This window comes from Dinghuibacter silviterrae (assembly GCF_004366355.1).
GTDB lineage: Bacteria > Bacteroidota > Bacteroidia > Chitinophagales > Chitinophagaceae > Dinghuibacter > Dinghuibacter silviterrae.
Genome location: NZ_SODV01000001.1, coordinates 973,914 through 1,088,914, shown reverse-complemented (window position 1 = coordinate 1,088,914; position 115,001 = coordinate 973,914). Strand labels below are relative to the sequence as shown.

Sequence of the window (115,001 nt, the reverse complement as noted above, 5' to 3'; positions counted from 1 at the left end):
GGGATGCTGAATTGCACCTGGGCGTCGGCAGAAGCGGGATTTGGCACGACCTTTACCAGCAGGCTGTCGTCCCTTAAGGGTACGCTGGTCACCGGGGTCGTGAGGGATAGGTTTTGGCTAAGGTAAACCCGGTATTCTCCGGGCTGCAAGGTGATGGATTGGGGAGACCCCGTCGCTTGAAACCCGGCCCCGGTAAAGTATTCATACCAGACGGCCTGGGTGGGGAAGGTCACGGAACCGGTGGAGGACACCACGTCGAAGTTGCCGATGACCATCACGCTCAGATCCGGGGCGGTGAGGAGCAAGGTCTTGAAAGCATTGCCCAGCGAATAGGTACAGGTCGCCGTGGCGAGGTCCGAGTATTTACCCCTCAGTTTGAGCATCGCCGCATACACGTCGTGCAGCTTTTTGCGGCTGGTGTCGGAGAGATAGTCCCAGCGGATAGGCTTTGGTGTCAGCCGGCAGGAACCGGAAGGGTCCACGGTTCCGTTGGTACACCAGTTGATCGAATAGTCAAAGCCCAGTTCGCCAAACTCGGTGAGCATTTTCGGACCCGGTGTCATGGCCCAGAAAGCCGTGGCGGCGGCGTCCCGTTGTAACCCGGTGGCCGTGTCTTTTACGTTGTACGCGCCGCTGCTGTTCCCGTAGGTTTCGTTTTTGTATTGGAGCCGTTCTTCGTCGTGGCTTTCCTGGTAAACGACCAGGCCCGGCTGGCCGTACCCGGCGGCGGAAAAGATCCCCCCGCTCAGGTCCCAGGAGGGGTTGCTGTACCCCATCGTGGCCTGGTTGTAATTGGAATTCATGTTTTGCCAGACCAGCATACCTGCGTTGGTCTCGTCGACCTGTTCGTTCGTGGCCGCGAACATTTCCAGGATGCAATAGCTCCCGGAAGAGGCGGCCTGCATCTGGTTGTAGATCGTATCCCAGGTCCGGACGCGGCTGGAGTCATAGTTCCCCCAGGCATTGATGTCGCAGTTGTTGCCCGTTGCGTCACAGGTGCGCGTTTGCGTAAAACCCTTGGCGAGGTCCCAGCGGTAGCCGTCTACGTGATAGTTGGTCAGCCAATAATTGATGACCCGCTTTGTAAAGGCGATGGTGGCCGGGCTTTCGTGGTTGAACTGATAGCCGACATTGTCCCCATGGGTAGGGTATTGGTTGAACCAGGGGCTGTTCGCAGCGGGTACACCCAGGCTGCCGTTCCAGTACATCTGTACCATCGGGGAGCTGCCAAAGGAGTGGTTCATCACCAGGTCCATGATGACCGCCATCCCCTGGGCGTGACACGCATCCACAAAACGTTTGACATCCGTGGCGGTGCCATAGACCTTGTCCGGTGCAAAGTAGAAGTTGGGATTATACCCCCAGCTGTTCGATCCTTCGAAGTTGCAGATGGGTTCCACTTCGATGGCATTTACGCCAAGGTTTTTGAGGTAACTGAGCGTATCGATGAGCGCCTGCCAGTTCCCGGCCGTGGTAAAATCCGCCAGCCAAAGCTCATAGATCATGAGCCCTTTTTTGTCCGGTCTTTGGAAGTCTGCCACCTGCCAGGTGTAGGGCGTTTGCCCGGTCTGGATCACGCTCGCCAGCGTCCCTTTCGCTGCTGTGGGAAATGTCTTCAGGCTGGGATACGTGGCCGCCGGGATCGTCGGGTCGACACTTTTGTCCAGCACCTTTTCGGTATTATAATCCGCCAGTTGCAGGCTGTCGTCGATGACGTACTGATACGCATACTCCGTCCCCGACGTAAGCCCGTTGATCTGTATCCAGTAGTAGTTGCTGTCCGGGGTTTCGTTCATCTGGTAGGCGGTGTTCTGGGTCCAGTTGTTAAAGTCCCCCACCACGACCACCTTGTGTTTCAACGGCGCATAAAACGCCAGCACGACGGAGGTATCACCGGGTAAATAGTTGATCCCTTCCTGTATGCCGGCGGGCAAAGGCGCAATCGTGGTCGCCCCCGCTACAAAAAAGTTGATCGTATCGCTGATGCTGGTCGCCCCCGCGCTGGCAGTCGCGATCACTTGCTGGTTACCGGTAGTTGCCACGGACAGGGTGGCCTGTACGGATGTGGCGCCGGTGGCCGTGCCTACGCTGGTACCGTTATACCACAGTTGCAGGTTCGCCGCCTGGTTGGTGACAAAGGTCACCGGCAGCGTGCTCCCCTGCGCCGGGCTGAGCGGCTGGGGGGCAGGCGTATACAACGGTTGGAAGGGCGGGGCCGTAAACTGGCCCGCCAGCGCGCCGGTATATACCGTCAGGAACATGTCGCTGGCGTCGGTGTTGCGCTGAACGGTATTGCCGTCGGCGCTCCGGAAAAGGATGGCGATTTTCTCGATGGTTTCCCCCGCCGGTACGTTGTAAAAAGAACGGATGTTGTGAATCGTATACTGGTACTTGTTGTTCCCCAGATAAGTGGCCAGCGCCGCGGCGGTTGTATCCGCACTCCAGTTGGAGAAGGGCAGGTGCAGCCAGTCCGAGGCGCTCGTACTGGCGCTCGTAATCACACCGGTATAGACGTATACATGCGCCGGATCCGAATAGTTCAGCAGACCCTGGTTGCCTAAGGTGGCATCAAGCGTGATGGTAATCGTACTGGTATCCTGGGGAAAAGTAGGGCTGCCGGTCAGGAGTTGTGCGTTTCCCGGGGTCGTCCCGGCGGTCGCGATCAGCAGAAACGACAGACGTGCGAACATTCGTATCCATGCCGGAAGGGATGTCTTTTCCTGCCGGCGAACCTTCTCATAAGCGTTGTCGTTCATTTTAGGCATATAGCAAGCTGCAATCGCGGTACAAAAATGTGTATTTTTTACACAATATAAAAATAATTTTCGCGCCCACTAGAAATCGATTCCAAACCACTTCCGTTGGTGACGCTGGTATTTCTGGAAATTGAACTTGTAAAGTTTACCCGGCCGGTGGGGTACATCCACCTCGTATTCCTCGGTATCGATCAGGAAGTCCATGGAAAAAAATTTCTTCCGGAAATTCCTCCGGTCCAGTTTTATGTCCAGGATGGCTTCGTACAGGTTCTGGAGCTCCCGGAGCGAAAACTTGTCGGGCAACAGGTTGAAACCCAGCGGGTGTTCCTGTACCCGGCGCTGGAGGCGCTGGTGACAGACGTCTAAAATGTCCTTGTGGTCAAAACCCATGGCCTCTATCGACTGGAGGTTGTGCCAGTGGACCTCGTTGTCCAGGGTTTTTAGCCGGTGGTGGCGGATGTTGATCAGGGAATAAAAGGCGACCGTGGTCACCCTTCCCCCCGGATGCCGGCCCGGGGAACTAAAGGTCTGGACCTGTTCCAGAAAAATATCGTTCAGACCCGTCCGCTCCCTCAGGACCCGGTAAGCGGCGTCCCCCAGGTCTTCGCTTTCACGGACGACGTCCCCCAGCAGGGTCCAAAGCCCCTTGTAGGCCTGGAGGTCGCTCCGGATCAGCAATACTTTTAATTCATTCTCCTCAAACCCGAAGATGACGCAGTCAACGGTGAGGGCGGTTTTGGGATAGGAAGCGACCATTTGTACAGCATCCTGGATCAAGGCTCCCTTCCCCGCGGTTAGTGGCAAGCTCCTGTTCATAAGCAAACGTTCGGGGACAAATCTATAAAAAGATTTGTGTAAATATTACACATTAATATTTTCTGCCCAAAAGGGGGGCTATTTTTACGGGTCAAGAATACCCCACACACTGATGGATAACACTAAGTATTATACCGAGTTAACCAACGAACTCCTGCAGCTGGCGGCCGACAGAAAAATTTCTGTAAGCCGACTGGACGACCTTCGCCAAGTGCTGCGCTTCCATGAGAACCGTTATTACATCCTCAACGACCCGCTCCTGGCTGATCAGGAATACGATAAACTCTACAAGGTGCTGGAGCACCTGGAAGCCGCCGATCCCACGCTGATCACCCCCGACTCGCCCACACAACGGGTAGCTAAAGACCTTTCCAAAGACTTTCCGACGGTGGCCCACCTCGTACCGATGTTGTCCCTTGAAAACTCCTACAACGCCGACGACCTCCTCGACTGGGACCGCAAAGCCAGGGAGCTGAGCGGCCACGAGGAGATGACCTATTGCGTCGAGCCGAAGTTCGACGGCGCCAGCATCTCCCTCATCTACGAACAAGACCTCCTCACCAGGGGCGCCACCCGCGGAGACGGCGTCAGCGGGGACGACATTACCGTCAATATCCGCCAGATCCGCTCCGTGCCGCTCTCCGCGGCCTTTTCCAAATACGGTATCCAACAGGTCGAGATCCGGGGAGAAGTGCTCATCAATAAAGCCAATTTCAAAAAGTTCAACGACCAGCTGGCGGAGCAAAACCTGGCGCCCCTGGCCAATCCGCGGAACGCGGCGGCGGGGTCGCTCCGCATGAAGGACCCCAAAGAGGTGGGGCGGCGCAACCTGGAGGCCTTTCTCTACCATGTGAGCTACTGGACGCCGACCGGCGCTTCTGAGACGCCCCACACCCACTCGGGTATGCTCGAAATGTTGTGGGACCTGGGCTTCCGCAGCCCCCAAAAAGAAAAACGGGTCTTCAAAGGCATACAGGCCGTCATCGACTATTGTCTGGAATTCGAACAAGGACGGGACAACCTCCCCTACGAGATCGACGGGATGGTCATCAAGGTGGACGACCTCGCGGTACAAGACCGGCTCGGCATGACCACCCACCACCCCCGCTGGGCCATCGCCTATAAATTCAAGGCCCGCCAGGGCACCAGCAAGCTCCGGAAGGTAGAATTCCAGGTAGGCAGGACCGGGGCCGTGACACCGGTCGGAAAGATCGACCCGGTCGGTATCGGCGGGGTGACCGTCACTTCAGTTTCCCTGTTCAACGAGGAAAATGTACGGGAAAAAGACCTCCGGTTAGGCGACACCGTCCTGGTGGAAAGGGCCGGGGACGTCATCCCCTATATCGTCAAGTCCCAGCCGGAATTGCGCGACGGGTCCGAGAAAGTCATTCATTTTCCCAAGCACTGCCCCGTCTGCGGCGACCCGCTCGTCAAACCGGAGGGCGAAGCCGTCTGGCGCTGTGTCAACATCAACTGCCCCGCCCAGGTGGTGGAACGCATCATCCATTTTGTATCAAAGGACGCCATGGACATCCGGAGCCTGGGCGAAGCCAACGTGCGCCGCTTTTATGAGCTCGGCTGGCTCAAAGACGTCCCCGGCATCTATACCCTCCCCTTTGACAAAATCGCGGAACTCGAAGGGTTTGGCAAAAAATCAATGACCAACCTCCAGACCGCAATAGACGCCAGCCGGACCCAGCCGTTATACAGGCTTATTTTTGCGCTGGGGATCCGCTACGTAGGCGAAACCACCGCCAAAACCCTCGCCCAGGCGGTGGACCACCTCCTCGACTTCGCCGGGTTCACCGAGGAACAGCTCCTGGAGCTGGAGGACGTAGGTCCAAAAGTGGCGGGCAGCATCTACCAGTTTTTCCACAACAAGGACAACCTCCACATGCTGTCCGTGCTCGAATCCCTGGGTCTCAACTTGCGCAACACCCATTCTACCCCGGCGACCGGGGGCGCCCTCCAGGACCAGACTTTCTTGTTCACGGGCACCTTGCAACAAATGACCCGCAGTGAAGCCGAGGGTCTCGTGGAACAAAACGGCGGGAAGATCCTGGGCGGGGTCAGCAGCAAGCTGAATTACCTCGTCGTCGGGGAGGACGCCGGCTCCAAACTGGAAAAGGCCAAAAAAATAAGCAGTATCCGTATTCTAACGGAGGAGGCGTTCCTGGCGCTGGTTGGACGGGCGTGAGGTATCCTTCCCGGGTCCACCCCCGTGATTTCACCTTCTTGCATGTACAAAAAGGGATTCGTATCTTTAAAAGGAAATCCTCTTTATGATCAAAAAGATCCCAGGCGAAGTTTGGAAGCCGCTTCAATTTTCCGGTTGGAAGGATATGCGCAAACAGTACGCCATCTCGAATCAAGGCCGCGCATGCAGCTATACGGAATCCCTTATGGAGGACGGACAGCTCCTCAACGGGTCCATCACCACGGGGTACCGCACCCTCAACCTTCACCGCCCGGGCAACAAGGGGACGATCTATATCCACCGGGAAGTCGCCCGCCTGTTCCACCCCAAACCCTCGTCCCGGCATCGTTTTGTCATCCACATCAACCACAATAAGCTGGACAACAGCGCCCGCAACCTCCGTTGGGCCACCCTGGAGGAAATGAGCGCCCACCAGCAGCTCAGCCCGGACAAGATTGCCTACAAACAGCGTCAGCGCGAAAAGGCGGCCCACTCCAAGGGGTTGAAGCTAACGGTATCCCAGGTCAAACGCATCAAAGCGACACTGTCCGATCCAAAGCGGAAGTATACCTATCGCCAACTGGCCGATAAATACGGCGTTAGCGAAATGACGTTGTACCGTATTCGCAGCGGGGAGAACTGGAGCGGGGTGCAATAGGGCGCACCCGCGGCGGGTCCGCGGAAACTCCTATTTTTGCCCCTATGCTACAACCTTCGACGCTTCAGTTCCTGAAGCAACTGGCTAAGAACAACAACAAACCCTGGTTCGACGCCCATCGCGACGCCTATGACGCCGCCAAAGGCGACTTCTCTGATTTTATTCAAAAAGTACTCGACGCCCATGCCAAAAAGGACGAAGACCTCCGCACGCTGAAGGCGAAAGACTGTCTTTTCCGCATCAACCGGGACGTCCGGTTCTCCAAAAACAAGGCTCCGTACAAAACAAACATGGGTGCCTCCCTCGACCGGGGCGGCAAGAAATCCATTTACGCCGGTTATTACATCCACATCCAGCCCGGGGGTGAAAGCTTTATGGGCGGCGGTCTCTGGATGCCCGAAGCCAAAGAGGTAAAAAAGATCCGCCAGGAGATCGACTACTGCTGGGACGAGTTTCAAAAAATAGTCAAGGCAAAAGCCTTCGTCACGCAATACGGGGAAATCCTCAAGGGCGAATACAGCCTGTCCACCATGCCCAAGGGGTATGAAAAAGACAACCCCGCGGCGGAATACCTGAAGCTGAAAAGCTATTTAGCCATTCGTTCGATTTCCGACGCGGAGTTGACGGACAAGGCGCTCTTGAAAAATGTCCTGAAGGCCTTTGAGGCGTTGCAGCCGTTGTTGAACTTTTTAAATCGCGCGATCGAGCACGAGGACGCCTAGAGCCATCCTTTCCCTGCGAGGTACTCGGCGATCTGGACCGCGTTCGTGGCCGCCCCCTTGCGGAGGTTGTCGGAGACGATCCAGAGGTTGAGCGTATTGGGCTGGGAGTCGTCCCGGCGCAACCGTCCGACAAACACTTCGTCGCGTTCGTGGGCGTTCAGCGGCATGGGATATTGGGCCTTGGACGGCTCGTCCACCACCACTACACCGGGAGCGGTTTCGAGCAGGCTGCGCACATCAGGGAGTGCATAGTCCTTTGCAAATTCCACGTTCACGCTTTCGCTATGCCCGCCGACCACCGGGATGCGCACCGTCGTCGAGGTGATGCGGATCGAGTCGTCCCGCATGATTTTGCGCGTTTCGTTGACCATCTTCATTTCTTCTTTCGTATACCCGTTGTCCAGGAAGACGTCGATCTGGGGAATGACGTTCAGGTCGATGGGGTATGCATACGCCTTTTCTCCTTCCTCGCCCGCGCGCTCGTTAAAAAGTTGCGTCACCGCTTTGACACCGGTCCCGGTCACGCTTTGATAGGTGGACACTACGATCCGCTTGATCTGGTAGGCCTTGTGCAACGGCGCCAGGGCGACCACCATCTGGATCGTGGAGCAGTTGGGGTTGGCGATGATCTTGTCTTCCGGCGTCAGGGCGTCCGCGTTGATTTCGGGGACAACCAGCTTTTTGGTAGGGTCCATACGCCAGGCGGAAGAATTGTCGATGACGGTGATCCCGGCCGCCGCGAATTTGGGTGCCCACTCCAGGGACGTGCTTCCTCCTGCGGAAAAGATGGCCACATTGGGCTTTGCCGCGATGGCGTCGTCAGCGGAAACGATCTTGTAGGCCTTCCCCTTGAACTTGACTTCTTTCCCCACGCTCTTGGCGGAGGCCACGGGAATCAGCTCATCAACGGGGAAGTTGCGTTCTTCCAATACCTGTAACATTTTGGTGCCTACTAGTCCGGTAGCACCCACAACGGCGACTTTCATTTTGTTTTTTTGATGTCTAAAAAAAAAGCCCTCCTTTTCGGGGAGGGCCTGTACTTATTTTTGGTGACTCATACCAAAGTGCTACACACCTTCCCCTGGAGAGGGACGCTTCTTGCTGCACTTAATATGTTTCATTATTTGTTTCATTCGCGGGGTAAAAATAGGGCAACTTGCGGATTACACCAAATCAATGTCGAACTGTACCAATTCCACGAACTGCTGCACGCGCGTTTCAATGTCTTGCAGCGTCACCTCTTTCAGCCGCTCGGGGCCGAACTTCTCGACGCAAAAGCTGGCCATGGCGGAACCCATGATGATGGCCGTTTTCATGTTTTCAAACGAGACATCGCGGGTCCTGGCGAGGTGACCCAAAAACCCCCCGGCAAAAGTATCTCCCGCCCCGGTGGGGTCGAAGACGTCTTCCAGCGGCAGGGCGGGCGCGAAGAACACGTGGTTGTCGTGAAACAAAAGGGCGCCATGTTCGCCTTTTTTGACGATCAGGTAGGAAGGCCCCATCTGGAGGATCTTTTTGGCCGCCTTGACGATCGAATATTCGCCGGTCAGCTGGCGGGCTTCGCTGTCGTTGACCATCAAGACATCCACCATGGACAGTGTTTCCTTCAGGTCAGGCAGCGCCGTTTCTATCCAAAAATTCATGGTATCCAACACGATCAGCTTGGGCCGCTTCTTCAACTGGCGGATGACGCTGGATTGCAGGCTGGGCAACGTATTCCCGAGCATCAGGAATTCCGACCCCTGGTAGCTGTCGGGGATGACGGGGTTGAAGTTCCCCATGACGTTCAGGTCGGTGACCAGCGTGTCCCGGGTATTCATGTCCAGGTGGTAGCGGCCGCTCCAGAAAAACGACTTTTGGTCTTTCACGACCTCAATTCCGTCTACCGCCACCCCCCGGCGTTTGAGCTCCGCCATTTCGGCTTCGGGGAAGTCGTTCCCCACGACGGATACCGCCCGGATGGGGGTCACGAAATTGCTCGCCGCGTAGGCAAAGTATGTAGCCGCACCCCCTATGATCCGGTCTACTTTTCCAAAAGGTGTTTCTATGGCGTCAAATGCCATGCTGCCTACAGCGATGATCGACATATATCTTTTTTTATTAAAGCATGGCAAAGGTAGTGCACTAATATTGATTTTGGTGCAGGTTTACGTACGTTTGTACCAAACATTTCCTGACATGAGCAGCAAAAGAAGGGATGAAATCGTGGCCCAATCGGCTCAGTTATTTCGTACGTACGGCTATAACGGCGCCTCCATGCGCACCGTGGCCGAGGCCGTCGGCATCGAAGCCGCCAGCTTGTACAACCATATCAAGTCTAAATCGGAGATACTCCAGGAGATCTGTTTCAAGGTCGCCAACAAGTTTCTGACCCACATGGATGCCGTGGAAAGAAGCCAGAAAACCACGGTCGAAAAGCTGGAGGACATCATCCGGATCCACATCCGTATGATGCTGGAGGAGTACGAACACGTTTACGTGTCGGACCACGAGTGGAAACACCTCCCCGAGCCCTATCTGTCCAATTTCCTAAACCAGCGCCGGAGCTACCGCCGCAGGCTCGCGGACCTTGTCCAGGAAGGGATCGACCGGGGCGAAATGAAAAACATAGACCCGTATGTGGCCGTTATTACCTTCCTCTCTGCCATCGGTGGCATAGAATACTGGCACCGCTCCCGGAAGGCCATCAACGAGCAGGAGGTCGAAGACAATATGGTGGCCTACCTGGTCGGTGGTCTTCGCAAATAGTCTCCGTCTCCCTGCGCCCGCTCGCCGGGCCGAACAAAAATCGATTGCCGTGCATTTTGAATCATTGACGATCCGAGACATCCGTAAGGAAACCCCCGATTGCGTCTCGATAGCTTTTGACATCCCGGAACACCTCCGTTCTACGTTCCATTTTACCCAGGGCCAGAACATCACCGTCCGGACCACGCTCGATGGAGCCGAAGTCCGCCGCTCCTATTCTATATGTTCGGCACCCGGGGAAGGCGAGCTGAGGATTGCCGTCAAACAGGTGCCACAGGGTCTTTTCTCGACACACGCCTCCACGTTGAAAACGGGGGACCGGTTGGAAGTCCTCCCCCCCTCCGGCCGTTTTTTTACGCCCCTCGACCCCACCCAACACAAACAATACGTGGCCTTCGCCGCGGGGAGCGGCATCACGCCCATCCTGTCCATCATCAAGACCACCCTGGAGACCGAGCCCCACAGCCAGTTCACCTTGGTCTACGGGAACAAGGGACGGGGGAGCATTATCTTTAAAGAAGCGCTCGAAGGCCTGAAAAACCTCCATATAGAGCGTTTCCGGGTCATCCACATCCTGAGCCGGGAAAGAACCGACATCCCCCTTTTCCAGGGCCGGATCGACGCGGAGAAATGTGCCCTACTGGCGTCCAGCCTGATCCGCCTGGACCAGACCGACGAATTCTTTTTGTGCGGACCCGAGACGATGATCTTTGGTGTGCGTGCTTTTTTGGAGAGCCGCGGCATCCCGGAAAAGAAGATACATTTCGAGCTGTTCACCACGCCGGGGCAAACCCTCGCCAGTGCCGCTCCTTCCACCGTTGCTTCCCCCGGTCTTCAAAGCCACGTCACCGTCAAACTGGATGGCTTGTCCTTCGCGTTCGACCTGGGGTATGGGGGCGCCTCCATCCTGGACGCCGCCTTGTCCGAAGGAGCCGACCTGCCCTTTGCGTGTAAGGGAGGCGTTTGTTGTACTTGCCGGGCCAAGCTGGTCAAAGGATCCGTAGACATGGACGCGAACTACGCCCTGGAACCCGATGAGCTCGCCGCGGGGTATATCCTGACCTGCCAGGCGCATCCAAGGACGCCGGAAGTCATCGTCGATTTCGATACGAAATAAGCAGGGCTAGTACACCACGTACTGCTCTTGGAACGTTCCGTCCGGGTAGAGGTCGATCAACCCGTACCCGGGCGCGGTTTCGCGATTGTTCCCTTTCCACCAGGCCCCGCTGACCGCCCCGTTGCAAAGAAAGGTGAGGTTGTCGTAGACCAGTTTCTCGCGAAGGTGAATATGGCCACTTAAACACAACTTTACATTGGGATGGCGGTAGAAAAGCGCGATGATCTTCGCTGTATCCGTGTGCATCTGACCGCCCAGGACCTCCCAACGGTTGACGATATTGTCTTCCACCAGGACGGTGGACGTCAGGATGGGGATATGGGAGAGGATAAGAACGGGCTTTTGTGGGTCGGTGGCGTCCAGCTCTTTGCTCAGCCATTCAAACTGTTCGTCGCCCAGCTTACCGATGTACCACGTATTGTCGACGTCCAGGTGGACGCTGTCAAGGACGATAAACTTCCAGCCTCCTTTTTCAAAGGCATAGTATGCCTTCGCCAGTTCGAGCTGGTCCATCGAATATTTTTTCCCATAGAATACCTGGTCTTTGTCTTGCTCGTTCCACCAGATGTCGTGGTTCCCCAACGCATAATGAACCGGCAGGCTGCACTCCGAGCGCATGATCCCCTTGACCAGCTTCCATTGCGCGTCGATCATGTCCATGTTCTCCTTGTTCATGTCGAAAACGATGTCGCCCCCGTTGAGGATCAGGTCCACGGGTTTGTCCAGGCGTTGGAGGTTGTGCAGACAGTCGGTAAAATGCCGGGGGGCGTCCAGCATGTCTCTCAGGTGTATGTCGGTGAGGTGGGCGACCCGCAGGGCTGGCGCGCCTGACACGTTTGCCGCGCTTAGGAGCGGTGCGCCGACAGTAGGGGCCAGGAGTAGCCCGCCCAGGTTTTTGAGAAGCGTTCTGCGTTGCATGGCGGCAAAATAGGGAAAACTCGCCGCCCACAAGGGTTATGAAATCGTAAAGGCGCGGCCCGCGCCCGTGATCCGAGGGCGGCCCCTACTTCATGAGATACGGCGTGATCGCCTTCGCCCAGATGGCGTACCCCGCGGCGGTCATGTGGAGCATATCGCTTTGAAAGAGGTCCGGCCGGTAGTTTCCCGAAGCGTCCAGCATCAGGTCGAAGACGTTGACGTAAAAGGTATTTTGCTGCGTATACAGGAAATTCTTGATGATCTGGTTCCCCTGGGTGAGCAAATGCCGGAATTGCACACGGCTCGGGCTGGGTTTCATGGATATGAAGCCGATGGGTACGCTGGGGAACCGGGTGCGGATGGCGGTAAAAAGGTCTTTAAAACGATCGGCGACCACCTTGGAGTCAAGACCCGCGGCGATGTCGTTCTCCCCGCAATAAATCACGATTTCCTTCGGGTGGTAGGGCGTGACGATGTCGTCTACGTACCGCGTAACGTCAGGGAGCGTGGACCCGCCGAAACCCCGGTTGAGGATGGTGTACCCCGGGAAATAGCTGGCCACGTCGGTCCATTTTGTAAAAGAAGAGCTGCCTATGAAAAGGATGGCATTTTGGGGCGGCGGCTGAACGCTGTCCTGGGCTTTGAAGGCCTGTATGTCGTTCCAGAAGGCGGGCTTTTCCTGGGCCTTCGTGTTCAAAGCGGCGCCCGCCAGCAGGAAGAGTAAAATGACTTTTAGACAACGCATGGGCATTTATTGTAACTGCTAATTTGGGCCGATCCCAAGGGTTTTCCAAATTAATTTGTGCTAATGCCGTGCGGGCGCGCCCACTGCACCTCAGCGCGTCGCGAACCCCAGCCGGGTAAGCCCGCGTTGCACCTCCGGGCAGCTCATAAAAAGCCTCCACAACAACCCCGAGCGATAGTTCTCGATCATCACCACGACCGGTCCCTGGTCGATGGCAAGATAAGATTGGGCATACCAGTTTCGCGTTTCGTTAAAAGCGTCTACAAAACCATATTGCCCCCAGATCCTGTCGCCCAAGTCATCATAAAAGTGCCGGAGGGCAGCCATCGAATACTGGGGCGTGTAGGGAAACGCGGACAGGGCCGCGGTAGGGGAAATGGTGCCGTGGTCGTTGGTAGGGGAATGGGCGTCGTACCCATCATACGTATCGCTGGCGGTAAGTCCCCAGCAATCGGGGCCATACCCCTTGAAGTGTTCGGGGTTTTTAGTGCAGTACGTATAGTTGATGAGGGTATGGTTCAGATTTTGGATCCAATAATCCGCGTATTCGTCTTTGAGGCCGTGCGGGTCAAGTCCCAGGAAAGAATACTGGCTAAAGAACAACGGGCCGCCGTAGTCGAAGCCCAGTGCCAGCTTATAGCCATAATAGGATTTCCCATTGCGGAAGTGGTCGCTTTGGGCCCAGCACCGGTGATAGACCGCGGGGTCGATCGCGTACCGCGGAGACGAGGCCGCGAGAATGTAGGTGATAAGGGCTTCGTTATACCCCCTCAGCTCGAAGTCCATCGCCCACCCGTTGTTTGGGCTCCAGTGCCAGTACAACAAATCGAGACCGCCGCGGGTATGCCAGTTCCACTCGGCCTGGTCCCACATCCAGTTGATATGGTCGCGGATGGAGCGCTCGGCGTTGTTATCCCGGTTGAAATACTGGCGGGCGCACAGCAATCCCTGGAACATATAGCTGGTTTCGACGAGGTCCCCCCCGTCGTCTTTGCGGCTAAACGGAATGGTTTTCCCGGTCGCGCCATTCATCCAATGGGGAAAGATGCCGTGATAGCTGTCGGCCTTCCACAAAAAACGGACGATCTTGTTCATCCGGGCCACCGCCGAATCACGGCTGATCCAGCCGCGTTCGGTGGCAACGATGATGGCCATGATGCCAAACCCGGACCCGCCGGTGGTGACCACCTCGTCCCCATAGTCAAAAGTCGTGTTGCTTCGTTCCCGCGCGAGCCCGCTCACGGGGTGGGCGTAGTCCCAGAAATAACGGAAAGTCTGGTGCTCGACCAGGTCCAGCAACGCCGAGTCCGAGAGGTTGCGCTCGCGCGGAGCTTGGTAAATGCTGGTGTCGGCCACGGGCGGCCGGGCGCCCATTGCCGAGGACGCCCTGTGCCACCACGGGGCGAGGGACAAAGCTGCCAGCAGGAGAATGATTTTGTTGCGCATGCGATCTATTTAGCCCAGCTCAACCGGGCGGTTTGCACATCCCTGGAATTCCCACCGATCATGACATCGAAGTCCCCGGGTTCCCAATCATACCGCAGATCGGCGTTGTAGAATTTGAGGTCGGCGGGGGTGAGCCGGAAGGACACCGTCTTTGTTTCCCCGGGCGCCAGGTCGACCTTTTGAAAACCCTTTAGCTCCTTGACAGGGCGGGTAATACTGCCGACCAACTGGCGGAGGTAAAGCTGGACGACCTCTTTCCCCGCTTTGGCGCCCGTATTGGTGATGGTCACGGAAGCCGTTACCGGCTGGTTGCCCTTGGCCCTGGCGGTGCTCAACGTGACGGCGCTGTATTGGTAATGGGTATAGCTCAGTCCGTAGCCAAAGGGATACACGGGATCGTTAGACACGTCGAGGTAGTTGGACCGGAACTTTTGGAACCAGCCGTTCTCCGGTAAGGGACGGCCGGTGTTCATGTGATTGTAATAGAGCGGCACCTGTCCGACGTTCTGGGGCCAGGTCGTGGTGAGCTTGCCGGAAGGGTTGACGTCTCCGAAAAGAACATCGGCGATGGCGTTCCCTGCCTCCGTACCCCCAAACCATACGTTCAGGATGGCAGGTACATTCTGGCTTTCCCAGGGGATGGTCAGCGGGCGGCCGGTGAACAACACCAGCACGACGGGCTTACCGGTTTTTATAAGCGCTTTGAGGAGGCGTTCCTGGCTCTCGGGGAGGCTGATGTCGGAGCGGCTGCTGCATTCCCCCGACATTTCCGCGGATTCGCCCAAGGCCGCGACCACCACGTCCGATTGCGCCGCCAATGCCACCGCTTCCGCGATCATGTCGTCCGCGGGGCGGCTGTCCCAGTTTGTATTTTTGCCAAAGACACTAATCCGGTTGTTGTAAAGGGAGTCCCCCACGATATTGGCGCCACGCGCGTAGGTAACGGTGCCCTGGTTGCCGAGGGCGGCGCGAAGACCATCGGCCACCGACACCGCTTTGCTCCCGTCGGTGGCCACCGCCCAGGTGCCCACCATGTTCTCACGCGTGTCCCCCAGAGGACCGATCAACGCGATCGAACCGCCCTTTTTCAAGGGAAGGACGTCTCCCTGGTTTCTCAACAGGACAAAGCTTTGGGCCGCGATGTCACGGGCCGCCTGCAAGTGCTCCGAGGTAAAAATATCGGTTTTGGCGCGCTCCGGCTGGCAATAGCGATAGGGGTCTTCAAAAAGACCGAGTTTGTATTTGGCCTCCAGGATCCGCCGACAGGCAAGGTCGATCTGTGCCAGCGTCGCTTTGCCTTCTTTCAGGGATGCCGGCAGGGTCGTTAGAAAACCTTCGCCCACCATGTCCATATCGATCCCCGCCATCAGGGCCCGGGCAGAGCAGACCTGGAGGTCCCCCAGCCCATGGGCAATGAGCTCGTTAATGGCCGTATAGTCCGTCACAACAAAACCACGAAAGCCCCACTGATGCCTCAGCAGGTCGGTCATCAGCCATTTATTGGCCGTGGCCGGCACGTCGTTGACGTCGTTAAAGGAAGACATCACGCTGCCCACCCCCGCGTCTACCGCCGCCTTATAGGGGGGCAGGTATTCGTTATACATCCTGACGGGGCTCATGTCCGTCGTATTATAATCCCGCCCCGCTTCCGCCGCCCCGTACAACGCAAAATGTTTGACACAGGCCATGATGGTGCGCCCGCTGTTAAAATTGTCCCCCTGGTACCCCTTCACCATAGCCCTCGCCATGGCGGATCCCAGGTAGGGATCTTCCCCATTCCCTTCAGCGATCCGTCCCCAGCGCGGGTCCCGCGCAATGTCCACCATCGGGCTAAAGGTCCAGTCAATCCCGTCTGCACTGGCTTCCACGGCTGCGATACGGGCGCTTTTTTCCACGAGCCCCGTATCCCAGGTGCACGAAAGCGCCAGCGGGATCGGGAACTCTGTCTCATACCCATGGATCACGTCCATCCCAAAGATCAAGGGGATTTTTAACCGGCTTTGCTCCACGGCGATTTGTTGCACGGCCCGGATCTTGTCTACCGACTTGATGTTGAACAAGCCCCCGACCTCCCCTTTGCGGATCTTGCCCGCGATGTCGGAGTTCGACGCCTGGCCCGTCGTGATGTCGCCGGCGCCGGGGAGGTTGAGTTGACCCAGCTTTTCGGCGAGGGTCATTTTTTTCATCAGGGCGTCGATGAAGGTGGTCATGCGGGCGGGCGCGGAGGCACCTGCGGCGGCACGGGTCGCGGGGCGAGGGGTGGCCGGCGCTGCCTGTTGCGCCGAAACGGCGCCGGTGAGCAAGGTCGCGGCGATGCCGCAAAGAAGTGTTTTTCTCATATATCATGATTTATTCCACGCGAAGCGGTGGCGTCCTCCCGGACACTCCATTTTCATTAATCGCTTCGATGGAGAAATAGTATGCTTTTTCCTTGTCCATAGCTTTGTACCAATAGTCATTGGCATCGTAAACCATGATACAATTATACAGTTTATCCGGGGCAAGACCGGTATATATGTTGTATGCAAAAGCATTGTCCACGGGCCGCCATTTGATCCATGCGCTGCGTTTGTCCTTTTCGGTCCGGAGCACGATGAGGTCATGTACACTATCGGGGCGGGGCCCGTCGCCGTTTCCAAAGACGCGGAGACCGCTGAGGGCGAACTTCCCGGTGGGGACGTGGACGTTTACCATCCTGACGAACCGGGTCCGGGCCGCCACGGAGAATTCCACATAGTCGTGGGGGACGTCAAGGTTGTTTCGGCTTTTATCCACAAGGACGCGCCAATGCTTCCCGTCATCAGACGCATACAAAATATATTGATGGCAGATGCCGCTCTGTTTGCCCACCAGCGTGGCGTCCTGATCGGCATAGTCGATCTGAACGGCCCGGACGGTAAAGACGGCGCCGAGGTCGGTTTGTATCCATTCTCCTTTGTCACCTGTCGCGGCGCTCCAGTAGGTCTTTATATTTTCATCAACGGCGTTGTCTGCGTTGTAACCCCCAAGGGTGGAGGATACCTGCACCGGTTTTTTATAGTTGAGAAGCATCCAACCCATGAAGTGCCCATCCTTTAGAGAAAGTGGATAGTCGCCAAAGGCGGTATTGCAAAAGAGGACCCCGTCTTTGTCAAACCCGGCGGGCCAGATGCCGATGCGGCGTTCGAAATTGTTTTTCACCGAAATTGAAATGGTGGACACGTGCCACCAATTGCCAAAAGGGTCCCGATAGGTACTGCCGTGACCCGCACCCCGGGCGAACCCTCCGGGTTTATAGGACACCGGATCAGACTGGGGTGTAAACGGCCCAAGCGGACTTTCACCCACCACGACCCCATCGGCGTACCCGGAAAACTCGGTGCCCGGTGCGGCGTATTGGAGGTAGTACTTCCCGTTATGTTTGGCCATCCAGGCGCCTTCGATAAAAGGATCCAGGAAGGTGTTGTCCATGTATTCCCCGAAATTCTGCCAGCCATACCGCCAGGGTTCGAGGAGGTACATTTCCCTTCGTCCACCGATGGGCTCGAAGGTCTTCCGCGAAAGCTCCACGCCATAGAGGGGATAACGGTTGCTGCTGCCGTTATACATGTATAGCCGGCCGTCATCGTCGGTAAAAAAGTCGGGGTCCCAGCCGCCGATCGCAAAAGAATCGACCAGGGGTTTCCATACATTGTTTTTCGGATCGGTGCTCATCCAGACGCTGAAGTTGGAAGTATAGGTCGACCCGAACACGATCATCGTGTCCCCGATGACCCCCACCGCGGGGGCACACAGCTCGTCATAGCCACCGTTCCAGGGACGCAGGAATTTACGCGCATTGAAGTGCCAATGGAGCATGTCCCCGCTCCACCAGTAGCCCGCCTGGTTGGTAGAAAAAAGATAGAAGTCCCCCTTGTAGACGACCATGGCGGGGTCCGCGGTGGCGCGGTGCTTGCCCCAGGTCATGAAATTGGGGATGGTGATATAACCATAGTCGAGGTTGACGGGGTTGCAATAGGTTTGCTGCTGGGCGGAGGCGCCAAGCGTCAGTAGGAGCAGAACGAAAGTGAAATTTGTAGACATTCCGTTATTTTTTGATCCAGGGTGTTTCAAAACCCAACTTCGTTAACCCGTTTTGCACATCCGGTATCTGCATAAACAGTTTCCATATCAGCCCGCTCCGGTAGTTCTCGATCATGACGACGATGGGTCCCTGGTCGATGGCAAGGTGGGACTGGGCATACCAGTCTTTTGTTTCGCAAAAACCGTCGACGAAACCATAAGGGCTCCAGATCTTGTCGCCCAAATCGTAGTAAAAGTGGCGCAACACCTGCACACTGTACTCCGGTGTGTAGGGCATGGAAGAAAGCGCCGCCGTCGGCTGGATGACGCCCAGGTCTTCCTCCGGACAATGCGCCACATACCCTTTGTAACTGTCCCCGGCCGTAAGACCCCAACAATCGGCTCCATACCCTTTGTATTTTTTGGGGTTGTCGATGCAATACGCCCGGTTGATCAGCGTATGGTGGAGGTTTTGTTCCCAATAGTCGACGTGATAGCTCTTTAGCCCGTGGGGATCGATGCCCATAAACGTATAATGGGCGAAAAACAAGGGTCCCCCGTACTCAAAACCCAACGGTAGCTTGTACCCGTAATAGGTTTTCCCGTTGAAATAAGAAGCGCTGTTGACAAAGCTGTTGTAGTATACGTCCGGGGAGATGGGATGGGTCGGAGATGCGGCCGATAGTATAAAGGTGATCAGGCATTCATTCCAGCCCCGGATGGGGAAATTCATGTCGAAGTCGTTCCGGGGGCTCCAATGCCAGTAAAGCAGTGCGTTCGCTCCTTTGGCATGCCAGTTCCAGTCGGCGCAGTTCCAAAGGGTCGTCACGCGGTTCCGGAAATATTTTTCAAAGGGACTATCACCGTTGAAATAGGCACGGGCGCACAAAAGACCCATCATCAGGTAGCTCGTTTCCACGATGTCTGCGCCGTCGTCGAGCTTTCCAAAAGGGATGGTCTTGCCGGTTTCGCCGTTCATGAAATGGGGGAAAATTCCATGATAGCTGTCCGCCTTGTTCAAAAAATCAACCATCTTGACCAGCCGCCGGAGCGCGGTATCACGCCCGATCCAACCCCGCTGCACGGCCACGATCGTAGCAAGGACCCCAAAACCGGTGCCCCCTATGGCACAGGTCTCCGGACCATACGTCCCCTTGCTAAAGTTGGGTTCGTTGTAGGCTTCGTTCGCGTAGTCCCAGAAATAGTCGGCCCGGATCGTATTGCTCCGCTCGCGCGCCAGCCCGCTCACGGGATGACCGAATTCCCAAAAGTAACGAAACGTCTGCCGCTGAACGACGTCCAGCAAGGCGGAATCGGAGAGCCCTTTGATGATCCCCACCGGCGGGATGTCTGACTGGCCGTGGACAGTGATCACTGTGAAAAGGAAAAGCAGGCGGCGCATACATGTCGGGGTTAGTGGCCCGTATCCTGGAAACCCAGGTTCCGGAGCCCGTTCTTTATTTCGGGACAGCTCATAAAAAGATTCCAAAGCAGCGCACTCCGGTAATTCTCGATCATGATGATCTCGGGGCCCTGGTCGATGGCGAGGTAGGACGTCGCAAACCAAACGTTGGTCAGGTTAAACGCGTCGGTAAAGCCATATTGCCCCCAGATCTTATCCCCCAGGGTATAATAAAAGAACCTTAACGCGTTCATCGAAGGCGTGGGGGTATAGGGCAGGGAAGCGATCGCCGCCGTGGGGGAAATGATCCCAAGATCGTTGGTCGGGCTATGCGCCGAATAACCACTGACGTTGTCGTCACTTGCGGTCAGTCCCCAGCAGTCGGCGCTATAGCCATAATATTGGAGGGGATTGGCGACACAATACCGGTAGTTGATCGTGGCCTGGGCCGTGTCCTGGTTCCAGTAACCCGCATAAGCATCGGAAAGTCCCCGGGGATCGAGTCCTAAAAAGGAATAATGAGCAAAAAAGAGCGGGCCTCCCTCCGCGGGACCCAAAGGCAGGTTGACATTGTAATAAGCATTGCCGTTCCGGATCGATCCGTTCCCCGCCCATCCATCGTCATACACGACTTTGGGTATGCTGTCGACCGGCGCGGAAGCCGCCAGTATATAAGTGATCAGCGCCTCGTTCCAACCGTTGATCTGCTGATTGGTCGACCATGCATAGTCCGGTGACCAATGCCAATACAAGGTGTTTTGTCCGTTCTGACGGAACCATCCCCAGTCGACACCCGTCCAAAGGACATTGATCGCCGCCCGGAGGGCAGTTTCCGCGGAGTCCGCCGGTGAATTGAAAAACTGGCGGGCCGTTAGCAGGCCTTCCATCAGGTAAGCCGTTTCCACCAGGTCCGCCCCGTCATCTTCAGCGCTAAAGGGTACCGTCGCCCCGGTGGCGCCGTTGATCCAGTGCGGAAAGGCCCCGTGGTATCGCTGGGCGCTGTCGGTGAGAAACGTAACGATCCGTTGAACCCTGGCCAACCCGTCCGCACGGCTGATAAAATTGCGGTAGATCCCCACCAGGATAGACATAATGCCAAAACCGCTCCCCCCCGTTGTCACCACATCCCCCGACGTGTTGCGCTCTCTGGCCATCCCGCAATCGGGATGACCAAAGTCCCAGAAATAGGCAAAGGTGCGTTGCTCCACCAGGGTCAGTAATGCCGAGTCACTGATCCTTGGAAATTTATCCGTCGAATCCAGGGCGGTCGTCAACTGGATACCCACGGCGGACTGAAGGCTGCCGCCTCCCTTGGACGTCAATGCAACAGAGACATTGATCGTATAAGGGGTGATGGCCTGAAGGGCGGATGAGGGTTGTACGACAACCATACTGTCATTCTGCCCGAGGGTTACCGTATAAGGCACTTTCGTGCCGGTATTGTCTGTAAAAGTAACTGCGTTCGCAATAGACGCCTGTTCGATGGGGGCCGTGAAAGACAACTGCACCACCGGCAACCTGTTCACGTTTCTGTAGGTTAGCCCGCTGGTCGTGCCATTTACGCTCACCGTATTGAAACTAAAAGACGCCGGGGGGGTAGGAGCCTGTGTTCCACCCTTTTTACAAGCCATCCCCATAAGGCAACAGCAAAGAATGCTTATTCGAATCATAAGACACAGGAAAGGACAAGGTCACCGGTCATGTTTCCATGCCGGCAACCTTGCTGATTTATCCGAAAACTATCTGCCTAAGAGTTCCAGCTTATACAGCGCCGCCACGTCGCTGGCGCTCAAAGCCGTGTTATAAATACGCACCTCGTCCATGGTGCCCAAAACAAAGCTGGCCCAGGGTTGAGAGGTCGCCCCCGAGGTCTGGCTGGGGGTCGTCTCAAACTGGGTCGTCCCGAAGACGATCGTATTGGTATTGGCCATATTGAGGGCGCCGAAACTGGCAGCGGTCGCGCTGCCTTTCGCGGTTCCGTTTACATACAACGTAAAGGTCGTGCTGGGTTCATCGTAGGTCACCACGATATGGTTCCAGGCACTCCAGGGGTTGGCAAGCGACCAGTTGGTGAGCCATTCCTCGCTGGCGCCCCCGTTTCCGAAACAGTGGATTTTCAGGACGGCGGCGGTTGCCGTCTGCCCGTCGAAAAATGTCTCGAAATTGCTCCAGAACTGCGACGCGTTGACAAAGCATATCGGCTCCTGTATACCCGTCGTATTTTCCGTGGTGTTCACCCAATAGGAAATGGTGGCGCTTTGAACACCCTGCAAAGCCTTGGTCATGGCAAACGTGGCATAGTTGTTCAGGCCTACCGCCAAACCCTGCCCGATGATACCGGTGCCATAGGTGGTGCCGGAGGCAGTGCCCTGTGTGCCGGACACGCTGTCTATCAGGGAGCCTTCGAAGCCAAAATAGGCCACTAAGTTTGCCGTAGCGATCTGGCTGGAGGCGCTGTACCCGCCAAAACTTTCGGAAGGTTTATAGCTGTTGGGATCGAACTTTTTCTGACAGGAAAACGCCCCAAGAATCGCCAGTACGCAAATACCATATTTAATATTTTTCATACACTATCTTATTGTGTGAAGAAGATTAGTATCCGTTGTTCTGCTTGAGGACACCCGCGGATACATCGATTTCATTCTGGGGAATCGGCCAGTATTGGTTGATGCTCGTCCAACCCAGGGGGCCGAATACGGTGGCGGCCCTTCCCTGGCGGATGACGTCGAAATAACGGTCGTTTTCCATAGCCAGTTCAACCCTCCGTTCGTGGTAGATCGCCGTTCTGAGTTGCGTCTGGTCCGTTGTCGTCACGGCGGGTATGTCCACCGCAGGGTTCTGGCTGAAAGCCCGTGCCCGCGCACGGACCATTTCCAGGGAAGACAGGGCGTCAGTGGCGTCTCCCATTTCGTTGTTCGCTTCCGCGTTCATCAGGAGGACGTCGGCGTACCTCAACACACGTACGTGCTGTTCACAACCCGGGTTACCCGCGGCGTCATGGGCAGCCGCACGGGCGAAGGGCACATAGGATTTCATATTGTACATGCTGGGTGCCCCCGCCGACGGAAGGGGAACCACATCCCCCTCGGGGGTTGTCGTCCCCGCCATCAAAACGGTACCCATCAACCGATTGTCGCCGGTCTCGAATTCATTGACCAGGTTCTGGGTGGGTTCGTTGAAGCCCCAACCTACCGAAGGACTCACATCCCTGTCTCCTTGCACTTGTGAATACTGGCTGCTGTTGATCCCGGAATTCCCCTGTACGTAACTACACTGGATCTCGAAGACGGATTCGGAACAATTATCGTTGGCGATACGGAACATCTGTTCATAGTTGGGGAAAAGGGCGTACCCCAGGTTCATCACCTGTTTCGTATAGTTGACGACGTCGCTCCACTTCTTCTGGTACAGCGCCACTTTGGCGTGCAGCGACAAGGCCGCCCCCTTCGTTGCCCGTCCAATGTCTGTCGCACCGTAGCTCTGCGGCAATACCGAGGCGGCGTCCGTCAAATCCTGTTCGATAGCCGCCCATACCTGGGCGGGGGTGTTTTGGGGCGGGTTGATCTGGGCGGCCGTCTTGGGCACGGTCAGTACGAGCGGGATATACCCAAACGCGCGTTCCAGCCGGAAATAGGAATAGGCGCGTACAAACTTCGCTTCGGCCAGGTAACGGGCCTTCAGGGAACCGTCCATATTGATGCCCGGCACATTATCCAATACCTGATTACACAGGTTGATGTTCTGGTATTGCCCCGTCCAGAATCCGTCCAGTTGGCCCTCCGTTGCGGTGATCGTAAACTGGTCGTATTCGTTCATAAAGGTCGCATCCGTCGGAACGCTCCCTTTTATCGCGTCGTCGGAACCCAGGCTTTCGACCGCGATCGCCGCGAAAGCCGTGTTGTTCCAGCCCCGGAGGTTAGCATAAATGGCATTTACGGCGTTACCCGCGTCGGTGGCCGTTTGCCACAACTGGACCGCGGGCTGCTGCCCTTGTACCGGCACATTCAGGAAACTCTTGGAGCAGCCCGCGGCCAGCACACCCAGCCCGAGGGCACCGTATATATATATGAATTTGATTTTCATAACTTCATCGATTAGGGTTTAAAATGTGAGGGTCACCCCCAGCCTATACGTCGCATAAAGCGGGTAAATGCTGTTGTCTATGCCCGCATTGCCCGGGGTCCCCCCGATCTCGGGTGAGAACCCGGTGTACTTGAAGAAGTTGAAGGGATTCTGAGCATCGGCATATACCCTGATCTTCTGTATCCATGGCCGGTTTAGGACGTTACTCGGTACCGTATACCCCAGTTGGAGGTTCCTGATCCTGAAATAACTTCCGCTTTCCACAAACCAGGAATTCGGATTATAGTTCGTACCGCCTCCAATATTGACGGAAGGATAGCTGTTGGACGTCCCCGCACCATGCCAGCGTTTGTTGTAAAAGTCCTGGGTCCAGTTTTCCGCGCCATACCTTAATCCTTTATTCGCATTATACACGCTGACGTCTGCCACGCCTTGTACATCCACGCTCAGGTCGAAATGCTTGTATGCCCAGTTCGTGTTGATGCCATAAGTATACTTCGGGTTCGGGTTCCCCAGGTACTGGCGGTCGTTGCCCGAAATGGGCCCCACCCCCGTGGTGCTGGCGTACTTAAAATCGCCCGGCTGGGCGCTAGGTTGGTAAAGATTTCCTTTGCTGTCCTTGTAGGCTGCTACGTCGGCGGCGGATTGGAAGACGCCGACGACTTTGTAGCCATAGTATTCGCCGATGGGCTGGCCAAGGGTGGTGACCGTCGTGAAAAGGCCACCGGTAGCGCCTTCGCCACCGTTGTAGATCTTCTGGGAACCGGCACTGTTCGACACCACCTGGTTGTTGTTGATCGTCACATTGCCCCCGATGCTGTAGGAAAAGTCCTTGCTGATGTTGTCCTTCCAGTTCAGAGACAGCTCAAAGCCCCGGTTGCGGATATTGCCCACGTTGGTAATGATGTAGGACGTGGCCGCGCCTACCGATCCGGGTATGTTCACCTGGAAAACAAAACCCTGTGTTGTCTTGTTGTAATAGTCGGCTTCGATCGACAACCGGTTGGCCAGTGTCACCGCCTCCAGACCGATGTCCGTGCCTACGCCCTTTTCCCAGGCAAGGGGCGGAGGGGTGATGCTGGCAACGCTCACCCCGTTGGAAATGACGCCCGTATTTCCGTAGATCACGCTATAGCCTCCCCCCGATACGCTGGTGAGGGTGCTGACAAAGGTGGGGATAGCCACGTTCCCCACCTTACCCCAACTGCCCTTTACTTTCAGGGTATTGAAGACGTGCTGGTTCTGCATAAAATTCTCCCCGGTCACAATCCACGCGGCGCCTACCGACGGGAAATACCCCCAACGATTAGACCCGATGAATTTTGACGAACCGTCTCCCCGCATGGTTGCGTTGAGGCTGTACCGGTCCTTATAACTGTATTGAACCCGTCCGAAATACGACGATACCGTTGACTCCAGGGGATATGCCGGGTTATACGTATTCGGGTCTACGTCGGAAACGGTCCCGCTCCCACCGTTCCCCAACCCCAGGTACCAGTTCCCGGAGGACTGGTTGGGAACACCCGTGGCGCTCATGTGCACCTCGTCATAAAAGTAATAGTCGGCGTGTTGACCCACCAGCGCGGTGATCGAATGATCCCCAAAAATATTGCTATAGGTCAGGGTGTTTTCGGCAATCCACTTACGTGTGTCGTAGTTTATGATGCTAAGGCTGCTCACAGAATTCGCCTGGGTAGAAGTAGCCTTGTACACGGGCACGTAATTCCTGGATGCATTCATGATATACTCCCCGCCGATGTTCGTATGCCAGGTGAAGTGTTTAAGAAATTTGATGTCCAGGTAAGCGCCCCCGGTAAGATTATAGTCCCTGGACTGTGCATGGTTGAAGTCCAGCGACACCTGCGGATTGGACACCGCCTGCCCCAAGCCGTAATAGCCCGGGTCACCATAGTTCCCCTCTTTGAAATAAACGGGTACAACGGGAGGCGCCGAATAGATTTCGTGCCAGATCCCCCCGGGGGGATCATCGGAGGTTGCGTACATCCCCACTGCCGTATAGCCCAGCTTTATGTTCTTCGTGATCTGGAAGTCGTTTTGCATACGTGCCGTATAACGCTGGTAGTCGTTATCCTTCAACACGCCATCCTGGTATAGGTACCCCAAGGAGAAATTGTAACTCGACTTGTCCGTTCCCCCGCTCACGTCCACCTGGTGATTGGTCACCAGGGCATTCCGCAGGATTTGGTCAAACCAGTTGGTGCCTGTTCCGAACTGGGAAGAATCCAGGAGAACCGGGTTACTATTGGTGGCCCTGCCCAGCTCGTTAAACATGACCGCGTACTGGTAGGCGTCCGCCATCTTGACCTGGTTGGTCACTTTTTGATAGCCCACCGATCCGTTATAGGTAACCGTTGTTTTCCCGCTCCTGCTCCCTTTCTTCGTGGTGATCACGATCACACCGTTGGCGCCGTTGATCCCATAAATGGCCTCGCTCGACGCGTCCTTGAGTACACTCAGCGTTTCTATGTCCGCCGGGTTCAGGAAACTCACGTCGGACACCCACACACCATCCACAACATAAAGGGGCCCCGTAGACCCGTAATAGGTACCCAACCCTCTGATCAATATTTGGGGAGCCGCTCCCGGTGACCCCGAATTGGTGATCTGCACCCCGGCCACCTTCCCCTGCAGGGCGCTGATCGGGTTCACCGACGCCTGCCTGGCGATCTCGTCTCCCTTGACCGTCGACACGGCACCTGTAACATCTATTTTACGCTGCACCCCGTACCCCACGACCACCACCTCGTCCATCACCTTGCTAGAAGGGTCCATCTTTATATTGATCACCGACTGACCACTGACCGGTACCTCCTGCGTCTTGAAACCAATCGATGAAATAACCAATACCCCTCCGTCAGGGACCGTCAGCGTAAATCCGCCGTTATAATCCGTGGTGGTACCATTGGAAGTTCCTTTTACCGTGACAGAAGCCCCCACCACGGATTCCCCGCTCGCACCCGTCACGCGGCCCGTCACCTTGATGTCCTGCGGGGCGGGTTTCGCGGACAATACGACAATCAGGTTGTTTTCCAACATTTTGTAGGTCAGGTCTGTGCCCGTAAACATCTGTGTCAGCACGTCCCTTACATCCTCCTCCTTCGCATCTATCGACACCTTCTGCTCGATGCCGCTCAACCGGCTATTATACAGGAAATGATAAACGCCCTGGCGCTCGATCGAATTCAACGCCCGCGAAATCTCTACCTTGTCCAGGTGGAGCGAGATCTTTGCCTGCCCGTTGACCTTCGCCGAGACCTGAAGCGTGGTCGCCAATACCAGCAGCACAGTTAGTTTCATGATGAAAAACGCTTTTTTTACGGCATGGGGACACCACCTCCCCATCGTTAGAATTTTTTTCATACTTTTAAACTTGGGGTTATCAAAATGCGAAACCCAGGGTGCTACAGTCATTGCTCCGCCTGGTTTTCAGTTAACCTTGCGGGGGATGCGTCAACATTCCCCGTTTTGTTTGTTAGCCATCAGTCATCTCTCATAAATAGTGATTTGGTTTTCATGAATTGTGTAGGTGAAGTCTGCAGTCAATTGCAATGCCGCCAGCGCCTGCTGGATGGTTTCTTTTTCAAAGCTGCCCGTAAACCTCAGGTCCCCCAGTTTTTGCTGGTCGAATTGAATGGCCACGCCGTACCAGCGCTCCATCTGGGTCGCCAGGTCCCGGAAGGATTCGTCCTGGAAGACGAGTTTGTTGGCGGTCCAGGCGGTTTCGATCACGACACCCGTGTGGGTGTCAATCGTGGGGGGGAGGATCTCCGTCCCCTTTGGCGCTTTGCCCGCTTTTACCGCTACGTTCGCCGTGTCTTCCTCCGGCACCACCAGCTTCTGGTTTGGCTTTAGCAGGATCTTTTCTTCCGGCCGGTTTTTGAAAGTCACTTCTATGGCTCCCTTGATCAGGGTCGCCTCCGCCGTTTTGTCCCCTGCATACGCCTTTACGTCGAAGGACGTCCCCAGGACGCGGATGGTCATGGATACGGTATGTACTATAAAAGGATGTGCGGGGTTTTTCGCCACGTCGAAAAAGGCTTCGCCCTCCAGCACTACTTCCCGGTTTTTGCCGTTGAAGGCCGGAGGGTAACTCAGGTTCGACCCAGCATTCAGCCAGACCGACGTGCCGTCCGGCAACAGGAGGTTCGTGCGGGTGCCCGGGCGGGTTTGGACTTGGGTGTCCGCTACGGGCTGAGGCTTTTCGGTTTTTGGTGTACGTGTGACCCAAAGAGCGACGCCGGCGGCGGCTACGCATACCGATGCGACGGCGGCCCATTTTCTTTTTACACGGCTCCTTCTTGTAGTCCGTTCCCATTCGTCCCAAACAGGGCCATGCGTCCCCGTATGCAGTATCTTATCAAGAGCCTCTTCTATCTCCTTGTCCGTGAGAGGGGTATCCGGGTGTTGGTCCCAATACGCCTGGGTCAGGTCCAGGGCGGCCTGGCATTCAGGGTGATCACGAATCACCTTTTCCAGCTCTTCCAATTCGGCCGGACTGGCTTCCAACGCCAGTTTCCGGGCCATCAATACCCATATGCGGTTTTGGTCCATAGCAACGCCTTGCTATAAGGACAGGAGAAGAGACCGGTATCTACTAAGGGGGGAGAGGAATTTTTTTAATGGGTAGCCTGTTGCGCCTTCAGCCGGTCAATCTCCACCTGCTGCGCCTTCAATTGCGCCTGCAGCTCCAGGAGAAGTTTTTGCTGCCGATCAATCACCGCATCCTGCCTGGAGGATCGCTTATCCGCGTCGATCGCGTATAAAGTCAACTCTTCAATTTTTTGAAGAAGTTTCGTCTGATTCTCTCCGACATTCACCCCTTGTTCCCTCATCGACGCGGCAGGTGCAATACCCGGCAAATGATGGTTCCGGACAATATAGTCCTGAATACTGCCCAAAGAAGGGAGCGAATAGGAAGAATCAAACACAAAGTCCGCGCCCGTCGTATTCACCGTCACCTGGTTTGCCCGCACATTGCCGGCCACATCCAGCATATAGGACGAATTAACCTGTGCTACTTTTCCTATGAGTACATTCCCTCCCGTGGTAATAGAAAGGTAGGGAGACGTTGTATTGTCGGACCAGTCGTAAATCCCAAAATTGGTCTCATTAACCTGGTTTTCGCCCGAGCTGATCGCCCACACCTTTCCGGCGGTGTTCCTCACCATCAACTTGGTCGTGTTTGAATTGACATTGGTGCCCCCTGCGATGAACGACCCCGCCACATCCGCCCGGGCGGCAGGGGTGGTCGTACCAATGCCCAGGTTCCCACTGGGGTCCAGGCGCATCTGTTCCGTCCCATTGTTGGTCGAAAAGGTTAGAAAGCCACCCGTTGTTGCACCACCGCGGTAAAAATTTATCGCACTATTGAGATAGCCGTAAAACCGATGTTCCAGGGAAAAAGACATGATACTCCCCGGCTGTGTCCCGCCGGTTCTTACCCCCAGATAAGTTCCGATACCACTGGAGTTTCCCTCCGGCACCCTTCCCAATACCGAAGCCAAAACACTATCCGCCGGCTTTCCCACATCCAGGAAACCGGCAGGTAGCGTCGTACCTATTCCGACGTTCCCGGTATTGGAGTTATAAATATTATTACCTGTGGTTGTCCACTGGGCAAAAAGGAAAGGGGTGTATAGGAAGAGGGAGAGCGTAAAAAGAAGTGCTTTTGTGAGTTGCATACAAAAGGATTAGGTGGTAGAGGAAATGGAGTTTTGTGTCGCTAATGTATGTGGATTCCTACATAATCGAAAATTATCTTTATTCGCCGGTTGCCTTAAAACCAATCATTTGCCGGTGCGGCTGGGGCGGATTGACCAGATGTTCCAACAGCCTAAACACCTCTTCGAACTGCGCATCATATTGCCCTCGCATTTCCTGAACAATTCGCATTACTTCCTGATAGTTCACCGACAGCTTCCGCAGCGCTACAAACGTGCGCATGATGGCTATATTCATTTCTATCGCTGCTGGACTCTTTAGGACGCTCGACAGCATGGCTACGCCTGTTTCTGTAAAAGCAAACGGAGTTGCCCCGCCCAGGTACTTCCGGTGTGGTATCACATTTTGTGATACCACTGTATCCACCTCATTATCTGATAGTTGGAACATAAAATCCTCTGGAAACCGTTCCAAGTTGCGTCGAACCGCCTGTTTCAATGCACGCGTTTCTACACCATATAATTCCGCCAGGTGCACGTCCAGTATGACTTTTTCCTCACGCAGTATCACAATCTTAGTCATGATGCGTTCTTCAGGTACGGTCAACCCCTGCCTCTCTTCTGCCATATCGCGCGTTTAAAATGAATGATATTGGTTTAAGGTCGCAAAATGCGACCTTAAAAAGTTAATGATAGGAATGGGGGGATTCAACAACTCTTTGAGCGCCGCGAAGATCATCTGTATGTCTTGGCTATTTTGTACCACTTGTCTTTCCAACTGTTCCAGTTTCAGCAGGATGTCTTTGTGGGTCAGAATCATCTCTCGCATCCGTGTAAAAATCCGAATGATCTTGATATTTACCTGGATTGCCCGTTCGCTATTCAACACGCAGGACAACATCGTAACCCCTTGCTCAGTAAAACAAAACGGCTCATGACGCAACCCCTGACGGTCTCCTTTAGTGGAGGTCGCATTTTGCGTCCTCCATTCCGTGAACTCTCCCCGGCTCATCTCGAACATGAAGTCTTCAGGGAACCGTTCCGCATTACGCCGTACCGCCTCCTTCAACCGCTTGGTCTCTACCCCGTACAACCCGGCCAGGTCGCGGTCTATCATGACCTTTTGTCCTCTGATAAGGTAGATTTTGCTGATGATCGCGTCATCTGCCAATGCCATCGCCTTTTCCATAGTTAATACCTTCTCACCCCAAATTTGTATTATTTACAGTAGCATGTAATATCCTCCCCCGGAAATATTTTTTTTGCTTCTATATGTTTCTACATATTTAAAACCCGCATTACGCCTTGACAATCAATAAAGTATAAACAAATAGAAGCGCCAGGGTTCACGCCAATCCCTTGACAATGACTCCGCAACAAATGCGGACCCCATCCGTATTTACACAGCAGAATTCTTCCCTTTCGCCGCATCCTTACGCACCCGCGGCGAAAGATCAACAACAAGCGCCGCGCTAATCCGTTTGACGGCAATCGCCATCTGGGCATCGATGGTATTGACAGAGATGCCGAGGATGTCGGAGACTTCCTTGTAGCGGAGCCCGTCCTCCCGGATGAGTTTAAAGATCATTTTACACCGCGGCGGTAGCGCATCGACAGCCGCCTGCATCTTGCGGAGCATTTCCGCCGTGATCATGAGCTGTTCGGGAGAAGCGCCGACTTCGGCGGTTTCGATGTCGAGGTAGTCGAAGGGCGCCGTGGTGAGTTCGATGGCTTTTTTGGAGAGGTAGTTGAGGGCGGTGTTTTTGGTGGCGATATAGAGATAGACCTTTAGGTTCTGGATGTTCATGACCTGGGAACGGCGGCTCCAGAGTTTGATGAAGACGTCTTCAACGACTTCTTCGGAGATTTCCCGGGAGCGCACAAGAACATAGGCGAACTGTACTAGCTTTTTATACAAAAGACGGTACAATTCCTTTAAAGCGCCCTGATCACCACAGGCTATGCCTTCCTGTAAATATTTCAATTTACCGTGCATGTCTGAGCCGCAAGCAATTAGTTTAAGCCCCAACAAAATAACGATAAAAGTCACAATTCCGTACGGAAGACGCTCAAAAACACTAACAAATGTTAGCGGTTGATCGGATTTAATTATCTTTGGAACATGGAGGAACGTGGCTTTATTTTCCAGGACAAGGTGGACAGGGAGATCCGGATCGAGCCGACGGATTGGATGCCGGAGGACTACCGGAAAACCTTGATCCGGCAGATCAGCCAGCACGCGCATAGCGAGATTGTGGGGATGTTGCCGGAAGCGAATTGGATTACCCGGGCGCCTAGCCTGAGGCGCAAGGCGGCCTTGCTGGCCAAGGTCCAGGACGAAGCGGGGCATGGATTGTACCTGTATTCGGCTGCGGAAACGCTGGGGGTGAGCCGGGACGAACTGTATGACCAGTTGCATACCGGGAAGGCGAAATACTCGTCGATCTTTAATTACCCGACGCTGACCTGGGCGGACATCGGGGCGATCGGCTGGCTGGTGGACGGGGCGGCGATCATGAACCAGGTGCCGCTTTGCCGGGCGTCGTACGGGCCGTATGCGCGGGCGATGGTGCGTATCTGTAAGGAGGAGAGCTTTCACCAGCGGCAGGGGTTCGAGATTATGCTGACGCTGTGCAGGGGTACGGAGGCGCAGAAACGCCTGGCGCAGGATGCACTGAACCGGTGGTGGTGGCCGACCCTGATGATGTTCGGGCCCCGGGACGACGACTCTCCCCACAGCGCCCAAAGTATGCGTTGGCGGATAAAGCGCTTTTCCAATGACGAGCTAAGGCAAAAATTCGTAGATATAACGGTAGAGCAGGCGACGTATCTTGGATTGACGGTCCCGGACAGGGATTTGCGATTCGACACGGAAACAGGGCACTACCGGACGGGGGAAATTGACTGGTCGGAATTCAAGGCGGTGATCTCGGGGAACGGGCCCTGTAACCGGCAGCGCCTGGAAGCGAGGGTCAAAGCATGGGAGGACGGGGCCTGGGTCCGGGAAGCGGCGGAAGCCCATGCGCATAAGCTTAAAAAGAAAGTCGCAATTGCATAAATGACAGCTATGGCTACGGAATGGCCTTTATGGGAAGTCTTTATAAGAAGCAGGCAGGGCCTGGATCACAAACACGTGGGGAGTCTCCATGCGGCGGACGCGGCGATGGCGGTCGAGAACGCGAGGGACGTCTATACACGCAGACAAGAAGGGGTCAGCATCTGGGTGGTGGAGAGCAAGTATATCCACGCCTCGGACCCGGGTGAAGCGGACAGTCTTTTTGACCCGGCCTCGGACAAGATTTACCGGCATCCTACGTTTTATCAACTTCCACCGGAAGTAAAGAATATTTAGCCCATGCCCTTACCTACCTATCTTCTTCATTTGGGGGACGACGCCCTTGTTCTCGGCCACCGCAACAGCGAGTGGTGCGGGCATGGCCCGGTACTGGAGCAGGACATCGCCCTCACGAATATCGCCTTGGACCTTATCGGGCAGGCACGGTTGTTTTACCAATATGCGGCCACGGTTTTGGGGGATGGTGTCACGGAGGACAGCCTGGCCTATCTCCGGGACGTGTACGAGTACCGGAATTGTTTGCTGGTGGAGCAGCCGAACGGGGATTGGGCACACACGACGCTGCGGCAGTTCTTTTTCAGCGCTTACCAGTATGAACTGTATAAGGCGATGAAGACGAGCACGGACGAACAACTGTCAGCCATCGGAACGAGGTCGTTGAAGGAGGTCACCTATCACCTGCGTTGGAGCGGGGAATGGGTGGTCCGGCTGGGGGATGGGACGGAGGAAAGCCGGGCGCGTCTGCTGAAGGCCCTGGAAACGTTGTGGATGTATACCGGAGAGCTGTTCCGGCCGGCACCCTACGAAGAAGTCCTGGTAGAAGCCGGGGTGGCGGTAGCCGTGGACAGCCTGGAAGGGTCCTGGATGGAGCACGTCCGTAGGGTTTTGGGGCAGGCGGGGCTGACAGTGCCGCTGGCGCCGGCCTTCCAGGCGGGGGGAAAAACCGGGGCGCATTCGGAACACCTGGGGTACGTTCTTGCGGAAATGCAGTTTATGCAACGGGCTTATCCGGGAAGCACGTGGTAATACCTGGTGTTTATTACACCGGGTTAACGATATTTGCCATATAATGAGCGACACAGCGACTATAAAAACCTTATCCGACCCGAGACACGTCATGGAACTGCTGGAAAATATACCGGACCCCGAGGTCCCTGTATTGTCCATCCTGGATCTTGGGATTGTCCGTGACGTTCGGGTATACCCGGCATCCGAGCAGGGGGCGTTCCCCGGGGTGACGGTGATGATCACACCTACCTACAACGGATGTCCGGCCGTGGACGTCATCCGCATGAACATCCGTATGACCTTGATCGCCGCGGGGTATACCCCGGTGGATGTCCGGACGGCCCTTTCCCCGGCCTGGTCTACTGAATGGATGAGCGAAGCGGCCAGGGAAAAGCTGGAGGCCTTTGGCATCGCCCCACCCAATTCCGTCCCTTCGGTGTGCTCCCTGGACTTGTTCCAGCAGGACGAGTCGGTGCGTTGTCCGCACTGCGGGTCGTATCATACCGAGATGGTGAGCCGGTTCGGGTCTACGGCCTGCAAGGCCCTGTACAAGTGCAAGGACTGCCAGGAACCCTTTGATTATTTCAAAAGTCACTAGCATGGCTTCCATAACGTTCACCGTCGAACAACGGGTCGCCAGGATCACCCTGGAACGCCCCTCCAAGCTTAATGCCTTTAACCGGGAGATGGCCCTGGAACTCCAGGAAGCCCTGGACGAATGCGCCGCCAGACCCAGCATACGGGCCGTCTACCTGACCGGCGCCGGGAAGGGTTTTTCCGCAGGCCAGGACCTGTCGGAAGTGGTCGATCCGCACGGCCCGGGTATGGACCGCATCCTGAAAGAACACTATAATCCCATCGTCCGCCGCATTTTCCGGCTGGCCAAACCGGTCGTCGCCGCCGTCAACGGCGTGGCCGCGGGCGCCGGTGCCAACCTTGCCCTTTGCTGCGACGTGGTGGTAGCGGCGGCGTCCGCCTCCTTTGTACAGGCTTTTTCCAAGATTGGTCTCATCCCGGACAGCGGGGGCACCTACTTCCTCCCCCGTCTGATCGGCTGGCAGCGGGCATCCGCCCTCGCCATGCTCGGGGACAAAGTCCCCGCCGCGGAGGCCGAACGGATGGGGATGATCTATAAGGTGTTCGCGGATGATGTTTTTGCGGAGGCCTCCTGGGCGCTGGCCGTGCAACTGGGGGATATGCCCACGCGGGGGCTGGCACTGACCAAGGAAGCCCTTCAACAGTCGTTTCATCAAACCTTCGAGGAGCAACTGCACCTGGAGGATATCCTACAACAACAAGCGGCGGGTACGGAAGACTACCGGGAAGGCGTACAGGCTTTCCTGGAAAAACGCACGCCTGTTTTCAAGGGGCAATAACATGTTCTACACTTTTGGTGCCCACACCCCCGTCGTCCACGAAACCGCCTATGTCCATCCCCAGGCCGTCGTCACCGGGAACGTCGTCATCGGCAAGGACGTCTACATCGGCCCTGGTGCCATGCTCCGGGGAGACTGGGGCGGCATCCGCATCGCCGACGGCTGTAATATCCAGGAAAATTGCGTGGTCCACATGTTCCCCGGGATCACGGTGGTCCTGGAGGAAGAGGCCCACATCGGCCACGGCGCCATTATCCACGGCGCGCGGATCGGCAAGCACTGCCTGGTGGGCATGAACAGCGTCGTCCTGGACCGGGTGGTTATCGGGGAAGGGTCCATTATCGGCGCCCTGACCCTGGTCACGGAGGGGATGCAGATCCCACCCCGCAGCCTGGTCGTGGGTAACCCGGGCCGGATCATCCGGGAAGTCCCGGACGATATGTTGGTATGGAAAAATAAAGGCACAGCCCTCTACCGCCGCCTCCCGGCGGATATGCACGGCGGCGCGCGGGCGTGCGAGCCCTTGCGGGAGGTGCCGCCGGGCTACGATGCGGCCGCCGGTGAGTACAAAAGCTGGAAGGACCCCGGGCGCGAGTAGCTCCGCCGCAGCGCCCACGAGGACCGGGCGCGCGCCGCTTGGCGGCCTCAGGCCGCGCGGAATCCCGTATTTTTGCACCCTACATGGAAAAAACCAACTTCATCGACTATATCCGCGTGTTTTGCAAATCCGGCCACGGGGGCGCGGGGAGCAAGCACTTCATGCGGACGAAGTACAACGCCCAGGCCGGCCCCGACGGCGGAGACGGAGGCAGGGGCGGGCACATCATCCTGAAAGGGAACGCCCAGCTATGGACGCTGCTCCACCTGCGGTATTATAAAAACGTCATTGCGGAGAACGGAGAGGGCGGGAGCGGGAACAACTGCACCGGCCGCTTTGGAAAGGACACGTATATAGAAGTCCCCCTGGGCACGGTAGCCCGGGACGAAGAAACAGGGGAAGAAGAAGCCGAAATCCTGGAAGACGGCCAGGAGATCATCTGGCTAAAGGGCGGCCGGGGCGGGCTGGGGAACTCGAATTTTGCCACCCCCACCAACCAGGTCCCCGAACACGCCCAGCCCGGGGAGCCGGGGGTCGAAGGGTGGAAGGTCCTCGAACTAAAGGTGCTGGCGGACGTGGGCCTCGTGGGGTTCCCCAACGCGGGCAAGTCAACCCTGCTCTCGTCCATCAGCGCGGCCAAGCCAAAGATCGCCGACTATGCCTTCACAACCCTGATACCTCAATTGGGGATGGTGGACTATAGGGGTGGAAAGTCCTTTTGCGTAGCCGATTTACCCGGCATCATCGAAGGCGCGGCCGAAGGCAAGGGCCTGGGGCATCGCTTCCTGAGGCATATCGAGCGTAACCCGGTGCTGCTTTTCCTTATCCCCGCGGACAGCGCGGATCATGGAGAAGAGTTCCGGATCCTGGAACGGGAGCTGGAAGAATACAACCCTGAAATGCTAGACAAACAGTTTGTCATCGGCATCAGCAAAAGCGACATGCTGGACGACGAGCTGAAAGCGGGGATCGAAAAGGAGTTGCCGGAAGGTATTCCGCACGTTTTCTTTTCGTCCATCACCGGGCAGGGACTTCCCGCGCTGAAGGACCTGCTTTGGGACGCACTGAACACACCGCCCACTGAATAAAACCATGCGACCGCTGTTCGCATACTTCCGGACCTACTGGACCGCCACTAAAAGTCCATGGTACCTGCTGAGCATCCTGGCCCTGGCCGCCCTGTTGGTATATGCGAACTACGCCTACCGGCTGGAGGCGCAATGGGTGAGGGGTGTATCCGGATGGGGGGCGCGGTTTCCGCGGGCTTGCCTCCTGTATGCGTTGCCTTATTGGGCGGCCTTTGGGTTGCAGCATCTTTTTATGCGCGGCGTTCACCGCAGCTACTTGATCATTCTGATCGCCCCTATCTTATTCGGACTCCAGTCGACCTTACCTATACACGGGCTGACGGCACTATACACGCTTCGCTCGTGTTGCCTTATCATACCTGTCATCGTCTTCTGGCTGCTCCGGGACCGGGGTCGGCAATCGTTGTATGGGCTGCAGCAACCGGATACCTGGTCGTACTATCCTTATCTCCTGCTCGCGATGATCCCGCTCCTGTGGTATGCGGCGGGGCAGCCGGATTTTTTGCTGATGTACCCGCGGGCAAAAATGAGAGGTGCCGCGCCCCTCGCCCTCTTTGAAGGCAGCTACGGCCTCGACCTCTTTAGCATGGAATTCTTTTTCCGCGGATTCCTGATCCTGGGCATGGCGGACAAGGACAGGGCCCACGCGGTCTTGCCGATGGCTCTTTTCTATTGCACCGTACATTTTGGCAAACCGATGGCAGAGTGCGTGAGTAGCTTGTTCGGCGGACTTTTACTGGGTATCATTGCCCTGGAGTCGCGGAGCATTTACGTGGGCGTGCTGCTACACCTGTGCCTGGCGTGGGGGCTGGAAGTCTGGGCGGCTATGCACTAGGAATCTTTTCTTCCTCTACTTCCACTTCCGTAACACCTCCGCTGATCGCAAAACGCATGGCCTCCGCTGCACTGACCTTTGGCAACAGCCGGACCTTCGATCGTGGTACAATGTAGAGTTGGCCCGCCAGTGCGTAAGACTGGGGGACATACACCGCGACATACCCCGGTAAATCGAACTCCGCCGTGTCTTCCTGGGTGATGAAGCCCACCTGCCAGACATCTTCCCCCTTGACATTGACGAGCACCGCCTTGTCGAACTTGCGTTTGTTCCCCGCAAAGGCTTCGAAGAAATCACGCAGGGAGGAGTAGATGAATTTGATCACCGGCGTACGTTCCAGCCAATGATCAAATATGCTGAGGACCCGGCTCATGACAAAGAAGGAGCTGATCCAGCCCACCAGAATAACGCCCCCGATGATGATCAGGAAGCCAAGCCCCGGGATATTGATGGAGGGTCTGAGGATGCTGTCCACCTTGTCAAAGATGGTATATATCGCCACCGCCGTTACCGCTATGGGTGCCAGGATGATGAGCCCCTGGAGGAAATAGTTCAGGATAACTTTGTAAATAAAACGGCCAAATGACCTAATTTTCAGGGACATACCGGATGGTATTTGGGATAAAGGTAGGCTGTTATACCCCCACCCGGTCCAGGATAAATAAAAATAACAAGCGGAAACTTTGGTAACAAAAAAAGTTTCTTTAGTTTTGTCAAAGAAATGCCCGGGTATGGATGTGAAGGAAAGAATACAGGAAAAAGCGACCGAGCTTTTTATGCGGTTTGGCGTCAAGTCCATCACCATGGACGAGATCGCCTCCCAGTTGGGTGTGTCCAAAAAGACCATCTACCAGTATTTCGCGGATAAAGAAGAGTTGGTACAGTCGATGATCGACCGGAAGCTGCAGGCGTCGCGAGAGGAATGCATGCGTGTGGTGGGCAGTGGTGAAAATGCGATCCATGAAGAGTTCCTGAACCAGGATAATTTCCTGGAACATTTGCGGACGCTCAATCCCGTGGCGATACACGATATGGAGAAGTTCCACCCCGAGGCCTTCAAGAAGGTAAACTGCCACCGGCACACCTTTATGCGGGGCATTGTGGAAAAGAATCTTCAAAAAGGCATCGCAGAGGGTCTTTACCGCCCCGAAATCCGTATCGATATTCTGTCCAGGGCACGGGTGGATGCCATCCACCTCAACCTCCATGCAGATTTTTACAGCGAGGTCTCCTTTAGCCTGGCGGACCTGCAACAGGAATTGTTCATACACTACCTCTACGGTATTGCCTCTCCGGAGGGAAATAAACTCATTCACCGGTACCTGAAAGAAAGACAGCAAAAACCGGTCGTACCCGTAACGCCGCCCATCGGGCAAACGGGTTCGTAAATCGTTGGTATGGGTTGAATACCTTCTTCTGCTCTATGAGATGCGGAAGAATTTCAAGCCTCCCTGAGTCTTCAGGGAGGCTAAATTTTTGCCCCAGCCTAAGGTCAAAATTTAGGCTGGGGCAAAAATTTATCATTTGCGTCGCGACCAAGGGGGCTTCGCCCCCTTCGTAATCCCCCTTCGGGGCTACGCCCCGGACCCCTTCGGGGCTGCGCCCCGGACCCCTTCGGGGCTGCGCCCCGGACCCCTTCAGGGGCTGCGCCCCTGGAATCCCCTTCGGGGCTGCGCCCCGGATCACCTTCGGGGCTGCGCCCCGGGTTCCCTTCGGAGATCGCCTATTGGGTATCGCTGGCGGTATACTTTCGGATGGTCCGAAGGTTCAGCGTCTTGTTTTCCACGTACACGCTCTTGTAATACATGAATTGCCCCTTGGGGTCGAGGAACCCGACATAGCAGGTCAACGAGTCCGGTCCTTTGAGGACGGCGGGTTTGATCGGGTAGCCCATATCGGGGAAGTGGACGGTATCGACTTCGTGCATTTCCTCGTAAATCATCTGCACGAGGTAGTCGAGAGGTTTGGGGGTTTCATAGACCTGGACGGAAAAAAACCATTCTTTGTTCAGGCTGTCGTTGACTTTCTGGGTATAGGAGGCCACCGCCTGGGTCGATACGACCTTCCGGGTACCGTCGGAGTTTACGTCCACTCCGCCTTGATGACAACCGGAGGAGAAAGCCATCGTTACTGCCAGACCCCAGCCCAGGGCACGGGTCCATACGTGGCCAGGGAGTTTTTTGATTTTGCGCATGGGGACGAATATAGGAATCCTCGCCGAAGCAGCAAAAAATCGCGCCGCGACGCCGCCCCCGCCAAAAAAGGCAGGGAGCCTAGATAGGCTCCCTGGTTTTGATACGAGTACGGATTAACTTAACTATGGACAACGATACTAACTGCCTTTGTGGGTTAAGCGTTTAGTTCAACACGGTCGTGAGCTGCATGGCGCGGATCACCTTGTTGGCTTCGGCAAACAGGGCGTGGCCTTCTTCGTGGCGGTTGAGGTCGGAAACGCGGAACCAGGAGGTGCGTACACCTTCCGTGGTCAGGATATAAAAGCGGACAAATTCGTTGGTGGCGGCGGGGTAGCGCGTCGTGGGGATGGCGCTGCTCATGTTGCGGCTGGCCAGTTCGACCAGGTCGATGGCGGATAAACGGACGGATTCGTGTTTCTCGCCGTTGATGATCCCGCTCCCGTTGCTCATATAGAGGCTGCACTCGCCGGTAATATAGGAAGCCAGCGTACCGGTCCCGTTTTTAACGGGATAATCCATGACCACGCCATAAACGGAGTCTACCTGGATGCCATTATACTTATAGGGAGGCGTCGTGATCGCCAGAAAGCGCAGGGACTGATAAGGGTTGCGGTCCAGCCGGAGCTGTTCCAGCCAGTTATTGTTATTGTGACTATGTTGCGGTTGGGAGCTTGTTTTGCGCTTGCTAAGCAAAAAGGCGGGAAAGCCGACGACACCAAGGGCCAGGGTAAGGGCATGGATAGTGGTCATAGGGAGTGGATTTGATACTACTAATGTAGCAGTTCTTTTTGAAAAAACCAATAATTGTTTGGAATCATTTAAAAAAACGATTTAGCTGGCGTATTTGCACGATCCCGACGCGTAAAATCGCTACCTTAAGGGCACTTTTTAACTCGATTGCTCACATAAAAACATTCTTTATCGCATGAACGACCAGGAATCGAAGGCAAAAACAACCACACGTAGGGATTTTATTAAGGATACCTCTCTTGCCGCGGCGGGCTTTATGATCGTACCCCGGCACGTGTTGGGCCGTGGATTTATCGCCCCCAGTGACAAATTGGTGGTCGCCGGTATTGGCGCCGGTGGCAAGGGGGAAAGCGATATTCATAATTTCTATGCCAGCGGAAAGGCGGAGATCGCCTATCTCTGCGATGTGGACGACCGTCGCAGCGCCAAGACCCGCGCCAATTTCCCCAAAGCAAAGTATTACAAGGACTGGAGGGAGCTCCTGGATAAGGAGCACAAGAATTTTGACGCCGTGTCGGTGTCGACCCCGGACCATAACCACGCGATCATCGCCCTGTCGGCCATGTCGCTGGGCAAGCACGTGTATGTGCAAAAGCCCATGACGCACGACATTTATGAGGCCCGGCAGATGACCAAGGCGGCTAAACAATACAACGTGGTCACGCAGATGGGCAACCAGGGTTCTTCTGGGGACGGGGTGCGCCAGATGCGGGAGTGGTACAACGCCGGCGTCATCGGTGAGGCGCACACGATCTATTGCTGGACGGATCGTCCGGTCTGGCCGCAGGGGATTGCCTGGCCGCCCAATGCCAATGCCGTTCCCTCGGAACTGAACTGGGATCTTTGGCTGGGCACCGCTCCTTATAAGGACTATGTCGACAAACTGGTCCCCTTTAACTGGCGGGGCTGGTGGGACTACGGTACAGGCGCCCTGGGCGACATGGGCTGCCACATCATCGAACCCGCGTTCCGCACCGTTGGTTTAGGGTATCCTTACCAGGCGGAGTGTAGTGTGGGGTCCGTATATGTGGACGAATTCCAGCGGGGTTATTTTCCCGACGGCCCTCCCCCTTCCTCCCACGTCGTGCTCAAGTTCAAGGTGCCCTCCAAACACCACAAGAATAAGTTGAACGACGTCACCTTTCACTGGATGGATGGTGGCATACAACCCGAACGCCCGGAAGAACTGGGTCCCAACGAAATGATGGGGGACGGCGGCAACGGTGTCCTGATCTATGGCACCAAGGGTAAAATGATGTGTTCCACCTACGGCAGGGATCCGAAGTTGTTACCCACGTCCAGGACAGCCGAAGTACACACCCCCCAATCCCTCCCGAGGGTGAAGGGTGGTGAAGACGGTCACTACGCCCAATGGGTAGAAGCAGCGATCGCCGGGCCAGGCAGTAAGGAAGCCTCCTTGTTGAGCTCATCCTTCGACATCGCCGGCCCCCTGACGGAAACCGTCCTGATGGGCAACCTGGCCATCCGCAGCTTCGACATCCGCAAACCCAGGGCCACCGGCAAGGGCTACGACTACCCCGGCCGCTACATCACCCTCCTCTGGGACGGAGACACCATGAAAGTAACCAACTTCGACGACGCCAACCAGTTCGTCCAACGAACCTACCGCGACGGCTGGAAAGTTCTATAACCATTAAAAGTTAAAACGGAACAGGCCTATCCACCCACGACCTAGCGTACAAACCAGCCCGCTAGGCCGAGGGGGGGTAGGCCTATAACTCTACTTTGAGGACAAACCATGCCGCTAGGCCGAGGGGGGGTAGGCCTATAACTCTACTTTGAGGACAAACCATGCCGCTAGGCCGAGGGGGGGTAGGTCCATTTTACTCCTTTTCCTCAGGGAACCGAAACGTCTTGACATCGTTCGAATCTCCTGAGGAAAAGGAGTAAAATGGACCTACCCCCCCTCGGCCGGGCAATCAGGCTTAGTGGTTAGAGGTTATAGGCTATCGCTAGGTTAGACCTTATGAATAGTCAACTCCGAAATGATATTGGAGGCCCCGCCGAGTTTGTCGATACACCATAAGACATAGCGGATGTCCACGCAGATCGTGCGGTTGTAGACCGGGTCGAAGGCGATCTTGTGGCTGAGCGCTTCGTAGTTGCCGTCGAAGGCAAGGCCGATGAGCTCGCCCCTGTCGTTGAGGACGGGGGAGCCGGAGTTGCCGCCGGTGATGTCGTCGGTAGTGATAAAAGTAACGACAAGGTCGTTTCGCGTGGCGTCTTTGTAGGGGCCAAAATCCTTGGCACGGGCCAGTTCGAGGAATTTGGACGGGAGGTCGAACTCATAGTCGCCGGGCACATATTTTTCCAACACCCCTTTCATCGTACAGACATAGTCGTAGTGGACAGCGTCACGGGGGCTGTACGACTTGACATTCCCGTAGGTGAGCCGCATGGTAAACGTCGCGTCGGGGTACATGAGCTTGCCGGGATTTTGGGCCATGACGCCTTTGAGGTATTGGCGACCGAGGTCGTTGTTGCCGGCCGTGAACTGGCTGTAAAGCGGAGCGTATTTGGAGAGGTAGTTCCGGACAAAGGCGGACGCGGCGGCGTAAGCAGGATCACCCTGGAGAACGGTGGCGTCGGGGTTGGCCATAAAGGCTTTCCACTTGGCGTCATTGAAAATAAACGTGTTGCTGAAAACGGCGGACGCGTAGGTCTGATAGGTGGAGGCCGTTTTGAGGTCGCCGTACTGGCTTTTGATCCCTTCGAAAAAGCCAACGGGTTGCTGATCGTGGGGGATGGAGTCGTAGTACATCTGGAGGACGGCGGCCAGGATTTTCATGTCGCTGGGCTGGTCTTCTTCGTTCAGGAAGGTTGTCCTGGCCTTGTCGGCAGCAGCGATCGCTTTGGGGATGTCGCCTCCCTTGCCAGGGGTGGCCATGGTCGTTTCGAGCTGCACCAGGCTGGAACAGTAGGCCATCAGGGGAGATCCGAGAACGCCTTCTATGAGGTATATGCGGGACTTGGCGTAGGGGGTCCAGTTATTATAGACCTTGGCGTAGTCGGCGAAAATATGGTTGTACTCGGGTTTCGCCGCGGCCCAGGTGTTGAACTGGTCCTCAAAAGTCTTTTTTTGCCCGTATACGTCATACTTGAGCAACTGTTTGCGCTCCCCGTCGAAGAATTTCCAGTAGTTGGCGATGCCGGCATAGTTGGACGCCAGTTTCAACCGGACGGCCGGGTCGGTCTTCATCCGGTCCATCATGAGGCGGAGCCGGACGTCGCGGAGGGTCACGATGGAAGGATCGGAAATATCCGTTTCCAACTTGACGCCGAATGAGGTCTCGTACCGGTTGGTGCTCCCGGGGTACCCGTAAATCATGGCATAGTCGCCGTCCTTCACCCCTTTGAGGGAAACAGGAAGGGAGTACCGGGGTTGGAGGGGGACATTGCTGAGATCATAATCGTTGGATTTGCCGTCGTGGGTGGCGTAGACCCGCCACACGGAAAAATCACCCGTATGCCGGGGCCATTCCCAGTTGTCCGTATCTCCACCGTATTTGCCGACGCTTTCGGGCGGCACGCCCACGAGACGGATGTCGGTATAGCGATGGTAGATAAATACGATGTACTGGTTGCCTTTAAAAAGGACGCTGACCCTGGCCTCGTGTTTGGACGCGGGATCGGAATATTTGGCGTTGATCGCGGCGAGCACCTGGTTTTGTTTGGCGGCGCGGTCGGTGGCCGACAAACCTTGCAATTGGCCCTCGACCTCCGTCGTCACATCGACGATGCTGTCCAGAAACTGGACGGACAAGCCCTGGCCGGGCAGTTCCTCGTGGATGTTGTGGGCGTAAAACCCGTCGTGGAGATAGTTGTGCTCGACGGTGGACAGGGCCGCCACGGCTTCGTATCCGCAGTGGTGGTTGGTAAAAATGAGCCCCTGGTTGCTCACGATTTCGCCGGTACAGCCGTTCCCGAAGATGACGATGGCGTCTTTGATGGACGGCTTGTTGAGGCTATAGAGCTGCTCTTTGGTGAGCTTCAGGCCCTTTTTGACCATGTTGTCGTAAACCTGTTGCCCCAGCAGCATGGGCAACCACATGCCCTCGTCCGCATAAGAGCGAAACAGGACGAGCAGCAGGGCAAGCAATAACGCGGTTTTCTTCATCTGTATGGTGTTTGGTTATAAAGTCACGTCGTACTCGTTTTCCCAGCCGTTTCCTCTCACCTTTATCTTCGGGACCTTTGGCTGAACGACGATTTCCGGCTGACGGTGGATCCCGAAATACGAACCCGGGTCCCAGGTGCCGTTCTGGTTGGTATCGTAGAGCACCCTCAGCTCGTAGTCGCCCGGATGGTAGAGGTCCCTGGTGATCGTCGGGCCGGTGACCTTGATGCTGTCCACGATCTTGTCACTTTGGACGAACTGGAGGACGGGATGCCTGGCGTAGTCGAAGTTGTGGAGCCTCAGGACAAGACTGCCGTATTCGGATTCCCTTTTGCTCAGAAAAGTAATGGTGTCCCCCTTCAAAAGGGTGACGCCCGTGGTATCGGTGGCAAATGTTTTACCGACGATCAGCTTATAGGCCGAGTCCTCGTGCCAGTGATAGTCGATACCGAACTTGTGGTGTGTCGTGTCGTTGTTGAGAAAAACAAACGGCAGCGGGTTATACAACGTATCCGTCAACCGGAGCTGGGTACTGTCGTATTTCAGGATGGGTTGGTCGTATTGGAGGAAAAGGGGGGAAAGCAGGTCCTGTTTGCCCCCCGCAATGCTCAAGGCCAGGTGGAGCTTATGCTCCTTGGGCTCCTTTTTCGCGGGCTTTTTGGCGTTTTCTTTGTTGGTGCTGCCCGCTTTCGGCTTGGGCGCTTCCTCCGCATACGCGTATAAGACAATGCTGTCGTTGGGCGTACTCGTCACCGTAATCCGGTGATCGTAAAAAGCAAACAGCTCGGACTTGTCGTGGTATTTCTTATCGCCTACATCCTTCAAGGCGAATATCGAATACTCCCCCGTGGCGATGTGGTCGAACCGGAACCGGCCCGCGGAATCAAGCCGGGCCACGTACCGGGGCGTTTCCTTGGCCACCGCCGAGTCGTCCCCGTGTGGATGGAGGATGACCAGGAGGGTGGAATCCACCTTGCTGGTCCGTGCCAGGCGCACCCGGCCCTGCAGGGTCCCGCTATCCAGGAAGCGCCCCGTGGAAAAGATATAGGTAAAGTTCCGCAGGACATTGCCTTCGTTGACGTCCTTGACCGCCTTGCCAAAATTGAGGGTGTAGGTGGCATTCGGCTCCAGGGTGTCCTTCATCTTGATGTAAAAACCTTTGCTGTCACCCATCAGTTGGGTAACAGGCACCATTTTTACGGTAGGGTTGACGATGAGGTTCTGGGCGGCATTGTCGAGCTGGATGTATTCATTGAACGTGAGCGTGATCTTCAGACCGGTCAGGGGCTGGTTCAGCGCCGAATCCCCCGGGTCGGCCTTGACAAGGACGGGTGGGAGGCTGTCCCTGGGCCCCCCGGACGGAGGGACGATACGGGCGCACCCACTTTGAAAGACAGACAAACCCACCAAAGCGCAGAACGCGGCAAAAAGCAAAATACGCTGCATAGTTTCGCAAACCTAAGGCTAATCGTCCTAATGTTTTATTAAGATTCCCCCGGCTCCACTTCCTCCACGACCTCGTGGAGCGCTACCGCCAGGCGGTTTTCCTTGACAAAATTACACCAATGGCATTCCGGCTTGCCGCAACCCGTGTAGAAGTCCCTGGCCTGGATCCGTTCCCATACCCGGCGGACCTGGTCGGAAACCGTGGCCATATCGGCCGGTGTGATGGCCACTTTCCGGCGTACGTATTGTTTTTTGGCGTCCGGTTCCACGAATTCGAATTCGGTCGACACGACCTCCCAGTTCTTTGAAGGATAATTGTCCAGCAGGATTTTGTAAAAGACCGCCTGCCGCCAGTAGTCACCGCCGTCGGGGATCCGTTCCCCCGGGGGTTTTAGCTTGGGTGCGGCCTTATCGGGGTCTCCCGTTTTATAGTCCACGACGTTTACCTCCCTCCCAGTAAATTCCAGTTTGTCCAGTTGCCCCTTGAGCGGAATATCCCCCAAGACCGCCTTGACATTGAGCTCCACCAGGGTCACGGTCGCCCAGGACCCAATATACATGTCATAATAATTCCCGAGCACCTCATGCCCGTATTCCGTCCGCCGCGCCAGGCCTTCCCGGGTAAAGCTTTCCCGGTGACGGACGAGCCACCAGTCAAAATCCCGCAGGAATTCCTCCCTGGGCGGGAAGGTTTTTTTATCCGGGGAGTTCTGCATTTTTTCAAAAAGACGCCGGAGCGCAAAATGCACCGCCACCCCGAACTCCGCCGCCTCGGACTTTCCCGACGGAATGCGAATCAGGCTTTGGTAATAAAACTGGAGCGGACAGTACAGGTAGTTGTTGAGCGCCGTTACGTTCATCACGAAACGGTCCAGCAAGGGTTTTATAAAGGCGTCCTCCACGGCCTCGATCTCGGGCGCCATTCCCTCCTGGAACCGAAGGGCCTCCAGGTCCATGAGGGTTTCCTCGGGAACGTCCTCGTGCTCGATGGGCAGGGGATCCTGTTCCCGGATCTCTTCGATAAAAACCGTCTTTTCCATTTCCTTACCGTCCGGCCGGAACCGCGCCCAGGATAAGTGTAAAAAGACCTCCGCCCGCGTAAGGGCTACGTAAAACAACCGGCGAAGCTCCTCCAGGTCGCTGCCTTTTTCCACCGTCCGGAAAACGGTATTGGGAAGGGTGTACCCCCGTGAGGGCGTTCGTTTGCCCTCCCAAAATTCCTTATTGCACCCCGCCAGGAACACCCACCGAAACTCCAAACCCTTGCTGCCGTGTGCCGTCAGCAGGTTTACGCCCTGGTCGTTCCCCTCCAGCTGGGTGATCGAAATGGGCAGGCCGTTCGATGCCATCAGGTCAAAGGTCTCGACCAAAGTATGGAGGTTCAGATCCTGGTTGCGCTGGTTTTCTTCTTTTATAAAATCAAACAACGCGGTCAGTACGCGCATCAGCCAGACCTTTTCCGGGGAGGCGATGATGTAGGAAAGGATACCCCCCTCCCGGATCACGCGCTCGAACAACTGCTGGAGCGTCAGGCTGTGGACCTCCTTGATCGCCCGTTCAAGAAAGCCCGACACCTTTTGGATGTCCGGGTTGACGGGCGGGGCAAAAAGATCCGCCGGGACCGACCGGGCCTTTTCAAAAAGGTGTTGCCGGAGCGAATAAGGTTCTTTGTATTTACGCTCGGTCACCGCCACACTCATCCGCGCAATCTCCATGGCGTCGATGCGATAAAAAGGGAAGTGCAGGATCTCGAACAGGTAAGGGTCCCCGCTAAAGGGCAGTTGCACCTCGGCATCCAGAAACCGCAGCAGCGTCAGGACGTTCCGGGCAAAAGGGATCTGCAACAGGTTCAGCCGCCGCCTGGAATAAAACGGGATCTTCCGGAGCTGCAGTACCTGGGCCAGCTCCTCCCCAAAGCGGTTCTCCCGGTAAATGACCGCGATCTGCCGCGGCAGGGCCCCGCCCGCCAGCAATGCCCCGATGGCCGACGCGATCCCCGCCATTTCGTGACGCGCGCTCAGGTATTCCTGTAGCCTCGGCGATGGCATTCCCCCCTGCCGGTCCGGATGCGTGCTTACCAGCCGTTTGCTCAACCCCTCCATTTTATTGACCAGGCGCTCCTTGTTTCGTCCGATCAGCGCCTCCGCCACGTCCAGGACCGGTTGCGTGGACCGGTAGTTCCGGGTCAGCACCACCACCATCTCCGAAAGGCTTTGCCGCATCCTTTTGGCGGCAAACTCCTCCATATTTTCCAGGTTGGCTCCCTGGAACCGGAAAATAGACTGGTCGTCGTCCCCCACGACAAAGACATTGGGATCCTCCCAAAAGCTGATGAGCAGCTCGATGAGGTTATTCTGGCTGTTCGACGTATCCTGGAATTCGTCGACTAAGATGTATTGAAACCGCTCCTGGTAGTCCGCCAGCAGGTTCGGGTGGTCCTGGAAAGCGCGGCTCACCCAGTTGATCATATCGTCAAAGTCATACCGGTTTGCCCGGCGCATCGCCTCCTGGTACCGGTCAAACTCCCGCACCGCCGCCCGGGTTTTCTCCATCTTCTCCAGCTCCGTGTAATACGCCGGCTTTTTGTCCCCCTTCGTCCATTTGCCCGCCCGGGAATTCTTATACAGAAACTCCTCATCCGTTTCGATGTCCACCAGGTGCCGGTCGATACACTGTTCCAGGTATGCCGGTGTCCAACCCTCCCGCTTCATCGTGGAGAACAGTCCCTGCAGGTTACTCATTTCATAATACACATCCCCACGGTATCGCTTGAGCGGATTGCCCTTTGGCAAGTGGTCTATCAGCTTTTTCAGGATCTCGATCCGCTCCAGGTCGCTGACCGGGTCCATCGATTGTTTGTCAAACAGTGACAGGTTCGCCTGGATGATCTCGTTACAAAAGGCATGAAAGGTGAAAATATGGACCTTATACGCATCCGGTCCGATAAACCCCAACAACCGGCGCCGCATGGCCACCGCGCCCGCGTCTGTATACGTTAGACACAATATGTTGTCCGGTCCCGCGTCCGTTTCCAAAAGGATTTTCCCGATCCTGGCGCTCAGGATCTGGGTCTTCCCCGTGCCCGGTCCGGCAATGACCATGACCGGACCTTCGATCTTGTCCACCGCCGCCTTTTGCTCGGGGTTAAGCTGGTGATAGACCTTTTGAAATTCTTCCCGGAACACGTTAAAAAAAATATAAGGTCTTATGAAATGAGCATAATTTTCGCTAGCTTACCAGCTATTGCGACTTTGCCCGTTTTTAAAATCCTTAAGAAGACCCCGGAGTTTTCTTCGGGGTCTTTTAAAAAATTACCAGTTTGTGGTATTGCCCGCTGAGAAAAGGACGGTAATTTTGTACACGAAGCCCTGTCTTTAAAAATGTTGATGACAACTTCCTGAGAAACACCCTACTAAACCATTGATCCGTGCCCTTTCCTCACGGAAAACCCCCATCCCAATATTCGATCTGTACGCCGATCAGCTGCCTGTATCCGTGCGCCATAACCAACATACATTAGCAATCTGACCTATCTCGGTTACCCCTGGCCGTTGCTAACCTATGGCACCTCTTAACCCGGAATGCGGCTGATATATTTCTCGATCTGTTTGATCTGGTCAACGATTTGAGGCGTGCTGGGCTTCAGGGACTTTGCCTTTCTGAAAAAGTCCTTGGCTGCGCGGAACTCCCGCTTGGTCATCATGATGGAACACAACTGCAGATAAGCTGCCGCCTGATTTTCCTTATCCGGCAACCCTTTTCTGAGCGCCTGGCGGATATAGCTTTCCGCCTGACGGATGTCGTTTTTTTGCATGGCCAGCATACCCATCTGCAACAAGCTCGCGCCCTCGGCTTCCTTCATCGGCATGCCCAGGTCCAGGCCCTTTTTCATCATTTTCTCCGCGCTGTCGAAGTCCTGGTTCATCATCGCCACATTCCCCTTCAGGGTATAATACACCGACCGCACCGGCTTGATCAGCAAGCCCGGAAATCGTATGGAATTCAATACCTTATTGGCGCCCTCCATGTCCCCTGTTTCGACATATTCCTGCACCAGCCGCATCGGCCCGATGATAAAATGTCCCACTATACAGATCAACGCCAGAAAATACAGAACGAAGGCCGGCCAGAACCCGCTCAGCAGGTTCACTCCCACCGCTGCCACCAGGAGCACAATCCCCAGCGCCAGCCGGTACCTTACGAACATATTAAGCCACTTCATAGTCGAATTTTGTCCCGTGGGCCCTTTTGGCCCGCCAGAATGTTTAAGAAAGCAGCAAAGATAATAGGAGAATCCTGTATTTTTGCGCCAAGTTTCGAGGGGTTTGCCCCTTTTTTGGCCTCGTAGTTCAATGGATAGAATAGAAGTTTCCTAAACTTTAGATACAAGTTCGATTCTTGTCGGGGCTACACTCCTTTCACCCGCTGCCGCCCAGCGGGTTTTTTGTTATCTTGGGTACACAAAGCCCGCCTCGTGAAAAAGTATATAGCCATTCTCGCGTGCCTTCCGCTGATACAATGCAAAAAAAAGGATGCCCCCAAACCCTGGTATCCGGCGGGCACCCCTTCCATAACCGCCGTTCAGTTCTCGGACTATTGTGACGGGATCATCACCATTACCGGTACCAATTTTGACTCCGTCCCCTCTGGGGTGTCGGTCACCCTCGGCAGCCTGACGGGGCAGATCCTGTCGGCCACACAGACAAAGCTGGTGGTCAAAATACCCGCAGCCACTTTTGCGGGGACCCTCAACGTGGTTTCCGAACACATCCAACTGTATTGGCCGGATTCGCTGTATAAGGAGCCCACCGTCATCGATTCCATCAGCCCCTCAGTGGCGGGCACCGGGACCATGGTGACTATAAACGGGCAGTTTTTCAACCCGGTGGCGGCGGAGGATACCGTTTATTTCAACCACATTCCCGCAACCATTCTTTCGGCCACAGCCAGGAAAATCGTTGTAAGAGTCCCGGCCGGGGTAACAACGGGTCATGTGGCCGTTCAGAGCGGTTGTAAGTCGGCCGTGGCGCAAACGTCCTTTACCAATTCCAACAAAGGGACCATATATATCAGCGACAACGATGGCTATTTTTATGCACTCGATGTTACGTCCGGCGCGCCTAAATGGACGATCCCTTTAAACGGAGCCAACAGTCCTGCGTTTGCCAATGGTGTATTATACGTCGCCTGCGGAGGTAACGACAGCATCTTAGTTGCTTTGGACCCCAATACCGGCGTCACCCTTTGGACGTTCACCTCCGCACCCTGGGAGGGAACGCCTACGATTTACCAGGGTGTCGTGTATATGGGTGCCATCAACGCCAATTTTTATGCCATCGATGCTGCCACGGGACAACAAAAATGGGTGTACAATGCAGGGCTTGTGGTGAACGCCTGGGGTAACGCCAGCGTATATAATGGCAGTGTATATACTTCCCGTTCAAGTAGTAGCGTATATTCCCTCGACCTGTCCACCGGAGCGTTGAACTGGCGCAGGGATAACATCTACGCAGGTACACCGGTTGCCGCCAACGGGTTAGTGTATGTGTCGGGCTACGATTCCGCCGGCGAAATAAGTGAGCTGTATGCGCTCAACGCCGCGGATGGGACCGTCGCCTGGGTCAATCCCATTACCGAGCTCAATGGAACACCAACGGTGTCGAATGGCGTGGTATACGTAGGCAGCTTTCAGCATTTCTACGCATTCAATGCAACCACCGGCGCTCAAATATGGTCAGTCCCCATAGGGTCACTGGGCACCGTCCCTCAAGTCGTAGACAACTCGATATATCTCGCTTCTTCCGGCGTCGTGCTCAGCCTGAACGCGGCCAATGGACAGCAAAATTGGCTGACATCGCTTGTTTCCAACACCTTCGCCCAGGGAGGGCTTGTCGTGGCGCACGGGATTATTTATGTCGGCGGGAATGATGGAAATGTCTATGCTGTCGATGCCTCTACCGGCAAGGTTATTTGGGCGAGCGGGATCGGGGGCGTGATTGCGTCAACGCCTTGCGTGGTCGATTCAGCCGGCGTGGTTTTCCAGGCGCAGCAGTAAACGCGCCATCCTATAGCTGGGGCCGGGCGGTGAAAAGGCCCCGATAACAGGCCCGGTAACCGAAGCCCAACAGCAGATTAGGCAGCAAAAGCAGCACCCCCATCAGCCAGCCCGAGGGAACCAGCATCGTGTGGAACAGGAATACATTGAGACTGATGGGGAAAAGAACGACCGCGAAAAAGGGCGCATACCAGTTGGACAATAAGGAGAGCCCCCCTGCTATTTGAATGCTCTTTTGCATGGGATAAAAATAGCCTGCCGCCATGAGACCGGTTTTGAAAACCCCTGCCGCCCCCGGATGCTGCGGTGGCTGATAGGGTATGAAGTGCAGAAAGTAATCGAGACCGAATACCAGGTATAGGAACCCGAGGACCAGACGGGAGACAAGCACTGTAATTTTCATGAGAATAAAGATAACATAAGATGATAAACTGCTCCTTTCTCCCCGTATTTTATGCCCATCATCAATGTATAAAGACCGGCACCCCGCCTGCCGACGTGAAAGATTTCCCGATCATTGAAAATTTATGGATGGGCTTCTACGGACTCGGGAAATTCGAAACCTATCAGTTCATCTATGAAAATTGCACGAGCATCACAGACTTAGAGGAGTGGATAATCCGCCAGAAAGGGGAACAACAGGTCCGGGAATCTGCGGCAGCCTTCGACCAGTGGACGAAAGGAAAGGCGCTCCACGCGGACGCCGCCCCCTCCATACTGAGTCCGAGCCAATGGCAAAGCTGGAAAGAGCAAGGATACCTGAAAGTAAGCAACCTCGTGGACGAACAGTTGTGTGATGCCGTTATCCAACTGATTTGTACACAACTAGGCGTCGATCTTTCCAAACCCGAGACCTGGTACAACCCCCATCCCGATTGGCATGGATTGATGTTGTATATATACCAGGATGAGCGGATCAATGCCATCAAAACCCTTCCTTCTATTTTATACCTGTTCACCGAACTCTACGGCACCTCCAACATCATCGCCAACACGGAAAAAGTTAGCTTCAATCCCCCGGAAACATCCACCTGGACCTTCCGCCACAGCAAGCTCCACTGGGACATAGACTTTGAAAAACCGGACCTGGACTACATCCAGGGTTTGGTGTACCTCAACGATGTCCCGGAAAACCGGGGACCGTTGACCGTGGTGCCCGGATTTCATCACCGGTTTAAGGACTGGATGAAAACATATCCCGATTCACTCGATGCGCAGCAAGTCATGCAAAGCACACTGACAGGCGTACCTGTACCTGGGGTGAAGGGAGATATTGTGCTCTGGCGGAATACGCTGCCGCATGCGGCCGGCACGAATCATGCGGACTTGCCCAGGTTTGTTCAGTATATTAGTTTTTCAAAATGCTGACGGATGTCCCGATCCATTGTACATATCGATACCCACCTGAATTTTCCCGCGGCACACGTATGGCGCGCCTGGACTGACCCTGCTATGATCCTGCAATGGTTCGGATCCGATCCCGAAGGAACAGGGGTATCCGCCAACCTGGACGTCCGGCCGGGCGGCGCCTACGAGATCTCATTCCGGGACTCCGACGGCACAGTGCATACTTGTTTCGGAACATACGAAGCAGTGGAGCCCAACAATCTTTTGTCCTTCACCTGGACCTGGGCCAGCGAGCCCCACCAGCCGTCCCTGGTAACGGTGCGCCTGACGCCCGACGGCGCCGGAACGATGATGGCGTTTACCCACGCCGGCGTCTGGTCAAATTCCGAACATGCCTATAAGGAAGGGTGGACCCGGACGTTTACAAAACTGGAAAGAACGTTGGTCACCGGCTCAATATCCGCTTAGCCACAAACTCATCAAAGAAATACGCGCGGTACGCACTCCCGATCGGGATCTCGAATTTGCGGACAAAGACCGTGTTGTTATCAAAGGAGGCAATGTGCTGCACATTGATCACATACGACTTGCTGATGCGGACAAAGATGCCGCGGGGCAGTTGGTCGTGGATGGTTTTGATGTTCATCGCGGTGATGATCCTCTGGTCTTCGGTATGGACGATCACATAGTCCTTGAGGCCTTCGATAAAGAGGATATCCTTAAACTGAACCTTGAAGACCTTTCGCTCGGATTTGATAAAAATATAGTCGTCGGAAACGGATTCGATGTTGCCGGCGGCGGTGTCGGCATGGAGGAGCTGTTGGTAGGAAAAGGCTTTGGCGACGGCGCGTTGAAAGCGTTCGGGTTTGATGGGTTTGACGAGGTAGTCGATGGCTTCGACTTCATAGCTGTCGATGGCGTATTCGGTGAACGCAGTGGTGAAGATGACAAGGGTCTTGGTTGGGACGGTGCGGGCAAACTCGATGCCGTTGATACCGGGCATTTGTATATCGAGGAAAAGCAGGTCGACCCGATCGGTCAGGAGGAGTTTCGACGCAGCGGCGGCGTTGCTGAAACCGGCGAGGAGGTCCAGGTCCTTGGTCGCGGCAATCAGGAGCTGGAGGCCTTCCCGGGCGAGGGGTTCGTCGTCGACGATGATACAGGTCATACCTCTAGGTTTAAGGTGATGGAATAGGCGTCAAGTACATCCCTGATCTCCAGGCGGTATTTGCCGGGGTATAGCAGGTCCAGGGTCCGGCGGATGTTGGTCAGGCCAAGCCCCCCTACCGCACCTTTGCTGGCGGCCACCGCGGGTTTGGAGTTGACGCAGCGAAAACACAGGGCACTCGCGTGGAGGCTGAAATATAAGTGCACATAAGACGGTCCCTCCGGCGCGACGCTGTGCTTGACTGCATTCTCCACAAAAGTAGTAAACAACAACGGGGGTATCTGCACACCGCTCAGCTCTCCTTCCTGTGAGATAAGGAAGTCGAAGTTGTCCCGCCGGGTTTTCTCCAGGTTGAGGAAGTCGTGGAGGAAACGGATGTCGGCGGTCAGCAGGACCTTGTCCCGGGCGCTGTCGTAGAGTTGGTAGCGGAGCAGGTCGCTGAGCTTCATCAGGACCTGGGAGGCCTTTTCGGGGTCTTTGTGGGTCAGTACGTTGGCGTTGTTGAGCATGTTGAACAGGAAGTGGGGGTTGATCTGGTTTTTGAGCTGGGCCAGTTCGGACTGGCGCGTAAGCCGCTCCAGCTCGTTGATGCGCTCGGTGTCGAACACCCATCGCTGGAAGAATTTGAACGAGGTGGTTACGCCCATGAGCGTCAGCATCCAAAATGAGAACTTGAAGGGGTTGAATTCCTTTTCGGGCGGGATGGGAAGGCGATAATGGGTGGCTATCCAATACCGGCCAAGACCTACAGTAACCGCAGCGAACATGACAAGTCCGAGGACGATCAAAAAGTAGTCGCTATATTTATTTTTCCACAAAAACCTGGGGATCAACACATATACATTCACGTAAAACAAGGACACGTTGAAGATGGGGAAAATGACCCGAAACGACCAAACCGGAGGACTGGTCCCAATCCCACGGCCGTTAAAGACAACAAATAAGAGGACGATGATCAGCAAGGTGTGCCGGTAAATGCTGTATTTCCGCTCGACGAGGAAGTCCACAAAGAGGTTTCTGTCCTTTTTCATAATCGATCCAAATGTACACGACCTGGGGAGCCGCGGGGAGGATTTTATACAAACCCGGCCGGCGGTTCGACGAATACCAACTATACCACAGGATGGGTTTCCTATAATGCCCGGGGGGCTTGGTATAATTCCCATCACCTGCGTCCCCGCCGAAGGTAGTTTCGTCCCCATGAAAGCAACCCAAACCGCAATCATCCTACTATCCGGCCTACTGGCGTCGATGCCCGGTCTGGCCCAGCAAAAACATACAGTATACGGGACCGTCAAGGACAAGGCTTCGGGCGAAGTACTGATCGGGGCGTCCGTGTCGCTCCTGGAACGGCCGGCCGCCGGCACCGTCAGCAATGGCTATGGATTTTATTCCCTGACGGCGCCCACGGGGCTTTATCACCTCGTGGTCAGCTTTACCGGGCACACCGCCGACACGATCTCCCTCACCCTCGACCGGGAAGTTGCCCAGGACGTAAGCCTGGGCGCCGGCCAGGAACTGCAGGAGGTCGTCATCGACGCGTCCAAAAATAACCGCAACCTGACCCAGTCCCTGATGGGGGTTCAAAAAATGTCCGCCGCGGACATCAAGTCGATCCCCGCCCTTTTTGGGGAACAGGACGTCTTGAAGGCCATCCAGTTGTTACCCGGGATAGAATCCGCCGGAGACGGGAACAGCGGCTTTTTTGTCCGGGGTGGAGGACCCGATCAGAACCTGATTCTATTGGACGAGGCGACGGTGTATAACCCGACCCACCTGCTGGGGTTCTTTAGCACCTTTAATACCGACGCCATCAAAGACGTCACGGTGTATAAAGGCGGGATGCCGGCCCAATATGGCGGACGGCTGTCTTCGGTGGAAGACATCAAGACCAACGACGGGAACGACCAGAAGTACATTGTCAGCGCCGGGATCGGGCTCATCGATTCCCATGCAAACCTCGAAGGCCCGATCGTCAAGGGCAAAGGGTCGTTTGACATCAGCGCCCGGAGAACGTACGCCGATCTTTTTCTACGGCTCAGCAGGGACAGCACCCGGCGGAACGATCAACTTTATTTCTATGACATCAACGCAAAAGCAGACTATAGTTTTGGGGGAAAAGATAAAATATTCTTTTCCGGCTACCTGGGTCAGGACGTGCTGGGGATCAACAACCAGTTTAGCCTCAACTATGGAAACGCCACCGCCACCCTGCGCTGGAACCACGTGTTCTCCGACCGTCTTTTTGCCAACACCTCGCTGATCTACAGCCGGTATAACTTCGACGCCGGGATCAACACGAACAATAATGATTTAACCACCGCCACCCGGATCAAGGACATCCACTTCAAGGAAGACCTGCAATATTTTGCCGGAAGTGCCGGGAAGATTTATTTCGGTCTGGAGTCCATCCACCACACGCTATCTCCGGGGATATTTAACACTTCCTCCACGTCCAGCTTCAACTCCTTCAACCTTCCCAACAAATATTCCCTGGAAAGTGCGTTGTATGTGGCCCATGAATGGTCTCCCGCCAAACGCTGGAACATCAACTACGGGATCCGGCTGTCGATGTTCAACGTGCTGGGACCGGGTACCTTTTATACCTATAATGCCGCCGGTGAGACCGTGGACTCATCGGTCTTTTCATCCGGCCGGGTGGTCAAGACCTTTGTCAACCCGGAACCACGCGTGTCCGGGAGTTTCCAGATCAACGACGTCAGTTCGATCAAAGCGTCCTACGACCGGAACGTACAAAACCTTCACCTCCTCAACAACTCCACGTCGACCAATCCCACAGACCTGTGGATCCCCAGCAGCAACAACGTACAACCGGAAATCGCCGACCAGGTGTCGATCGGCTACTATCGCAACTTCCACCACAATGCATACGAGTTTTCCGTGGAGGGCTATTACAAATACCTCCAGCACCAGATCGACTACAAGGACGGGTCGCAGCTCGTAGCCAACGTCAATATCGAATCGGAATTGTTGTACGGGAACGGGCGGGACTACGGCCTGGAATTCTACCTCAAAAAGAAAACGGGAAAGCTGACGGGTTGGATCTCCTACACATTGTCCAAAAGCGAGCTGAAGATACCCGGTGTCAACAACGACACCTACTATCCGTCCCGGCAGGACGAGCCCCAAAACATATCGGTGGTCGGCGTCTATAGCCTTTCCAAACGCTGGACCCTGTCCGCGACCTGGGTCTACAATACCGGCTACCCCGTGTCCTGGCCCTCGGGCAAATATGACGTCAACGGTCAGCCGGTCTATCTCTATCAGCAACGCAACGACTACCGGATGCCCGACTACCACCGGCTTGACTTAGGCGCCACCGTGATTGTCAAAAAGACGGCCAAATGGGAAAGCAGTTGGACCTTTTCCGTCTACAATGCCTACGACCGTCAAAACGCGTACACCATTGTTTTCCAGCAAAACCCCAACAACCTCAGCCAGACCCAGGCCGTCCAGACCACCCTGTTTGGGATCATTCCTTCTGTTACCTACAACTTCAAATTCTGAACCATGATGCGTTATCTTTTTCTTTTCTGTATATGCCTCGCCTCCTGTCAGAAGGTCATCACGCTACCGCTAAAAAGCGTCCCGCCGGAGCTCGACATACAGGGAGACGTGACCAATCTGCCCGGTCCCTATACCGTCAGTCTTAGTCAGTCGGTTGACTTTTATGCGGACAATGTATACCCCACCGTATCGGGCGCCGTCATCAAGATCACCGACAGCACCTCCGGCGTCACAGACTCGCTTACGGAAACCGCGCCCGGCGTATACAGCACGCACCTCTTGCAGGGTGTGCCCGGTCACACGTATGGGCTGTATGTTTTGTCCGGGGGCAACACCTATACGGCCAGCTCGACGATGCCCGCGCCCGTGCCGCTGGATTCCGTGACCTTTAGCACCAACAAACGCGGCGGCAAATCCGTCATCCAGCCCATCCCCAACTTCCAGGACCCGGCCGGTATCCACAACTATTACCAGTTCGTGGTCTATGTCAATGGCGTCCAGTTGCAAAGCACCTTTGTATTCGACGACCGTCTTTCGGACGGCCGGTACATCCACCGCGCCCTCGGTACAGACACCTCCCAGATTCTGCCGGGTGACCAGGTGCTCGTCAATATGTATTGCATCGACGCGAACAACTATACCTACTTTGACGAAGTCGAACAGATTACCGACCCGGGGCAGCAGTCGCAGGATGCTTCGCCGGCAAACCCTCAAAGCAACATCATAGGAGGCTCACTCGGGTATTTCAGCGCGCATACGGTGAGCGGGAAGACAGCCGTGGCGCCATAAGGGGGATCCCCTCCCTCGTTTTTCGGAGCCCCGGCAACCAAATTAATGGTAGGATAAAAAAATCTATCCAAATGGGTTAATCCAGCCTCAAAGTTTGTTTTAATATCGGTGCATCATCGAGAAAATAAATAAACATGGCAGGAGTGAAAGAAAGCGTGGGCTACACCGCCAGGGATTATATGTTAATGGCCATCGAGGAAATGAGGCGATCGGTAAACGAGGCCAGGATTGACGGGAAAGTGCCGCCAAAGGTGGGTGCGGTAATATTATTTCCTGATGGAGAGGTAACCAGCGCACACCGGGGAGAACTTAGAGAGGGAGACCATGCCGAGTATACACTTATAGAAAGAAAGCTTTCAGATAAGAATTTATCGGAATGTACGTTATTTACCACACTCGAACCTTGCGTCGAAAGAGGTCACCCTAAAATCGCTTGTTGTAGGCGTACGACGAACGCCCGGATAAAAACGGTCTATATTGGTATTATAGATCCTGACCCAACTGTCTCTACCAAAGGCATAAACCACCTTGAAAAAAATGGGGTTCGCGTAGTCATGTTTGACAGAGACCTTCAGAAGGAGATAGAAAAGGAAAACGTTGATTTCTTAAAACAAGCGCTGGAAAGAAAACGCAAGGTAGAGGAGGAACCTTTACCCACTATCGATTTGCCCATTGCCACGTCAAATATTGATACCCTCTCCGTCTATGCCTTACAAAAATTTATAGACCAAGCAAATCTGTCATTTAAAGTGGAGCAACCTGAATTCAAAACCTTTCTAACAGATCTCGGTGTTCTTGCAATTGATAAGAAAGATGGTCAACAAAGACCAACTGGTTTTGGTATTCTGTTATTCGGACGCAACCCGAGAACAAAATATAAACAGGCCGTCTTAAAATGTTCAGTCGACTATGGGGAGAGCAATATCGAGTCAAAAGATTTTGATCAGCCTCTGGTTCTTGTCCCCGAACTCGTTGAGGAATGGATAAGAAAGGTCTTACCTATTACAAAAGACACTTCGACCTTTAGAAGAAGAGATGTCCCTGTATTTCCCATGGAAGTCCTCCGCGAGGCCGTTATAAATGCAATTGTGCATAGGGACTATAGTATAGACGGTGCCAAATCCTATCTTCAGATAAATAGCGACAAGATCGTCATAAAAAGCCCCGGATCGCCCGTTCACTCGATCTCTCTTGAACAATTGAACACCTTTAAAGCACCCTCCATCAGTCGAAATCCAGTTATTACATATGTCTTTAATCTAATGAAATACGTAGAGGAGGCCGGCTTTGGTATGGAAGCGCTACAATCGTTGCAATTAAGATACGGGTTGCCACTACCGGAATATACATTTCAAGACCCCTTTCTTACCCTGACTTTCCCTAGATCTATGGAAGCTGTAAAGAGGGTATCTGTTCAAAAGGGAGTAGACATGCTTAGCGAAGATGAACTTCAAGGTTACGAGTTTATAAAGCTAAAGGAAAAGGTTACGAGGCAGGACTATGAGCATCATTTCAAATTTGACAAGAAAAAAGCTGAACGGCATTTAAGCAAATTTGTAAGCCATAACCTCATTGAGCGTAAGGGAGCAGGTCCCACAACATACTATCAAGTTATCGCGACATTAATCGCGACATAGTGTCGCGATTAATTAAGTAATTGATAATTAAAAGTTTATTTCGCACCTGATGAATTGACCACCAACCCCTGATTCGGCACCCATTTATCATACTCCATATAAGCCGCGACCTGCTCCGCCGCATCCCGCCCGCGGATCTTTTCTACCAGGTGAAGGGCGCCGTCAATCCCCGCCGAGATCCCCGCGGTCGTGATCACCCGCCCGTTGTCGACAAAGCGGACACCCCTCAGGACCTTGGCGCTGGGAACCGCCTGTTGCAGATGGTCGAGGCTTTCATGAAACGTTGTCACCATCAGGTTGTCCAAAAGCCCCGCCTTGCCCATGATAAAGGCCCCCGTACAGACGGAGAAATAGTAGTCCGGTGTCGTCATCCCCTGAAGCCAGCGGATGACCAGGCTATCGCTCGCGGCCGCCCCTGCGTTCCCGCCAAAAAAGGCCAGGATGTCCGCCGCGGGCGCGTCGTCGATGCTGTAGTCGGGGATGATCTTCAGGATGCCCTGAGAGACGATCGGGTCCTTTGTCCTGGACACTACTTTTACATCAAATCCTGCGTAAGAAAAGACCTCCATAGGCCCTGCAAAGTCCAGGACCTCAACGCCGTCCTGTAGATAAAACAGGACCTTCAGCCGTTGGACCGTGTCTTTTTTTTCGTGGGACGCCCTGCTTTCCAGGACAAGGTCCATCCCGCAATGCGGGCACTTACCGGGTTGGGTGTACGCGATCTTGTCGCAATCGTTTCCGCAGAAGGGGCAATAGTAGGCCATAGTAGTGGTGTCGGTTTGTGCGTGCGCTTTGATCGCCCCCGTAAGCAAGGGGGCCAGGAAAAGGGCGATGGACCAAAGGGTTTTCATCAGCGTTGCTTTTGCACAAAGCTAGGCGCCCCGCCCGCCGGGCGCAAGGACATAAGTGCGCAGGATTGGGACATGCGAGGTGGGGCGCGGCCATGGGGCACCCGGCGCCGCCCTTTACGCCCCCCTGTGCCGCCTCAGCAGGCTGCGCAACTGATTGGTACTCTTCAACCCGCAATGCAGCGCCGCCGCCTGCATCGTCTGCCCGTCGCTGATGAGCTGCTCAGCCCTTTCCACGCGAAGCTTTTCGAGGTAATCCCCGATGGTGATCTGGGTTGTTTTCTTGAAGAGACGGGTTAGGTTCCGCGGACTCATGCTCACCACGTCCGCGAGGTCTTCTACGGTCAGCTTCTGGTCCAGCGACTGTGCCAGCCGGTCCTGAATGAGGTGGATCCGGTTGTCGATATGGTTTCGGTATTGTATAAACACGCTAAACTGTGGATCATCAGGCGCCCTTCGGAAATACACCACGACCTCCTTTGCGATCTGGGCCGCAAAATAAGGTCCCCAAAGCTGTTGCACCAGGTGCAACGCCAGGTCGATTCCTGAGGCCACCCCGGCGCTGGTGAAAATACCCTCTTCCCGCACAAACAGGCGATTGGCCAGGAGCCGTATTCCCGGGTAGCGTCGCGTGAACCGTTCCGCATACTTCCAGTGCGTGGTACAGGACAACCCGTCCAGCAAGCCCGATTCCGCCAGCAGGAAGGCGCCCGTACACACCGAGCACACCAGGACACCCCGGGCGTGTTGCTCCCGGAGCCACGCCAGAAAAGGTTTTGCCGATTCCAGGAAGGCCTCCGTCAGGAGCAGGCTTCCTTCCAGACCGGGTATGAAAATGAGGTCCCCTTTTTCCAAGTCGAGCCGGTTGTACGGCGTCAACTGTCCAAAGGCCAGGCTGCTGCTGCTCACCACCTCCACCTGGTCTAAAAACATCGTGCTAAACAACGACCGCACCGGTCCCCCATAACAAGCCGATTCGTAAAAAATATGGGCAGGCCCGGTCATGTCCAGCAAATGGACGTGCGGAGGAAGAACAAAAACCGCGTTCACGCGTGGTGCACCTCCCGGACGATCTCGTAATGGACCACGGTTTCGTCGTAATCCACCATCATTTCCCGGACGACTTCGGGGACCACCGCCTCGTCATAGCCCTCACCGGCAAATTTTTTCACCGCCTCCAGGGACTCCCATACCGTGACAACCTGGAACTCCACGCCCGCCGGAGTTTCCCGCCGGAGGATGGTTGCTTTTGAAAAACCCGGGATCTTTTTGAGCTGGGGAAAAGTTTCTTCCAGAAGGTGGGCGACATACCGGTCCGCTTCGCTGAGGTGAGCGGTTCCTTTCCATTGGCGTTCTATCATGGTTGACAAAGTTTGTACGGCAATTTAGAACGAATAATTCTTGGAAACAACCCTATACTTAGTAGCAAAAGTAGCCGTAAAAGTCCCGGTTTCACCCACGGGAAACCAGATCGTCTTCGAGACGCCCGGCACCAGTTCGAAATGGCGTACATCACCCTCTTCCGCCCCATTGACATAAAGCGTCACCTGACCGGCATCCGTCAGATTGCCCGTATTCTCCACGGACACGGCAACCATGTTCTTGCCGGTCTCCTCATCTTTTCTCGTCAAACCCGGCGTCAGCGCAAAATCCGCTTTGTAGGCAGCCGTATAGTTCAGCGTGCTGACAAGACCATCCGACGCGCTGGCATAACCCACGCTGTTTTTGATCCTGTCCCCGGCCACAAAAGACGGGCTACACCCGCCCACCATGATCCGGAAGTCCCCTGCTTCGACAACCCTGTCCATATTATCGTTCAAAAGCGATAACTGATAGGGCGTAAGCGTGAAGGCGATTTCCTTTGATTCGCCAGGCGCCAGGTTGATCCGCTGAAAGTCCTTCAACTCCATGACCCTGGTCTTTACACTAGCGTACATGTCCGTCACATAAAGCTGTGCGACCTCGTCCCCTTTCAAAGAGCCGGTATTGGTGACCGTTACTTTTACGCTTACTGTTCCGTCCGCATGTTGCAAAGTGGTCAGACCGGCGTAAGAAAAGCGGGTATAGCTAAGCCCGTAACCAAAAGGGTACAACGGATGGAAACTCATATCTACATAATCGTACCGCCGTCCCGACGTCTTGAAGTTGTAATAGAGCGGTAACTGAGACACGCTGCGGGGGAAGGTCATCGGCAGCCGCCCGGCGGGATTGTACGCGCCAAACAACACATCCGCGAGGGCCGGCCCGCCTTCCTGCCCAGGCAGCCAGTTGACCAAAATGGCCTTACAATGTTCCGCGGCATAGGACAAGTTATAAGGCCTGCCCGACTGCAACACCAATACAACAGGCTTACCGGTGGCGCAGACCGCCTCCAGCAAGCGCTCCTGGTTCCCTGGCAGGATCAGGGAGGAATAATCATTGTTTTCACCGGAGGTTTTCGTGACACCCTGGATCGCCTCGCTGGTCGAGCAATCACCCAGGACCATGACGACGACGTCTGCTTTGGCGGCCACGTCCAGGGCCGGCTGCGGATCAAAATGTCCGTCCCCGGTGAAGGCGCAGCCTTTTTCATGGAGGACTTTGGTCTTTTCGCCCGCGGCCTGCCGGATACCGCTCAGCACGGAGACCAGTTGGCCGGGCTGCAGCTTGGGGGTATAGTCCCCGGGCTGCAGGTCGTCCGCGCCGGGGCCGATGACGGCGATCGTGGCCCCGTTGTCGCCACCGGCGCTCCCGTTGCCGCCACCCGCGAGCGGAAGCAGGTTCCCCTCGTTCTTTAGCAACACGATGGCTTCACGGGCCGCCTCCCTGGCGATAGCCTTATGCTCCGGGCTATTCCATCCGGGATAGATTTTATGCCAGTCCAGCGGACGCATAGGATTGTGCTCGAAAAAACCGTTGCGGAACATGACCCTGAGCAGGGTCCTGCAGGTATAGTCCAGGTTCTCCATATCAATGCCCCCGTTTTGCGCAGCAGCAATCACGGCTGGGTTGTTATACGTATCCCCGCAGTTGGTCGCGATACCCGCGGCAAGCGCCTCATTGGCCGCCTCCACTACATCCTTCGCCGTATAGTGTTTGCGGCTGGTCATGTTGCCCAGGGCCCCACAGTCGCTCACGATATACCCGTCGAATCCCCACTCGTCCCGAAGGATCCCCTTCAGCAATTCCTTGCTCTTGGCCACCGGTACCCCCTCGAAGTCCGAATACGCCATCATGATAGACTGGCAGTGATACGTTTCGATGACGTGGCGGAAAGGAACAAGGTGTATTTCCCTGATCTCCCTTTCCGACAGGCCGATGTCATGAGAGTCCCGTCCCCCCATCACGGCCCCATGCACCGCAAAATGTTTGGGGGTAACGATCAACCCCTTCGACTGGTAGCCCTTGATCCAGGCACCCCCTATTTCCGACACAAGCACCGGATCCTCCCCATACGTTTCTTCACACCGCCCCCAGCGAGGGTCCTGCGCCACGTCCAGGACCGGCGACCACGCCTCCACCGTATGCGCACTCACCGTCTCCTCCCCGATGGTCATGGCCACCTTTTCCACCAGCGCCTTATCCCAGGTAGCGCCCAGGGCAATAGACTGGGGGAAAATAGTCGCCCCGCTCCCATAAGAAAACCCGTGAATCGCCTCCACCTTGTTCATGGCCGGGATACCCAGGCTGGGGATCCCCGGAATACCCCAACCTTCCCGAAGAAGCTCCATTTTCTGAGCCGGCGTCATAACTGCCAACAGGCTGTTGACCCGCTGCTCCACCGGCAGTTGGGCGTTCAGCCAGGGTTTTGCAGCCAGGGTGTCCGCGCTTCTTATGACCGCCTCCGCATAGCCGACGTGCACCTCCCGGATGATAAAGGTGCCCGCTTTAAAGACCAGCTTGACATGCGCCCCATATTGAGGTGGAAAACGCAGGGTCAACGGCTTCTTACCGGTGATGGTGTACGTCACCGCATTGCCCGGATTCATGGGGTCGTACGTTACAAAAACAGCCTTCAGGCTCGCCGTCGGGAGCCCATCCGCAACGATTTGCAGCCGGTCCACATCGCCCGGGGTCTGTAGCGTCAGCAACAAATACTGATCCTGGGAAACGTCTCCCGGCGACCACCCCGTCGCCGGATCACCGTCCGTTGCCAGGGCCGCCTTGGCCGCGTTCGACGAGGCATTGGCGGAAATAAATTCGTTCTGGGCGTGTACCATTCGAACGGTCGAGGCCAGCAGGACAAAGAGGTACCATTTTTTGGGGGAGAATGACATATCAGCAAAGGAAGCAAAGGCTCGTTAACACGGCCACTAATAACCCCTTAATGATCGGTATTAATTAAAAAATCCTATATTTGCCGTCCGCAAAGCAGTTTGGCCTTGCCCCTTCTTTGGATCTTTAGCTCAGTTGGTTAGAGCGCTTCCTTGACATGGAAGAGGTCGTTGGTTCGAATCCAATAGGATCCACCCCTGAAGGTCCCAAATTCATTGGCAAACAATGGATTTGGGACCTTTCTCTTTATGGCGGACAACCAAAGGGCATTGTTTGAATTTTGCAAGTTTACATTTGATGAGGGCACCCAGCCCTTGGCCCCGGCTTTCTATCTTTGCGGATACAAAAGACAACGGATATGATCGGAATGGACCCCGCATGGCAGCAACCAACAGGCGCAAAAAGACTAGATGAAAAAAACAAAAAGGCGGCCACCCTTGTCTCCTTCTTATTAATCCCCTTATCGGGTCTCATCACGGACATCTATATCCCGTCCATGCCGCACATGGCGCAGGACCTTCATCGATCGGAGGGCGCCATCCAGATGACCCTTTCCTTGTTTTTGATCAGCTATGGCCTGGCTCAGTTCGTGACCGGGAGCCTGATCGACAGCTTTGGGCGGTTTCGTTTGACGTTGGTGTCGCTGGCCATATTCGTGCTGAGCAATTTGGTCATCGTTGGAACGCAACACCTGGAGGTCATCTATGCCATGCGGATCGTGCAGGGGATCACGACCGGCTTTATCGTGGTGGCGAAAAGGGCTTTTTTTGTAGACGTCTATGAAGGCGAGGAGCGCAAACATTACCTGAGCATGATGTCGATCGTGTGGTCTTCCGCCCCGGTACTGGCGCCTTTTGCGGGCGGGTATCTGCAACAATACTTTAACTGGCAGTCTAACTTTTATGTACTGGCGGGATATGGGATATTGATGCTGTGTCTGGAGTGGGCATTTTCGGGCGAAACGGTGCCGGCCTACCGCCCGCTGAAGTGGTCTTCCATTGTGCATGATTATTCGATCATGCTGCGCAGCCGTACCTTTAATTACGGATTATGGATGTGCGGTTTGTGTTATGGGACCACGATGATCTTCGGGTTGGTAGGTTCGTTTATCATCGAGCACCGGATGCACTACTCCTCCGTGGTGGCAGGGTATGGTGCCTTGATGATGGGACTGGCGTGGATGTGTGGCGGTCTCCTGGGGAAAGCGACGATAAAAAAGACTTTTCTTCCCAAACTGCGGTTGAGCAATGCCGTTCAATTGGCGGTGATACTGGCTATGATCGCCAGTGCCGGTTTCGTATCGAACCTGTACACGTTGATCGCCTTTGCCTTCCTGGCGCACGTGTGCGTGGGTTTTATCTTCAACAATTATTTCGCCTACCTGCTGGGGAGGTTTCCGCAAATGGCGGGGCTGGCCAGTGGGCTGAGCGGCGGCGCCAACTTCCTGATCACGGCCTTTAGCAGCTATGCCGTGGTGGGCATTTTCCATCCCCAGTCGCAGCAGATGCTGGGGTATGGCTACCTGGTCATGGGAGTGCTGATGTGTATCATTTTGCAGGTGTTGCTGCGGCGGGAGCGGGTATAAACCGTGCAATCACGGTTTCGCCATTCCCCCTTTTGCCTGCCACGCTTTGTATCGTCCACATATCCGTCATGTTATCCGGATCGACGACACTGCCGCTATAGTCACCCCAGGCAGGGCCGCCGGTGGGTGCCACGCCTTCGCCGATCGAGATGATCCCGCGGATGGTACCGGGCTTGTCGTGACCGTAGCGGTAAGCAAACCGGGGGCTGATATACATCTGCGCGTTGGTCTCCTGGAAACCGATGAGGACGTCGTTATGTTTATTCACGGCGAGCGTCGTCTGGATATAGTTACTGGTAGGGCTGGCGATGAGACCGGTCTGAACGATCTTGCCGGAACCAGCATCGACCTGGTGCCACTGGACAGCGGAGTGACCGTTATAATTGATCGCCTGTGAAAACCAGATATAGCCGTTTTGATAGACGACATTTTTGGGGTTCCGGTCGCCGGAGGATATCGTTTGGTTGGTATCCTTTTGAGGGGATTCGGGAGGATAGTCGTAATTGGCCAGATGGTGGGGCGTATGGGCCACGACGACGGCAACGGGTGTGCCGTCGGGCAGCGTGGTCAATTTCCGGATGACGAAATTCTTGTCGGCGATCTCGAAGAAATACATGTCGTCTGACCCGCCTTGCATCTGGACGGGCTCACCGAGGCTGCCGGGGAAGTGGTAGACCTTGGTGGATTTTCCGGCTTTGGCGTCGGCGATGCTCAACACAAAAGTATTTTCGGGTCCGCCCGGGAAACAATAGGAGATCCAGTGGTGGCTGTAGCCGATTCCGCCACCGTCTTCCCCTTTGGAAGCGGACACGGAATAGATGTTCCAGGCGCCCCTGGGGTCACCGGTTTCGGAAACCGATATGTTGACGGGCCGGATCTTGGCCGAGTCCCAATAAACCCACATGTCGAAACCAAAGACTTTGTTATACGAATCATAAAAAAGCTTGGGGTCGATCCCATCGGCAAAATCGCGTTGGGGCACGCCGTCGATATATTCGCCTTTCTTATTGTAGATGATCAGGCCTCCGTTGGTGCCGTGGAGGATGTAGCCGTTGCCGACGGCGATCTGGGGGTCGACCTGGCGATCGCCGTCTTTCGAGCCGTCGAAAACCAAATAACCGTTGACCATACGCGGGTTTCCACCCTGTATTCTTTGTTTAAAACGTCCATCTCTAAAAGCGTCCTTATGAACAGGGGTGATCCACTCTGTCCGGGTGGGCCGGATGGTATCACCTACCTGCTGGGCCCGGAGTAATGCTGTCGTAGAAAACCATACCGCCAAAGCGAGGATTGTATATTTCATACATCAATTTACCGGTTATTCGAGCCCACGCAACCCGGGAAGAAAGCGCAACCGTTTGATCGTTACAGGAGAGGGAAGGGCGGATGATCTGTGGCACCATTGTTGAATTTCTCCACATAAAAGCAAACGTATGAACATCAACCTAAACCGGCATATCGGGGTGGTCGTATTCGCCCTCGCCGGCTCACTCATCGCCGTTGGCGCCACGGCACAAAACAAATTCGACAGTTCCGTACATAAGGTGACCAAAAAGACGGGCGAAGCCGCGCACACGGTGGCGGTCAAGACGGACACCGCGGCCCACCGCGTGGGGCGTGCGACGGCCACCACCGCGAAAAAGGTAGGGCACGAAACCGGTGAAGCCGCCAAAGTTGCGGGCGATAAGACGGCGAGCGCAGCCGTGAAGGGTGCCTCTGCCGTGACGGACAAAGTGTACAAAGGCAAAGAGGGCCCTAAAGGGCAAACGGTGTACATCGACAAAAACGACAAAAAATTTTATGTCGATGACAAAGGGAAAAAGGTCTACCTTAAATCCTCACAAATAAGAGCTAAAAAAAGCGACTAAGCTAAACCCGGACCCGGAAATGCGGTCAGAGGGGCTGCCGAAATGAAAAGATCGACATTACTATACCTCTTTCTGACCTTGTTTACCGGCACGGGGGCCTTCGGGCAGACCGGAGACACGGCAGCACGGTTTCAGAAGGACACGACCACAAACCGTAAAGGCGCCGACACCATCCCCGAAGCAGCCTATTTCCGCTCTCAACGGGACCTGATCGACCTTTTTCTCATCATCACGGGCAGAAATCCGGACAAACGTCTGTTAAAAAAAGAAGGCCAATCACCCCGGTTGCACATCTCAGCGGCGCCCGCCATCCAGTATTCGCTGGAAACGGGGTTAGGGGTCAACTTTACCGGAAATGCAGGGTTTTACCTGGTGCGGGATAGCGAAACCAACCTGTCCTCGGTACTGGCGTCGGTAACGGGTACGCAGAACCAGCAGTTGATCTGCCCGATACAGTCCTCGATCTGGACAAAGGACAACAAGTATAATTTCGTGGGGGACTGGCGATACATGGAATTCCCCGAAAAGACCTATGGGCTGGGCGGTCATACAACGGACGCCGACGCCGTGGACCTCAATTACAACTACCTCCGGTTTTACCAGTACATCCTTCGGAAAGTGGCAAAGGACTTTTTTATCGGGCCGGGGTACCAACTCGACATTCACTATGACATACAGCAGTTGAACCTTAGCCCCGGAGAGGTGACACCTTTTGACGCCTACGGATACAAGTCTTCCTCCTATTCTTCGGGGGTAGCGCTGGATGTGCTGTACGACACCCGGAAAAACTCGATCAACCCGGAAGGGGGTTCTTTTTACGGGAACCTGGTCGTCCGGCAGAACCTGACGTTTCTGGGGAGCGACCAGGACTGGAACTCGGTGTTGGTCGACGTCCGGAAATACTTTAGCGTGGGGCATAAGAACAACGTCCTGGCATTTTGGAGCTTTGACTGGTTCACGCTTTCGGGAAAGCCGCCTTACCTGGACCTGCCGAGTACGGCCTGGGATACCTACGACAATACCGGTCGCGGTTACGTGCAAAGCCGGTTCCGGGGAAAGTCGCTGCTGGACCTGGAAGGAGAATTCCGTTTCGGCATCCTGAACGACGGTTTGCTGGGCGGTGTAATTTTTGCCAATTGTCAGTCGGTGTCCGACCCGGGAACGGGCCAGTTTAATGTCTTCTGGCCCGGCGCAGGCGCGGGTCTCCGGATCAAATTCAACAAATTTTCCAAAACCAATATCTGCGTCGACTACGGCTTTGGGTTAAACGGGTCGAACGGGTTATTTCTAAATCTCGGAGAGGTTTTCTAACGCCGCGGGTGTACCTTGCAGGTACAATCCTGTTCTATGAGCGTCGAAATATTGTCCAGGATACAGTTTGCCTTCACGATTTCTTTCCATTATATCTATCCACCTTTAAGCATTGGCCTCGGCCTGGTCATGGTATGCATGGAGGGCATGTACCTGAAAACGGGTAACAAGCTCTACGAGACCATGACAAAATTCTATACGCGCATCTTCGCCCTCATTTTCGGGATCGGGGTGGCGACGGGGATCGTCATGGAATTCGAGTTCGGCACGAACTGGGCGGTCTATTCGAAATACGTGGGGGATGTGTTTGGGAGCGCGTTGTCGGCGGAAGGGATTTTTGCTTTTGCGTTGGAATCCGGGTTTCTGGGTATCCTTTTGTTTGGGTGGAACCGCGTAAAGCCCCGGACGCACTTCCTGGCCACCGTCATGGTGACGCTGGGGTCGATGTTTTCGGCGATCTGGATCGTGGTGGCGAATTCCTGGCAACAAACTCCGGCGGGTTTTCACATCGTGGGATCGGGGATGGATGCCCGGGCGGAGATCACGGACTTCTGGGCCATGGTGTTTAATCCTTCATCGATCGATCGTGTGCTGCACGTCTGGGTCGGCGCCTTCCTGGCGGGGTCCTTTCTCGTGCTGAGCATCAGCGCGTGGTATCTGCTGCACAAAAAATACATCGAGTTTGCCAAGTCTTCCTTCAAGATCGCTTTGGTCATTGCCTTTTTGTCGTCCTGGGCGCAGCTTTTTATCGGTGACCGGTCGGCAAAGGTGGTGGCGCACTACCAGCCGGCCAAACTCGCGGCCATGGAAGGCCATTTCGACACCAGCGCCCCGGCGCCGATGTACCTGTTTGGCTGGGTGGACCAGCAACACGAACAAACCCACGGTCTGAGCATACCGGGCGGGTTGAGCTTCCTGACATACGGTGACTTTCACGCGCCGGTTCAGGGGTTGAGGGCCACACCAATCGGGGACAGACCCGGTCAGGTCAACGGCGTTTTTCAGGTGTATCACCTGATGATCACGCTGGGGACCCTGATGATCCTGCTGACCACCGTCGCTGCTTTTTGGCTGAGACGGGATACGCTTTTTGACAAGCCCTGGGTTCTGCGCATTTTCGTCTGGTCGGTGCTTCTTCCGCAACTGGCGAACCAGGCGGGGTGGTTCACGGCGGAGATGGGTCGCCAGCCATGGGTGGTTTATGGGCTGTTAAGGACGTCGGCCGCGCTTTCAGAGGCAGTGAAGGCGGGGCAGGTTATTTTCTCCCTGATTCTATTTGTCCTGGTGTATATAGGGTTGTTCGCCTTGTTCGTGTTCCTGTTGAACCGTAAGATCACACACGGACCGAATTGGGCGGCAGAGGAAATGCACAGTTCCATGCACCGGGATATGGCGGAGCACTTCGGGCCGACGGGCGAAACAGCCGGACACTAAAACTTTGACGTATGGCAACATTCCTGGGACTTGACTATGCCACCTGGTGGTACCTCGTCGTGGGCGCCTCCTTCTCCGGGTACGCGATCCTGGACGGTTTTGACCTGGGCGCGGGCGCCATCCACCTGTTCTTTAACAAGGAGGAAAGCAGGAGGACGGCCCTCAACGCCATCGGCCCCGTCTGGGACGGGAACGAAGTGTGGCTGGTGATCGGCGGGGGCGCTTTGTTTGCGGGTTTTCCAAAGGTGTACGCCGCGGTTTTCTCGGCCTTTTATATCCCCTTTATGGTCTTTCTTGTCGCCCTCATCACCCGTGCGATCTCGATAGAGTTCCGGAGCAAGGAGCCGATGTTATGGTGGCGCAAGGCCTGGGATATCTGTTATTGCGGGTCCAGCATCCTGGTGACGTTTGCGCTGGGGCTGATCTTAGGAAACTGTCTGCTGGGATTGCCGATCGACAAGAACGGGGTCTACCAGGGCGGGGTGTTTGACTTTCTGAATCCCTATGCGGTGATGGTGGGGGTCACGACGTTGGCGCTCTTTATGATGCACGGGGCGATCTACCTGGTCATGAAGACCGAAAAACGGCTGTATACAAAACTGACGATCATCGTCAAGAACATGACCATTTTCTTTGTGATCTGTATCCTGTTGTTAAGCTTTTATACGATCCTGTATATCCCCCATCTTTCCCACCAGATCAAATCCCATGTGTGGCTTTTTGGCGTGCCGGTGATCATGGTGCTGGCGATCGCAAACGTCACCCGGAGCATCTCCAAACAGCAGTACCTGAAGGCCTTTTTTTCGTCAGCCCTGACGATCAGCCTGCTCCTGGTGATTGTCGCGATAGAGTTGTATCCCAACCTGGTGTTGTCCAGCTTAAATGAGGATTGGAACCTGACGGTGCACAACGCCTCCTCTTCCGAAAAGACCTTGCGGATCCTTCTGACGATCGCGGCCATCGGGGTGCCGCTGGTGGCGTCTTACACGACGTTTGTGTTCTGGACCTTTAAGGGGAAGGTAAAGCTGGATGAAATGAGCTACTAAACTTCGGCATAAATGCGCTCGATCACCGTCGCATAATGCTCGGTGATGACTTTCCGCTTCATACTCAGCTTCGGCGTCATTTCCCCTTTGTCGACCGTCCACTCGTGCGGAAGCAATTCGAATTTCTTCACCTGCTCGATATGGTTCAGGGTCTGGTTGCAACGCTCGACCTCTTCCTGGAAAAGCGCCAGCACACGCGGTTCTCTGACAACGGCTTCGTTGGTGTCGAAGGGCACCCCGTTTGCGACACACCATTTTTTTAGGGAAGTAAAAGAGGGAACAATCAACGCCCCCACGAACTTTCGCTCCGGCCCAACGACCATGACCTGTTCGATATAGGGGCTGTCCTTCATTTTGCCTTCCACCGCCTGGGGCGCTACGTACTTGCCGCCGCTGGTTTTGAAAAGCTCTTTTTTGCGGTCGGTGATCTTTAGGAATGTTCCTTCTTCCAGGATACCGATGTCTCCGGTGTGCAGCCAGCCGTCGATGATGACTTCGGCGGTGAGGTCAGGGCGTTTGTAATAGCCCATCATCACGCTGGGGGATTTGACGCAGATCTCGCCGTCTTCGGCCAGCTTTAGCTCTGTGCCATTGATGACGGGTCCCACGGAGCCAAATTTGGTGAGGCCTTCCGGTGCGCGGCGGTTGACGCTGATCACCGGGCTGTGTTCGGTGGGGCCGTAGCCTTCATACACCGGGACGCGCCCCGCGTTGAAGATCCTCAGGAGACGCTCCTGGCAGGCGGCGCCGCCGGTGACGATAAAGCTGATGTTGTTTCCCAGGGCGGCGCGCCACTTGGAGAAAATGAGTTTGTTCGCCAGGGCCAGCTGGATGCGGTAGCCAAAAGAGCCCGGGTCCCGGTTGTCATACTTTTCCCCGAGCCGGAGCGCCCAGAAGAACAACGTCTTTTTGATCCCTTTTAATTCGTGGGCCGTCGCCATGATGCGCTCGTATACTTTTTCCAGGAGACGGGGGACAGTCGTAAAACCATCGGGGCTGATCTCCCGGAGATTGGCGGCAATGGTATCCATGCTCTCGGCGTAATAGATGCTGATCCCGCTAAAGAGATAGATATAGGTCACACAGCGCTCGAAAATATGGTTGAGGGGGAGAAAGCTCAGGACCTTTGTCTCGGGTGCGTCGGGAAAAGGGAAGCTTTCCTTCGCCATGATCACGTTGGAGACGATGTTCCGGTGGCTGAGCATGACGCCCTTGGGCGTACCGGTCGTGCCGGACGTGTAAATGATGGTGGCCAGGTGATCGGGGTGTATGCCGTCCTTTATCGTTTGAAGACGGGCTTTGTCTTCCAAAAGGCCGCCATCGAGAAGCACCTCCCAATGGTCCGCCCCGGATACCGGGTCGAAGGTAAAGATCTTTTGCAGCGACGGCACCCGGGGTTGAAGCGCGCGGACCTTATCAAGCTGCTCCTGGTTGTTGACAAACATGTATTTGACCTGGGCGTCCTGGAGGATAAATTCCAGCTCCACGGGATTGGTCGTGGGATAGATGGGGGTGAGGACCGCGCCCACCTGTTGGACGGCCAGGTCGGTGACGACCCATTCGGGCCGGTTGTTGCTGATGATGGCGATCTTGTCCTGCCTTTCCGGGGTCATGTCGTGACCGCTCACGCCTAAGCGAAGGAGCCCCAGGCTCAACCGGTCCACGAGGTCTTTGATCTCCGAGGTAGCGTAGGTTTTCCAGCGGCCTTCTTCCTTGGCGGCCAGCATGTTGGGTTTATGAAAACGCTCCAGTTGGATGTCCAGGCTGTCAAACAATCGGGTTCGGGCATTCAGCATAAGGCAAACATTTATTGCCAGGGGGACCCCCCGGAGCCCGGAAGTTACTCTTTTTCTTTTGTTTGGTAATACTGCCCCTTCGGTATCTTAAATACCCTTCCCCGCGCAAAACCGTAGTACGTATTGAACTCGTCGTTGTGGGCGCTTACCCAGCTGTTATAGGTCTTTTCATCCTCTGCGCTGCCAAAGATCCACTGGTTGTAGGCAGTGAACATCCCCTGTTGCAGGAGCTGTCTTTGGTAGTCGAACAACCGGTAGGGGAACTGGGTGGCATATTTGCTAAACCAGTCGAGGACAAACCTGCTGCGCAGGGCGGTCAGGGATTCTTCGTTGATCCCACCGCCCAGGGCCGAGGCGTTGGCGCGTAAGGTAGCCCGGACGTCATTTTCAAACTCGTTGACGGGGCGCCCTTTCCTGTCGACGAGGGGATTCAGGTATTCGTCCTTGGAAAATATTTTCTTATAGCTGTCCAGCAACAGGGCCTTGATCTCCGGGGTGCGCCGGGTCAGGCTTTCCATATTTACGAAGACCTCTCCATAAAGGATGCTCCAGGTCAGGTCTACGGTATAATAGTATTTGGAGGCATAGTAATAGTTCCCGGGATAGCTCGGATCGGCCTCTATCCCCTGCTCCCAAATCCTGATCGCGTCCGGTCCTTCGGCGAGGCTGCCGAGGAAGATCCCGAAGTCGGCATACAATGGCCCGGAGTCGGGGAATTTTTTGAGGGCTTTTCTATACAGTTTCTCGGCCTCCTTGTTTTGGGCAAGCGACACATAAATATTCCCGGCGATCTGGAAACACGCATCGTCCCCACCGTCCCCGTCGATCATCGGCTTGATCACGTCCAGTGCCTTGGTATAGTCCTTTGACAGATAGTAGGAAAATGCCAGGCTTTTGACCACCTCCAGGTTTCCGGGTTCCTGGCTATGGGCTTTTGACAACACGGCGATCGCGTTGGAAAAGTCACCTCCCTGCATCAGGGAATTCCCCGTTTCCAACTCCTCCTTTACGCTTTGGGCGCGCAGGGAAAACCCCGCCACCAACAGCCCGAACAACATCCCGGACCTCAGTATATTCATGGTTCACTGGTTTTTAATAAATCAAATGCGTCAACAGACCGTCCCGGAGCTTTGGTTCGAACCAGGTGCTTTTGGGCGGCATCACCTGGCCGCTGTCGGCGATGTCAAAAAGCTGTTCGATGGTGACGGGGTGCAGGCTAAAGGCGACGGCCATCTCACCGCTGTTGACCCTGGATTCGAGTTCGCCCAGGCCGCGGATGCCCCCCACGAAATCGATCCGGGTATTGGTCCTGGGATCATCGATCCCGAGGATGGGCGCCAGCAGGCGCTCCTGTAGGACGGTCACGTCCAGGACGCCGATCGGATCGTTTTTGTAGGTACCCGGTTTTGCCTGCAACGTATACCATTTGCCTCCAAGATACATGCCGAACTCGTGCAAGAAACCGGGCGCCACGGCGGAGGTAGAGGGTGTGATGGTAAAAGATTCGCCCAGACGTTCCAGGAAAGCGGCTTCGCTCAAACCATTCAGGTCCTTGACAACGCGGTTGTAGTCCATGATGTGGAGCTGGCTGGAGGGGAAGAGCGTAGTCAGGAAATACGCCGAGGCCTCTGTAGGCGTCGTGCTTAGTTCCGAGCGCACCTTGGCGGCGGATGCCGCGCGGTGATGACCGTCGGCGATATAGGTACAGATGGAAGGCTGGCCAAAAAGGGCCGTGATCTGCGCGATGACCGGTTCGTCATTGATCACCCAGACCGTATGCCGCACCTGGTCGTCAGCCTCGAAGTCATAAACCGGCGTCTTTTCCGAGATCCACTTCCCGACCAGGTGGCTGACCGCCGGGATGTCCCTGTAGGCTAAGAACACATTCCCCGTCTGCGCACCGGTCGTCTTGATATGGTTGATCCGGTCCAGCTCCTTTTCGGGCCTGGTGAGTTCGTGTTTCTTGATCTGTCCCGTCGTATAGTCCTGGATGCTGCTGACGCACACCAGACCCGTCTGGCTGCGGCCGTTCATCACGAGCTGGTAAATGTAATAACAGGGTTTTGCCTCCTGGAAAACGACCTCCCTTTGCAAAAAGGCATACAGGTTCTCCTTGGCCTTTGCATAGACTTCCGCGGAATGAATGTCCGTGCCTTCCGGCAGGTCTATCTCCGACTTGGTGACGTGCAGGAAAGAATTGGGATTCCCCTGCGCCTCCACCTTCGCCTCTTTGGAGTTCAATACGTCGTAGGGCTTTGAGGCGACTTGCCGGGCATACTGCGCCTGGGGTCTAAGTGCTTTAAAAGGTGCGATGATTGCCATAATATCCAATAAAGGTGTTTTGCGTCTTAACCGTGTGTTTTTGCAAAGTCTTCCATCAATGCCACTATATCCTTCACGCTGGACAAGGGCAGGGCGTTGTACAGGCTGATCCTGAAACCACCCACACTCCGGTGTCCTTTGACCCCGTACATCCCTTCCTGTTTGCAACGCTCTGCAAAAGCCTGCTCCAGGGCCGGGTCCTTCATCACGAAACAGGCGTTCATCCGGCTCCGGTCTTCCTTTACGACGGTGGGTTTGAACACGGGCAACCGGTCGAGGGCGTCGTACAACAACCCGGCCTTCTCGGTGTTGGCCTTATCCATGGCGGCCACACCCCCTTGCGCTTTCAGCCAGCGCAGCGTCAGCAGGGTCACATAGATCGCGAAGACGGGCGGTGTATTCAACATGGAGCCCGCCTCGATGTGCTTCTGGTAGTCGAGGATGCCGGGGATTTTCCGTTGGACCTTTCCCAGCAGCGATTTCTTGAGGACCACCAGGGTGACACCCGCGGCGCCCATATTTTTCTGGGCACCCGCATAGATGAGGTCGAACTTCGAAAAGTCCGTCACCCGGCTCATGATGTCACTGCTCATGTCTGCCACCAGGGGCACGCCTTTGCCATCGGGGATCCGATGCCACTCCGTACCGTAAATCGTGTTGTTGGTGGTGATGTGCAGGTACGTAACCGGGGGGTCGACGCTGAAATTCTTGGGGATATAGGTATAGTTGGCGTCCTGGGAGGAAGCCAGGACCTTGACTCTTCCGAATAGTTTTGCGTAGGAAATCGCTTTCGATGACCAGACACCGGTATCGATATACGCAGCAGTCCCTGCTTCGTCCAGCAGGTTCATGGGCACTTGCATGAATTGCGTGGTTCCCCCGCCGTGGAGGAACAGGATTTCATACTGGGAACCCAGCGACATCAGCTCCCTGACCAGGGAACGGGCTTCATCCAGGACGGCTTCGAACAAAGGGGTACGGTGACCGATCTCCAGGATGGAAAGCCCGGTATCGTTAAAGTTGAGCACCGCCTGGGCGGCTTCCTGTAGCACCTGATCCGGCAAAATGGATGGCCCGGCATTGAAATTGTGGATCATCTGGATACTTAGTTAGGGTGCAAACCTACATCAAAATACGGCTATCTGTTATCTTTGTGTCATGATCTTCCCATCTTCCCTGCTGGAAAATGCGGTGAATGAATTCGCAAAACTTCCCGGCATCGGTAAAAAAACCGCTTTGAGGCTGGTCTTGCACCTGATCAGGCAGGAACAGGGAGCCGTGCAGCATTTTAGCGACACGATCGCCAAAATGCGGAGTGAGATACGGTTCTGCACCCGCTGTCACAATATCGCGGACGGCCCGCTGTGCAACATCTGCGCGGACCGGGGCCGTAAATCCGACACCATCTGTGTCGTAGAAAACATACGTGATGTCATGGCCATAGAGGGCACGGGCCAGTATAACGGCACCTATCACGTCCTGGGTGGGGTTGTCTCCCCGCTGGATGGCGTGGGTCCCGACCAACTGCCCATCGAAGCCCTTGTCCGCCGGGTCCGTGAGGAGGAGGTCAAGGAAGTCATCTTTGCCCTAAGCCCCACCATCCAGGGAGACACCACGATCTTTTATATCCAAAAACAGTTGGAGCCTTATCCCCTGACTGTCACTACGATAGCACGCGGCATCTCCTTCGGGGGCGAGCTGGAATTCACCGATGAGCTCACCCTCGCCCGTTCGCTGACAGGAAGGCTGCCCGTTGGACAGTATGTGGGGCGGACTTTGTGATGTTCCGTCAATGCCGTACATTTGCACCTACAACAGGCGGATTTGTTTATTGTTCGGCCTGACATTCAGAACAGAACTAATAAACGCTCGGCAGCATCCCCCACCGGATGACCAATACCCCCCGCGTTTATAGAGTTCCTAAAGAGGAATTTTTTATGGAAACGATCGCTGATTGTTTACGCAAACGCATCCTCATCATCGACGGCGCCATGGGGACCATGATCCAGCGCCACCGGCTGACGGAGGAAGACTACAGGGGAGAACGCTTCAAGGACTGGCCCTCCGATCTAAAGGGCAACAACGACCTTCTCTGCCTGACCCAACCCGATATCATCAAAGGTATACACCTGGAATACCTGGAGGCCGGGGCGGACATCATCGAAACCAATACATTTAATGCCCAGCGTGTATCCATGGCGGACTACCACATGGAGGACATTGCCTACGAGATTAACGTGGCGGCCGCGCGTATCGCCCGGGAAGCCGTCCAGGCATTTCAGAGCGATAAGCCCGTTTTCGTCGCCGGCGCCATCGGGCCAATGAACAAAACGCTGTCGCTTTCCCCGGACGTGAACAATCCCGGTTTCCGTTCGGTTTACTTCGACGAAGTGTCGGAAGCCTACTACGAGCAGGTCAAGGGCCTGGTGGAAGGCGGTGTGGACCTCCTGTTGATCGAAACCATATTCGACACGCTCAACGCAAAGGCGGCGATCTATGCGATCAAGCAATTCTTCAAGGACACAGGGATACCCGAACTGCCGATCATGATCAGCGGCACGATCACCGATGCCTCGGGCCGGACCCTGAGCGGCCAGACCCTGGAGGCGTTCTATATCTCCGTACAACATGCGGCTCCCCTGAGTATTGGGCTCAACTGTGCACTGGGCGCCGCCGAAATGCGGCCGCACATCGAGGAGCTCAGCCAGATCGCCGCCTGCTTCACGTCGGCCTATCCCAACGCCGGTCTGCCCAACACCATGGGTGAGTACGACGAGCAGCCGGAACAAACAGCCCACTTCCTGGAAGACTGGGCACGGGAAGGATACGTCAATATCGTGGGCGGCTGCTGCGGCACCACCCCCGATCATATTCGCCACATCGCCGAGCACGTCCGGAACCTGTCCCCCAGGGCTGTTCCCGTGACGGCGGAGGCACTGTAAACAACCGCCATGTCCACAACAACGAAGATCATACCGCCTTACCTCCGTCTTAGCGGGCTGGAACCCCTGGTGGTCCGCCCCGAAACCAATTTTGTCAATGTAGGAGAGCGTACCAACGTCACCGGCTCCAAGAAATTTGCCCGGCTGATCCGGGAAAATAAATATGAAGAGGCCTTGAGTGTTGCCCGCCAACAGGTGGAAAACGGGGCCCAGATCCTTGACGTCAACATGGACGACGCCCTGCTCGACGGGGAAAAGGCCATGACGATCTACCTCAACCTTCTGCAAAGCGAACCCGATATCGCCAAGATCCCCATCATGATCGACTCGTCGAAGTTTTCGATCATCCACGCGGGTCTCAAATGCGTACAGGGGAAGTGCATCGTCAATTCCATCTCCCTAAAGGAAGGAGAGGAGAAATTCATCGACCAGGCGTTTATCTGTAAAAGCTTTGGGGCCGCGGTCGTCGTGATGTGCTTTGACGAAGACGGCCAGGCGGACAACAACGAACGCCGCATGCGTATCTGCGACCGGGCCTACAGGATCCTGACCGAAACGGTAGGCTTCGCCCCGCAGGACATCATCTTCGACCCCAACGTGTTTGCCATTGCCACCGGCATCGAGGAACACAACAACTATTCGGTCGAATTTATCGAAGCGTGCCGGCTTATTAAGCAAAAATTCCCGCTGGTCAAAATCAGTGGGGGAGTAAGCAATATGTCGTTTTCCTTCCGGGGGAACGAAGCCGTCCGCGAGGCCATGCACTCGATCTTCCTCTATTATGCCATCCGCGAAGGCATGGACATGGGGATCGTGAATGCCGGCCAGTTGCCGGTATACGAGCAGATCGAACCTGAACTCAAAAAGCTGTGCGAAGACGTCATCCTGAACCGGGACCCTAGCGGGGGCGCGACCGACCGCCTGATCTCCTTTGCCGAAACGGTCAAGTCAAAGGGCACCGTACAGGTCAAGGATGAGACCTGGCGCCAGGGCACCGTCCAGGAGCGCCTTCAACACGCCCTGGTCAACGGGATCACCGATTACATCGAGGCCGATACCGAGGAAGCGCGCCAGGCCTATCCAAAACCTTTGGACGTCATCGAAGGACCTTTGATGGATGGGATGAGCGTGGTGGGTGACCTTTTTGGGAGCGGCAAGATGTTCCTCCCGCAGGTCGTAAAAAGCGCCCGCGTGATGAAAAAGTCCGTCGCCGTACTCACACCTTTTATCGAACTGGAAAAAACCAGCCAGAAACGGTCTTCCGCGGGTAAGGTCGTAATGGCCACCGTCAAGGGCGACGTTCATGATATTGGTAAAAACATCGTCGGCGTTGTCCTGGGTTGTAACGGCTACGAGATCGTCGACCTCGGGGTCATGGTCCCCGCCGACAAGATCCTGGAAACCGCCCAGAAGGAAGAAGCCGACGTCATCGGGCTCAGCGGCCTGATCACGCCGTCCCTGGACGAGATGGTGCACGTGGCCAAGGAAATGAAGCGCCGCGGGATGACCATCCCCCTATTGATCGGGGGCGCCACGACCTCACGGACGCATACCGCGGTCAAGATTGCCGGTGAGTACCCGCACGGCGTCGTCCACGTCCTGGACGCGAGCCGCAGCGTAACGGTCACTGGTAACCTCCTGAACCCGCAGCAGAAACCTGTTTTCCTAAAGCAACTGGCGGACGAATACCAAAAGCTCCGGGAGGACTTTGCAAGAAAGAAAACCACCAAGCAATACCTGCCGATCGCGGACGCGCAGACGCGCCGGATGCCCATCGACTGGAAAGGGTACACCCCGCCCGTGCCCGCCTTTACCGGGGTCCGTTACTTCAAGGAGTACGACCTGGGGACGATCGCGGATATGATCGACTGGGGTCCGTTTTTCCTGGCCTGGGAAATGCCGGGCCGTTTTCCCGCCGTCCTGGAAGACCCAAAGGTGGGGGTCGAAGCCACCCGTTTGTATAAGGATGCCCGCGCCCTTCTGCAACGCATCATCGACGAAAAGTGGCTCACGGCCAACGCCGCTGTCGGCTTCTGGCCCGCCGCCGCTGTGGGGGATGATATTTCCATCGATGTGGAGGGTACGCCTGAGTTATTGTGTCACCTCCGGCAACAAATCAAGAAGGCCGCCGACCAGCCCCAGTTCTGCCTCACCGACTTTATAAAACCGGCCGGGCTCCCCGGCCCGGGCGACTATGTCGGTGGTTTTGCCGTGACCACAGGCATCGGGATCGAAAAGTGGATCGCGCACTTCGAAAAAGAAAACGACGACTATAATGCTATCCTGTTAAAGGCGCTGGCGGACCGGCTGGCGGAGGCTTTTGCCGAACATTTACACCTCCGGGTCCGCCGGGAATTCTGGGGGTATGCCTCGGAAGAACACCTCTCCGCGGAAGACCTGGTCGCCGAACGTTACCAGGGGATCCGGCCCGCCCCGGGTTATCCCGCCTGCCCGGACCATACCGAAAAGCTCAAGCTTTTCCGGCTCCTGGACGCCGACGCGCAAGCCGGTATCCAGTTGACCGAGTCCCTGGCGATGTACCCCGCCTCTTCCGTTTCCGGCTGGTATTTCAGCCATCCGCAAAGCATCTATTTCGGTGTCGGTAAAATCGAAAAAGACCAGGTGGAACAATACGCCGGCCGCAAAGGCATGAGCATCGAGGAAGTGGAGCGCTGGCTGCGTCCCAACCTGGAGTATGATATATGAAGATCATCACGTACAACGTCAACGGCGTCCGCTCGGCCATCAACAAGGGCCTGCTGGAATGGCTCTCCAGGGAAAACGCGGACATCGTCTGTCTCCAGGAGATCAAGGCCCTGCGTGAAGACGTGGACATCGCCTCGATCGAAAGCCTCGGTTTCGAGACCTTTTGGTTCCCCGCCCAGAAAAAAGGGTATAGCGGCGTTGCCGTCTTTACACGGATCCACCCCGACAACGTCGTCTACGGAACCGGACACCCCCAAAGCGACGCCGAAGGGAGGGTGATCCGCCTGGATTTCGGCGACCGGACCCTGATCAACGCCTACTTCCCTTCCGGCACCACCGGTGAGGACAGGCAGCGCTACAAATACCAGTGGCTGGATGAATTCATGGCCTTTCTACACGCACTGCTCACAGAGCGTCCCCGGGTGATCGTTTGCGGCGACTACAATATCGCCCACCGGGACATCGATATACACGATCCCGTCCGGAACAAGACTTCCTCCGGTTTCCTGCCCGAAGAGCGCGCCTGGATGGACCGCTTTTTCGAAGGTGGCTTTATCGACACCTTCCGGCATTTTAACAAAGATCCCCATCACTACAGTTGGTGGACCTTTCGCGCCGGCGCCCGCGGCAACAATAAGGGATGGCGGATCGACTATGTCAACGTATCGGAAGACCTCAGAGACGCCCTGGCCGGTGCCCGGATACTCCCCGACATCGCCCATAGCGACCATTGTCCCGTTTTTTTGGAACTAACGGACTAAAGAAATGTTTATCCTCAATACTACAACCCTCGTAGATCCGGGCATTGTGGCGTCCTGGCTCGCCTGGATGAAAGACCGGCAGATTCCCGGGATCATGGCTACCGGTTTTTTCGAACGGTACCAGTTCGTCCGTCTCGTAGACGTGGATGAAAGCCATGGGCTTACTTTCGCACTGCAACTGTATGCAACAGACCGGGCCGCCTGCGACCACTTCCAGTCCACCCACGAACCCGCATTTCAGAGGGAAAGTCAGCGCCTCTGGGGGGAAAAAAGTATGTCCTTCGGCACGCTGATGGAGGTTGTGCACTAATTGTGGATATGTTTTCCCCGGAAACCGCGCCCACACTGGCATTCCGAAGAAACCTCCAAAACCCTTTATGGACAAGGGTTTTCGAAAACGACGCTAACGGTCTTTGCTAAAATCCTCCCCCCAAACCCTTACACCATGCGGGTTATAGCCGATTGCAAACGGATGAAATTTTTCCAAAAATATTTTGTTGCAATAAAAAACCGGCTATATTTGTTTCTGCTAAAATATACCCTACTATGAACAAAGCTGAATTAGTTGCTAAAATCGCCGAAGACGCCGGCATCACAAAGACGCAAGCCAATGCTTCTCTGGACTCTTTCGTTGAAGCTGTAACCAAAACCCTGAAAGGTGGTGGCAAAGTAACGCTCGTAGGTTTCGGTACTTTCTCCGTTACCAAGCGCGCTGCACGCAATGGCCGCAACCCCCAAACGGGCGCTGTGATCAAGATCAAAGCGAAGAAAGTGGCCAAGTTCAAGGCCGGCAAGGAGCTGGCTGCAAAGCTGTAGTCTCTGAGGCCCGTGTCAAACACAAAGCAGGTGCGCTTCCTCAGTGTACCTGCTTTTTTTTGCGTACATTTATGCCCCCTCGCAGGGCATTATTCATTCATAAAACTCAAGCGCCATGGGTCGCGGTGACAAAAAAACGAAGAAGGGCAAGATCTTCCGGGCATCTTTCGGAAAATCCCGGTTGGCCAAAAAAACGAAGCATTCGAAATTCATCGTAAAGGCAGCCTCCTAGGCCGCGTACGATCGTTCGTGTATTGACTTAGGGTGCGAGGCGGCTAATGCTCCAGGCGTTGGCCGCCTTGTTCCATCTGTAGAGGAGACGGTCGTGCAAACGGCTGGGACGTCCCTGCCAGAATTCCACGCTATCGGGATGGACGCGATAGCCGCCCCAATGCGGCGGACGGGGCACCTCGGCGCCGGAGAAGCGCGTGGTATAGGATTCCAGGTTTTTATCCAGGACCGAGCGACCGTCGATCACCTGGCTTTGGGGCGAGGCCCAGGCACCCAATTGACTGCCTTCGGGGCGGGAATGAAAATAGGCATCGCTTTCTTCCGGGCTGACTTTTTCGACACTCCCGGTGATGCGCACCTGGCGTTCCAGCTCTTTCCAAAAAAACAAAAGGCAAGCCTGTGGATGCGCGGCCAGCGCGGCGCCCTTGTGGCTGTCGTAATTGGTATAGAAAACAAACCCGCGGTTGTCCACCCCCTTGAGCAACACGATCCGCGCCTCGGGCAGGCCATCGGGCGACACGGTCGCGAGCGTCATGGCGTTGACCTCGTCAATATGCGATGCCATTGCTTCGTCCCACCAGCGGCCGAATTGGAGGAAGGGGTCGGTGGCCACCGAGGCTTCGGTGAGTTCCTTTAACTTATATTCTTTTCGTATGTCTGCGATCGGCTGCATAGACCCTATTTTACCAGCGTCCCTACATTATCTCCTGTGACGACGCGCAGCAGGTTCCCCGGCTTATTCATGTCAAACACGATAATGGGCAGGTTGTTCTCCTGGCAAAGGGTAAACGCCGTCATGTCCATCACCTTGAGGCTGCGGGATATGACTTCGGAAAAAGTAATCTGTTCGAATTTCTTTGCGTCGGGGTCTTTCTCGGGGTCGGCCGTATAGATGCCGTCCACCCGCGTGCCCTTAAGGATGACGTCCGCCTTGATCTCGATGGCCCGCAGGGAACCCGCGGTGTCCGTCGTGAAATAGGGGTTCCCGGTGCCCGCGCCAAAGATCACGACGCGTCCTTTTTCGAGGTGCCGGATGGCCCGGCGGCGTATGTAGGGTTCGGCGACCTGTTCCATTTTGATGGCGCTTTGGAGACGCGTATACACGCCGATTTTTTCCAAACCACTCTGGAGGGCCATCCCGTTGATGACCGTGGCCAGCATGCCCATATAGTCGCCCTGGGCGCGTTCGATGCCGGTCTCCTGTTCGTTCATTCCCCTGTAAATATTGCCGCCCCCGATGACGATGGCGACCTGTACCCCCAGGTCCGTGATGATCTTGATGTCCTGCGCATACCCTGCAATCACGTTGGGATCCATCCCAAAACTGTTTTCACCCATCAGGGATTCTCCGGATAACTTCAGCAATATTCGTTTGTACTTGGGGAGCATGTCGTCTCGATTAGTGATGTGGGGGCGAAGATAGGAAAAAAGGGCGGGCCACGGGCCCGCCGTCCGAAGGACCATCGTTAGTGATTTTGCGCCGCCGCCGCAAGTTATGATGTGCGGCGGCGGCGCAAAAAAAAGGCCGCCCTTGTGGGGCGGCCTCCAATATAGTGGGTTCGCTTAACCGAGTGCCACGCGCACGAAGCTCGTGACCTTCAGCCCCGCGTCTACACTCTTGAGGTAGTCGGCGACCGTGTGGCTGCTGTCTTTTACGAAGGCCTGGGCGAGTAGGGTGCTTTCTTTGAAGAAGGCATTCAGCTTGCCGGCGGCGATCTTGTCCAGCATTTCGTCGGGCTTGCCGGCCATCTTGGGATCTTGTTTGATCTGTTCCAGGACGATGGCCTTTTCACGCTCGACGACGTCGGCAGGAACGGAGTCCTGGTCGACGGCAACGGGGTTCATGGCGGCGATTTGCATGGCCACGTCCCTGCCGGCAGCCAGGGCGGCGTCGCCACCCTTGGTCAGGCCAACCAGTACACCCATGCGGTTGGCGCCGTGAATATAGGCAGCAACGGCGGTAGCGTCGATGCGCTCGAAACGGGTGATGCCGATCTTTTCACCGATCTTACCCACCTGTTCGTTGATCTTTTCTGCAACGGTAATCTGCTCGTAGGGAGCGGCGTTGAGTTCGTCCAGGGTCTTGACGTCCTTGGCAACGGCCAGGTCGATCAGGCTCTGGGCAAAAGCAACGAATTCGGCATTCTTTGCCACGAAGTCGGTTTCGCAGGCCAGGCAGAGGACAAAGCCGCTGGCTTGGTTGGCAGTGGTCTTGGCGATCACTACCCCTTCTTTTGCTTCACGGTCTTGACGCTTGGCGGCAACCTTCTGGCCTTGCTTGCGCAGCCAGTCGATGGCGGCTTCAAAATCTCCACCCGACTCGGTCAGGGCCTTGCGGCAGTCCATCATCCCGGCGCCGGTTGCCTGACGCAATTTGTTGATATCCGTAGCTGTTATAGTTGCGCTCATAATAATTTTTGCACGATATTAATGAAAGAAGACCGGGCCCTAAGGCCCGGTATAATTTTTTAATGGAGGCTTAACCCTTATTAACGGGGTCCACCGGGACGAGGTCCGCCACCACCGCCACCGGGACGGCGTCCGCCACCGCCACCACCGGGTGCACCGCTGGTGCGACGACGCTGGCCGCCACCGGGACCGCCGGGTCCACCAGGACCACCGGGCCCGCGACCGCCGCCACCACGATTGGCACCGGGACCGCCGCTGCGACGACCACGCTCACGCTCTTCCTCGGAACCGAGTTCGAACTTAGGACCGCCGGCTTCGGATTCTTCGGATTCTTCAACCTCATCGGCTTTTTCCGCCTGCCTTTCGGCAAGACCCTCTGCGATAGCAGCGGTGATATAATCGGTGATGATGGCAATCGACTTGGTCGCGTCATCGTTGGAAGGGATGGCGAAGTCCACCTTGTTCGGGTCGCAATTGGTGTCGACCATTCCAAAGGTGGTGATGCCAAGACGCTTGGCTTCGGCCAGGCCGATGTGCTCATGGCCGATGTCCACGAGGAAAAGCGCAGCGGGTACGCGGCTCAGTTGCGCGATACCACCCAGTACTTTTTCCATCTTATCCTTATCCCGGGAAAGGGTCAGGCGTTCCTTCTTGGTGATGCTGTCGAAGGTACCGTCGCCCAGCATCTTTTCGATGCTCTGCATTTTCTTCACGCTCTTGCGGATGGTGGCGAAGTTCGTGAGCATACCCCCCAGCCAACGCTCGGTGACGTAGGGCATGTTGACGCGCTTTGCGCTTTCGGTAACGATCTCTTTCGCCTGCTTTTTGGTAGCGACGAACATGATCTTCTTACCGCTTTTGGCAATCTGCTTCAGGGCGGCGGCAGCTTCTTGAAGGCTGTCGACGGTCTTGTTCAGATCGATGATGTGAATGCCTTTCTTCTCCGCGAAAATATAAGGCAGCATCTTGGGATTCCACTTCTTGCGCAGGTGTCCGAAGTGAACGCCGGCGTCCAGAAGTTGTTGCTGCAGTGACGTATTATTCTCCATAATAGGTAAAAAGTAATAAGGTGATTAACGTTTAGAGAACTGGAAGCTGCGACGAGCCTTCTTGCGACCGGGTTTCTTACGTTCAACGCCGGCCGGGTTACGCGTCATGTGGCCGGCGGCCTTGAGCGCGGGACGGAATTCCGGGTTGACTTCGCAAAGGGCGCGGGCGATGCCGAGCTTGGCGGCTTCGGCCTGACCCTTGATCCCGCCACCGGTGGCGTTGATCTTGACGTCGAATTTATCCAGCGCATCAACGGTTTTGAGCGGCATTTCTACCTGGTTCTGGAGATACACCAGCGGGAAATAGACTTTATAGTCCTTATCGTTCACCGTGATCTTGCCCTCGCCCCGGCTCAGGAAAACGCGGGTGACGGCTTCTTTACGGCGACCCACTGCATTTTTTTGTTTTTCCATTGTATCTGGAATTTGAAATGTTAGTGTTTAGAATTGAAGCGCTTTGGGCTGTTGTGCGCCGTGGGGGTGTGCCGCCCCGGCGTATACGAACAGTTTCTTGAACATTTTCCTGCCCAGGCGGTTCTTCGGCAGCATGCCCTTCACAGCGGTTTCGATCACTGCTTCGGGACGGCGCTTCAGGAGGTCTTTTGCCAGTTCGCTTTTCTGACCCCCGGGGTAACCGGTGTAGTGGATGTATTCTTTTTCCTCCAGCTTGTTGCCGGTGAATTTCACCTTATCGGCGTTGATCAACACGATAAAGTCCCCGCAATCAACGTGAGGGGTGAAGTAAGCCTTGTTCTTCCCGCGAAGAACAGCGGCAATCTTGGCGCACATCCGGCCCACGGTTTGATTGGTACCATCCACCACATACCAGTTGTGCTGGACGGTAGCCGCGTTGGCGTGCTTTGTTGTAAAATGTTGTTTGCTCATTTTTTTCTTGTTTTTGCGTTTTTGCCCCGCCGCCATCCCGGGCGGAGCATCCCCCTAGAGGGAGCGCAAAGGTAGATCAATATTTGGGGAAAAATAAGGATCCGGCAGCCCTTTTTTGAGGCCACCTCTACAACTAACTGAAAATCAATAAAAAACTTGCGGGTTTATTTTGGTACCGGCGGACAGCGGTAACTGCTGAGGTTAAAGGAGAGGGTCAGGGATGCCGTGGCGTAGGAATCTTTCTCCCCGTTGCCGCGTTGACGGCCGGCTTCGCCGATGGGGGCACCATATACATAGGAGCGGTCCTGCAGAAGATAGGCAGGGGACGGTTCGCCGTTGGGCAAAGCCGGAAAGGCCGCGGCACCGGCGTAGGTGCCGTTGACGTCGTCCAGGTAGCCGGTCGTCGTAAACCGGTAAAGGACCTCAAAGCCCAGGTTCACGCTTTCGTTCAGCGCCAGCTTGAACCCAAAGCCGAGCGGGAAACAAACGGCCATGGTACTGTATTCCTTTTTGCCGGGGATGATACCCTCGCCCTCGGTATGAAGCGGCCGGAGGTAGTATTTCTGGCCGTTCAGGTAGGCATAAGGATCAAAATGAAAAGCCCCCAGCCCAAACGTCAGGTAGGGCGTGAACCGCTCATCCGGATCGACGGGGTTGAAACGGAAAAAGTTGAAGTCCCCCTGCAGGGTCATTTCCCAGATGTCGCTGTTAAAGCTCAGGTTGCGGGTATGTTGAAAGGCGTTTTTGCTGTAGACGTCGCTGTACCCGACGCGGGCGTATTGACCACCCAGGCGTACGGCGACATAGTCCCCGAATTGTTTCCGGAAAAAGGCGCCAAAGGCCATTTTGGAATGTGTGACATCCCCGTTGGTGTTGAGGCTCCCGAAATAACTGGCCCCCCCCGCCGTGATGCCGATTTCACCGGTATGGATAAATCCTTCATATTGAGCCTTTGCCGCGAAGCTGCCGAGGCAAACAGCGAGTAGAAGGAGTACAAATCTGTTCATAATGCTGTTGGTACAAACGTCACGGTACGGGGTTTTTGTATACAACCCATTCAGTTTCTTTTATCCAGGCCCCAGGACAGCTTGTTCCGGAGGGTCTGCAAAAAGGTATTCTCATTGAGGCGAAGGAGGTTGATCGAAAACGATTCCTTTTTGACGGCCAGCTGGACCTGCCGGCTGACCACTTCCTTACGGGCGTCCAGGACGCAAATAAACTGGTCCGAGCGGCCTTCGACCTCGAAGGAGATGATGTTGTGGTCGGGAACCACGATGGGGCGGACATTGAGGTTATGGGGAGCCACGGGCGTAATGACAAAGTTGGCGGCGTCGGGAAAAATCACCGGACCGTTGCAGCTCAGGTTGTACCCTGTCGAACCGGTCGCGGTGGCCACAATCAGGCCGTCGGCCCAATACGTATTGAGGAAGGCGCCGTTCAGATACGTATGGATCTTGATCATGGGCGACGTATCCTTCTTGTGTATGGCAAACTCGTTGAGGGCGTAAGGGACTTCCCCGAACAAGGGTTCGTCGGAATCAAGGTGGATCAGTGAGCGTCGGTCCAGGACATACGTCCGGTTGATGAGGGAGGCTACGGCGGTGGTGAGCTCTTCTTTCCCTATGCCTGCCAGGAATCCCAGCCGGCCGAAGTTGATCCCGAGGATGGGAATCTTCTTGTCCCGGACCAGGGTAACCGTGTCCAGCAGGGTCCCGTCTCCCCCCAGGCTGATAAAACATTCTATTTGTTCATCGAGGTCGTAAAACGTCTCGAATTGTTCCATGGGCTCCGGAAAGCGGACCCTTTCGCAGATCTGTTCGTAAAAAGGCCGGTAGACCACGGGCGTGATGTGGTGCGCGGACAGCGCGTCCATCAACATCTGGACATCCTGCAGCTGGTCTTCTTCAATGCCCCTCGTATAAATGCCGATACGCATGACTGATTGGAAAGTTATTCAAAAACCTTTGTAATTATGCAAAAATAGCCCGCTTTGCCCCAATTGGTTCCAAGAGAATTCGATCTTCAGCTGTAGATCGTATATGGTAACGACGTCCAGCCCGATCCCTTCCGTATACAAAAAACGGTTGTTCAAAAAGCTCCCGTAGGACGGTCCGCTCAGGGATGCGTAGCCCGCATTGAAGTACGCTTTTAAGAAAACACGGATGGGCAGGGTCCCGTACAACCGGCTGCCGCGGAAGATCGTGGTGAAGTCGTGGTCAACGAGTTTTTGCCGGAGGGTCACCCGGCCCAGGGCGCCAAAATTCCCATCGACGATGTAGTATTCGAGCCCCTGCAGGTACAAGCCGCCAAACCCCAAAAGGTGTGTAAATGCATACGGCTGGGCCGAGGGCGTCTTGGCGACCACGGTGCCCTCCACCCCCAGGAAGGTGCGGCGGGCCAGCGGCCGGTAATACCCGCCCCTCAGGGTCAGCGTCCAAAGGTCGACGTCGGGACTTATCCCCAAGCCCTTGTCGTCGATCTGTGCAAAAACCGTAAAACCCTTGAGCGGGTAGGGTATATAGTCCACGCCGAAGTACTGGTAGGTGTAACTGAGTTCCGGGTAACGGACGTGCGTGCGATTGTTTGCAAAGTAAGACCCGTACCCCTTCTCCCCCGTCAGCCGGTTAATCGTATCTCCCAGTTGTTCGTCGGTATACGTCAACTGAACGGAATGCTTTTGGGTGGACCCGAGGCGGTAGACATACCCGACGCTGCCCTGGATCGTCCGGTGGACAAAAACATCCTGGAGGTGGGTGGTATCGGGGAAAAATACCTGCTTATTGGAGTCGGTGGCGAAATTGACCTGTTTGGCGTTGTTGTATAGTGCGCCAAAGGTAAAATACTGTCGCAACCGCCGGTCCAGGTAGGGGCTTTCGTACGCCAGGTTGACCAGGCGGTTGTAGCCGCTCTCCAGGTACAGGTGCATCTTGTCGTTGCGTCCGGTCATATTGTACCAGGAGAAATGGATCCCGTAGTCTACCCGTTGCAGGCTGTGGTTCTCTTCCACCCACCACTGGTTAAAGTTCCGGTCGATGATCTTCAGATAGGGGATGGGAAAGATGTACCAGCGCTCCTTAAGGTCAAAGACCACATCCAGCGCCCCGTCCTTCCACCCCATGATCCCCGGCACGACGTTGATGAACAGGAAGGTGTTCATGAGCTGGTCGTGGGCCTTTTGCAAAAGACCCGTCAACTGCGCTACGGGCACGCGATCGCCCGCCCGGAAGGGCACTTCCCGAAGGATGATGAAGGATTTTGTTTTTTTATTACCGGTCAGCACGATCCGCCGTACAACGACGGTGCTGGTGTCCTGCGCTGAAACCACGACCGTTTGTAGCAGGAGCAACGCGCAAACACAAAGCCGCGCGAGCATTAAATGTTCAGGTAGTTCATCAGGTGAGCGTAGTTGGAGCGGAGATCATCTTCCGACAGGTTGTCGCCGAAATAGGTTTCTATGGTATACTCGTATCGCTGAAAGGTGGCGAGAATATCCTGAATATCATTCCGGTTCAATTTGATCGACACGCTCAGCATACCCGTAGTTGGGTCCTTTTGTGTAGCCACGTGTACGATGGTGGCGTCGTTGGATTCTGCCAGCCGCCCGATCTCGCTCAGCGAAAAGTTCCGGGGTTCGATGCTCAGGACGATCAAACCGCCCGGTTCTTCCGCCGCGGTATACTCGTCCAGGGCCAGCAGCAGCTCTGTGGCGGTGATCACTCCCTGCAACTCGATGTCCCGGTTGATGACGGGGATGACGCTGAGACGCGTTTTTTTCCACAAACGCAGAACGGCGAGAAAATGCTCTTCCTCCCCGATGGCCGCGCGGTTCCAGGCAAGACCTGTCTCACCCAGCGGCGTGTCCTCGTCGGCGATGTCTAGCAAAGCATTCTCCTCCACCAGCCCCAGGTACTTGTCGTCCTGGACCACGGGAAGATGCGTGATGTGGAAGTCGGTCATGAGCTGCAAGGCCTGCCTTACGGTGTCTTGTACCCGCAGAAAGGGGACAGCGTGTGAAATTAGGTTAACGGCCCGCATGTGTAGTCCTTTTATCAGGCACTCACCGGCAACTTGGTCAGGAACTTTTCCAGGATCTGGTTAAACTCCCCGGGAACTTCCATCATCGGCGCGTGCCCGCATTTATCAATGAAATGTAACTCGGAATGAGGAATCAATCGGTGGAACTCTTTACCCACAAACGGCGGCGTGATCGTATCGTTATTCCCCCAGATGAGCAGGGTAGGCTGCTGGATCTGGCTGACCTCTTCACCCAGGTTGTTGCGGATGGCGCTTTTGGCCAGGGCGATGATCTTGACCACGTTGAGGCGGTTGGACGTGATGGCGTATACCTCGTCGACCAGCTCTTTGGTAGCCATCGCGGGGTCGTAAAATGTCAGCTCCGTCTTGCGCCGTATATATTCATAGTCTCCTCTCTTGGGGTAGCTGTCGCCCATTCCGTTTTCGAAAAGGCCGGAGCTACCGGTGAGGATCAGGGACTTGATCCGCTCAGGGTGTTTAAGGGTGTGTAGCAACGCCACGTGCCCGCCCAAAGAATTGCCCAGGAGGTGTATATCCTGGTAATCCCTGGTTTCGATGAACTTATGCACGTATTTCTGCAATCCTCCCACCGAGGTGTGCAGCAGGTCCAGGTCTAAAAGCGGAAGGAGGGGCAGGACCACTTTATAGCCGTGCCGGCTAAAGTAGCCAAGCTGATCCTTAAAGTTGCTCAACTCTCCGAACAAGCCATGCAGAAGGATAAGAGGCTCTCCCTGACCTTCTTCAATAAACCTGAACTTCTCCTCCTGTTTGATTTCGTAGTTCATTCTTCCAAAAATCTTCCGTTGATTAATCTCCATCTATGGGCGCCTCCGGCGCCCTGCACCATCTTGAGGGCACCTCCGGTGCCCCGCACCACCTTGGGGCGCCCTCGGCGCAACTCCCTCAAATTTACTCATTATTTCCTTAAGCCATCCCAGGTGCTAAAATAGGACTATGGGCCTACTTTATCAAAGAATTTGTCCAGCCTGTCAAATATGTCCCTGAACCAGGGAAGCACCAGGCCCAGCGCCCCGATGATTTTTGGCGCGATGGGCGAAAGATAAGGATAAGTGACCGAATGCCGCAGCGTATCGGGGCCTATCAACCGCATTTTTACCAGGTAAAAGAGCAGAACACTGTAGATCGTCACGTATAGTACGATATAAAATACCATCCCTCCGAGCCGGTTGGCCCAACCCAGCATCAGCCCTTCCATTGCTTTTTGCAGCAATATACCCAGCCAGCGCACCAGCAGTACTACGCCGAAAAACACAACAAGAAAACCGATCAGCGGCATCCATCTTTGACCCGCGTGAAGCATCGGTGCCAGCCACGCTGCGGCCGCATGCGAAAACTTCATGGCCGCCGCCAGCCCCAGGATATAGGCCACCAGGGCAAACAACGCCAGGACCAGCCCGCGGAAAAAACCCCGGATGGCCCCCAAAGCGACAATACACAGGAGCAGGACGTCGATGATCATCTAGAGCAATTCCTTCACGGCGGCGGCGATGGACTTCCCGTCGGCCCGGCCGGCCAGCTCTTTGTTCGCCGCCCCCATGACCTTGCCCATGTCGGCAGGTCCTTTGGCGCCCAATTTTTCAATGATGGCCTTGAGGGCCGTTTTCAGCTCTTCCGGACTCATCTGTGCGGGCAGGTAGCGCTCGATGACCGCTACTTCCTCCAGTTCTTTTCCCGCCAGGTCGTTCCTGTTTTGCTCTTGGAAGATGGTGATGGAGTCCTTCCGCTGCTTGACAAGTTTTTGAAGCAGGGTGAGTTCCTGGGCCTCTGTAACGGCCCCGTTGTTCCCCTCGCTGGTTTTGGCTAAGATGATGGCCGCCTTGATCGCGCGAAGTCCGCGCACCGTCGGCTCATCCTTGGCCAGCATGGCCGTTTTCAGGTCAGTATTAATGGTTTGTTCCAGTGACATAGCGATTTAAGTGTTTCCCTTTGATTGAATTTCCCTGAATTTCTTATAAAAATCAGCGGCGAATTTTTTCATGTCGGCCACCAGGTCCGCGTGGTGGGTCGCCCTTTCGTAGGTATCCGCCATGGTGAGCAATACCTGGTAATAGAAATCCGCCATTTCGTCTACCATCATGTCCTTTGTCCAGAGGTCGATCCGCATGGCGGTTTTGTCCGCACCATCCCAGAGGGCCATCAGGAGGGCTTTTGCCCTTTCTTTTTCCGACACGGCGCTGTCCGCCGCCATCCATTCGATCTTCTCCGGTATCTTCTGCTCGTCCAAATAAACGTCTACCGTAATGGTGCTCTTCTTCATATTAAACAATTAACTAAGATGGCAAAGGTAACGATTAATCACCTTCTCCGGTCCCATTGCCTCCGCCAGGGCCCTTCCTCTTTTTAAAAGGCGGCTCCGGTACGCCTCGTCCTTGAAAAGTTGCAACATCGCCTCCGCTATCGACGCCGGATCCCCCGGGTCTACCCACTCCGCGGCATCCCCGGCCCATTCCGTGGCCACGCTCCGCTTTGTCTGTATGAGGGGCGTTTCAAGCGTTGCCGCCGCCAGGGTGACCCAACCCAACTCCTCTTTTTCGGGCGTATATAAAAGGGCGTACGCGCCCAGGGCGGCGTGTTCCCACTTTTCCGGCCCCCGCTTTTCCGGATCAAGGACGGTGACGTCCGCGCGGAATTTGTATGTCGCCAGGCCTTCCTGTATGCCCTCGCCCGGGCTTGTCCCCGCGCCGCCCGTCGGCGCCCCCCAGGGCGCCAGGACCAGCCGCATATGGCTCCTTTGCCGCATTTTAAACTGGGAAAAGGCCTTCATGGCGTCCCTCCAGTGGTCTCCGGTGGAGCCGGTCCAAAGGAAGTATTCTTTGCCCTGGCCGTATTCGGCTTTGATGGCGTCGCGGTCCGCCACCGGGGCGGGGCCGTAGTATGGCGGGAGGACGTGGACGCGGCTCGCGGCGGCGCCGTTGGTGATCGCCGGCCCGCCGTCGCTGGCGGCTTGGTGGCTGCGACCCGCGCCGTCGCCCAAGAGCTCCGCCGCGCGCTTCGAGAACAGCAGCACTTCCGTGCCCGGGTCCTCCAGGGCTTCGGCGTACCTTGCCCGGAGGGCGTCGGCCGCGCCCCGGGGGGCGGTGTCCGGCCAGAGCAGGGGCGCTACATCCTTGAGGAAGATCCTTCCGCCGGGGGCGGAGGTGTTCCCGGAAAAGCTGATCCAACGGTCGAGGTGGGCTTCGGTCATGACCCGGGGGATGGTTCGTTTGAGCCAGCCGGCGGGCCTTATTTTTTCCATCAGATTCGGCTCCGCCTGCATCCAGCGGCCCTCGGCGAAAGCACGGCCTACAATGACGGCCGGCGCCGCGACAGAGGCCCGGCCTGCACTGGCGCCGGGCGCCGCAAAGGCGGCCGGGACGGGGCCCCTTCCCAGGAAGGTGGCGGGCTGCCCCAGGGCGTCCAGGAGGGATCTGGCCATCCGGTCGTACCCATCGGGGCTATGGTTTTCCCATAAGGTTCCGTCTATCGCAAGGTGCATGATCAGGGGCCCGGGCGGTCGCCCGGGGGCACAAAAGTACAAAAGGGTCCCTTGTGAAATTTACCGTACTTTTGTTTGAGACACATTTTATGGAATATAATACATTACGCACCGGGCTGACCATGCGGGAGTATGGCCGCCATATTCAGCAGATGGTGGATTACCTGCTAACGATTGAGGACCCGGAAAGGAGACAAAAGAACGCCTACGCCCTGATTGAACTGATGGGTTTCCTGAATCCGCACCTTCGCAACGTAGAAGATTTCCGCCACAAACTTTGGGATCACCTTTTCCTTATATCCGATTTCAAACTGGAGGTAGAAAGCCCCTATCCGATTCCGACCAGGGAAACCCTGAAGACCAAACCGGAGCGGCTTCCCTACCCGAAACGGTATCCGAAGTTCAACCACCTCGGTAAGAACATCGAAACGGTGATCAACAAAGCCCTCAGCGAGGAAGACGCCGACAAACGCCAGGGGTTTGCCAACGCCATCGCTTATTACATGAAGCTGGCGTACTCCAACTGGCACCACGAGCTCGTCCACGACGACTCTATCCAGGCAGAGCTGAGCAACCTTACCCAAGGCCAGCTTGAGTTCAACAACCGTCCTTTTGTCAAGCACCGCGCGTCCCCGGAAAGGGAAGATTTCATATCCAACGTCGGCAAGCCTCGTCACAAACAACACTATTCGCAAAACAACCGTGGCACCAACGGGAACCGGAGCAATAACGGGAACCGCGGAGGTAACGGCAACCGTCCGGGCGGCAGCCGCGACGGCAACAACCGCGGCAACGGCGCGGGCGGCAACAACCGGTTTAATAAAAAACGATTTAAGTGAGTGCTTTCCAGGTCGAAGGCGGTAAAAAACTAAAAGGGGAAATCACTCCCCAAGGTGCCAAGAACGAAGCCCTTCAAATTATCTCCGCCGTACTCCTCACCCCCGAGACCGTCAAGGTCAACAATATTCCCGACATCCTGGACGTCAATCTCCTCATAGAACTCCTGGGAGAAATGGGCGTGTCCATAGACCGTCCTTCGCGGGATACCTGCATCTTCAAGGCGGACAAGGTAGATACCGGCTATCTCGAAAGCGAAGCCTTTCGCCAGAAGGGCGGGCGCCTTCGGGGGTCCGTGATGATCGCCGGACCCATGCTCGCCCGTTTTGGAAAAGCCTTTATCCCCAAACCCGGGGGTGACAAGATCGGTCGCAGACCCCTGGATACGCACATCATCGGTTTTGAAAAGCTGGGCGTGCGGCCCGACTACAATACCGGGGACAACTACTTCACGCTCAACGGTCAGGACATGAGGGGCACGTACATGCTCCTGAACGAACCGTCGGTCACGGGCACGGCCAATATCGTCATGGCTGCCTCCATGGCCAAGGGCACCACGACCATCTACAACGCAGCCTGCGAACCCTACATACAGCAATTGTGCCTGATGCTGAACCGCATGGGCGCCAGGATCACGGGCATAGGCTCCAACCTCCTGACCATCGAGGGCGTCACCGCACTCCATGGGACCGAGCACCGCCTCCTCCCCGACATGATCGAGGTAGGATCGTTTATCGGGCTGGCCGCCATGACCCAAAGCGCCATCACCATCCGGAACGCCGGTCTGGGGCACCTGGGCCAGATCCCCGACAAATTCCGGCAAATGGGGATCGAATTGTTTTTGGAAGGGGACGACATCCGGGTCCCGGAACAGGAGCTGTACTCCATTCAGGGCAACCTTGACGGCTCCATCCCCACCATCTACGATCACCCGTGGCCGGGCTTTACCCCCGACCTGCTCAGCATCCTCCTCGTCGTGGCCACCCAGGCCCGGGGCAGCGTCCTGATCCACCAAAAAATGTTCGAAAGCCGGTTGTTCTTCACCGACAAGCTGATGGACATGGGCGCCCAGATCATCCTGTGCGACCCGCACCGCGCCGCCGTCGTCGGGCTGGCCCGCCAGCGCCGCCTCCGGGGCATCACGATGAGCAGTCCCGACATCCGGGCGGGCGTCGCCCTCCTGATCGCCGCCCTCAGCGCCGAGGGCCGGAGTACCATCCAGAACATCGAACAGATCGACCGTGGATACCAGTATATCGACGAGCGGCTTCGTAAGCTGGGAGCGGATATACGGCGCGTCAACTAGGCGCGCTTTTGGGCGCGCCCGGTGCCGGAATTAGCATTTTTTTAACCCAGCGAACAGCCTTCCCATACCGTTTTATTAAGCGGGTCGCCGCATCTTGTGTGTAGCTGCCCCAACCAAAAAAACAGCTTCAGGGATTGAATCCGGGACAAATCCAAGATTGGGTAGAGGGATGCCTCCGGGACGACAGAAAGTCCCAGGAATTGCTCTATAAGCACTTTTTTCCTGTACTATACAGGATATGCCAGCGCTATTGCCAGGACGATATGGAGACGATGTCTGTGCTCAACGATGGTTTCCTCAAGGTTTTCACCAAAATCCATAAATATAATTCCAGCCTGGGCGCGATAGAAGCCTGGATCAAGACGGTGGTCACCCATACGGCCATCGACTATGTCCGGAGCCGCAACAGGCGGGCCTTCCAGGTGGTTCATCTGGACAATATCGGGGAGCTTCCGGAGGAGGAGGCGCCCATATCGGACCTCAATCCGGATATTCTCCTCCAGGGGATCAGACGGCTGCCCCAGACGACCAAAACGGTCCTGAACATGCATCTGTTCGAGGCCTATTCACACAAACAAATCGCAACCACCCTGGGCATCAGCGAGAGTACCTCCCGCTGGCACCTGACGGAAGCCCGGAAGAAGTTGAGACAATATTTCTCAGAAGGAGGCGACTCCGCCCTGGACGCCTCCAGGCAAAAAAATATGTATTCATGAGGGACGAATTGTTTGACCACCTTAAGCACAAACTGGCCGAAACGGAGGTTCCCGATCCGGAGACCGGCTGGCAGCGGATGCGCGCGCTGCTGGATGCTACGGTCCGCCCCCGGCCGGTCTACCAGCTCCGCCGCTGGTACGCCGCCGCCGCTTGCCTCATCCTTGCCGGCGCTGCCTGGGCCTTGATCCACGAGGCACATTCTTCCAAAACCAAGACGCCGCTGGCAGTGACGACCGGGAGCGGATCGCGGGCTGGTGCCGGCGGGCAAACCTCGGTCGCGCAGGCCGATGGAGCCAAAGCGGGCGGAGCACAAGCCGCCGGAGCGCAGACCAGTGGGGCACAAGCGGGCGGAGCGCAAGCCGCCGGGGCACAAAACGGCGGAGTACAAGCGGGCGGCGTACCGGCTGGCGGCGTACCGGCCACGGCCCAAAACGACGGGGCGTACCCGTCCGGCGAACCTTCCAGGGACCTTGCCACCACAACCGGAACCACCGGATCACGCAGGGACGATCGTTTCCCCGCAGGCAGCCTCACCGGTAGCCGGGCGAGCGACAAAGGGTCGCGCCAAATATTGGCGAACAGCGATAAGGAAACCCTGCTGTCGCAAACAAAGCCGCAAGACGTTTTGGTGCTGGAAACATCCGGAAACCCCGGTTCAGCCTGTTTTTGTACGACCACTACCAGAGGATACTCCGGAGCCACGCCGGACCTGAAAATGCCTTTCCTCGAAAAACCGCTGGCGGCCTCCCCGAGGCTCCTGGCCTCCACCGGGGCCCCGGCCGGTCCGATCCGGCCCGCCCACCACAGCCGCTGGGGTTTTGATGTAGGTCTTGGCGCCAATTTCCCCGGGAGTATGCGCACCGTTACCGTGAACAACCAGTCCAAGTGGGAACCCGGTCTTTACCCGGTGTTTATCACCCGGTACCGGCTTACCCCGAAGCTCAGCCTGAAGGCAGGGGTGGCGGGACCGTCTCCCGTGGCCTATACCAAAACGCTTTCTCAAAAAAACCTCACGGTCATGGACAGCACCGTTCAGGCCTATGCAGCGTTGCCTGCCTCCACGTCTTCGACCAAGATCGGAAGGCTGTTGTACCTGGACGTACCGGTCAGCGTCGAGTGGGCGGTCGTCCGCCACCTGAACGTCGAGGCGGGCATACAATATTCCCGTCTGCTCTCCGAACAGGATGATACCCGGACGACCATAACACCCCTGACCAATTTAGCTTTGTATTACGTCAGCAACACGGCGACGAACCAGGACCAACAACAGCCGCAAGTCAAGACCTCGGATATCCGTTACCTGGTGGGCGCCAACTACACCTGGCACCGGTTTAGCGCCACGGTCCAGTACCAGCGTGGGCTCCAGCATTCGGCCAACCAGGTGGACGACCAGGGCAATTCGATCGTCAACCGAACCAGTATCGCCAAAATGCAAATCATGTATACACTCAGGTAAGCACGCTCCCTATAGAACAGGCGGCTCCCGTGAACGGGGCCGCTTTTTTTTCACGTTCTTTGCAGGATCATGGATATGAGCGCCCAACAACCCATTGTCATTTTCACAGCCCCTTCCGGGGCGGGGAAAACCTCCATCGTCCGGTATCTCCTTGACCGGATCCCGGAACTGAGCTTTTCCGTTTCGGCGGCTACCCGTGCCGCACGTAAGGGGGAGGTGGATGGAAGGGACTATTATTTCCTGCCCCTGGCGGTTTTTCAGCAGCGCATCCAGGAAAATGCCTTTGCCGAATGGGAAATGGTGTACGAAGGCAAGTACTACGGCACCCTTCGTTCGGAGCTGGAACGCATCTGGGCGTTGGGCAAGGTGCCGGTCCTGGACATAGACGTTAAGGGCGCCATCCACGTCCAACAGCAATATCCGCTCAATACACTTTCGGTTTTCGTACAACCGCCTGGCGTGGAAGAATTGAAAAAACGGCTGCTCAGCCGGGGCACCGAAACGCCGGAATCGTTGGAAACCCGGTTAAACAAGGCAGAATACGAAATGTCCTTCCAGCCGCATTTTAAGGCAACGATCGTCAACCGGGAGCTCGTCCAGGCTTGCGTGGAGGCAGAAGCCCTCATCCGGGGGTTTTTGAGGAGGTTCTACGACACGGTCTGAGTGAGCCCCGCCCTTTGTACATTCCACCAAAAAAGGCTACTTTTATTGATCTATGGATGTATCCTACATCATCGGCATCGCCATTTCCCTTTTGCTAACCGGTTTTTTTGCAGGGATAGAAATGGCCTTTACGTCGGCCAACAAGCTTTCCATTGAACTAAAGAAAAAACAAGGGCTGACCAGCGGAAAGATCCTGTCCCGTTTCCTGGAAGCACCCACCAAGCTGGTGGCGACACTGGTGGTAGCCTTGAGCATTATCGTGGTTATATATACCCTTTTGGTGGACCGTTTTTTATCACCAGTCTGGAAACGGCTTCCGGAGATCGCCCAGGGTCCCTACGTACGGCTCCTTTTCGAATCCCTGTTGGCGACGCTTTTGTTCCTGCTGACCGAATTCCTGTTCAAGGCCATATTCCGCGCCAAAAAGGACTATATCCTCCCGTTTTTTGCCCGGCTTCTTCGTTTCTTTTACGGTCTGCTCTACCCGATCGCTGCATTTTTTGTGTTTGTAAGCGAATGGTCCCTCAAATACCTTTTTGACGTCCGTACCACCGAACACAAGGAGTTTTTCGGCAGGGTGGACCTGGACAACTTTATCCAGCAAAGCGAACAGGCCTCCGACGAAAACGGCATGCAGGAGCTCAACAAGGAACTTTTTGAAAACGCCCTGTCCCTCCCGTCCATGCGCGTCCGCCAGTGCCTGGTGCCGAGGCGGGAAGTAGAAGGGATAGAAAAAAATACCCCTATCGAAGAAGTGCGTCGGAAGTTTGTCGATAGTCAGCTATCCAAACTGGTGGTCTACGAACAAAACATCGACAACATCCAGGGGTACATCCATCAGCTGGACCTTTTTAAAGAGCCAAAAGACATAGAATCGGTGCTGCTGCCGATCCCCGCCGTCCCCGAAACCATGAGCGTCACCGACCTGATCAATAAATTCACGCTGGAACGGAAGAGCATCGCCTGGGTCGTGGACGAGTTCGGCGGCACCTCCGGCATCGTCACCATGGAGGACCTCCTCGAAGAAATCTTTGGCGAAATCCAGGACGAATATGATACCGAGGAATTCGTCGACAAACAAATCGCCGAAGACGAATACATCTTTTCCGGCCGTCTCGAACTCGACTACCTCCGCGAAAAATACAACCTCGACTTCCCCGAAAACGAATCAGAAACGCTCTCCGGCTACATCATCAACGAATACGAAACGATCCCCAAACCCAAGGAACGGATCATCATCGGCCACTACGAGTTCGATGTCCTCCAGGTCTCCGATACCCGGATCGAGATGGTGAAGCTCAAAATCCTGAAGTAACTGGTCCTGACCGCAACATGCCTATAACTCTACTTTGAGAACAAACCATGCCGCTAGGCCGAGGGGGGGTATGTCCATTTTACTCCTTTTCCTCAGGTGATTCGAACGATGCCAAAACGTTTCGGTTCCCTGAGGAAAAGGAGTAAAATGGACATACCCCCCCTCGGCCGGGCAATCAGGCTTGGGGACTAGAGGTTAGAGGGCAGAGGTCATGAGGTTATGAGGTTAGAGGAATATATCCGGAGCCAGGGGTTTTGAGGGGTCGACGGCGTAGGAGGTGAAGTCGGTGAGGCCGGACTCGCGGAGTAGGTCCTCATCGATGAGGTGTTGACCGGTGAAGGTGCGGGCAGGGCGGGAGAAGATGAGGGCGGCGGCATCGGCGACGATCGAGGGGGTGCGGCTCATGGAGGCGAGGGCTTCGCCGCCGAGGAGGTTGAGGACGGCCGCGGTGGCGATCGTGGTGCGGGGCCAGAGGGTGTTGGAGGCGATGCCTTCGGGGGCGAGTTCGGACGCCAGGCCCATGGCTACCATGCTCATGCCGAATTTGCTGAGGGTGTAGGCGAGATGGGCGCCCAGCCAGCGGGGATCGAGGTTCAATGGGGGGGCGAGGGTGAGGATATGGGGATTGCTGCTTCGCGCCAAATGCGGGATACACGCCTTGCTCACGAGGAACGTCCCACGGACGTTGACCTGGTGCATGAGGTCGAAGCGTTTGGCCTCGGTCTGGGGTGTTTTGGAGAGGCTGATGGCGCTGGCGTTGTTGACGAGGATGTCGATCCCGCCAAATTTGGCAACGGTGGCTTCCACGGCCGCGTTGATCTGGGCCTCGTCGCGGATGTCGCAGACCAGGGGAAGGGCTTGTCCCCCGGCACGCTCGATCTCTTCGGCAGCCGTATAGATGGTCCCATCCAGCTTGGGGTGGGGTGTTTCTGTTTTGGAGGCGATGGCGATGCGGGCGCCACCGGCGGCCATTTTCAGCGCGATGGCTTTGCCGATGCCGCGGCTCGCGCCCGTGATGAACAGGATGGGTGTCGACATAGTTGTTACCATTTATCTTCTTCCGGGATGTCCTGGTCGGGCATCCGGTATTTTTTGCGTGCGGCGACGACCTGCCCGACGCGCTCCAGCAGGAGCAGCGCCATAATCCTCCCGGCATCCTCTCCATCTGAATGTTTGAGCAGGTATTTGAGTTTCGCTTCGGATACGTCTACGCGGTACAGGAGTTGAACAAGGGCCGGGAAATCGGCGACCAGAAGGCCGTTGCAATACGTGGTCAGCCAGGCCATGAGCTCTTCCGCGGTCCTGGTCACTGGTACAGGTACTGGAATGCTGCCCTGGAGCCATTGTATAATATCGTCCTGCGGCTCCATCCTCATTTTTTTTCCATCACGCCCAAACCGAACAGCGCAAAGTCGTATTTAACGGGGTCTTTCGGATCAAATCCACGGAGAATGTCCGTTAATTCCATGGCGGCTCGCCAGTCCACCACGGGTCTTTGGAGAATCCCCAACCGCCGGGCTACCCTCGCGACATGAAGGTCGACGGGACAGACGAGGGATGCTGGTTTTATTTTTTTCCATACCCCAAAATCCACTCCTTTGTTATCGGAGCGTACCATCCATCGCAGGAACATATTGATGCGTTTGCAGGAGGCGTTTTTTTCAGGAGAGGCGATGTGTTTTCGCGTGCGGTCGGGGACGTATTCCAGGCCGAAAAACGTGTGGTAGAAGCCGTTGAGGGCGCCTTCAATAGAGCCGCGCCGATACCCCTTCAGGAAAGCCTCCTCCAGGGAGTCATGTCGCGCATAGTACTGCGCAAAGAACTCGATGAAATAAAGCAGGTCGGTCGCGTTGAACGTCCGGTGTTTGAAATCCAGGAGGCGTTTGAGGTCGGAGGGCTGGTGCCCGCGAACGAATTCGTAAGGGGCATTGTCCATACGCGCCATGAGGTCGGCCGACTTGGCGATGATGATCTTCCGGTTGCCCCAGGCAAAGATGGCGGCGAAAAAAGCAGCGATCTCCATGTCCTGTAAGCGGGTGAAGCGGTGGGGAATGGAGATGGGGTCGTCCGGAATAAAGTCCGGGCGGTTGTATTCTTCTACCCTCGCGTCCAGAAATTCCTTTAGCTTCTCCATATATTACCCAATAGCCCTATCCAGGTCGGCCAGCAGGTCGTCTGCGTTTTCCAAGCCGACGCTGAGGCGGATCAGCGAATCCAGGAGACCGCGCCGGATCCGGTCTTCCCGGGGGATCGAGGCGTGGGTCATGGAGGCAGGGTGCCCGATCAGGGATTCCACGCCACCCAGGGATTCGGCCAGGGAAAACAAGCGGGTGGAGCTTAGTACGCGGTTGGCCGCTTCCATACGGTCATCCTTCAGGGTAAAGCTCATCATCCCGCCGAAATCACGCATTTGCTTGCGGGCAACGGCAAAACCGGGACTGTCTTCGAAACCGCACCAGTAAACCTTGCCGACCTTCGGGTGGGCCCGAAGCCACTCGGCGACGGTCCTGCCGTTTTCGCAATGGCGTTGCATGCGGACGTGCAGGGTTTTCAGACCCCGGAGAACCAGGAAACAATCCTGGGGGCCCGGGACGGCGCCGCAGCTGTTTTGTATAAACCGGAGGCGTTCTTCCAAGGCAGCGTCCTTACCGATGATACAGCCATGGACGACGTCGCTGTGACCACCTAAGTATTTGGTGGCGGAGTGTACGACCAGGTCCGCACCCCATTCCAGGGGATTTTGCAGGTACGGGGAGGCAAAAGTATTGTCCACACACAGCAACGCCTTGTGGGCTTTGGCCAGTTCGGCCACCGCGGCGATGTCGGTGATGGTCATCATCGGGTTGGTCGGCGTTTCGGTCCAGATCAGCCGCGTCCGTGCGTTCAGGACAGCCGCTACCGCAGACGGGTTTTGCATATCCACAAAGTGGAAACGGATGCCGTATTTCTCAAATACTTTTGTAAAAATGCGATAGGTACCCCCGTACATGTCGTCGGCAGCGACGACTTCGTCCCCGGGTTCGAGCAATTTCAGAACCGCGTCGGTGGCCGCCATACCGGAGCCGAAACAAAGACCCCAGGAGCCGCTTTCGATCGCCGCGAGGGCACTTTGGAGGGCATCCCGGGTGGGGTTCTGGGTCCGGGCGTACTCGTACCCTTTGTGGTCCCCCGGTGCTTTTTGCACATAAGTAGACGTCTGGTAAATAGGTGTCATGATGGCCCCGGTCGTCGGATCGGGTTCCACACCGGCGTGGATCAACTTTGTTTCCAATCTCATAGCTCTTGGTATTACACAGCAAAAGTACCTATAAAGCAAAGTGCTCGCGTGCGTAGGCCTCCAATTCCGGAAAAAATTTGCGGTAGCTGTCCCCGAGCGCTTCGTAGTGCCGCTCGAACAGGGCGTATATGGGCGCGCCGGCGGGGACATATTTTGCCCGCCGGACCATGCCTTCCAGGCTGCGCCTGATGCCTTCACGGGTAGCGTAGTGGTACAGCCAGTCCTGCCGGACCATATAGTTGAACATCTGGACAAAAGCAGGGGGGAGGAGGGTTTCTTCTTTGCGGATCACGCTGTACACGTGCTGGGAAAAGGCAGCGAGCCCATCGGTTGTAAAACGGTCCGTCGCCAGGAAATGATCGAAAATGATGTCCAGGAACGCCCCGCTGTACCGCCCCACCGCGGGCGCCAGCAGTTGTCTTGCTTCCTTGAAAACGGGATGAGCGTCGGTAAAATCGTCGATGCGCCGGTGTAACCGGATACCCTTTTGTATCCCCACCGGGTAGGCTTCCAGGGATTTTCCCTTTACAAAATCACTGACCATGTTGCCCACCAGGACAACATCGGAACCAAAGGACAGATACGCATGGGCCAGGTAATTCACCCCCACAATGTACAAGACAATTTTCAATTCCCGGCCGGTCATTCATCCTATCTACGAAATCCATCGTTGTAGTTTAACACAAGATTAACCTTGGCGTAGTAACAAAGTAATAATCGGCTGCGTCTCACTACAGCAAAGGGTTTCAGCGAACCGAAAAAGAGGCTTTGCAAATTCATTTGTACACCATCTTATCCAGTTCACGGTCCGGTATAACCTATGATACCATTTATCCGCTTGCTTTTCCGCAATTCATCAACTTTGTTTCAGAATTCTGTTTTTTCCAATTTCAAACATAATAGCCATGAACTTCATTATCCCCGCACAAAAGATCGCCGTCAGCCTTTTGCTGTCTGCAACACTCACCACCTACGCCCTGGCCTCTGAGGCTCCTGTCCGGGACGTAAACGAAAAGGCCAAAAAGGCCTTTGTAAGAACCTTCCCCAATGCGGAGGCCATCAACTGGACCGAAAGCAAGGATGGAGACACGTACACCGCCTATTTCCGCATGTATGACGTCAAAACCGTCGCCAACTTCGACCGGGACGGCCAGATCATCAGCGTTATCCGGTACTATGGTGAAGACCGCCTCCCCCTTACCGTGCTGTCGCTGTTGAAGACCAGGTATGCCGGCAAAAACATCGCCGGTGTGACCGAGCTCTCCAAGAACCAGAACGAGGACGTCGCTTATTACATTAAGCTCCAGGACGATGCCCACTGGTACACCGTGAAGATCATCGGGAACGACATGGAAGAGACCGAGCGCCTCGACAAACAGCAATAACGCAAAAAGGCGGCCCTGAGGGCCGCCTTTTTTTAACCCTGGCGGAGCCCAGATTTAACCCTGGGCCTCCGCCAAAACCCTTACATTTGCGGCTCAAAACGTACGCAATATGTCAAAGGGTCCCATTTCCCAATTCATCCAGCATCACTACCGCCATTTTAACGCGGCCGCCCTGGTGGACGCCGCCAAAGGGTATGAGGCCCACCTCGACGCAGGGGGCAAAATGATGGTTACGCTGGCTGGTGCCATGAGCACGGCGGAACTGGGACTTTCGCTGGCCGAAATGATCCGCCAGGACAAAATTGCGATCATCTCCTGCACGGGTGCCAACCTGGAAGAGGACGTCATGAACCTGGTCGCCCACTCCCACTACAAACGCGTACCCAACTACCGGGACCTGACGCCCCAGGACGAATGGGACCTCCTGGAAAACCACTACAATCGCGTCACGGATACCTGCATCCCGGAAGAAGAGGCATTCCGCCGTTTGCAAAAACACCTGGTCAAGGTCTGGAAGGATGCCGAGGCAAAAGGCGAGCGTTATTTTCCCCACGAATTCCTTTATAAGGTGGTCCTGAGCGGCGACCTGGAACAATACTACGAGATCGACCCGAAGAACAGCTGGATCATCGCCGCCGCGCAGAAGAACATCCCCATCGTGGTACCGGGTTGGGAAGACTCCACCACGGGGAACATCTTTGCCAGCTATGTCATTAAGAATGAGCTGAAGGCCTCCACCGTCAAAAGCGGCATCGAATACATGACGTGGCTGGCCGGTTGGTACCGGGAAAACAGCGGGGGCAAGGGCGTGGGCTTTTTCCAGATCGGGGGTGGCATCGCGGGCGACTTCCCCATCTGCGTCGTCCCCATGATGTACCAGGACCTGGAATGGCACGACGTCCCTTTCTGGTCGTATTTCTGCCAGATTTCGGACTCCACGACTTCTTACGGGTCCTATTCCGGGGCTGTTCCGAACGAAAAGATTACCTGGGGAAAACTGGGGATCGACACGCCCAAATTCATCGTCGAAAGCGACGCCACGATCGTGGCACCGTTGATTTTTGCTTATTTGCTAGGCTGGTAAGTATTCGAATAAGACGTATACGACGAGCCCCGAGAGCACTGTGGCACCCAGGAGGCTGACCGCGAACATCAAAGCTTTTATCCAGGGACGCGCGTCCACCACTTTTTTCCTCCGGGCCTGCCAAAGCAGGAGGGACATCAACACCCCGGTAAAGAAAGGGATGCCAAAGATGATGATCCCCGTGAGCACCAGCACGAACACCAACAGGATCATCCATTCCGTTTTAATTGTTCCAGCCGCCGGGCCGCGGGCAACGCCCTGATCAGGAAAATCGTAAACGCGACCCGCACCAGCACTCCCGTGGCCATGTTCGCACCCCCCCGCGCATACCCACACGCCAGGTCGATGACCCACAGCGATATATACCCCAGCGTCCCGGCCAGCAGGGCGACAAAAGGCCGCTTATGGGTATAAAAACCCATGGCTGCGAAAAAAGTCCCAAAGAAAAGGACAAGCCCAAGAAACTGAAGCGTCAGCTCCTGCCGGGCATAGGAAATCAGTGTCTGGGAAAGGACCAGCAGCACTGCGATCCAGAAAAGGGCGTTGCGCCCTCTTTTGACTCCAGCCTCAAAGCCTTCCCGCTCGGCCTGTTTCACGCCTTGCAGGTGATTGGTTAGGATATCCTCGCCGAGGGGCGAAGGAAGACGGTTTTCCATATTGGATTTTTACAATATGAATCTACGTAAAAAAAGGGAGCCGGTAGCTCCCTTTTTCCCAAAATGCCGATATGCCTCTATTTCAACGGCATATCCCGTTTGAGCATCTCGTCCCGGTTGGCCATATCCCAGGCCGTATAGAAAACCAGTTGCGCGCGGCGGGCATACAGGTCATAGTCTATCTTGTCGGGGGTGTCCGTGGGCTGGTGGTAGTCCGCGTGGGTACCGTTAAAATAGAAGATGATGGGAACACCTTTGTCGGCAAAATTATAGTGGTCGCTGCGGTAGTAAAAACGGTTGGGATCCTTAAGGTCGTTGAACTTGCGGTCCAGTTCGAGGTGGGTGTATTTCGTGTTGATGGCTTCGGTGATCGGGGCGAGGTCGGAAGACAGCTTGTCGTCCCCGATGACGTACACATAGTTCATGGAATCCCCGTATTTGCGAGAAGGGTCGATCCGCCCGATCATGTCGATGTTAAGGTCAACGCTGGTTTTGGCCAGGGGGTATACGGGGTGGTTGGTATAATAGGCCGAGCCCCACAGTCCTTCTTCTTCCCCGGACACGGTCATGAACACCATGGTGCGGCGGGGACCCTTGCCGGCCTTGGCGGCAGCGGTAAACGCCTTTGCAATTTCCAGAACGGCACAGGTGCCGGAACCATCGTCGTCTGCACCATACCAGATCTTACCGTCGTGCATGCCAAGGTGGTCGTAGTGCCCCGTGACAAAGACGTATTCGTCTGCCTTGTCGGTACCCGGAAAGACGGCCAGGACGTCGGTGGAATGGCGGAGCTCGGTGGTTTTGGCAAAGTCGAGTTTGACGTCGGCGGTATGGATACCCGTGGAGAGCGTGCCTTGTTTGGCGGAATCAAAGGCGGCGCCTAAGATGGCCCGGCCGATGTTTTCGGACACCATAAAGAGGTTCGGGGCTTCCGTCTTTTTGTACAGGTTGACGTACATATTGGCGCGCTGGGTCGCGGAGGCGTCGGTCCGGGGGAAATTGGACTGGATCAACAGCACGGCTGCCGGGGCTGCCTTTTGAATATTGGCCAGCAGCGGGCGAAGTTGGCGGAGGCTGAAGTTGGTGCCCATGCCGCTCAAAACGACCAGCTTACCGCGGATGTCGAGGCCCGCGAAAGGGTCCGCGGGGGCCCCGGAGGGCGCGGCCGCGGGCATCGGCACATACGTCGCCTCACTGAAATACGATGTTGCATTGTGGTTCAGGGAATAGATCACGCTGAAGTCCTGATCGACGGCGAAGGCGGCACCTCCCACGGTAACCGCCGCGTGGTCCAGCTTATCCGCATACACCGGATATTCCAATTGATAAGAGGTCCCGTTGCCGGGTTTAAGTCCCAGGGACTGGAAATACGCCTCGATAAAAGCCGCCGCCTTGCGCTGCCCTTCGGTAGCGGTTTCCCGGCCCTGCATATCGGCCGAGGCAACGGTGTATAATTTGTCCTTGAGGTCTTGGGCAGTAATGCCCTTTGCAAAACGTTCTGGGTGCTGCGCAGCGGCCGCGCCTGCGGACAAAACCAGCACTAGCGTCATCCATTTTCCCATGTCTTAAGCGATTTCCCGCCAAGATAGGAGAAAGGGGGCGCGCCCCCTGCAGGAATGTTATGACTGGCAACCGATCTTGTTCACCCGGGCGAGGTGGCGGCCACCCTCAAAGGGTGTGGTCATGAAAATCTCCACCATTTCTTCGGCGTCTGTCAGCGCCACAAAGCGGGCCGGGAGGCATATAATATTGGCGTCATTGTGTTGCCGGGCCAGGCTGGCGATCTCGTCTCCCCAACACACGGCGGCGCGTACGCCCGGATGTTTGTTGGCGGTGATCCCGACACCGTTGGCACTGCCGCACAAGAGGATGCCAAAGGCTACCGTGCCCCGCTCCACGGCCATGGCCACGGGATGGGCGAAGTCAGGATAGTCTGCCGACGCCCTGGAGTGGGTGCCGCAGTCGATGTATTGAAGTCCCTTTCCCTCCAACAGGGAAATAATGGCTTCCTTAAATTCAAACCCCGCGTGGTCTGAGCCAATCGCGACGGGCTTGCCAAGGTCGAATGGGGAAATCATGACAAAGAGCTTTAGTCCCTAAAGATACAATTTAATGAGTCGCGGCGGCGCCCTAACTGCGCACCACATTCACATTCCCCGTCCGCTTTAGCCGTCCCCAGCCCTGCCCCTGGCCCTTTACAGCCTGCCGGAGGGAGCGAAGGAGGATATAGTACATCAACTGCCGGTACACCAGGCGTTGCGGAAGCATCCACAGGAGCTTTTTGGGGTTTTCCCGCTCAAAAGCAAAGGCCAGCGAGGCCCCCAGGACGTCGACGAACGTAAAGACGATGTAATAAATGACGATGTGCCAGGTGCTGGCGTCCACAAAGCCAAACCCGGCCGCGATCAGGCTGAGGACCAGGATGAGGTCGGCCAGGGGTGCCAGGAAGGGCAACAGGATCTGGAAAATAAGGATGTTGGGTAGGGCCACCCAGCCAAAGGCCTTGTAGCGGTTGTTGCACAGGGCGTCCCGGTGTTTCCAGAAGCACTGCATGACGCCGTAGCTCCAGCGGAAACGCTGTTTCAGGAACATGCCGAGGGTCTCCGGGGCCTCCGTATAAGAGAGCGCCGTAGCGCAGTTCCGGACGATGTAGCCCTTGCGCAGGAGACGCATGGTCAGGTCACAGTCTTCCGCCAGGGTATCGGTGGTAAAAAAACCCGCGTCGGCCATGGCGGAGCGCCGGAAGGCGCCGATGGCTCCCGGAACGACCGTAATACAGTTCAGCAGGTCGAAGGCCCGGCGGTCGAAGTTCTGGGCGGTAATGTACTCTATGCTTTGCCAATAGGTAAGCAGGTTCCGCTCATTCCCCACTTTTACATTGCCCGCCACCGCACCCACGTCCTCGTGGGTAAAGCGCTGCATCAGTTCGCTGACGGCGTCGGTTTTCAGCTGGGTATCCGCGTCGATACAAACGATGAATTCCGCCTCGGTGATGTGGATGCCGTAGTTCAGGGCGGAGGCCTTCCCCCCGTTGGGTTTTGTCACGGCCCGCACTTTAGGGTTGTCCGCAAAAGCAGCGGATACCCTCGCGAACGTCTCGTCCTTGGAGCCGTCGTCGACGAAAAGGATGTTGTAGTTGGGGTAGTCTTGTTCCAGGAGGCTTTCGATGGTTTTGACCGCGTTGACCTCTTCGTTATAGGCAGGAATAACGATGCTCACCAGCGGTGCGCCGTTGGTCAGCCACGATGCTGCTACCGCCCGGTACCCTTCTTCCAGGGTCTTTTCCCGCTTTTTCTGGTAGAACGCCATGATCAGCATCATGAACATACGGGCCAGCGACAGGCCGATACCCACCAGGAACAGGATAAAAAGGATCTCACCGGTCCAATAGGTAAAGCTGGCGAGGTAGTAGTTGGCTTCGACCATCCAGGTATCCTTGCTTTTGGGTAATACCGGCATGACGTCGGCGTATGTTTTACCCATGAGGTCGGAGACAGTGGTAAAATGGTATCCCTTGACCTTAAAGTAGTGGATGATCCTCGGCAACGCTTCCACGGTGGCCTGGCGGGAGGTCCCCCCGGCGTCGTGTAACAGGATGATGCTCCCTTTGCTCGCGGCTTCCACGCGGACGACACGGGCGTAAATGGAATCCGCGGACACCCCCGGTTCCCAGTCTTCCGGGTCGATGGCTTCGCCCACGGTATAATAATTATCCTTTTTGCTGCGCGCGATGGGCATCAGCTCCTCAAACGTATGGGGCTCGGAGTCGGCGTTGTACGGGGGGCGGAAAAGGATCGTCGACCGGCCGGTAACGCACTCGATCAGCAACCGCGTCAGTTTCATTTCCAGTTCGGCCCGGCGGGGGCCCATCAGCGCAATGTTGCCGTGGGTAAAGGTATGGTTGCCGATTTCATATCCCAGCTTGTATTCTTCACGGAGGATCGGAATGTTTTTTTCGGCGTTGATCCCCACGACAAAAAAGGCGGCCGGGACGTTTTCTTTTTGCAGGATGTCGATGATTTCGGGGGTCCACCTCGGGTCGGGTCCGTCGTCAAAGGTCAGGATCATCTTGCGGTGAACCTCGCTGGTGTCTTCCCCGAAACGGCGGATCAGGAAGCTTACGGGGAGCTGGAGGTAGTGTTGTTCGGTGATGAGGTTTTCCGCCGAATCGACTTCCAGCCGGATTTTGCCTTCCTGTGGCATGTTTTCAACGGACAGGATTTCCCCCTCTCCGATAGGCGGCGCCACGTTGTCCCACTGCAAGGGCACAAAGGAAAGCGAGTTATAGTCAAATGGGCGTTTTCTTAACCCATTGTTACTCAGATCATAAGGGTAAAAAGTCCACAAGCGGGTGTCTTCTACGCCCATACGCCAAAGGACCGTGCCCGCGGCGCCGTATTCGTCCGCAAACCGGATGGTATTGAAGTTGGTGGCCGCGTCGGTAAACCATACCTCGTGCTGGACGTCCTCCACCTGGTCGTTGTTGCCGTTCTCGTTGACGTCTTTGGCTGTATAGGTAAAATGCAGGTTATAGCTGTCGTTGTCGAAATCGATGTCCGCGTGGGACTCCTGGGCCCGGGACAGGGCTTGCTGATAACTGATGGACTCGGCTTTTCCGCTTTTCGGCCAATCATACCCATACCCGGCCAAACCTAAAATGATCTTGCCGGAGGGGATGTCTTTGGCGGCCTGGTCCATGGCCTCTTCTATCCATTTCTGTCCGCAGACGGGGCCGGGTATGCTTTCGTCGTAGTGCTGGTCATAGGCCATCAGGACAATATTATCGCTCCAGGCGGCCAATTTGTCATAGTCGTAGTCGTCGTTTTCAGGGGTAACGTCGATCGTGACCAGCTTTTTCAGGGGATGAAGGGTCTTATAAAGGGCCTCCATAAAGTCCACTAAAAAGTGGGGGCTTTTCTCGTCGAGCTCTTCAAAGTCTATATTGACCCCGTCAAAATTGTATTTCAGCAGGGTATCCTTGAGGGCGCCGAGGAACCGGTCCCGGGCCTCTTTGTCATGGAGGAGGGGCTTTACGAGGCGGCCGTCGAAGTCCTGTTTGGCGGTGCTGAAATTGGACACTACCGGGTAAATCTTGAGGCTGTTTCGCTGCATGATGTTCAGCCCAAAGGTGTCCAGCTGGCTTCTCAGCCCTTGTTCACCGAGGAGAAACCACTCCGGGAAGATGCTGTTCAGCCTTCCCGCATAGTTCCTCAGGGAAATATGGGCCGGGGCGGACCAGGGGCTATAAAAAGCGGCCCGGATAAACGGGTTTTCCTTGGCGGCGGCACGGTTCCGGACAGCCGAATCCGCCGCCCTGGCCAGGACGTCCCGAAAGCCCTGATAGGCCTTGTTCCTGGAGTTCTTGAAGGTGATAACCCCCTTGGGTTTCAGGATCTTCTGATAGTAATCGGCCTGTTGTTCGAGCAGGGGCAGGGATGGATTCTTAAACCGGGCCAGCGCAATGAACAGGATCAGGATGAGAAAGACCAATACCGCCAGCAGCACACGGGTGGACCATTGAACACGCCTCCACCTGGATGGGTTATCGGTTTGGAAAATCTGCGAGGGTTTACTCATATATTCGCCAGACGGTTAAGGCGCAAAGTTAAGTAGAACAGTAACGGAATTCTTACTATATTGCCGCTTACAACCTTAAAAAACAGCTAAATCAGCTAAAAACATGCAGCCGGCCAAAATTAAAGTTTTATTAGCCGAAGATGACCTTGTGCTGGGTTATGTCATCAAGGACAACCTCGAAATCGGGGGGTACGACGTGACGTTATGCCCGGACGGGGAAGAGGCGCTGCAACAATTCGGGAAAACGGACTTCGATATATGCCTGCTGGACGTCATGATGCCTTCGAAAGACGGTTTTACGGTCGCCAAGAAAATCCGGGGTAAAAGTGACGTCATTCCCATCCTTTTTATCACCTCCAAGGCGATGGAGGAAGATAAAATCAAGGGGTTTCAAAGCGGGGCGGACGACTATATCGTCAAACCCTTCAACATGCAGGAGCTGATCCTCCGCATGGAAGTCTTCCTCCGCCGGACCAAAAAACTGCATTCGGAAGAAGCCGTTTCCTACCAGATCGGGAAATTACGGTTCTCCTTTACCGACCTGAAGATCTACGTAGACGAACAAACGAT

Annotated in this window: 105 protein-coding genes and 2 tRNA genes (2 of these 107 cut by a window edge); 44 read left to right on the top strand and 63 right to left on the bottom strand. The window is 55.7% G+C overall.

Features of this window, described 5'->3' with window-relative positions; translation table 11 throughout:
• Both EDB95_RS04805 and EDB95_RS04800 read right to left on the bottom strand, forming a co-directional pair.
• Positions 1–2,756, bottom strand: partial view of an alpha-amylase family glycosyl hydrolase gene (locus EDB95_RS04805; RefSeq protein ID WP_162852483.1) — the 5' portion only. It extends 202 nt beyond the left edge of the window; the window shows 2,756 of its 2,958 coding nt (coding positions 1–2,756); its start codon is at positions 2,754–2,756; its stop codon lies off the left edge, out of view.
• Between the two features lie 78 nt (positions 2,757–2,834).
• The gene (locus tag EDB95_RS04800; RefSeq protein ID WP_246073513.1) at positions 2,835–3,572 is read right to left on the bottom strand and encodes an NUDIX hydrolase; all 738 of its coding nucleotides are present in this window, start codon (positions 3,570–3,572) and stop codon (positions 2,835–2,837) included.
• 112 nt (positions 3,573–3,684) lie between these two features.
• On the opposite strand from EDB95_RS04800, the gene ligA reads away from it, so the two are divergent.
• The 3 genes from ligA (at position 3,685) to EDB95_RS04785 (ending at position 7,149) form a co-directional block, all read left to right on the top strand.
• Positions 3,685–5,769 carry an NAD-dependent DNA ligase LigA gene (ligA, locus tag EDB95_RS04795; RefSeq protein ID WP_133991103.1) on the top strand — a complete coding sequence of 695 codons (2,085 nt, stop codon included), beginning with the start codon at positions 3,685–3,687 and terminating at the stop codon, positions 5,767–5,769.
• A gap of 85 nt (positions 5,770–5,854) precedes the next feature.
• Positions 5,855–6,427 (top strand): HNH endonuclease, encoded by a 573-nt coding sequence (locus EDB95_RS04790; protein ID WP_133991100.1) that lies wholly within the window; start codon positions 5,855–5,857, stop codon positions 6,425–6,427.
• Between the two features lie 44 nt (positions 6,428–6,471).
• Positions 6,472–7,149, top strand: a complete 678-nt coding sequence (locus EDB95_RS04785; protein ID WP_133991098.1) for a DUF2461 domain-containing protein — start codon at positions 6,472–6,474, stop codon at positions 7,147–7,149.
• Here the strand turns inward: EDB95_RS04785 and EDB95_RS04780 are convergent.
• Positions 7,146–8,135, bottom strand: a complete 990-nt coding sequence (locus EDB95_RS04780; protein WP_133991096.1) for an aspartate-semialdehyde dehydrogenase — start codon at positions 8,133–8,135, stop codon at positions 7,146–7,148. The genes EDB95_RS04785 and EDB95_RS04780 overlap by 4 nt on opposite strands.
• Positions 8,136–8,312: 177 nt before the next feature.
• Positions 8,313–9,236, bottom strand: coding sequence for a PfkB family carbohydrate kinase (locus EDB95_RS04775; protein WP_133991095.1), 924 nt, complete (start codon positions 9,234–9,236; stop codon positions 8,313–8,315).
• A gap of 91 nt (positions 9,237–9,327) precedes the next feature.
• On the opposite strand from EDB95_RS04775, the gene EDB95_RS04770 reads away from it, so the two are divergent.
• Complete coding sequence (locus EDB95_RS04770; protein ID WP_133991093.1) at positions 9,328–9,897, top strand: TetR/AcrR family transcriptional regulator; 570 nt, start codon at positions 9,328–9,330, stop codon at positions 9,895–9,897.
• 64 nt (positions 9,898–9,961) lie between these two features.
• A complete protein-coding gene (paaE, locus tag EDB95_RS04765) occupies positions 9,962–11,014 on the top strand; it encodes a 1,2-phenylacetyl-CoA epoxidase subunit PaaE (protein WP_246073512.1) in 1,053 nt (350 codons plus the stop codon).
• A 6-nt stretch (positions 11,015–11,020) separates the two neighbouring features.
• Here paaE and EDB95_RS04760 read toward each other — a convergent pair whose 3' ends face one another.
• The 15 genes from EDB95_RS04760 to EDB95_RS04690 form a co-directional block, all read right to left on the bottom strand.
• Positions 11,021–11,932, bottom strand: coding sequence for a metallophosphoesterase family protein (locus tag EDB95_RS04760; protein WP_133991091.1), 912 nt, complete (start codon positions 11,930–11,932; stop codon positions 11,021–11,023).
• A gap of 85 nt (positions 11,933–12,017) precedes the next feature.
• Positions 12,018–12,677: a GDSL-type esterase/lipase family protein gene (locus tag EDB95_RS04755; protein ID WP_133991089.1), complete on the bottom strand. Its 660-nt coding sequence runs from the start codon at positions 12,675–12,677 to the stop codon at positions 12,018–12,020.
• Between the two features lie 90 nt (positions 12,678–12,767).
• Positions 12,768–14,123: a glucoamylase family protein gene (locus EDB95_RS04750; RefSeq protein ID WP_133991087.1), complete on the bottom strand. Its 1,356-nt coding sequence runs from the start codon at positions 14,121–14,123 to the stop codon at positions 12,768–12,770.
• Between the two features lie 5 nt (positions 14,124–14,128).
• A complete protein-coding gene (gene bglX / locus EDB95_RS04745; RefSeq protein ID WP_133991085.1) occupies positions 14,129–16,462 on the bottom strand; it encodes a beta-glucosidase BglX in 2,334 nt (777 codons plus the stop codon).
• Between the two features lie 10 nt (positions 16,463–16,472).
• Positions 16,473–18,185: a family 43 glycosylhydrolase gene (locus EDB95_RS04740; protein WP_133991083.1), complete on the bottom strand. Its 1,713-nt coding sequence runs from the start codon at positions 18,183–18,185 to the stop codon at positions 16,473–16,475.
• Between the two features lie 4 nt (positions 18,186–18,189).
• Positions 18,190–19,566 carry a glucoamylase family protein gene (locus tag EDB95_RS04735; protein WP_133991081.1) on the bottom strand — a complete coding sequence of 459 codons (1,377 nt, stop codon included), beginning with the start codon at positions 19,564–19,566 and terminating at the stop codon, positions 18,190–18,192.
• Positions 19,567–19,577: 11 nt separating this feature from the next.
• Positions 19,578–21,197: a glucoamylase family protein gene (locus tag EDB95_RS04730; RefSeq protein ID WP_246073509.1), complete on the bottom strand. Its 1,620-nt coding sequence runs from the start codon at positions 21,195–21,197 to the stop codon at positions 19,578–19,580.
• Positions 21,198–21,305: 108 nt separating this feature from the next.
• On the bottom strand, positions 21,306–22,133 hold the full coding sequence (locus tag EDB95_RS04725) for a LamG domain-containing protein (RefSeq protein WP_133991079.1): 828 nt from the start codon (positions 22,131–22,133) through the stop codon (positions 21,306–21,308).
• 25 nt (positions 22,134–22,158) lie between these two features.
• Complete coding sequence (locus EDB95_RS04720) at positions 22,159–23,649, bottom strand: RagB/SusD family nutrient uptake outer membrane protein (RefSeq protein ID WP_133991077.1); 1,491 nt, start codon at positions 23,647–23,649, stop codon at positions 22,159–22,161.
• An 18-nt stretch (positions 23,650–23,667) separates the two neighbouring features.
• Complete coding sequence (locus EDB95_RS04715; protein ID WP_162852482.1) at positions 23,668–26,967, bottom strand: TonB-dependent receptor; 3,300 nt, start codon at positions 26,965–26,967, stop codon at positions 23,668–23,670.
• Positions 26,968–27,153: 186 nt separating this feature from the next.
• A complete protein-coding gene (locus tag EDB95_RS04710) occupies positions 27,154–28,221 on the bottom strand; it encodes a FecR family protein (protein WP_133991073.1) in 1,068 nt (355 codons plus the stop codon).
• Between the two features lie 65 nt (positions 28,222–28,286).
• On the bottom strand, positions 28,287–29,351 hold the full coding sequence (locus EDB95_RS04705) for a hypothetical protein (RefSeq protein WP_133991072.1): 1,065 nt from the start codon (positions 29,349–29,351) through the stop codon (positions 28,287–28,289).
• A 79-nt stretch (positions 29,352–29,430) separates the two neighbouring features.
• Positions 29,431–29,958, bottom strand: coding sequence for an ORF6N domain-containing protein (locus tag EDB95_RS04700; protein WP_246073508.1), 528 nt, complete (start codon positions 29,956–29,958; stop codon positions 29,431–29,433).
• A 9-nt stretch (positions 29,959–29,967) separates the two neighbouring features.
• The gene (locus tag EDB95_RS04695) at positions 29,968–30,519 is read right to left on the bottom strand and encodes an ORF6N domain-containing protein (RefSeq protein ID WP_162852481.1); all 552 of its coding nucleotides are present in this window, start codon (positions 30,517–30,519) and stop codon (positions 29,968–29,970) included.
• Between the two features lie 210 nt (positions 30,520–30,729).
• Positions 30,730–31,326: an RNA polymerase sigma-70 factor gene (locus EDB95_RS04690; RefSeq protein WP_133991070.1), complete on the bottom strand. Its 597-nt coding sequence runs from the start codon at positions 31,324–31,326 to the stop codon at positions 30,730–30,732.
• A gap of 126 nt (positions 31,327–31,452) precedes the next feature.
• Between EDB95_RS04690 and paaA the strand changes: the two genes are divergently transcribed.
• From paaA to EDB95_RS04650, 8 genes are all read left to right on the top strand, one after another.
• A complete protein-coding gene (paaA, locus tag EDB95_RS04685) occupies positions 31,453–32,388 on the top strand; it encodes a 1,2-phenylacetyl-CoA epoxidase subunit PaaA (RefSeq protein WP_133991068.1) in 936 nt (311 codons plus the stop codon).
• A 9-nt stretch (positions 32,389–32,397) separates the two neighbouring features.
• Complete coding sequence (paaB, locus tag EDB95_RS04680; protein ID WP_133991066.1) at positions 32,398–32,682, top strand: 1,2-phenylacetyl-CoA epoxidase subunit PaaB; 285 nt, start codon at positions 32,398–32,400, stop codon at positions 32,680–32,682.
• 3 nt (positions 32,683–32,685) lie between these two features.
• Positions 32,686–33,432, top strand: a complete 747-nt coding sequence (gene paaC, locus EDB95_RS04675) for a 1,2-phenylacetyl-CoA epoxidase subunit PaaC (RefSeq protein WP_133991064.1) — start codon at positions 32,686–32,688, stop codon at positions 33,430–33,432.
• Between the two features lie 43 nt (positions 33,433–33,475).
• Positions 33,476–34,012, top strand: a complete 537-nt coding sequence (paaD, locus tag EDB95_RS04670; protein WP_133991061.1) for a 1,2-phenylacetyl-CoA epoxidase subunit PaaD — start codon at positions 33,476–33,478, stop codon at positions 34,010–34,012.
• Position 34,013: 1 nt separating this feature from the next.
• Positions 34,014–34,790: an enoyl-CoA hydratase-related protein gene (locus EDB95_RS04665; protein WP_133991059.1), complete on the top strand. Its 777-nt coding sequence runs from the start codon at positions 34,014–34,016 to the stop codon at positions 34,788–34,790.
• A 1-nt stretch (position 34,791) separates the two neighbouring features.
• Positions 34,792–35,388, top strand: a complete 597-nt coding sequence (locus EDB95_RS04660; RefSeq protein WP_133991057.1) for an acyltransferase — start codon at positions 34,792–34,794, stop codon at positions 35,386–35,388.
• Between the two features lie 83 nt (positions 35,389–35,471).
• Entirely contained in the window at positions 35,472–36,476 is a 1,005-nt protein-coding gene (gene obgE, locus EDB95_RS04655; RefSeq protein ID WP_133991055.1) for a GTPase ObgE, read from the top strand.
• A 4-nt stretch (positions 36,477–36,480) separates the two neighbouring features.
• Positions 36,481–37,311 carry a CPBP family glutamic-type intramembrane protease gene (locus tag EDB95_RS04650; protein WP_133991053.1) on the top strand — a complete coding sequence of 277 codons (831 nt, stop codon included), beginning with the start codon at positions 36,481–36,483 and terminating at the stop codon, positions 37,309–37,311.
• Here the strand turns inward: EDB95_RS04650 and EDB95_RS04645 are convergent.
• Positions 37,301–37,915 carry a DUF502 domain-containing protein gene (locus tag EDB95_RS04645; protein ID WP_133991051.1) on the bottom strand — a complete coding sequence of 205 codons (615 nt, stop codon included), beginning with the start codon at positions 37,913–37,915 and terminating at the stop codon, positions 37,301–37,303. The two genes, EDB95_RS04650 and EDB95_RS04645, sit on opposite strands and share 11 nt — an antisense overlap.
• 106 nt (positions 37,916–38,021) lie before the next feature.
• On the opposite strand from EDB95_RS04645, the gene EDB95_RS04640 reads away from it, so the two are divergent.
• Entirely contained in the window at positions 38,022–38,699 is a 678-nt protein-coding gene (locus EDB95_RS04640; RefSeq protein WP_133991049.1) for a TetR/AcrR family transcriptional regulator, read from the top strand.
• Positions 38,700–39,034: 335 nt separating this feature from the next.
• Here the strand turns inward: EDB95_RS04640 and EDB95_RS04635 are convergent, their stop codons facing one another.
• A complete protein-coding gene (locus EDB95_RS04635) occupies positions 39,035–39,505 on the bottom strand; it encodes a hypothetical protein (RefSeq protein WP_133991047.1) in 471 nt (156 codons plus the stop codon).
• A 163-nt stretch (positions 39,506–39,668) separates the two neighbouring features.
• Entirely contained in the window at positions 39,669–40,256 is a 588-nt protein-coding gene (locus tag EDB95_RS04630) for a hypothetical protein (RefSeq protein WP_133991045.1), read from the bottom strand.
• A 175-nt stretch (positions 40,257–40,431) separates the two neighbouring features.
• On the opposite strand from EDB95_RS04630, the gene EDB95_RS04625 reads away from it, so the two are divergent.
• Entirely contained in the window at positions 40,432–41,907 is a 1,476-nt protein-coding gene (locus EDB95_RS04625; protein WP_133991043.1) for a Gfo/Idh/MocA family protein, read from the top strand.
• A gap of 327 nt (positions 41,908–42,234) precedes the next feature.
• Here the strand turns inward: EDB95_RS04625 and EDB95_RS04620 are convergent, their stop codons facing one another.
• The 4 genes from EDB95_RS04620 to EDB95_RS04605 all read right to left on the bottom strand — a co-directional run bounded on the left by EDB95_RS04620 (position 42,235) and on the right by EDB95_RS04605 (position 50,062).
• Positions 42,235–44,394 (bottom strand): S46 family peptidase, encoded by a 2,160-nt coding sequence (locus EDB95_RS04620; protein WP_133991041.1) that lies wholly within the window; start codon positions 44,392–44,394, stop codon positions 42,235–42,237.
• A 15-nt stretch (positions 44,395–44,409) separates the two neighbouring features.
• On the bottom strand, positions 44,410–45,840 hold the full coding sequence (locus EDB95_RS04615; protein ID WP_133991039.1) for an Ig-like domain-containing domain: 1,431 nt from the start codon (positions 45,838–45,840) through the stop codon (positions 44,410–44,412).
• Between the two features lie 38 nt (positions 45,841–45,878).
• A complete protein-coding gene (locus EDB95_RS04610) occupies positions 45,879–49,025 on the bottom strand; it encodes an ATP-dependent helicase (protein WP_246073504.1) in 3,147 nt (1,048 codons plus the stop codon).
• Between the two features lie 386 nt (positions 49,026–49,411).
• Positions 49,412–50,062, bottom strand: a complete 651-nt coding sequence (locus EDB95_RS04605) for a tetratricopeptide repeat protein (RefSeq protein WP_133991035.1) — start codon at positions 50,060–50,062, stop codon at positions 49,412–49,414.
• A 116-nt stretch (positions 50,063–50,178) separates the two neighbouring features.
• Between EDB95_RS04605 and EDB95_RS04600 the strand changes: the two genes are divergently transcribed.
• Positions 50,179–50,250 (top strand) — tRNA-Arg (locus EDB95_RS04600).
• A 64-nt stretch (positions 50,251–50,314) separates the two neighbouring features.
• The gene (locus EDB95_RS04595) at positions 50,315–51,895 is read left to right on the top strand and encodes an outer membrane protein assembly factor BamB family protein (RefSeq protein ID WP_162852480.1); all 1,581 of its coding nucleotides are present in this window, start codon (positions 50,315–50,317) and stop codon (positions 51,893–51,895) included.
• A 10-nt stretch (positions 51,896–51,905) separates the two neighbouring features.
• Here EDB95_RS04595 and EDB95_RS04590 read toward each other — a convergent pair whose 3' ends face one another.
• On the bottom strand, positions 51,906–52,298 hold the full coding sequence (locus tag EDB95_RS04590; protein ID WP_133991031.1) for a DoxX family membrane protein: 393 nt from the start codon (positions 52,296–52,298) through the stop codon (positions 51,906–51,908).
• Positions 52,299–52,318: 20 nt separating this feature from the next.
• Between EDB95_RS04590 and EDB95_RS04585 the strand changes: the two genes are divergently transcribed.
• Complete coding sequence (locus EDB95_RS04585) at positions 52,319–53,263, top strand: phytanoyl-CoA dioxygenase family protein (protein WP_133991029.1); 945 nt, start codon at positions 52,319–52,321, stop codon at positions 53,261–53,263.
• A 3-nt stretch (positions 53,264–53,266) separates the two neighbouring features.
• Complete coding sequence (locus EDB95_RS04580) at positions 53,267–53,710, top strand: SRPBCC family protein (protein ID WP_133991027.1); 444 nt, start codon at positions 53,267–53,269, stop codon at positions 53,708–53,710.
• On the opposite strand, the gene EDB95_RS04575 is transcribed toward EDB95_RS04580, so the two are convergent.
• Both EDB95_RS04575 and EDB95_RS04570 read right to left on the bottom strand, forming a co-directional pair.
• On the bottom strand, positions 53,688–54,410 hold the full coding sequence (locus tag EDB95_RS04575) for a LytR/AlgR family response regulator transcription factor (RefSeq protein ID WP_133991026.1): 723 nt from the start codon (positions 54,408–54,410) through the stop codon (positions 53,688–53,690). The genes EDB95_RS04580 and EDB95_RS04575 overlap by 23 nt on opposite strands.
• Positions 54,407–55,441: a sensor histidine kinase gene (locus EDB95_RS04570; RefSeq protein ID WP_162852479.1), complete on the bottom strand. Its 1,035-nt coding sequence runs from the start codon at positions 55,439–55,441 to the stop codon at positions 54,407–54,409. The genes EDB95_RS04575 and EDB95_RS04570 overlap by 4 nt, the downstream gene beginning before the upstream one ends.
• Before the next feature lie 169 nt (positions 55,442–55,610).
• Here EDB95_RS04570 and EDB95_RS04565 point away from each other — a divergent pair, with 169 nt between their 5' ends.
• From EDB95_RS04565 to EDB95_RS04555, 3 genes are all read left to right on the top strand, one after another.
• Complete coding sequence (locus tag EDB95_RS04565) at positions 55,611–57,938, top strand: TonB-dependent receptor (protein WP_133991022.1); 2,328 nt, start codon at positions 55,611–55,613, stop codon at positions 57,936–57,938.
• 3 nt (positions 57,939–57,941) lie between these two features.
• Positions 57,942–58,727 (top strand): DUF4249 domain-containing protein, encoded by a 786-nt coding sequence (locus EDB95_RS04560; RefSeq protein WP_133991020.1) that lies wholly within the window; start codon positions 57,942–57,944, stop codon positions 58,725–58,727.
• Positions 58,728–58,861: 134 nt separating this feature from the next.
• Positions 58,862–60,364, top strand: coding sequence for an ATP-binding protein (locus tag EDB95_RS04555; RefSeq protein ID WP_133991018.1), 1,503 nt, complete (start codon positions 58,862–58,864; stop codon positions 60,362–60,364).
• A 35-nt stretch (positions 60,365–60,399) separates the two neighbouring features.
• Here EDB95_RS04555 and EDB95_RS04550 read toward each other — a convergent pair whose 3' ends face one another.
• The 4 genes from EDB95_RS04550 to EDB95_RS04535 form a co-directional block, all read right to left on the bottom strand.
• Positions 60,400–61,215 (bottom strand): DJ-1/PfpI family protein, encoded by an 816-nt coding sequence (locus tag EDB95_RS04550; protein ID WP_133991016.1) that lies wholly within the window; start codon positions 61,213–61,215, stop codon positions 60,400–60,402.
• Positions 61,216–61,329: 114 nt separating this feature from the next.
• Entirely contained in the window at positions 61,330–62,262 is a 933-nt protein-coding gene (locus EDB95_RS04545; RefSeq protein ID WP_262710512.1) for a GlxA family transcriptional regulator, read from the bottom strand.
• On the bottom strand, positions 62,259–62,573 hold the full coding sequence (locus tag EDB95_RS04540; RefSeq protein ID WP_133991012.1) for an antibiotic biosynthesis monooxygenase: 315 nt from the start codon (positions 62,571–62,573) through the stop codon (positions 62,259–62,261). The genes EDB95_RS04545 and EDB95_RS04540 overlap by 4 nt, the downstream gene beginning before the upstream one ends.
• A 24-nt stretch (positions 62,574–62,597) precedes the next feature.
• The gene (locus tag EDB95_RS04535; protein WP_133991010.1) at positions 62,598–65,468 is read right to left on the bottom strand and encodes a glycoside hydrolase family 3 C-terminal domain-containing protein; all 2,871 of its coding nucleotides are present in this window, start codon (positions 65,466–65,468) and stop codon (positions 62,598–62,600) included.
• Between the two features lie 118 nt (positions 65,469–65,586).
• Between EDB95_RS04535 and EDB95_RS04530 the strand changes: the two genes are divergently transcribed.
• Together EDB95_RS04530 and EDB95_RS04525 are read left to right on the top strand one after the other, a co-directional pair.
• Positions 65,587–65,660, top strand: a tRNA-Val gene (locus EDB95_RS04530).
• A gap of 164 nt (positions 65,661–65,824) precedes the next feature.
• The gene (locus tag EDB95_RS04525; RefSeq protein ID WP_133991008.1) at positions 65,825–67,051 is read left to right on the top strand and encodes an MFS transporter; all 1,227 of its coding nucleotides are present in this window, start codon (positions 65,825–65,827) and stop codon (positions 67,049–67,051) included.
• Here EDB95_RS04525 and EDB95_RS04520 read toward each other — a convergent pair.
• Complete coding sequence (locus tag EDB95_RS04520; RefSeq protein WP_133991006.1) at positions 67,014–68,354, bottom strand: hypothetical protein; 1,341 nt, start codon at positions 68,352–68,354, stop codon at positions 67,014–67,016. The two genes, EDB95_RS04525 and EDB95_RS04520, sit on opposite strands and share 38 nt — an antisense overlap.
• Before the next feature lie 130 nt (positions 68,355–68,484).
• On the opposite strand from EDB95_RS04520, the gene EDB95_RS04515 reads away from it, so the two are divergent.
• The 4 genes from EDB95_RS04515 to cydB are packed head-to-tail and all read left to right on the top strand — an operon-like array spanning position 68,485 to position 72,710.
• Positions 68,485–68,919 carry a hypothetical protein gene (locus EDB95_RS04515; protein WP_133991004.1) on the top strand — a complete coding sequence of 145 codons (435 nt, stop codon included), beginning with the start codon at positions 68,485–68,487 and terminating at the stop codon, positions 68,917–68,919.
• A 42-nt stretch (positions 68,920–68,961) separates the two neighbouring features.
• Complete coding sequence (locus EDB95_RS04510) at positions 68,962–70,230, top strand: BamA/TamA family outer membrane protein (RefSeq protein ID WP_133991002.1); 1,269 nt, start codon at positions 68,962–68,964, stop codon at positions 70,228–70,230.
• 36 nt (positions 70,231–70,266) lie between these two features.
• On the top strand, positions 70,267–71,664 hold the full coding sequence (locus EDB95_RS04505; RefSeq protein ID WP_133991000.1) for a cytochrome ubiquinol oxidase subunit I: 1,398 nt from the start codon (positions 70,267–70,269) through the stop codon (positions 71,662–71,664).
• An 11-nt stretch (positions 71,665–71,675) separates the two neighbouring features.
• Positions 71,676–72,710, top strand: a complete 1,035-nt coding sequence (gene cydB / locus EDB95_RS04500) for a cytochrome d ubiquinol oxidase subunit II (protein WP_133990998.1) — start codon at positions 71,676–71,678, stop codon at positions 72,708–72,710.
• Here the strand turns inward: cydB and EDB95_RS04495 are convergent.
• The 4 genes from EDB95_RS04495 to serC are packed head-to-tail and all read right to left on the bottom strand — an operon-like array spanning position 72,707 to position 77,925.
• Complete coding sequence (locus EDB95_RS04495; RefSeq protein WP_133990996.1) at positions 72,707–74,506, bottom strand: AMP-dependent synthetase/ligase; 1,800 nt, start codon at positions 74,504–74,506, stop codon at positions 72,707–72,709. The two genes, cydB and EDB95_RS04495, sit on opposite strands and share 4 nt — an antisense overlap.
• A 44-nt stretch (positions 74,507–74,550) precedes the next feature.
• The gene (locus EDB95_RS04490) at positions 74,551–75,585 is read right to left on the bottom strand and encodes a tetratricopeptide repeat protein (protein WP_133990994.1); all 1,035 of its coding nucleotides are present in this window, start codon (positions 75,583–75,585) and stop codon (positions 74,551–74,553) included.
• Positions 75,586–75,598: 13 nt separating this feature from the next.
• A complete protein-coding gene (locus tag EDB95_RS04485) occupies positions 75,599–76,828 on the bottom strand; it encodes a DUF1015 domain-containing protein (protein ID WP_133990992.1) in 1,230 nt (409 codons plus the stop codon).
• A gap of 26 nt (positions 76,829–76,854) precedes the next feature.
• A complete protein-coding gene (gene serC / locus EDB95_RS04480) occupies positions 76,855–77,925 on the bottom strand; it encodes a 3-phosphoserine/phosphohydroxythreonine transaminase (protein ID WP_133990990.1) in 1,071 nt (356 codons plus the stop codon).
• Positions 77,926–77,986: 61 nt separating this feature from the next.
• Between serC and recR the strand changes: the two genes are divergently transcribed.
• The 7 genes from recR (at position 77,987) to EDB95_RS04450 (ending at position 84,285) form a co-directional block, all read left to right on the top strand.
• The gene (gene recR, locus EDB95_RS04475; protein ID WP_133990988.1) at positions 77,987–78,610 is read left to right on the top strand and encodes a recombination mediator RecR; all 624 of its coding nucleotides are present in this window, start codon (positions 77,987–77,989) and stop codon (positions 78,608–78,610) included.
• A gap of 155 nt (positions 78,611–78,765) precedes the next feature.
• Positions 78,766–79,770: a homocysteine S-methyltransferase family protein gene (locus tag EDB95_RS27500; protein ID WP_211352046.1), complete on the top strand. Its 1,005-nt coding sequence runs from the start codon at positions 78,766–78,768 to the stop codon at positions 79,768–79,770.
• 9 nt (positions 79,771–79,779) lie between these two features.
• Positions 79,780–82,476: a methionine synthase gene (metH, locus tag EDB95_RS04470; protein WP_211352045.1), complete on the top strand. Its 2,697-nt coding sequence runs from the start codon at positions 79,780–79,782 to the stop codon at positions 82,474–82,476.
• Entirely contained in the window at positions 82,473–83,237 is a 765-nt protein-coding gene (locus EDB95_RS04465) for an exodeoxyribonuclease III (protein ID WP_133990986.1), read from the top strand. The genes metH and EDB95_RS04465 overlap by 4 nt, the downstream gene beginning before the upstream one ends.
• A 4-nt stretch (positions 83,238–83,241) precedes the next feature.
• Positions 83,242–83,547, top strand: coding sequence for a DUF4286 family protein (locus EDB95_RS04460; protein ID WP_133990984.1), 306 nt, complete (start codon positions 83,242–83,244; stop codon positions 83,545–83,547).
• A 152-nt stretch (positions 83,548–83,699) separates the two neighbouring features.
• The gene (locus tag EDB95_RS04455) at positions 83,700–84,053 is read left to right on the top strand and encodes an HU family DNA-binding protein (protein WP_449389523.1); all 354 of its coding nucleotides are present in this window, start codon (positions 83,700–83,702) and stop codon (positions 84,051–84,053) included.
• Between the two features lie 115 nt (positions 84,054–84,168).
• Positions 84,169–84,285 (top strand): 30S ribosomal protein THX, encoded by a 117-nt coding sequence (locus tag EDB95_RS04450; RefSeq protein WP_133990980.1) that lies wholly within the window; start codon positions 84,169–84,171, stop codon positions 84,283–84,285.
• A gap of 27 nt (positions 84,286–84,312) precedes the next feature.
• Here the strand turns inward: EDB95_RS04450 and pdxH are convergent, their stop codons facing one another.
• The 15 genes from pdxH to EDB95_RS04375 form a co-directional block, all read right to left on the bottom strand.
• Positions 84,313–84,957: a pyridoxamine 5'-phosphate oxidase gene (gene pdxH / locus EDB95_RS04445; RefSeq protein WP_133990978.1), complete on the bottom strand. Its 645-nt coding sequence runs from the start codon at positions 84,955–84,957 to the stop codon at positions 84,313–84,315.
• 5 nt (positions 84,958–84,962) lie between these two features.
• Complete coding sequence (pyrH, locus tag EDB95_RS04440; RefSeq protein WP_133990976.1) at positions 84,963–85,673, bottom strand: UMP kinase; 711 nt, start codon at positions 85,671–85,673, stop codon at positions 84,963–84,965.
• A 174-nt stretch (positions 85,674–85,847) separates the two neighbouring features.
• Positions 85,848–86,693: a translation elongation factor Ts gene (gene tsf / locus EDB95_RS04435; RefSeq protein ID WP_162852478.1), complete on the bottom strand. Its 846-nt coding sequence runs from the start codon at positions 86,691–86,693 to the stop codon at positions 85,848–85,850.
• Between the two features lie 80 nt (positions 86,694–86,773).
• Positions 86,774–87,742, bottom strand: a complete 969-nt coding sequence (gene rpsB, locus EDB95_RS04430; RefSeq protein WP_133990972.1) for a 30S ribosomal protein S2 — start codon at positions 87,740–87,742, stop codon at positions 86,774–86,776.
• A gap of 24 nt (positions 87,743–87,766) precedes the next feature.
• Positions 87,767–88,156 carry a 30S ribosomal protein S9 gene (gene rpsI / locus EDB95_RS04425; RefSeq protein WP_133990971.1) on the bottom strand — a complete coding sequence of 130 codons (390 nt, stop codon included), beginning with the start codon at positions 88,154–88,156 and terminating at the stop codon, positions 87,767–87,769.
• Positions 88,157–88,183: 27 nt separating this feature from the next.
• Positions 88,184–88,627, bottom strand: a complete 444-nt coding sequence (gene rplM / locus EDB95_RS04420; protein ID WP_133990969.1) for a 50S ribosomal protein L13 — start codon at positions 88,625–88,627, stop codon at positions 88,184–88,186.
• A gap of 164 nt (positions 88,628–88,791) precedes the next feature.
• Positions 88,792–89,634 (bottom strand): type IX secretion system protein PorG, encoded by an 843-nt coding sequence (gene porG / locus EDB95_RS04415; protein ID WP_133990967.1) that lies wholly within the window; start codon positions 89,632–89,634, stop codon positions 88,792–88,794.
• Positions 89,635–89,684: 50 nt separating this feature from the next.
• Positions 89,685–90,563 carry an NAD kinase gene (locus EDB95_RS04410; protein WP_133990965.1) on the bottom strand — a complete coding sequence of 293 codons (879 nt, stop codon included), beginning with the start codon at positions 90,561–90,563 and terminating at the stop codon, positions 89,685–89,687.
• Between the two features lie 18 nt (positions 90,564–90,581).
• Positions 90,582–92,000, bottom strand: a complete 1,419-nt coding sequence (locus tag EDB95_RS04405) for a BamA/TamA family outer membrane protein (RefSeq protein WP_133990963.1) — start codon at positions 91,998–92,000, stop codon at positions 90,582–90,584.
• A complete protein-coding gene (locus EDB95_RS04400) occupies positions 92,000–92,662 on the bottom strand; it encodes a CBS domain-containing protein (protein ID WP_133990961.1) in 663 nt (220 codons plus the stop codon). The genes EDB95_RS04405 and EDB95_RS04400 overlap by 1 nt, the downstream gene beginning before the upstream one ends.
• Before the next feature lie 14 nt (positions 92,663–92,676).
• On the bottom strand, positions 92,677–93,447 hold the full coding sequence (locus EDB95_RS04395) for an alpha/beta fold hydrolase (RefSeq protein ID WP_133990959.1): 771 nt from the start codon (positions 93,445–93,447) through the stop codon (positions 92,677–92,679).
• Between the two features lie 167 nt (positions 93,448–93,614).
• The gene (locus EDB95_RS04390; protein ID WP_133990957.1) at positions 93,615–94,142 is read right to left on the bottom strand and encodes a CvpA family protein; all 528 of its coding nucleotides are present in this window, start codon (positions 94,140–94,142) and stop codon (positions 93,615–93,617) included.
• Positions 94,143–94,589 (bottom strand): GatB/YqeY domain-containing protein, encoded by a 447-nt coding sequence (locus EDB95_RS04385; protein WP_133990955.1) that lies wholly within the window; start codon positions 94,587–94,589, stop codon positions 94,143–94,145.
• 6 nt (positions 94,590–94,595) lie between these two features.
• Positions 94,596–94,940 (bottom strand): gliding motility protein GldC, encoded by a 345-nt coding sequence (gene gldC / locus EDB95_RS04380; protein ID WP_133990953.1) that lies wholly within the window; start codon positions 94,938–94,940, stop codon positions 94,596–94,598.
• 9 nt (positions 94,941–94,949) lie between these two features.
• Positions 94,950–96,158, bottom strand: coding sequence for a glycosyltransferase family protein (locus EDB95_RS04375; RefSeq protein ID WP_133990951.1), 1,209 nt, complete (start codon positions 96,156–96,158; stop codon positions 94,950–94,952).
• Between the two features lie 89 nt (positions 96,159–96,247).
• On the opposite strand from EDB95_RS04375, the gene EDB95_RS04370 reads away from it, so the two are divergent.
• The 6 genes from EDB95_RS04370 (at position 96,248) to EDB95_RS04345 (ending at position 102,452) form a co-directional block, all read left to right on the top strand.
• Positions 96,248–96,997: a DUF4290 domain-containing protein gene (locus EDB95_RS04370; protein WP_133990949.1), complete on the top strand. Its 750-nt coding sequence runs from the start codon at positions 96,248–96,250 to the stop codon at positions 96,995–96,997.
• Positions 96,994–98,301: a UDP-N-acetylglucosamine 1-carboxyvinyltransferase gene (murA, locus tag EDB95_RS04365; protein WP_133990947.1), complete on the top strand. Its 1,308-nt coding sequence runs from the start codon at positions 96,994–96,996 to the stop codon at positions 98,299–98,301. Before EDB95_RS04370 ends, murA begins: the two co-directional genes overlap by 4 nt.
• A 134-nt stretch (positions 98,302–98,435) precedes the next feature.
• Positions 98,436–99,017 (top strand): RNA polymerase sigma factor, encoded by a 582-nt coding sequence (locus EDB95_RS04360; RefSeq protein WP_162852477.1) that lies wholly within the window; start codon positions 98,436–98,438, stop codon positions 99,015–99,017.
• Positions 99,014–100,474 (top strand): outer membrane beta-barrel protein, encoded by a 1,461-nt coding sequence (locus EDB95_RS04355; RefSeq protein ID WP_133990943.1) that lies wholly within the window; start codon positions 99,014–99,016, stop codon positions 100,472–100,474. Before EDB95_RS04360 ends, EDB95_RS04355 begins: the two co-directional genes overlap by 4 nt.
• Before the next feature lie 69 nt (positions 100,475–100,543).
• Entirely contained in the window at positions 100,544–101,137 is a 594-nt protein-coding gene (gmk, locus tag EDB95_RS04350) for a guanylate kinase (RefSeq protein ID WP_246073502.1), read from the top strand.
• A gap of 52 nt (positions 101,138–101,189) precedes the next feature.
• Positions 101,190–102,452 (top strand): hemolysin family protein, encoded by a 1,263-nt coding sequence (locus tag EDB95_RS04345; RefSeq protein WP_133990941.1) that lies wholly within the window; start codon positions 101,190–101,192, stop codon positions 102,450–102,452.
• A gap of 225 nt (positions 102,453–102,677) precedes the next feature.
• Here the strand turns inward: EDB95_RS04345 and EDB95_RS04340 are convergent, their stop codons facing one another.
• Genes EDB95_RS04340 through EDB95_RS04320 form a run of 5 tightly spaced genes read right to left on the bottom strand, consistent with a single transcriptional unit; the run spans position 102,678 to position 106,333 of the window.
• The gene (locus tag EDB95_RS04340) at positions 102,678–103,490 is read right to left on the bottom strand and encodes an SDR family oxidoreductase (RefSeq protein ID WP_133990939.1); all 813 of its coding nucleotides are present in this window, start codon (positions 103,488–103,490) and stop codon (positions 102,678–102,680) included.
• Positions 103,491–103,495: 5 nt separating this feature from the next.
• Positions 103,496–103,822: a hypothetical protein gene (locus EDB95_RS04335; protein ID WP_133990937.1), complete on the bottom strand. Its 327-nt coding sequence runs from the start codon at positions 103,820–103,822 to the stop codon at positions 103,496–103,498.
• Between the two features lie 2 nt (positions 103,823–103,824).
• Positions 103,825–104,586, bottom strand: coding sequence for a TIGR02757 family protein (locus EDB95_RS04330; protein ID WP_133990935.1), 762 nt, complete (start codon positions 104,584–104,586; stop codon positions 103,825–103,827).
• A 3-nt stretch (positions 104,587–104,589) separates the two neighbouring features.
• A complete protein-coding gene (locus tag EDB95_RS04325; protein WP_133990933.1) occupies positions 104,590–105,729 on the bottom strand; it encodes a cystathionine gamma-synthase in 1,140 nt (379 codons plus the stop codon).
• Positions 105,730–105,757: 28 nt separating this feature from the next.
• Positions 105,758–106,333, bottom strand: coding sequence for an acyl carrier protein phosphodiesterase (locus EDB95_RS04320; protein ID WP_246073500.1), 576 nt, complete (start codon positions 106,331–106,333; stop codon positions 105,758–105,760).
• Positions 106,334–106,634: 301 nt separating this feature from the next.
• On the opposite strand from EDB95_RS04320, the gene EDB95_RS04315 reads away from it, so the two are divergent.
• Entirely contained in the window at positions 106,635–107,114 is a 480-nt protein-coding gene (locus tag EDB95_RS04315) for a hypothetical protein (RefSeq protein ID WP_133990931.1), read from the top strand.
• Between the two features lie 109 nt (positions 107,115–107,223).
• On the top strand, positions 107,224–108,198 hold the full coding sequence (locus EDB95_RS04310; RefSeq protein WP_133990929.1) for a deoxyhypusine synthase family protein: 975 nt from the start codon (positions 107,224–107,226) through the stop codon (positions 108,196–108,198).
• Here EDB95_RS04310 and EDB95_RS04305 read toward each other — a convergent pair.
• The 5 genes from EDB95_RS04305 to EDB95_RS04285 form a co-directional block, all read right to left on the bottom strand.
• Complete coding sequence (locus tag EDB95_RS04305) at positions 108,187–108,411, bottom strand: hypothetical protein (protein ID WP_133990927.1); 225 nt, start codon at positions 108,409–108,411, stop codon at positions 108,187–108,189. The genes EDB95_RS04310 and EDB95_RS04305 overlap by 12 nt on opposite strands.
• Entirely contained in the window at positions 108,408–108,854 is a 447-nt protein-coding gene (locus tag EDB95_RS04300; RefSeq protein WP_133990925.1) for a hypothetical protein, read from the bottom strand. The genes EDB95_RS04305 and EDB95_RS04300 overlap by 4 nt, the downstream gene beginning before the upstream one ends.
• A gap of 77 nt (positions 108,855–108,931) precedes the next feature.
• Positions 108,932–110,416 carry a M28 family peptidase gene (locus EDB95_RS04295; RefSeq protein WP_133990923.1) on the bottom strand — a complete coding sequence of 495 codons (1,485 nt, stop codon included), beginning with the start codon at positions 110,414–110,416 and terminating at the stop codon, positions 108,932–108,934.
• Between the two features lie 57 nt (positions 110,417–110,473).
• Positions 110,474–110,932 (bottom strand): ribose 5-phosphate isomerase B, encoded by a 459-nt coding sequence (rpiB, locus tag EDB95_RS04290; protein WP_133990921.1) that lies wholly within the window; start codon positions 110,930–110,932, stop codon positions 110,474–110,476.
• 52 nt (positions 110,933–110,984) lie between these two features.
• Positions 110,985–114,431, bottom strand: coding sequence for a glycosyltransferase (locus EDB95_RS04285; RefSeq protein WP_133990919.1), 3,447 nt, complete (start codon positions 114,429–114,431; stop codon positions 110,985–110,987).
• A gap of 103 nt (positions 114,432–114,534) precedes the next feature.
• Between EDB95_RS04285 and EDB95_RS04280 the strand changes: the two genes are divergently transcribed.
• Positions 114,535–115,001, top strand: partial view of a response regulator transcription factor gene (locus tag EDB95_RS04280; protein WP_133990917.1) — the 5' portion only. It continues 241 nt past the right edge of the window; the window shows 467 of its 708 coding nt (coding positions 1–467); the start codon lies at positions 114,535–114,537; its stop codon lies off the right edge, out of view.

Excerpts from the sequence above, each read along its gene's own strand:
- EDB95_RS04800 (WP_246073513.1), bottom strand. The coding sequence starts at position 3,572 with ATGAACAGGAGCTTGCCACTAACCGCGGGGAAGGGAGCCTTGATCCAG.
- ligA (WP_133991103.1), top strand. The coding sequence starts at position 3,685 with ATGGATAACACTAAGTATTATACCGAGTTAACCAACGAACTCCTGCAG.
- EDB95_RS04790 (WP_133991100.1), top strand. The coding sequence starts at position 5,855 with ATGATCAAAAAGATCCCAGGCGAAGTTTGGAAGCCGCTTCAATTTTCC.
- EDB95_RS04785 (WP_133991098.1), top strand. The coding sequence starts at position 6,472 with ATGCTACAACCTTCGACGCTTCAGTTCCTGAAGCAACTGGCTAAGAAC.
- EDB95_RS04780 (WP_133991096.1), bottom strand. The coding sequence starts at position 8,135 with ATGAAAGTCGCCGTTGTGGGTGCTACCGGACTAGTAGGCACCAAAATG.
- EDB95_RS04775 (WP_133991095.1), bottom strand. The coding sequence starts at position 9,236 with ATGTCGATCATCGCTGTAGGCAGCATGGCATTTGACGCCATAGAAACA.
- EDB95_RS04770 (WP_133991093.1), top strand. The coding sequence starts at position 9,328 with ATGAGCAGCAAAAGAAGGGATGAAATCGTGGCCCAATCGGCTCAGTTA.
- EDB95_RS04760 (WP_133991091.1), bottom strand. The coding sequence starts at position 11,932 with ATGCAACGCAGAACGCTTCTCAAAAACCTGGGCGGGCTACTCCTGGCC.
- EDB95_RS04755 (WP_133991089.1), bottom strand. The coding sequence starts at position 12,677 with ATGCGTTGTCTAAAAGTCATTTTACTCTTCCTGCTGGCGGGCGCCGCT.
- EDB95_RS04750 (WP_133991087.1), bottom strand. The coding sequence starts at position 14,123 with ATGCGCAACAAAATCATTCTCCTGCTGGCAGCTTTGTCCCTCGCCCCG.
- bglX (WP_133991085.1), bottom strand. The coding sequence starts at position 16,462 with ATGAGAAAAACACTTCTTTGCGGCATCGCCGCGACCTTGCTCACCGGC.
- EDB95_RS04740 (WP_133991083.1), bottom strand. The coding sequence starts at position 18,185 with ATGTCTACAAATTTCACTTTCGTTCTGCTCCTACTGACGCTTGGCGCC.
- EDB95_RS04735 (WP_133991081.1), bottom strand. The coding sequence starts at position 19,566 with ATGCGCCGCCTGCTTTTCCTTTTCACAGTGATCACTGTCCACGGCCAG.
- EDB95_RS04730 (WP_246073509.1), bottom strand. The coding sequence starts at position 21,197 with ATGGCTTGTAAAAAGGGTGGAACACAGGCTCCTACCCCCCCGGCGTCT.
- EDB95_RS04725 (WP_133991079.1), bottom strand. The coding sequence starts at position 22,133 with ATGAAAAATATTAAATATGGTATTTGCGTACTGGCGATTCTTGGGGCG.
- EDB95_RS04720 (WP_133991077.1), bottom strand. The coding sequence starts at position 23,649 with ATGAAAATCAAATTCATATATATATACGGTGCCCTCGGGCTGGGTGTG.
- EDB95_RS04715 (WP_162852482.1), bottom strand. The coding sequence starts at position 26,967 with ATGAAACTAACTGTGCTGCTGGTATTGGCGACCACGCTTCAGGTCTCG.
- EDB95_RS04710 (WP_133991073.1), bottom strand. The coding sequence starts at position 28,221 with ATGGACCAAAACCGCATATGGGTATTGATGGCCCGGAAACTGGCGTTG.
- EDB95_RS04705 (WP_133991072.1), bottom strand. The coding sequence starts at position 29,351 with ATGCAACTCACAAAAGCACTTCTTTTTACGCTCTCCCTCTTCCTATAC.
- EDB95_RS04700 (WP_246073508.1), bottom strand. The coding sequence starts at position 29,958 with ATGGCAGAAGAGAGGCAGGGGTTGACCGTACCTGAAGAACGCATCATG.
- EDB95_RS04695 (WP_162852481.1), bottom strand. The coding sequence starts at position 30,519 with ATGGAAAAGGCGATGGCATTGGCAGATGACGCGATCATCAGCAAAATC.
- EDB95_RS04690 (WP_133991070.1), bottom strand. The coding sequence starts at position 31,326 with ATGCACGGTAAATTGAAATATTTACAGGAAGGCATAGCCTGTGGTGAT.
- paaA (WP_133991068.1), top strand. The coding sequence starts at position 31,453 with ATGGAGGAACGTGGCTTTATTTTCCAGGACAAGGTGGACAGGGAGATC.
- paaB (WP_133991066.1), top strand. The coding sequence starts at position 32,398 with ATGGCTACGGAATGGCCTTTATGGGAAGTCTTTATAAGAAGCAGGCAG.
- paaC (WP_133991064.1), top strand. The coding sequence starts at position 32,686 with ATGCCCTTACCTACCTATCTTCTTCATTTGGGGGACGACGCCCTTGTT.
- paaD (WP_133991061.1), top strand. The coding sequence starts at position 33,476 with ATGAGCGACACAGCGACTATAAAAACCTTATCCGACCCGAGACACGTC.
- EDB95_RS04665 (WP_133991059.1), top strand. The coding sequence starts at position 34,014 with ATGGCTTCCATAACGTTCACCGTCGAACAACGGGTCGCCAGGATCACC.
- EDB95_RS04660 (WP_133991057.1), top strand. The coding sequence starts at position 34,792 with ATGTTCTACACTTTTGGTGCCCACACCCCCGTCGTCCACGAAACCGCC.
- obgE (WP_133991055.1), top strand. The coding sequence starts at position 35,472 with ATGGAAAAAACCAACTTCATCGACTATATCCGCGTGTTTTGCAAATCC.
- EDB95_RS04650 (WP_133991053.1), top strand. The coding sequence starts at position 36,481 with ATGCGACCGCTGTTCGCATACTTCCGGACCTACTGGACCGCCACTAAA.
- EDB95_RS04645 (WP_133991051.1), bottom strand. The coding sequence starts at position 37,915 with ATGTCCCTGAAAATTAGGTCATTTGGCCGTTTTATTTACAAAGTTATC.
- EDB95_RS04635 (WP_133991047.1), bottom strand. The coding sequence starts at position 39,505 with ATGCGCAAAATCAAAAAACTCCCTGGCCACGTATGGACCCGTGCCCTG.
- EDB95_RS04630 (WP_133991045.1), bottom strand. The coding sequence starts at position 40,256 with ATGACCACTATCCATGCCCTTACCCTGGCCCTTGGTGTCGTCGGCTTT.
- EDB95_RS04625 (WP_133991043.1), top strand. The coding sequence starts at position 40,432 with ATGAACGACCAGGAATCGAAGGCAAAAACAACCACACGTAGGGATTTT.
- EDB95_RS04620 (WP_133991041.1), bottom strand. The coding sequence starts at position 44,394 with ATGAAGAAAACCGCGTTATTGCTTGCCCTGCTGCTCGTCCTGTTTCGC.
- EDB95_RS04615 (WP_133991039.1), bottom strand. The coding sequence starts at position 45,840 with ATGCAGCGTATTTTGCTTTTTGCCGCGTTCTGCGCTTTGGTGGGTTTG.
- EDB95_RS04605 (WP_133991035.1), bottom strand. The coding sequence starts at position 50,062 with ATGAAGTGGCTTAATATGTTCGTAAGGTACCGGCTGGCGCTGGGGATT.
- EDB95_RS04590 (WP_133991031.1), bottom strand. The coding sequence starts at position 52,298 with ATGAAAATTACAGTGCTTGTCTCCCGTCTGGTCCTCGGGTTCCTATAC.
- EDB95_RS04585 (WP_133991029.1), top strand. The coding sequence starts at position 52,319 with ATGATAAACTGCTCCTTTCTCCCCGTATTTTATGCCCATCATCAATGT.
- EDB95_RS04580 (WP_133991027.1), top strand. The coding sequence starts at position 53,267 with ATGTCCCGATCCATTGTACATATCGATACCCACCTGAATTTTCCCGCG.
- EDB95_RS04575 (WP_133991026.1), bottom strand. The coding sequence starts at position 54,410 with ATGACCTGTATCATCGTCGACGACGAACCCCTCGCCCGGGAAGGCCTC.
- EDB95_RS04570 (WP_162852479.1), bottom strand. The coding sequence starts at position 55,441 with ATGAAAAAGGACAGAAACCTCTTTGTGGACTTCCTCGTCGAGCGGAAA.
- EDB95_RS04565 (WP_133991022.1), top strand. The coding sequence starts at position 55,611 with ATGAAAGCAACCCAAACCGCAATCATCCTACTATCCGGCCTACTGGCG.
- EDB95_RS04560 (WP_133991020.1), top strand. The coding sequence starts at position 57,942 with ATGATGCGTTATCTTTTTCTTTTCTGTATATGCCTCGCCTCCTGTCAG.
- EDB95_RS04555 (WP_133991018.1), top strand. The coding sequence starts at position 58,862 with ATGGCAGGAGTGAAAGAAAGCGTGGGCTACACCGCCAGGGATTATATG.
- EDB95_RS04550 (WP_133991016.1), bottom strand. The coding sequence starts at position 61,215 with ATGAAAACCCTTTGGTCCATCGCCCTTTTCCTGGCCCCCTTGCTTACG.
- EDB95_RS04540 (WP_133991012.1), bottom strand. The coding sequence starts at position 62,573 with ATGATAGAACGCCAATGGAAAGGAACCGCTCACCTCAGCGAAGCGGAC.
- EDB95_RS04535 (WP_133991010.1), bottom strand. The coding sequence starts at position 65,468 with ATGTCATTCTCCCCCAAAAAATGGTACCTCTTTGTCCTGCTGGCCTCG.
- EDB95_RS04525 (WP_133991008.1), top strand. The coding sequence starts at position 65,825 with ATGATCGGAATGGACCCCGCATGGCAGCAACCAACAGGCGCAAAAAGA.
- EDB95_RS04520 (WP_133991006.1), bottom strand. The coding sequence starts at position 68,354 with ATGAAATATACAATCCTCGCTTTGGCGGTATGGTTTTCTACGACAGCA.
- EDB95_RS04515 (WP_133991004.1), top strand. The coding sequence starts at position 68,485 with ATGAACATCAACCTAAACCGGCATATCGGGGTGGTCGTATTCGCCCTC.
- EDB95_RS04510 (WP_133991002.1), top strand. The coding sequence starts at position 68,962 with ATGAAAAGATCGACATTACTATACCTCTTTCTGACCTTGTTTACCGGC.
- EDB95_RS04505 (WP_133991000.1), top strand. The coding sequence starts at position 70,267 with ATGAGCGTCGAAATATTGTCCAGGATACAGTTTGCCTTCACGATTTCT.
- cydB (WP_133990998.1), top strand. The coding sequence starts at position 71,676 with ATGGCAACATTCCTGGGACTTGACTATGCCACCTGGTGGTACCTCGTC.
- EDB95_RS04495 (WP_133990996.1), bottom strand. The coding sequence starts at position 74,506 with ATGCTGAATGCCCGAACCCGATTGTTTGACAGCCTGGACATCCAACTG.
- EDB95_RS04490 (WP_133990994.1), bottom strand. The coding sequence starts at position 75,585 with ATGAATATACTGAGGTCCGGGATGTTGTTCGGGCTGTTGGTGGCGGGG.
- EDB95_RS04485 (WP_133990992.1), bottom strand. The coding sequence starts at position 76,828 with ATGGCAATCATCGCACCTTTTAAAGCACTTAGACCCCAGGCGCAGTAT.
- serC (WP_133990990.1), bottom strand. The coding sequence starts at position 77,925 with ATGATCCACAATTTCAATGCCGGGCCATCCATTTTGCCGGATCAGGTG.
- recR (WP_133990988.1), top strand. The coding sequence starts at position 77,987 with ATGATCTTCCCATCTTCCCTGCTGGAAAATGCGGTGAATGAATTCGCA.
- EDB95_RS27500 (WP_211352046.1), top strand. The coding sequence starts at position 78,766 with ATGGAAACGATCGCTGATTGTTTACGCAAACGCATCCTCATCATCGAC.
- metH (WP_211352045.1), top strand. The coding sequence starts at position 79,780 with ATGTCCACAACAACGAAGATCATACCGCCTTACCTCCGTCTTAGCGGG.
- EDB95_RS04465 (WP_133990986.1), top strand. The coding sequence starts at position 82,473 with ATGAAGATCATCACGTACAACGTCAACGGCGTCCGCTCGGCCATCAAC.
- EDB95_RS04460 (WP_133990984.1), top strand. The coding sequence starts at position 83,242 with ATGTTTATCCTCAATACTACAACCCTCGTAGATCCGGGCATTGTGGCG.
- EDB95_RS04450 (WP_133990980.1), top strand. The coding sequence starts at position 84,169 with ATGGGTCGCGGTGACAAAAAAACGAAGAAGGGCAAGATCTTCCGGGCA.
- pdxH (WP_133990978.1), bottom strand. The coding sequence starts at position 84,957 with ATGCAGCCGATCGCAGACATACGAAAAGAATATAAGTTAAAGGAACTC.
- pyrH (WP_133990976.1), bottom strand. The coding sequence starts at position 85,673 with ATGCTCCCCAAGTACAAACGAATATTGCTGAAGTTATCCGGAGAATCC.
- tsf (WP_162852478.1), bottom strand. The coding sequence starts at position 86,693 with ATGAGCGCAACTATAACAGCTACGGATATCAACAAATTGCGTCAGGCA.
- rpsB (WP_133990972.1), bottom strand. The coding sequence starts at position 87,742 with ATGGAGAATAATACGTCACTGCAGCAACAACTTCTGGACGCCGGCGTT.
- rpsI (WP_133990971.1), bottom strand. The coding sequence starts at position 88,156 with ATGGAAAAACAAAAAAATGCAGTGGGTCGCCGTAAAGAAGCCGTCACC.
- rplM (WP_133990969.1), bottom strand. The coding sequence starts at position 88,627 with ATGAGCAAACAACATTTTACAACAAAGCACGCCAACGCGGCTACCGTC.
- porG (WP_133990967.1), bottom strand. The coding sequence starts at position 89,634 with ATGAACAGATTTGTACTCCTTCTACTCGCTGTTTGCCTCGGCAGCTTC.
- EDB95_RS04410 (WP_133990965.1), bottom strand. The coding sequence starts at position 90,563 with ATGCGTATCGGCATTTATACGAGGGGCATTGAAGAAGACCAGCTGCAG.
- EDB95_RS04405 (WP_133990963.1), bottom strand. The coding sequence starts at position 92,000 with ATGCTCGCGCGGCTTTGTGTTTGCGCGTTGCTCCTGCTACAAACGGTC.
- EDB95_RS04400 (WP_133990961.1), bottom strand. The coding sequence starts at position 92,662 with ATGCGGGCCGTTAACCTAATTTCACACGCTGTCCCCTTTCTGCGGGTA.
- EDB95_RS04395 (WP_133990959.1), bottom strand. The coding sequence starts at position 93,447 with ATGAACTACGAAATCAAACAGGAGGAGAAGTTCAGGTTTATTGAAGAA.
- EDB95_RS04390 (WP_133990957.1), bottom strand. The coding sequence starts at position 94,142 with ATGATCATCGACGTCCTGCTCCTGTGTATTGTCGCTTTGGGGGCCATC.
- EDB95_RS04385 (WP_133990955.1), bottom strand. The coding sequence starts at position 94,589 with ATGTCACTGGAACAAACCATTAATACTGACCTGAAAACGGCCATGCTG.
- gldC (WP_133990953.1), bottom strand. The coding sequence starts at position 94,940 with ATGAAGAAGAGCACCATTACGGTAGACGTTTATTTGGACGAGCAGAAG.
- EDB95_RS04375 (WP_133990951.1), bottom strand. The coding sequence starts at position 96,158 with ATGCACCTTGCGATAGACGGAACCTTATGGGAAAACCATAGCCCCGAT.
- EDB95_RS04370 (WP_133990949.1), top strand. The coding sequence starts at position 96,248 with ATGGAATATAATACATTACGCACCGGGCTGACCATGCGGGAGTATGGC.
- EDB95_RS04355 (WP_133990943.1), top strand. The coding sequence starts at position 99,014 with ATGAGGGACGAATTGTTTGACCACCTTAAGCACAAACTGGCCGAAACG.
- gmk (WP_246073502.1), top strand. The coding sequence starts at position 100,544 with ATGGATATGAGCGCCCAACAACCCATTGTCATTTTCACAGCCCCTTCC.
- EDB95_RS04345 (WP_133990941.1), top strand. The coding sequence starts at position 101,190 with ATGGATGTATCCTACATCATCGGCATCGCCATTTCCCTTTTGCTAACC.
- EDB95_RS04340 (WP_133990939.1), bottom strand. The coding sequence starts at position 103,490 with ATGTCGACACCCATCCTGTTCATCACGGGCGCGAGCCGCGGCATCGGC.
- EDB95_RS04335 (WP_133990937.1), bottom strand. The coding sequence starts at position 103,822 with ATGGAGCCGCAGGACGATATTATACAATGGCTCCAGGGCAGCATTCCA.
- EDB95_RS04330 (WP_133990935.1), bottom strand. The coding sequence starts at position 104,586 with ATGGAGAAGCTAAAGGAATTTCTGGACGCGAGGGTAGAAGAATACAAC.
- EDB95_RS04325 (WP_133990933.1), bottom strand. The coding sequence starts at position 105,729 with ATGAGATTGGAAACAAAGTTGATCCACGCCGGTGTGGAACCCGATCCG.
- EDB95_RS04315 (WP_133990931.1), top strand. The coding sequence starts at position 106,635 with ATGAACTTCATTATCCCCGCACAAAAGATCGCCGTCAGCCTTTTGCTG.
- EDB95_RS04310 (WP_133990929.1), top strand. The coding sequence starts at position 107,224 with ATGTCAAAGGGTCCCATTTCCCAATTCATCCAGCATCACTACCGCCAT.
- EDB95_RS04305 (WP_133990927.1), bottom strand. The coding sequence starts at position 108,411 with ATGATCCTGTTGGTGTTCGTGCTGGTGCTCACGGGGATCATCATCTTT.
- EDB95_RS04300 (WP_133990925.1), bottom strand. The coding sequence starts at position 108,854 with ATGGAAAACCGTCTTCCTTCGCCCCTCGGCGAGGATATCCTAACCAAT.
- EDB95_RS04295 (WP_133990923.1), bottom strand. The coding sequence starts at position 110,416 with ATGGGAAAATGGATGACGCTAGTGCTGGTTTTGTCCGCAGGCGCGGCC.
- rpiB (WP_133990921.1), bottom strand. The coding sequence starts at position 110,932 with ATGATTTCCCCATTCGACCTTGGCAAGCCCGTCGCGATTGGCTCAGAC.
- EDB95_RS04285 (WP_133990919.1), bottom strand. The coding sequence starts at position 114,431 with ATGAGTAAACCCTCGCAGATTTTCCAAACCGATAACCCATCCAGGTGG.